This is a genomic window from Actinomadura chokoriensis, from assembly GCF_041463665.1.
GTDB classification, from domain to species: Bacteria; Actinomycetota; Actinomycetes; order Streptosporangiales; family Streptosporangiaceae; genus Spirillospora; species Spirillospora chokoriensis_A.
Window position 1 is genome coordinate 450102 of record NZ_JAXCEJ010000001.1, and the last position, 115343, is coordinate 565444.

Consider the following 115343-nt stretch of genomic DNA (forward strand, 5'->3'; position numbering starts at 1 on the left):
CACGGCACCGATCGTACGGAAGACGACCCGATCCGGTCGCCCAGAATTCCACGCTTCTGTCAACAGAACGGACACCTCAGGCATCCAATAAGGGAAGGCGCCCACGCGCCCCGATCCCCGCCGCCTCCATACACTGATCGACTACCCAAACCACCCGCCCTCGACAGGGGCCCCTCGAAACGGGACCGATGAGCGACAAAGACCCCGCCCGCGACGAAGACCTCGCACGGGACAAGGCCGCCCACAAGACTTCCAGAGCCCCGCATTCCACAGGGCCGGGCGAAGCGGGACCCGACGCCGACCGCGCACCCGACCGCCCCCGCGACACGGAGGACTCGGACCCGAAGACCCCGAAGGAAACGGCGACCGCTGCGACCGCGCCCGGCCAGGGCGGCGAGGCGGCGGGCGACGGCATCGGGGCGGCGCCGGAGGCGACCACCGAATCCGCGCCCGGGGAGGGCGGCTCGGCGGGCACGGCGGCGGGCGAGGGATCAGCGGCGGCCGCTGCCGGCGCGTCCGAGGAGGGTGGCCGGGTCGCAGCGGACTCGGAGGACGCGGGAGGTGACGCCGCCGCGTCCGGGCAGAGCGGTGGTGGCGCGAAGGACGGCCAGGGCGGCGCCGGCGCGAACGACGGGCAGAGCGGTGGTGGCGCGAAGGACGGGCAGGACGGGCAGGCGCCGGGTCGTGCCGGCGGGGGGCGGCGGAAGGTCCTTCGGCGGGTCGCGGCCGGGGCGGTCTTCGTCCTGCTGCTCGGGGGCGGCGGGGCGGCGTGGCTGTACCACGACCTGGTGGGCGGCATCGAGCAGGAGCACGTCGACGACAAGCTCGGTGCGAACCGGCCGAAGAAGCTGAACAAGTCGCTCAACATCCTGCTGATCGGGTCCGACACGCGTGAGGGCGACAACGCGCGGTACGGGGCGGCGGCCGGGATGTCGGGGGCGCGGTCGGACACGACGATCCTGCTGCATCTGTCGCCGAACCGGGATCAGGCCGTCGGGATCAGCTTCCCGCGCGACTCGATGGTGAAGATGCCCTCGTGCAAGAAGGAGAAGGGCGGGACCGTTCCAGCTCAGTTCGGCATGCTGAACGCGGCGTTCGCGTATGCGGGTCCGACGTGCACGTGGAAGACGCTGGAGTCGCTCACCGGCATCCACATCGACCATTTCGTCCAGGTGGACTTCGCCGGGTTCAAGCGGATGGTCGACGCGCTGGGCGGTGTCCAGATCTGCGTCAGCAGGCCCGTGAACGATCCCCGCGCCGAGCTGTACCTGAAGGCGGGCAAACAGACGGTGAAGGGCGAGGAGGCCCTCGGCTACGTGCGGGCCCGCTACTCGCTCGGGGACGGCTCCGACCTGGAGCGGATCGAGCGCCAGCAGAAGTTCATGGCCTCGGTCGTCGACAAGGCCACCAGCGGTTCCGTGCTGACCGACCCGGCGAAGACGTACAAGTTCCTGAAGGCCGCGACGAAGTCGATGACGACCGACGACGATCTCGATCTGGCGGCGATGCGGAAGCTGGCGGACGGGCTCAAGGGGATGAGCGCGGGCCAGGTGCGGTTCGTGACCGTCCCGGTGAAGGGTTACGCGCCGGACCCGAACCGCGTCCAGTGGAACCAGGAGCTGGCGAAACCGCTGTTCGAGGCGATCCAGCACGACAGCGAACTGCCCGCCGAACCGGCGAAACCGGTGAAGGCCCAGGCGGCCCCGCTCGCGCCCGGCAAGGTGCACGTCACGGTCGTCGCCGCGGGCGGCAAGGACGGACTGGTCAAACGCATCGTCAAGCAGCTCGAGCACCGCGGCTACGAGGTCGCGAAGAAGGTGGAGAAGGGCGACAAGACTGCGGAGAGCCGTCTCGTGTACGCACCGGCCGCGGAACCGCAGGCGTCGGCGCTCGCACGGGACGTCCCGAACGCGATGCTCACCGCCGACGCGAAGGCACCGCAGGACGGGGTGCGGCTCGTGATCGGCACCGGCGGCGTCCAGCTCGCGCCGCCCGCCATCAACAAGATCGGCGGCGGGGTGAAGGCCGGCGAGAAGCTCTGCGGCTGACGCTCAGAGGGTGGCGGACAGGACTCCGGCGAGCGCGCCGGCGAGCATGTAGGGGCCGAACGGGAACTCGCCCTTGCGCGACCGCCGGACGATCATGATGCCGATGGCCACCAGGCCGCCGGACAGGTACGTCGCCAGGAGGCCGATGATCCACGCGTCCTGCCCGAACCAGCCGAGGCAGAGCCCCAGCACACCGGACAGCTTGACGTCGCCCAGCCCGATCCCGGACGGCGCCACGAACGCCTGCGCGAAGTACAGCACGAACAGCACGGCCATCCCGATGAGCGCGTGCCCGAACCGCCGCGGGCCGTCGTCGGTGAACGGGGCCGCGGCGGCCAGCAGCGCCGCGACGATGCCGTACGAAGGGAGCGTGAACCGGTCGGGCAGCCGCTTGACCTCGACGTCGATGAAGCCGAGCAGGGTTCCGGCCGCCGCCAGGTAGCACAGCGCCGGCAGGACGGGCTCGGGCCCGAACCGCCAGCCGAGCAGACCGAACACGGCGGCGGCCACCAGGCCCGCCCAGATCCGGCGGCGGCGCGGGACCGGCCCGGTGAAGGGTTCCGCCATCGGCGCCATGAGCAGGCCGATGACCAGCCCCGCGGGCACCAGCGCGAACGCGATCATCGTCCCTCGTCTCGATCCGGGGGCCGCCCCGGCCCCCTGCGCCACGGCCGGGCGGGCGCCCCGCCGCCATCCAATCCGGCACGGCGTCCCTCCGGCATGGGTCCCAGGACCCAATTCGGCGCCCGGGTCACGTCACCGTGAACGCGAGCATCACGAACCCGAGGACCGCGAAGGCGCAGCCGGCGGCCACCATCCCGATCGAGCCGCCGACGGCCCTCCCGGAGTTGCTGTCCAGCCGCGCCTCGCGCGGGTTCCGCGGATCGTAGAGCACCCCGACCCGGGTGCCCTTGAGTCGGGTCAGCTCGTAGGACCCGCTCCTGGTCTGCGCCACCGTCTCGATCTCGGCGCCGTCGAGCGTCCGGAATCGCAGTACCGCGAAATACTCGTAGGAGTCGGTCCGCTCGACCCGGTGGACGCCGGTGACGACGCCCGGAACGCGGTGCGCGGCGGCGAGGAAGGCGCGGCTCGTCCGGTAGCGGTGGACACCGCCGACGGCGAGTCCCGCGCCGAGGGTGAGCGCGATCAGTCCGATCAGCCAGTCCGGCATTACCAGTACCCGCCGCGCTCCTCGTTCCTGACGCTGATGAAGGCGGCGACCACGAGGCCCATCGCCGCGCCCGCCACGCCCTCGGCAACGTACAGCAGGAACGAGACGGTGTCGCCCCCGCCGCCGACGGGCGCCGCGGTCCCGGCGGCGGTCACGAGCACCGGGACCGCGAGGACGCCGGCGAGCCAGCGCGCCTGCTCGCTCCGGTCGCGCTGCACGGCCCCCGCGACGACGACCATGGACAGGCTGATCAGCACCCATGGCAGGTCGAGCCGGACGAGCCGGTCGAGGTCGGTGAGGGGCTCACCGCCGTCCGCGCCGCCCGCCAGCCGCGCCACGACCGCGAACCCGAGCAGCCACACGAACAGGGCCGCGCCCCAGGCGCCGAGCATTCGGGCCATCTCAGCGCACCTTGATCGAGTCGACGATGCCGTCCACGTCCCCGTCCTTGAGCTTGCCGCGCTGCCAGGTGAGCCGCACCGTGTGCAGGTGGCCGTTCGCGCCGATCACGCCGACGTCGACGGCCTGGCCGGGCAGCCCCGCGCCCCGGTAGTCGGTGAAGGTGTAGTCGATGCGGACGGCGCTCTTCGCGCCCGCCACCTTGATCTCCTCCGCCTTCTCGCGGTGGTAGCCCTTCGCGTTCATCATGGGGCCGCCCTCGATCGTGGTCTCGAGCATCTCCGGACGTGCCCGGTCCGACAGGTCCTTGAGCACCGCGAGGATCGCGTCCCGCCCGGGGGCCTGCATCGACAGCGCCAGAGTGGGCTCCGGCCCCCGCTGCCAATCCTTCGGATAGGCGACCGTCAGCACTTTCGCGTCGCCGCGGACGAACCCTTCCGGCGTCTTCCCCGACCCGCCGGACGAGCATCCGGCGGCGGCGACCGCCACGACGCCCGCCACGGCCACGATCCTCATCCTCTTCGCACTCATCGCCGTCCTCACTTCGCACAATCCGGCCACTGCTGGAAGGTCCGCTGCCCATTCTGCGGGGCCCCAAGGTACTGCGAGTCGACGATCCGCTGCTTCTCCCCTTCGTAACCGCCCTCGATCCCGAACTTGAGTTCGGCGGCGATCTCCGCCCCGATCTTGAATTCGTCCACGTCACCGGCGTAGACGTTACGGCTGACGAGGCCGCGGTCGTAGATCAGCCTGTCCATCGGGCTGCCGTTCGGGCCGGGGTCCTGCGAGACGAACGCGCCGTTCTCGTCCGCGGCGTTGCGGACGGTCTGGAAGGGCATCAGGAACGCGTTGTCGTGAATCCACTGCTGGCCGATCGCGCGGTTCGAGTCGTCGAAGTTGACCGTGGTCGTGGTGACGGACACCTGCTTGTCCGTGTCCTTCACGCTCCCGTTCTTCTTCGCGGGATTCTTGTAGCCCTCGCTGTCGTTGGTCTCCTGCGTGGTGATCCAGGTGATGCTCGTCAGCCTGCCGTCCTTGTCGTAGGTCACGCGCGTCTGGCCGATGTAGGTCCGCTCGCCGCCGGGCCCGTAGCCGAGGGCCTTGGCGCCGCCCTTCACGGCGCCCTTCACCTGGAAGGTGTAGGTCGTCTTCGGGTAGCCGTCCTTCTCCGACCCGGTGTTGTCCTTCGTGACGAGGATCGCGTCGCCGGCCGAACCCTCGATCTCCACGCCCGTCCCGGCGTCCTTCACGGACTTCTTGCCCGAGTCGTCGGAGGTCAGGCTGCCGAAACCGGCGGCGCCCTTCAGCACGCCCTCGGCGCCGACCTCCCACTGGGTGACCTCGGGGTCGCGGGTCCGCGGCTTCCAGCCGGTGACCTTGTCGAAGACCCACAGCCCGGGGCTGACCTTCTCGCCCTCCTTGCGGGCGAGATCCCACTTCACGTCGTCCAGCCAGTCGCCGGCTTCCTTGTCGCTGTTGAAGACCCAGGTGTCCCCGTACTTGAAGTTCACCGACCCCTCGACCTTCGCGCCGAGCTCCCCGCCGAAGCTGCCCTTTCCGAACTGGAGCTTGCCGCCGATCTCCGCCTCCGCGCCGAGCTTGTAGTCGGCCGGGACGATCATGATGCGGACCTTTCCGTCCGCGTACGTGGTCTTCACGAACTGGAAGTTCTGCCCGACCTTGATGGAGAAGGCGGTGACCGAATAGCCGACCTTCTTGGAGTCGGTACCGGTGATGCAGGCCGAGGTCGGCGGCTTGTACTCGTAGGGCTTGGACGTGCAGTCCGTCCCGCCGAAGATCTTGCACAGCGCGACCTTGACATTGGCTCCGACCGGGTTGGGCACCATGACCAGCAGCGCCACGGTCAGCAGGGAGGCGATGACGAGCAGCACCGCGTACTCGATCGCCGCGGCTCCGCCGTCGCGCCGCGCCCGATCCCGGCCGAGTCCATTCAGCATGCCGGAAAGAGTAAATGCGTGACTTTGCCCACCCCAGGGCCCTCGGGCCCATTCCGGGGGCCTGAACCGCCGCGTTCTCCGCGGCGAATCGGACAGCCAGCGGGGGGCCTATTTCCAGGCTCGCGACCGGGCCCGGGGGCCTAGGGGTCGAGAACGTCGTGCACGTCGGCGGCGACCCGGTCCTGGACGTCCTGCGCCGTCATCACCTGGCCTGACACGCCCCGCACGAGGACGGGCCAGTGCGCCGCGACGGCCTGGACGAGTTCCGCGGCGAGGGGCTGCGACTCCCCCGTGTCGAAGACCTCCAGCGACACCGAGTTGTAGGGCGCGTCGCCGAGCACCCGGCGATGGAAGCCGCTCTTGCCGGGGTCGACCGGCGCCGCACCCGGCTCGTCCAGCCGCAGCCAGACGCGCGCCGCCCCGCGTTCCAGCAGCGCGTCGGTGCGCTCGTCGGGATCCATCCGCGCGCCGAGCGACCGGGCGAGCCGCTTGACGGCGCCGGGCTCGACCGCGCCGGGGAGGATCAGGGCGACGTCCGCGACGCGCCGGCGCCGCGCCACCGCGGGCGCGGCGTCATACGAGGCGTCCGGGACGAAGAAGCCGCCGTGCCGGTGGGCCAGCCGGTCCTGGAACTCCTCCATCCCGACGATCTGCTCGCCGAGGTCGTCCACCACCGCGGGCCACCGCTCCGCGACGGCGAGGACGTACTCGGCCACGAGCCACTCGCTCGCGGCGGCGCTGGTGAACTCGACCACCGCCCGGGACCGCGGCGGCGCGCCCAGCACCCGCGCGTAGGCGTCCAGGAGCGGCGGACCGTAGGGAAGCGTGTCCGGTTCGTACGGATGCACCCATATCCGGCCCCCGTCGCGCTCCAGTTCCCCGCTCGGCGCGCCGCCGGGCCCGGCGTCCGGCTCACCGCCCAGCGCGCGGACGACCTCCAGGAACTCCGCGGGACCGACGATCGCACTGGAGAGCAGCACCACGCTGCGAGACATCGGCTCCCCTCAGCACGCCCCGGTGCGCCGGAGGTCGTTGACGAGGTGGTCCACGCTTCCGAAGACCTTCACGCCATTCTCCTGGCGGAACCTGGCCCTGTCGACCTCCGACACGTTCGGGGCCAGCACGTAGACCGCGCGCTTCCCGTCCGGGTTGACCACCGGGTGGTTCTTGTACTTCGTCATCTGCTTGGACTTGCCGTCGAAGTCCGGTTTGCTGCCGTTGTAGACCTCGATGATCGCGCCCGGCGTGCCGGCGTCGATCTCACCGGCGGCCACGCCCCCGGCCGAGGGGAACTCGTAGTTGAACTCCGTCAGGCACTTGCGCAGCTTCTGCCCGAGCTGACCTTCGAGCACCTTGTCGGGGTCGGTGCTCTTGAGGGCGTCGTCGAGCTTGCGCTGGGTCTCCGCCGGGTCCTGGCAGCTGTTGTGGACGAGGACGCCTTCGGGGCCGGCCGCCACGAAGTAGGTGTGGAGGTCGTCGACGGTGAAGTTGTAGACGCGCTGGACCGCCTCGTACGGGCGGGCCGCGACGACGAGGGCGGCGCCGCCGCGCGCCGTGGCGAGCCGGTCGCCGGGGCGCAGGTCCTCCGCGTCGCTCCAGACCCGCTCGTCGGGGCGCCAGAACGGGTGCCCGGCGGTGGCCGTGAGGGTCGCGGTCCGCCCGCCCCGGACGCCGTCCGGGTCGATGGTGATCCGCACCAGGTGCCTGACGCCGCCGCCCGCGATCAGCTGGGTCACCCGGCGCGGCGCGATGATCCCGTGGACGGGATCGGCCGCCAGGACGGTGTCGCCGATGCGAACGTCCTCGATCGGTCTGGGCGGACCGGCGCCCATCAGGACGCGCGTGCCCGCCAGGAAACTGTTCGGGACCTTGCAGGCAGCCTTCTGCGCGGCCTTCTTCTGGGCGAGGCGCTTCTCCGCCTGCTCCAGCGCGGCGTCCGCGGCCTGCTTCTCCTTCTTGGCCGCGGCGATCGCGTCCCAGAGCTTCTTGAGCTTCTTGCCCAGCCTGACGGCGGCCGGGATCTTCTTCAGCAGCTTGAACGCCTTGCCCCACGGGACGACGCCCACGAGCGTCCAGAGGCACGCCTCGATATCGCCGTGGATGCATTTCAGCGCGTCGTCGAGCCCGATCAGCTCGGAGAGGAACTTCAGCAGTTCGTCGCCGACCTGCTTGACCTGGCCCTCGAGGTTGCCGCTGTTCTGGTTCGCCGCGTCCGCGCGCTTCTTCGCGTCGTCGTAGGCCTGCTGCTCCGGGGAGCCGGGCAGGGCGTTGGCGTTGGGGTCGACGCCCGGCTGCGCCGGCGCGGTCGGCTCACCGCTGGAATCCGCACCGGGTTTACCCTTGTCATCGCAGTTCTTGCCATTGTCGAAGATCTGGCAGAGCGCACCACGCGTGGACGTCGACACCTTTTCAGGTACGGCGAACATGGTCACGGCCGCTGCCACGGCGGCCACGAACAGCAACACGGCCCCGTATTCGACGACCGAAGCGCCTCTGTCCCCGCGACGCCAGCCGGATCCCAACCCGCACCCCTCACCCCGAAGTGAAGTCGTCAGCGCATCACATGGGCGCGGGGGCGGCACAGGGCCCTGAGACCCAATTCTCCGGGCGATTCAGTGATTAGAGTTTCCGGCATGAAGCGCGCAGTCCCTCTTGCCGTCCTCGTGGCCGCCGGCGTCCTCGCCGCAGGTTGCTCGGGGGACGCGGAACCGAAGGCGGGCACGAGTCCGTCCCGCCAGGCCGCCTCGCCGCCGCCGGCACCGGCGCCGGCCACCGTCGGGGCGGTGACGCTGCCGGACGACCCCGCGGGGCTCGTGACGACGGTCGGGCGGCAGATCAAGGCCGCGCGCTCCTTCCACGTCCAACTGGTCTCCACCGGCACGGACGGCAGCGCGGTGCGCGCCGACGGCGATGTGCGGACCGACACGGCGACGCCCTCCGCCCTGCTCAAGGTCAGTGACGGCGGCACCACGCACGCCGTCCTGCTGGACGGGGTGATCTACGTGCGCAACGAGGGCGAGGAGGTCGAGCCGGGCAGGCCGTGGGCGCGGCTCGCCCGCAAGGACATCGGGGCGGTGCGGCCCAGCGGGGATCCGGGCCCGCAGATCAGCAAGCAGGCCGACGACCTCGAGAAGACGCTGCGGACCCTGCTGGACGGCGTCGACGAGGCGTTCCGCGAGATCACCGCCGACACGGGCCTGGCGCTGGTCCGGTCCGGTTCGCTGACCAAGAAGCCGGTGAAGGACCGGGTGAACGGGCAGGACGCGCGGCGCTACGACGGCACGACCGCCAGCGGCGCGGTCGGCGGGGACCCGGCGCTGAAGGCGCTCGACTCCGGCGGCATCGACAAGCTGCCGTGGTCGCTGTGGGTGGACGACAAGGGCCTGCCGCAGAAGTTCACCGTCTCGATGGCCGGCAAGGCCCGCCTGGAGGCCACGTACACCCGGTGGGGAACGCCCGTCACGATCCAGGCCCCGCCCGCGAACCAGGTGGCGGGCATCCGGTAGGTCAGGCCGGCCGGTCGCCCGGCGCGGCCCCGAAATGCGGCGGCGGCCCCGGGGCGCCCGGCGCCGCGGGCGCGTCGGGCGGGGCCGCCTGAGCCGCCTCCGGGGCGCCGGGCAGTTCGGCGAGCGGCGTGTCGGGCGCGAGCGCCTGGCCGTAGAAGCCCTCCCAGCCCGGTTGCAGATCCGGGACGTCCAGGTCCTCGTGGACGCGGGAGAGGCCGCGCGCCATGGCAAGGCCGACGGCCACGCCGAAGAGCGTCTCGATGAAATGCAGGACGATGCCGAGCGCGCTCGCCATCGGCGGGATTCCGAGCACGGTCCCGCCGACCGTGGCGGCCAGGGGTACGGCGAGGGCGGCCAGGATTCTCGGCGGGCCGGTGAGCGCGGACCGCGTGTAGACGCCGACGGCCCATCCCATCAGGAAATTCGCCACGATCCAGGGAAGGTGGACGCGCAGCACCTGGTCGAGGTCGTCGGCCGTATCGGCCGGTTCGAGGACGACCAGCGTGCCGAAAGCGACCGCGCACACGAGAATCGCCGACGTCCAGGCACCGTACAGCACTTTCATGCCGCATAAGGTAGGCCCGGAACCGGCCCGGTCCCAGAGTCCCGGGTCCCCTCCCGGGGCCCAGTGGGAGGCCCGCCGATGGGCCCCTCGCCTGGGTCCCCGGAATGTGGGGAGGCCGGGTCAGCCGAATCGGCGCGCGGCGGACGGCGACCGAAGCGGGGAGATCTTCACCACGTCGCCGGTCTGCGGTGCCTCGACCATCTGGTTATCGCCGTAATAGATGGCGACGTGGTGGGGGGTCGGCGAACCGAAGAAGAGCAGGTCGCCAGGTTTGAGGGCATTCGTCTGGACCACGGTGCCCCGGCGGTCGTCCACCTGGGAGCCGGTGTAGTGCCCGAGCGCGATCTTCCCGTGAGATGCCTGGTAGACGGCATAGAGAGTGAGACCACTGCAGTCGAATCCCAGGGTTTTTGTACCGCTGTATCCGCCGGGAGAGCAACAGATCCCGTAACTGGGCCCGCTGTAAGTGCCGCCGCCCCACGAGTACGGGGTGCCCCGCCAGCAGAGCGCCCAGGCGACGACCCGCTCGCCGAACGTCAAGGAGTCATCGGGCTTCTTGCCCGTCTTGATGCATTCGGAGACTGTGGCGGGACCGCCGCCCGCCGGCCCCAGCCCGTCCGGGAGACCGGTGTACTGGATCGGGTCCTCGCGGTCGACGAGGCGGACCCGGAAGAGGCGCTCGACCGCATCGCGATTCCCGTTAGGGAAGGCCTCGACTTCGTTGCCCCCAGATTCGCGGCACATCAGCTTGCCGCTCATCACGCCACCCGCCGGGTCCGCCGGGTTCTCCAGCAAATCATCGGGCCGGTAGTAGCAGGTGGGGTAGTAGAGCTTCGCGGTCGCCGTCGCGGTGCCGAAGCGGCCGATCCCCTGCTTGCCGCCGGTGTCGGTGCACAGGTTGCGGCGGTTCTTGAGGTCGTCCTTCTCCTTGTCGGTCAGCTCTTCCTTGCGCTTGAGCTGGCAGTCGTTGGTCCGGGTCTTGACCCGAGCGGTGTTGCCGAGCATCCCGGTCAGGTGCGCGTCGCCGACGAGTTGGGAGTCGTTCTTGTTCGCGTAGGCCTTGGCGTGGTCGTTCGCGGATCCGGTCACCATCCAGTAGCCGGCGCCACCAGGGTCGATTCCCTGCAGCGCCATGGCGACCGCCTGGTCCCGCAAGGGCGTGAGAGTGCCGAGCGCGGCGGCGTCCGCGCCGGTTTGCGCTTTCGTCCGCAAATCGTTCGCGTGCGCCACCCGGCTGAACAACAGGAGCCCGGCCACGAGCAGCAATGCCATTCCCACGATGACCGTGGAAGTGGCGGCGCCGGTGTCCCCGTTCCGGCGCCGACCGGACCTGAGCCGCTGCAGCATCCCCGTCACACCCCTACGGCGTCGATCACGACTTTCCTTAAGGGACCCTAGACGGATGGTCAGGAGGGCAGCCAGGGCCCAGGGGCCCATAAACACCGGCGTTCCGGCGCATCCGGACGGGGGGCGCCTTGCGATCCCCGGCGGGCGATGGCTACGGTCGGCGCCATGTCCTCGGTGAGCGCGGACGGCACGCGCCGTCCCGGAGAACGGCTTGGACGCTACCGTCTGCTGAACGTCCTCGGCTCCGGCGGAATGGGCACGGTCTACCTCGCCGAAGACGATGGGGGCGGCAAGGTCGCCATCAAGGAAATTCATCCGAAGCTGTCCGCGCGGCCGGAATTCCGGGAACGGTTCCGGCGCGAGGTGAAGGCCGCCCGGAAGGTCCGGCCATTCTGCACGGCGCCCGTGCTGGACGCCGATGTCGACGGGGAGCGGCTCTACGTCGTCACCGAGTACATCGCGGGCCGCACGCTCGAGGACACGGTGACGGAGAACGGCCCGCTGCGCGGCGCCGACCTGGAGGCGCTCGCGGTGGGGGTGGCGGCGGCGCTGTCGGCCATCCACGGCGCCGGGGTGGTGCACCGCGACCTGAAGCCGGCGAACATCCTGCTGTCGCCGTACGGGCCGCGCGTCATCGACTTCGGCATCGCGCAGACGCTGGGGACCGACAGCCGGATGACGCAGACGGGCGAGACGATGGGCACGCCGTCGTTCATGGCGCCCGAGGGGCTCATCGGCCGGCCGATCACCACGGCCGCGGACGTGTTCACCTGGGGCTGCGTCGTGGTGTGGGCGGCGACGGGCCAGCCGCCGTTCCCGGGCGACAACGTCGGCGAGGTCCTGTACCGAACGGTCCACGACGAGCCGCGGCTCGACCGCCTCGAACCCGGCCTGCGCCGCATCGTCTCGCGCGCGACGGCGAAGGACCCGGCGCGGCGCCCGGACGCGTCCGAGCTGCTGCGGATGCTCACCGGGAAGCCGGACGCCGAGGAGGCGGCGCGGTACATGACGCTGCCGCCCGCGGCGAACCACCGGTCCGGGCCGGCGCGCGGGCGGCACGTCCGGCCACGGGACGGGCGCACCCTCCTGACGACGCTCCGCAGCGCCGGGCTCTGGCGCACGGCGGGCCGGCGCCGCGTCGCCTGGGCGGTGACGGGCCTGTGCGCGACCGCCGCGATCGCCGCCACCGCCTTCATGCTCACCGGCGGCGACGGCGCAGGCGACGCTCCGCCCGCGGCGGACGAGCACCTCTTCGGCGACGGGTTCTCCGACAGGTCCAAGGGGTGGGACGAGGGCGGGGTCAACGACTACTTCCACCGCTACGAGAACGGCGGCTACACGATCTCCCAGAACTCGACGGACGAGTTCGGGACTCAGGACGCGCCCGCTCCCGGCCTGCCCGCGGACATCATGGTCAGCGCGAAGGTGCGGGTGGTGTCGCAGGACCCGAACGACGAGGCCGGCCTCTACTGCCGCAACGATGGCACCACCCGGTTCGAGGCCGTGCTGTCCCGCGACGGCCGGGTCGGCATCCGCCGGACCGCGGGCAGGAACCGCGTCGAACTGGCCCCCGCCGCGGCCAGCTCGACGGGCCCCGGCGCCGCGGTGCAGCTTCGGATGCTGTGCGAGACATCAGCGGAGGGTACTCGCCTCAAGGTGTGGGTCGACGGTCACAAGGTCATCGAGGGAACCTCTGCCGAGGGACCCGTCACCGGGAACTCCGGGCTGGTCGCCGGCCGTCCGGGACGCGGCTACGCGGCCCCGGCCAGCGTCGCCTTCTTCGACGACGTCGCGATCGACCGGCCCTGAACCGGCCCGCGCGGACCGGCGGGAGCGGGCCAGGCTCCCGTGGACCAGCATGATCCCGGTGACGAGCAGCACCAGCGGAGTGACGATCATCGCGGTGATCGCGGCGGTCAGCTGCATCGGCAGCGCGGTGATGACCACGCCGAGCCCGGGGACGGACGCGACGGACGCGACCGCCGTCCGGCCGATCTCGATGCCGTCCAGCCGGGACGCCGGGACGAGCGCGACCAGCGGGAAGAGCATCGCCTCGTACCAGGGGAAGTAGACCGGCGACACCACCGTCCAGGCGAGCCCGAACGCCAGCGCCACGCGCACGTCCGGCGGCGGCGCCTCCCCGCCGCGCGGCAGGAGGCCGCGCAGGAACACCACCGCCACCAGGACGGTCAGCGCGAGGACGCCCCACGACAGCACCCACGACGGCGGCCGTCCGCCCGTCCCGATCATGATCATCTTCCAGGGGCCGATCCAGGACGGGTCCGCGCCGCGCGCCACCAGGACCCGGATCGCCTCCGGCCCCGTCGCCAGGTACCCCGGGACCAGCACGGCCGACGCGCCGAGCGCCCCACCGGCGACGGGCCACGGCGACCGCCGCGCCGCCCACACCATGCCGAGGCCGAGCAACGCGAACGGCGCCTTCGATCCGACCGCCGCGCCGAGCAGCACGCCGGCCGCGACGCCGAACCCCACGGCGCCGGGCCGGGAACCGGGCCGCAGCGCGCGCCGGCCCGCCCACAGCGCCGCGATGGCGAGGCCCGCGCACAGCCCGTCGACGTGCCCGCCGCCGATCAGATGCCAGAGCAGCAGCGGGTTCAGCGTCCAGAGCAGGTGCGCGCGGGCCCGGCGGGCCGGGTCGCGCTCGGCCATCCGGTCGAGGGCGAGCGCGCCGAGCGCGAACGCCGCGCCGTTCCACACCTTCAGCCAGAAGATCGTCCACGCCATGGACGTGCCGCCGAGGCGGGACGCGGCCCATTCGGTCGCGGTCGCGACCGGCCCGTACACCGACGGGGCGTCCTCCCACGACTTCGTCGTCAGCAGCCCGATCGGGTCACCGAGCCGGCGCAACTCGATGGGCGTCATCTCGTAGGGGCTGTGCCCGAGGACGCTCATCCGCCCGAACGCCGCGTAGTTCAGCATGTCGGACGAGCCCATCGCGGGCAGCAGGACGAACACGGCCGCGATCAGCAGCCCGCCCGCCGCGAGCACACGGGGCCGCGGACGCCAGCCGCGCCGCAGCGCCGCGAGGCCCGCCATCGTCCCGCAGGCCCCCGCGATCAGCGCGAGCCACAGCGCGATGATGAGCGCCGACGGGGACGGCCGGGCCCCGAGCAGGCACAGGCAGCTGTCGGTGGTGACGACGGCGCCGGACGGCCCCCACAGGCCGGCCGCGGTGATCACGCAGACGCAGGCGCCGATCGCCGTGACGGCCACCGCGCCGAGTCCGCGCCCCGAGGTGAGGAGGCTCCGCACGTCCCCTACTTCCGCACGTACACGGAGGCGGTCTTGTCCTGGTAGACGCGCTGCCAGTGCGGGCTGAGGTCGAGCAGCCGCGTCAGCGGATGCTCGGTGTGCCACATGACGACCGAGACGCGGTGCTCGTCGAGGACCTTCTCCCAGTTCGGCTGGACGTTCAGCACGTCCAGATACTCGAACAGCAGCTTCTTGGGATACATGTCGTAGCGGTCGTCGATGAAGACCTTCTGCTTCGACGAGTACTCCAGGAGCGTGTAGGCACCCCACACGTCCGAGGTGAAAAGCCGCTGTCCGAGCAGGCCGCGGTCCTGCATGGCGTGCATCGCCGCGACCGGGTAGTCGTCGAGCTCGTAGTTGGGCTTGGTCGCGAGGTTCCCGACCCAGATCGATCCGGCGGTGACGATGGCCGCTATCAGCATCCAGTTCGTGCGGCGCCCCGGGTCGGGCCGGGGGCGCGCCAGCAGCCGCGCGGTGATGGGCAGCGTGACGAGGGGCGCGACCGCGATGTTGCGCAGCGCCCACATCCCGAGCAGCAGGAACGGGATCGCCACCACCACGTCGCGGCGGGACGGCCGGTTCGGCGCGAGCGCGAAGACGCCGACGACGACCGCCGTCCAGGCGGCGAACAGCGCGCCCTGCGGGGTTCGGAAGTCCGGGGAGCCCCATTCGGCGACGTTGGCCAGGAAGTCGCTCATCCCCATCAGATGGAAGGGGAAAGTCACCATCTCGTAGCCGTACGGGTTGGCGAAGCAGAGGACCAGGGCGATCAGCGAGCCCTGCAGCAGGCGGAGCTCACGCCCGCGCCACGGCGGACTGCCTTCGAGCCATCGGCCGAGCAGGTGCAGGACGAGGTATCCGCCGCCCAGCACCCAGCTTCCGTGCACGTTCGCCCAGAGCATGATGATCAGCGGGATCCAGATCAGCGGCCGGCGGCCGAGGCCCGAATCGGGCAGCTCGACCACCCACACCAGCAGCAGGAACGCCAGGATCCCGAGGAACAGCGGCCGCTCTCCCCACAGCATCGCCGTGGCGAGCACCGCCGGGACGTTCAGGAACACGCCCTTGACGTGGTCGCCGCCGATCCTCAGTACCAGCCGGTACGCCAGGTAGGCGGTGATCCCGCCGGTGATCGCGCACAGGACGCGGACACCCATCGGGCCCGCCAGCCGGTCGAGCCCGGCGTAGAGCACCTCCGCCAGCCACGACTGCAGGACCCAGTGGGCCTCCGGGGCCGTGTAGGAGAACGGGTCGCCCGCCGGGAATCCGTGGTCGAGAATCCACCGGCCCGTCCGCAGATGCCAGAAGTAGGAGTTGTCGCTCAGCCGCCCGAATCCCATGGCACAGCCGAAGACGACCCACGCCGCCGCGAACACGGCGCCCATACCGGGATGCCGGAAAAGGCGCCGCGGTGATTCCAGCGGCTTTTCCTCCGCGGAATCCGCCGTGCCGGAATCGATCTCCGTTCCGGCGTTGGCGTCGGCGCTCACATCGGTTTCCGCATCGGTCTCGTCCGAGGCACTCGACCGTCGCTGTGCAAGTGGACGCATAGTCCCCGACGCTAGGCGCGGACGCCCCCGAATGGCAGGGTCCGCGGGCCCAAGCACGGGCCTAGGCCCCGGGACCAGGTGTTCTCACGCGGCGCAGCGCCAGCGCCCCCACGAATGCAACGGTCACCACGAACAGCACAGTCGGATTGATCAGGCCGGCCATCAGGATGACGAGTTGCTTCGTCGCGGGCGAGGTGAATTCCATCACGACGCCCGGCAGGGACGCGAGCGTGGAGAGCAATGCCCTCCACAGGGTCAACTCGTCCAGGCGCGACGCCGGCCACAGCGCGAGCAGCGGGACGAGCATCGCCTCGTACCACGGGTAGTAGACGGGAGTGATGAGCAGCCAGCCGAGAACAACCGCGACACCGACCCGGACTGAGGTCTCCCGTTCCTCTCCCTGGTCGTGGCGGGGCAGGGACCGCAGGATCAGCGCCGCCACGCCGGCCGAGATCGCGAGTGCCCCGTAGGACAGCATCCAGCCTGGCGGCGGCGCGCCGGCCGCCACGGAAAAGAGCGTCCAGTAGGTGATCCACGACGCGTCGGCACTCCGCTGCAGCACGGCGGTGATGGCCTCGGGCCCGGTCGCCAGGTAGCCGGTGAGAAGGACCGCCGCCGCACTGAGGCCGACCGCCGCCAGTATCCGCGGCGAACGCCGCGCCGCCCAGGCGACACCGATCCCCAGCAGTACGAACGGCGCCTTCACCGCCACGGCGGCGCCGAGCGCGAGGCCGCACGCGACCGCGGGCCACAGCGGACTCCCGGGCCGCAACGCGACGCGCAGCGTCCAGAGCGCGATGACCCCGAACCCAACGGCCTGCCCCTCAATGTGGCCGCAGGCCACCAGGTTCCAGAGGACGAGCGGGTTGGCGGTCCAGAACAGGTGGACCCGGAGTCGTCTCGCGGCGTCCGGTCCGGCGAGGTGGTGGAGGACGAGCGCCGCGACGGCGAACATCACGAAGTTCCAGATCTTCAGCCACGCCACCGTCCACGCCATTGAGGCGCCGCCGAGTGCGGAGGCCGCCGTCTGGGTGAGGGTCGCGAGCGGCCCGTACACCGACGGCGTGTCCGTCCAGGGCCCCGTCACCCACCGGCCGACCGGATCGCCGGACTGGCGGAGGTCGGCCGGGCTCATGGTGAACGGATTGTGGCCGAGGTTCGCGATCCGCCCGAACGCCGCGTAGTTCAGCATGTCGTGCGAGCCCATGGCCGGGAGCAGCGCGAGAGCGAGCGCCGCCACCAGGCCCCCGGCCAGCAGGCGACGTGGATCGGGCGTCCAGCCGCGCCCCACGGCCATGACCCCGCCTGCCAGGCCGCAGGCACCCAGGGCGAGTGCCGCCGCAAGCACCAGCGTGGTGCCCATCTCCCCCAGGGCGGGACCGGGCAGCGAGGGGTCGTGGTCGGTCGTCACCACCGCGGCCGACGGTCCGAGCAGGCCGATCATCGCGATCACCGTGAGGCTCGCACCGATCGCGGCCGTGGACGCCGGCCCGGAGAGACGAGGGCTCCGGCGGCCGGACGGGCCTGTCCGCTCGTCCTGCCGCCGTTCCCTCGTCCCTGCGGTCACTTGATGGGAAGGCCCTTCAGCACGATCGTGTTGTTGAACCACGGCAGCTCGACGTCGACGGACGTGACGCCGGCCGGCACGTTGTAAACGTCGGTGTAGGTGACGCTCTCCTGGGGCTTGAGACCACCGCGAGCGTGGTTGGCGAGCTGGGTGCACAGGCAGGAGTCCTCGCTGTTGCGCACCGGCCAGTAGCGCATCTTCTCCGCCGGGTCGAGCAGCCGGGCGCCGTTCGTTGAGGGAGCCGAGTACTCCAACGACTGGGGTTTCCCGAGCCCCGAGGCGACGGCCATCTCCTTCTTGCCCATGTTCGTCATCGTCCAGTTCATGGTGACCAGCCCGCCCGAACCCCGGTGCACGAGGTTGACGTCCAGCTTCAGGTCGTTGGCCGCCCTGTCCAGTTCCTGGGAGGACTGGATGTTCGGCCGGACGGACCCGACGATCGGGAGCGCGCCCCCCGAGGTCGCCGAACTCGGCGGCGCGGCCTGCGTCGGCGGCGCGGGCTCCGGTGGCCGCGCGAACGTCACGGCGACACGACGGTTCTTGCGGCGCCCTTCCTCCGACCCGTTGTCGGCGACGGGGTCGGCCGAGCCGTGGCCGGCCGACTTGTACGTGACGCCCTGCCGGGTGACCAGGCCCTTCAGTTTCGCCTCGACGGCCTGCGCGCGGCGCTGCGACAGCGGGTTGTTGATGGCGTCGTTGCCGGAGTTGTCGGTATAACCGTCGATGGTCACCGTCGTGCCGCGGGACGCGTCGATCTGCTTGGCCACCTTCCGCAGCGTGGCGTCGGCCTGGGGCGTCAGGTCCGCCTTGTTCAGGGCGAACAGCACGTCGGCCGACAGCCGCACCCGGGTGTCGTTGCCCTCCTGGTCGATCGCCTCTACGTCCCCTTCGGACGTGCCGATCAGCGGCCGGACGACCGGCTGGCCCAGCTGCGCCGTCTTGGGGTCCACGGTCTGGTCGGGTGCGGGCCCCGCCGAGCCACTCGGGATCGCCACGTCGGTGAAGGGCGTGGCCAGCGGCACCCACACCATGACGTTCTTCACCGGTGGCGCGGGAAAGACCGCGTACATCTCCTGTGGCTTGCCTGGCTGCACCTCCGTGTTCGCCACGTCACTGCACAGGCAATGGCCGTCCCCCGTCGACAGCGGTTGGTACATCTTGTTGCCTACGCCATCGATGAGCGCGATGCCGCCGGAGCCCAGCAGCCCCGCGACCTGGTTCTCCCTGCCCATGTCGGCGAGTGCGCCGCTGAGCCGGATTCGCTGCTGACCGTCGTTGACGACGCGGATCCGCAGGGTCACGGTGTTGTTCGCCGACGGTGTCAAGGCCAGGAGCTCGGCGTGCGCGGGACCGTCGGCGTGGGCCATGGGCTGCGACTGCAGGGCCTTGGCCGGCGCCCCGCTCTGGCCGCCGCCCCCCGGCGGCGGAGAACTGCTCTTGCCGCCGCCTCCCCCGTCGCTGCAGCCCGACAGGACGAGGGCGAACGCCACGCTCCCCACCGTGCAGAGCCGCACGCCACGGCCAACGACATCGGCCGCGCGCACCGGACGCCGCCGGTTGTTGTCTCCCATTGACTGATCCATTAATCCGTCCGCCATCGAATCGCCTGACAGAACAAGAACAAACAACGGCGAAAGGAAACCGCCCAGGAGGGGGTTTCCTTTCGCCGTTGCCCTACTTTGCAGCCCGACCGGATTCTCGCAGGCGGAACCCGGATCAGGTCGCGGAGCCGTCGAAGATCTTGGTCAGGGCGCCGCTCACCGCGGAGTCGAGCTTCTTGATGATGCCGGCCGCGTACAGAGCCGCCACGATCGCGCCGACCAGAACCAGAAGCGCCGCGTACTCGATGAGGCTCGCGCCGCGCTCCCGGTCCTCCCGGATCTTGTCGACCCGGTCCATCACGAAAGTCTGAAGGGTCACATAGAAGTACGTGGGGTTCATTTCCTGCCTCCTGGCTCTCTGGTCCCTCCGCGTTGATGACAACATTAGGGAGCCGAGTGCCTTTACCCCAGGGCCCGGCGGCCCAATTGACCGCGAAATAAGGGCCCAATCGGCATTGGGCCCAGGAGCCCACATTGCCGCTTCCGCGGCCGGCGCCCGCGGGCCGGCCGGCGCCGCGCGGGCAGGTCACCGGCCCTCCGAACCGGCCGTGCCGAGCCAGCACGCGATCGCGGACGCCCGCGAGGTCACCCCGAGCTTGGCGTAGATGCGGTTCACATGGTTCTTGACGGTCTTCTCCGCCAGGAACAGCCGGCCCGCGATCTCCCCGTTGGAATGGCCCTGCACGATCAGCTGCATGACCTCGGCCTCGCGGGCCGACAGCCCGTAGCGATCGGTGTCGGGGGCGTCGAAAGGCCGGTTCGCCGCCCGCGCCCCGGCTTCCGGCGCGGGCGGCGGCGCGGGCGGGTCCGCCTCCTGGCCCGTGGAGCCGCCGAGGCCGCCGACGAGCGCGGAGACGGCGGCCTGCGACAGGGAGTGCACCCCGCTGATGGCCCCGCGCACCGCCGCGGCGAGTTCGTCCGCGGAGAACGTGCCGTGCACCAGGTAGCCCGTGGCGCCGTTCCCGATCGCCTCGCGGATCACCCGGTCGTCGTCGGTGTAGGTCAGCATGATGACGCGCGTGGTGGCGCTGAGCGTCTTCACGGCCGTCACGCCGTCCATCAGCGGCATCTGCACGTCCAGGAGGACGAGGTCGGGCTCGACCTCCGCCGCCAGGTCCAGCGCGGTGCGGCCGTCGCCGGCCTCGCCGACCACCTCGAACCCCGAGGCCTCCAGCAGCGAGATGAGCCCGGATCTCACCACCAGGTTGTCGTCGACCACCATGATCCTCGGAACGTTCAACTCAGCTCACCTCGGCCAGACGTTCATCAGCGGGACTCGTTCGGGGCAGCCGGGCCGTCACGGTGGTACCGCCGCCCAGCTCGGACAGGACCGTCACCGTGCCGCCCACCCGGGCGGCGCGCTCGTGCAGCCCCACCATCCCGTAGTGGCCGTCGCGGGCGAGCACGGGAAGCTCCTTGGCCTCGAAGCCCTTGCCGTCGTCGCGGACGGTGCACACGACGCTCTCGCCCTCGACCGCGAGGCGGACCAGAACCGAGCGGGCCTCGGCGTGCCGCGCCACGTTGGTCAGCGTCTCCGACAGGATCGCGACCGCCTCGTAGCGGGCCAGGGGCGGGAGTTCGGCGCGCTCGTCCAGTTCCAGGGTCAACTGCACGCCCGCCTCGTCCGCCCACGCGCGCGCCCTCTCGTCGACCGCCTGGCGCAGCGACTGCAGCACCGACGGGTCGCGCAGCTCGGCGAGCAGGGTGCGGGCCTCCCGGGAGGCGATCTCCGCGGCGGCCGCGATGCGCTCGGCCTCCGCCACGCCGCGCGACGGCTCCTTGCGGATCCAGACGGGCAGCGTGGACGCGGCGAGCGAGATGCCGCGCAGCGTCTTCGCGAGCGAGTCGTGCATCTCCCTGGCGAGCCTGGCGCGCTCCTCCGCGGCGGCGGCCACGACCTCGGCCTGGCGGTGCGCGTCCTCCACCCGGGAGTGCTCGTCGAACAGCCGGCGCAGCGCGGCGCCGGCGAACCCCGCCAGCGGGTAGAAGGCGGGCTGCCCGACCACGGACTGGAAGGTGTCCAGGACGACGGCCTCGTTCTGCAGCGAGAACGCCAGCGTCCCGTAGTAGAGCACGATCTGGATCACGCTGACGCCGAGGACGCCCGGCCACCGGTACAGCAGCCCGGCGACGGCCGCGGTGATGACGGTCGACAGGAAGAACGGCCCGGACGTCCCGCCGATGCCGAGGACGGCGAAGGACACGCAGATGTCCAGGGCCAGCAGGATCGGATGCGCGACCAGCCACGGGACGAGCAGCTGCCAGTGGTTCGCCGCGAGCCAGGACAGCACGACGATGCACGTCACGAGCACGAACGCCTGCGGGACGAGCCGGTCCCGCGGTATCAGCAGCAGCGTGATCGCGGCGACCAGCATCCGCACCTGCATGAGCAGCTGGAACGCCGCCCCGACCCGGTCGGGCAGCGTCTCTCGCGCGCGCTCGCGGCGCTCAGTTCCCGAAGAATCCACCAAGGTTCGCTCCCGAGCCGAAGAACATGCCCCCAAGGACGAGCAGCATCACGGCGGGCAGGGTGAGCGCCGTGCTCACCGCGGTGATCTGCGGGGTGGTGCGCTGCGCCTTGCGCTTCGCCCACTGCGACGACTCGCGCCGCATGTCCGCGCTGATGTCCATGAGCGCCGTCTGCAGCGGCGCGCCGAGCTCCTCCGCCTGCAGGAGCGCGGTGACGAACGACGACAGCGCTTCGGAGTTGTTGCGCTCGCGCAGATCCTCGAACGCCTCGCGGCGGGACGTGCCGAGCTCCATCTGCCGCAGCGCGACCATGAACTCGTCGGCCAGCGGCCCCGGCATGCTGCCCGCGACCCGGCCGAGGGCCACCCGGAAGCTGAGGCCGGCCGACACCGTTACGGCGAGCACGTCCAGGAAGTCGGGCAGCGTCCGCTGGATGGTGTCCTGCCGGGCGTTCATCCGCCCGCGCAGGACGCCCTCGTTCTGCAGGGCGCCGAGGAGGCAGAGCACCCCGAAGATCGGCTGCCCGATGGCGATCATCAGCAGCGCCAGCGTGGCGAACATGACCACGTACCCGGCGGTCGTGCGCGCGTAGGACTCGACGGTCATCCCGCCGGGCCGTCCCGCCGCGTCGATGCGCTTGCGGATGCCGGCCCGCCACGGCGCGAGCAGTTCCATCGTGAGACCGGTGAACGGCCGGCCGACGACGTCGGCGATCACGTTGAGGATGAAGGCGTCGTTCTTCTTCGCCGACTTCTGCTTCGCCGGCACCGCCGACGCCGCCACCCGCTCCCCGGCGCGCGCGAGCGAGAAGCCCCACACGGCCGCGACGACGCAGAGCGCCCCCGCCAGCCCCATTCCGAGAACCATCATCGCGACCTCAAATGTCGATCCGGGTGATACGGCGGATGATGAACAGGCTCAGCGTGAAGAAGATCGCGGCGACGCCGAGGATGATCTGCCCGATGATGTGCCCGCTCATGGCGCGCAGCGCGCCCGGCTGGATGAGGTTGACCATCACGATCGAGCCGAGGCCGAGGACGCCGATGGCCCAGTTGCTGACCACCGCCTCGCCCATGATCGTCTTGACCTCGCGGCGGATCTCCTTGCGCTCCTCCAGCGTGGACGCGATCGTGCGCAGCGCGGTGACCAGCGAACCGCCGGCCCTGGACGACACCACCAGCGTGCTGACCAGCACCCCCAGTTCCCGGGACGGCAGCCGTTCGGCGAGGTCGCGCAGCGCGTCCTCCAGCGACTGGCCGAGCCGCAGCGCGTCGGCGGTGCGGCCGAGCTCGGTGTGCGCCGGGTCGTCGAGCTCGTCCGCCGCGATCTCGATGGCGGTGCGCAGGACGAGGCCGGCGTTCGTGGCGTTCGACAGCACCCGCGCGAGGTCGGGCAGCTGCGCGATGAACGCCTCCTTGCGCCGCTCCTCGCGGCGGCCGAGGAAGGCGAAGAACGACCAGGCGACGCCGGCCGCGGCCAGCACCCCGAACAGGGGCGCCATCCACTCGCCGATCAGGAAGATCGCGGCGCCCGAGCCGACCACCATCAGCAGCAGGAACGTCGACACCCGGATGCGCAGCCCGGACGCGGCGATGCGGCGGGCGAGGGCCTTGCCGAACTCGGTGCGGCGCAACGCGATGTCCAGCCGGTCGCGCAGCCCGCCGAGCGCCCGGTCCTCGGCGAGCGCGGACCGGGCCGCGAGGCGGCGGCGCCGCTCGAAGCCGGTGGCGAGGTCGCCGACCGCCCACACCGCGACCGCCAGCGTGGCGGCGAGGATCAGCAGGATGGCGGGGAGCGAGAGGCTCACGAGACCTCCCTGATCTCGGCGGGGTCGTCGCTGACGCCGAAGACCGGCGGCATGCTCTCCCCCGCGTGGAAAAGCCGGTTGGCGAGGTCCTTCGGCAGCGCATGGGGCTGGAAGTCGCCCCGGACGACCCGGTCCGGGCCGATCGGGCGGGACTTGAAGTGCATGACGCTGCGCAGCGCGAACGCCTCCCGGTTTCGGGAGGCCACCACGGCGACCTCGGTGATGCGGCGCGTCCCGTCCGGCCCGCGGCTGAGCTGGACGATCACGTCGACCGCGCTGTTGATCTGGTCGCGGATCGCCTCGAACGGCAGCTTGACGTCGCTCATGCTCGCCAGGGTCTGCAGCCGGTAGATGGTGTCCTCGACGGAGTTGGCGTGCACCGTCACCAGCGACCCGTCGTGACCGGTGTTCATCGCCTGCAGCATGTCCAGGGTCTCGCCGCCGCGGACCTCACCGACGATGATGCGGTCCGGGCGCATGCGCAGCGCGTTGCGGACCAGGTCGCGGATCGTGATCTGGCCCTTGCCCTCGATGTTCGGCGGGCGCGACTCCAGCGGGATCACGTGCTCCTGCTTCAGCTGGAGCTCCGCGGAGTCCTCGATCGTGACGATGCGCTCCCACTCCGGGACGAACGCCGACAGCGCGTTCAGCATCGTCGTCTTCCCGGTGCCGGTACCGCCGGAGATCACGATGTTGAGCCGGGCCCGGACGAAGGAGGCCAGCAGCATGCCCGTCGCCGGGTCCATCGAGCCCATCGCCGTGAGCTGCTCGATCGTGTACGCGCGGGGGAACCGCCGGATCGTCAGGATCGGGCCGATCAGCGACAGCGGCGGGATGATGACGTTGACGCGCTCGCCGGTCGGCAGCCGCGCGTCCACCATCGGGCTGGACTCGTCCACCCGCCGGTTCACCTGCGCGACGATCCGGTCGATGGTCTGGTAGAGCTGGTCCTCGCTGGCGAACCCGTTCTCCAGCCGCTGCACCCGGCCGGCCCGCTCCACGAACACGTGGTCCGGGCCGTTCACCATGATCTCGGTGACGGACGGGTCGGCCAGCAAGGGCTCCAGCACCCCGAGCCCGAGCGCCTCGTCCACCACCCGGCGGATCAGGTTCGCCCGCTCCCCGGCGGCCAGCACCGGGCCCTCGCGGGTGATGAGCAGGCCGGTGACCTTCTCCAGCCGGGCCCGCCGCTGCGTCATGGACAGCGCGGCCAGCTCGTCGAGGTTGATCTCCTCCAGCAGCCGCGCGCGCCAGTGGCCCACGGTGTTGCGGCCGGTCCGCTCGGACGACGACCGGTCCTCTTCGAGTCGATCCTTGAGCGCCATCGGTCACCCCAGCGGCATGGTGACGGTACGGGTGACGCCGAAGTCCAAGGGAATCCCCTTCCAGATCACCGGGACCTGGGCCCTGACCCGGCAGTAGACGGCGTCGCCGCCGTTCACCGTCGTCGGCCCGCCCTGGATCGAGTAGTCGTTCAGCCAGGACGGCATGGCGTTCTGCGCCCACCGCTGGCAGGCGCCGGCGTCCATCCGCTTGCTGGCCTCGCGCGCGCCGGTGCGCGCCGCGTTCTCGACGCGCTCCACCGTCGTCGAGGCCATGTACGCCTGGAACGCCAGGAAAATGATCATCAGGACCAGCGGCAGGACGGCGGCGAACTCGACCGCGGCGGCGCCGGCGTCCGCCGCCGGGCGGCCGGCGCGGTGACCCGCGCGGGAGCGCTCGCCCATGTCCTCACTCCCCGTCCCGCTCGTCGACGATCTTGGATTTGGTGGAGATGCCGAACGGCGTCCGCCATCCGGGCAGCACGGCGGGGCAGTCGATGGTGACCTTGACGTAGCCGCCGCTGACCTGGATGTGCAGGTGCTCCCGGTCGGCCCACGGCCCCGACACCCGGGCGACGGCCCGGCGGCGCACCTCCTCCCGGTTGGCCAGCGCCTCCGGCGTGGGGCGCTGGTCGTAGCCGATGACGTTCACGGCCCGGGCGGCCTCGTTGGCCGCGTGGCTGGAGTACATCGAGGTGAGCCCGATCATCACGACCTGCCAGACCAGCAGGAGCAGCGTGCCGACGAGCGGCACGATCGCGGCGAACTCCACCATCGCCGAGCCGCGGTCCCGGCCGCCGCGCGGCGGCTGCTGCGGCGGCGCCGGGCCGAGCAGGGACAGCTCGGTGGCCACCCGCCCGACCGCCTTGCGGAACTCGCCGTTCTTGACCGCCATCGGCGACCCGGTGTTCGCCGCGTCCTCCAGGGCCCGGAAGTTCGCCGGGACCGTCGACTTCAGCAGCGGCGACCCGACCATCTTGCGCGCCAGATCGGGCTGGATCTCGTTGCGCTTGTCGTGCCGGGTCAGCAGCACCCACACGTCCTCCTCCTTGCGGATCTGCAGGCGCGACCACATCCGGGTCATCCGCTTGCTCCCGCGCATCGAGGGCACGTCCGGGGTCGCGGTGATCACGACCGTGTCGGCCAGCTCCACCGCCATCGCGTTGGCCTCGGTGACCTGGCTGCCGGAGTCGACGACCACCACGTCGTACCGGGACCGGATCACCGTGAGGATCTGCCGGACCGCCCGCGCCGAGATCTCCTCGGCGTCCTCGCCGTGCGGCGGGGACAGCAGCAGGTGCGGGCCGGCGGGGTGCACGAACAGCGCCTCGGCGACGACCGCGCCGTCCAGCCCGTCGGAGGCGGCGGCCAGATCGGCGACGCTGTGCCGGTGCTGCACGTCGAGGTAGACGGGGACGTCCCCCGCCTGCAGATCGAGGTCGACCAGGCAGACCCGGCGGCCCGCGGCCGACAGTGCGATCGCCAGGTGTATCGCCACCGTCGTCGTCCCGGTGCCGCCCTTGGCCCCGCACAGCGTCACCAGCGTGCCGAGCTGCCCGGTGACGGGGGCCGCCTCGGAGGAGTCGAAGTGCCGCCGCATCGTCCGGGACCAGTCGGCCGCCTGGGCCACCCGGTTCTGCAGCTCCGCCAGGGTCGGCTCGCTGCCGATCACGCCGCGCGCGCCCGAGCCCATGGCGGCGGCGAAGGTCTCCGCCGTCGCCTCCTCGGCGATCAGGATGACCGCGAGCTGAGGATGGCGCACGACCAGCTCGCGGATCAGGTCCAGCGCGGGCAGCGGGCCGATGTCCTGGTGCACCAGGACGACGTCCACGTTCGGGACGGCGCCGACCGCGCTGATGACGTCGCCCGAGACGGACTCGAGCACGACGATCTCGACGTCCTGCAGCTCGTGGAACTGGCCGTTGAGGGTGGTGGCGACCTCGCGGTCCCCGATGCCGAGCACTACCTGGATGGTCATCTGCGTCACCTCGCCGGGATGGTCGTGCAGACCGGGGTGAGCCGCACGTCGTCGGGGGCCAGCCCGGATCCGCCGATCAGCGCGAGGCGGATCTTGTTGGCGAAGCTCTCCTCGCGGGTGAGCTTCAGGCTGTCGGCGGCGCTGAGCGCGAACGTCACCGGGACCACCTGGTTCTTCGCCTGCGCGTTCTTGTCATCGGCCTGCGTCGTGATGGTGCCGATCTGGATGACGCGCGCGGACTTGACGATGCGGGCGGCGCACGACGTCTGCCGGTTGCTTTCGGCGGCCTGGTAGGTCGCGTAGATGTCGACGACCATGCCCTCGTGCACCTTGCCCGCGACCCCGGTCTCGGCGTCGATCATGATGGCGATCTCACGCTGGCCCGGTTGCAGGTTGGGCGCGGTGACCAGCATCCCCTGCTGCAGGTAGGCGCCCTGGGGGAGATCGGCGGCGGCGACCTTGCCGGTGAGCTGCGAGACATCGCTGACCATGGTCTGCGGCGTCCACTTCCGCGGTACCTGGACACGTTGCAGCATGGGCTCGGTCACCTGGGTGTAGGCGGGCACCGGCTGCTTGAGCTGCAGAACGTCCGTCTTGACCCCGACCTCCGCCCGCACATCGCCCACGTATCCGACGATGCCGACGAAGACCACGATCGAGCCGACCGCGGCAAGGATCATCAGCAGGACTCCACGTCGCTGGCGCGGGTTCATGGGACTCCGTTTCTGCTACGACAGCGCGTCGTTGGTAGGGGACGAGCGGAACCGGACCGTCCCCGGTCGGAACGGCCAGTCCTCGTCGGCGGTCTGCTCCGGCGCCGAGCCGTTCGCCGGCGGCGAGCCGTTCGCCGGCGGCGCGGACGGGGGGATGCCGGACGTCGCCCCTGACGGGGGCACGCCTCCCGCCGGCGCGTCGCCGGCCGGTCCCGCTTCGGCCGCGCCCGTCTCGAGCGAGATCCACCCGACGACGCCGTCCGGCGGGACCGTGCCCGGGTGCCGGACGTTGAGCGTGTGGGCGGACGCGCGGCCGTTCGGCATGGGCGTGCGCCGCGTCCGCGGCGACGGTTCCTGCGTGGGCGAGGGGTCGTTGGCGGTCTCCGCGGGAGCGGCGGGGGCGGCGGGGGCGGCGGGGGCGGGAGCGGGCGGCGCGGGAGCGGGCTCGCGGGGGTCGGATCGCTCGGGGTGAGGGGCGGCGAGGACCTCCGGCGCCCTCGCCGGTTCCGGGCCGGGGGGCCGTGCGGGTTCCGGCCGTGTCGGTTCCGGCGGCGCAGGTTCCGACCGTGTCGGTTCCGACCGTGTCCGGTCCGAGCGTGTCGGTTCCGAGCGTGTCGGTTCCGAGCGTGTCGGTTCCGGAGGTGTCGGCGGAGGCTGCGGCCGCGTCGCCGGCGGCCTGGTCTCGGGCGGCCGCTCCGGCGGGACGGGCTGCGCCGGGGCGGACCGCGGTGGCGGCTCCGGCGGCGGGGCGCCCCCTGGATCGTGGCCGGGCGCGGGCGCCCAGGAGGCGCCGCCCGGCGGCGCGGAAGCCGCCTCCGGCTCGGGCTGGGCCATCGCGCAGAAGGCGCACTGGGGGGTGGCGGTCGGCTCCCCGCACCATGCGCAGGGCCGGCAGATCGTCGCGCTCAGCAGTTCGTGCAGGGCCCTCGGGTGGCCGCTGAACGCCACGTACTCGACGTACTTCTTGGTTCCCCAGAAGGCGGGCGTGAGGGGCTGCTCGGCGACGGCCGTCACCGACACTGCGCCGAGCGCGGGCTGGAGCCGCTCACGCAGCCATTCGAGGTCGCCGTTGGCCTGCGTGAGGATCAGCAGGACGGGGGCGGGCGGACGCCGGGTGATCACTTGCACGGGCTGCGCCGCGGTGATCCGGTGCACGCCCTCGTCGGGCGCGGCCGAGACGGAGAACGCTCCAGGCAGGTACGAGGCGACGTGCTTGCCCAGGCCGGTCTTGATGTGCTCGAGGTTGGCGACGCTGTTGACCCAGGCACCGGCGTAGAGGGCGTCCGCCAGCCGCGGGGCGAGGCCGGCGAGCAGACCAGGCCGGACGTGCATGGAGACGAAGGCGAGCTGGTCTGCGACCAGCGACAGCGCGAGCGGGGGCAGCGCGAGCTGGATCCCGGCGATCCGGTCGGTGAAGAGCGCCGCCCTGGCGAGGCGCACGAGGCGCTCCCCGTGCGCGGCCCGCCACGCGGGATACAGCACGACCACGGCCCCGCTCCGCCGCAGCGCCTCTTTCACCAGGTCGATGAACGCCGACGTCGCCTCGGGGCCGGGCGGGTGGCCGAAGCGGTGGGCCGCACTCGTTTGCAGGATGCCGGTACTGGGGATATCACCGACCAGCACGACCTCAGTCACAGCGACTCCGCATGGTTCGCAGCCCTGCCGAGCCGATCCCTCCCCGCTCGTACAGCACAGGCGAAACCGTCACCGCATTGCTCTCAATAAGGCGGTATTGACGATAGCCACCACAGTTGTCAGCGCTCAAGCGAGTAACCCTTCCAACTGGTGAACCGTGCTTAACCCGTGAGTATCGCATTCTTGGACGCTGCCGGAATACTACCGGTTCACGGCCCCGCCAGATCTGCCGAAGATTTCTCATGCCAGCGCGCTGACCTGTGCGAACATCGGCGCGGAGTGTTCCGCGCCGGGCGCTGCCGTGTCATCGGCCACTGCGGTGCTTCCTCAGCTGCGTCATGGAACGTGCCAGTCCCTCCTCCCAAGATCATCGCAGATATCGAGAGTCCGGCCCCAAGTCCACTTTCGGCCTCGTTTTTGGGCCCCAGGGCCCTGGACATCCGCGAGAAAGAATGCATGGGCCCGGTGCGCGCGGAATCGGGCGGCGGTAGCCCGCCGCGGCGGGCCGAGGACACCGGTCGCGCAGGGCGCGCTCACCTCAACGTGTGACCGCGGCCGGGTCCGGGATCGTCGCTCTCGCGAGCAGAGCGGATCAGTGCACCGCGGAGTCGTGCCGGGGTGCGGCGCGACTTCGTCAAGCGAGGGCGAACGAAGCCACAATTTGCTCCGCCTGCGCGGGGAGCCCGCCCTTTTCCGCCTCTATTTTCACGAAGCAGTAACGCTCTGCGGAGATCGGGACGCGTACCGTAATGCCGTCGACCGAGGAGCCGTCCGACTTCGCCGAAGAGTAGGTCGCCCGGTAAGCGGGCTTGCCGCTCACCGTGACATCGGTGATGCGCGAACTCGGTTCCAGGGCCTGCTGCTTCTTCTTCAACTGCTCCAGGGAAGATCCGGTGAGGCCACCGCTGTCGCAGCCGGCGGACAGATGCGGCGCGAATCCCGAGGAGACCGATCCGTCGATCGCGAACACGGTGCCCTGCCCGCGCTGCATGGAGAGGAGCTGCTTGGTCAGCGAGCCCCGTTCACCGGTCAGGCCGTAGGAGGTCTTCACCACCGCCGAGGAGTCGGTCGTCGGATCGACTTCCTTCCAGCCCTTGGGGAGTTCGAGCGAGATCCCGCTCTTCCCGCCGCCGAGTCGCGTGCCGCCGGAACCTGCCGCGGCGGACGGCGCCTCCTGAGAAGGCGCCCCCTGGGACGGCGTCCCCGGAGAAGCGGAGGTCTTCGCGTCCTTGTCGCTCGAATCACCACCGCATCCGCTGAGGAGCACACTCAGGGCACAGACGATGGCGAATCCACGACGAGCCATTTGGGTCCACCCACATGCGATCGGATTTCGGCGGGACGGTAGCGCGTGACGCTAGCAGACCCCGCCGCGTACGCCGAATGCGACGGCGTCCGTCCAGCGCCGGGCGGAGGGCAGGCTCTAGAGTCTTCTTGTAGCGGCCCCACACTGGAGACGACGGCGATGACGAATCCTTCGGACCCCGGCCACCCACCGCGCCCGCAGGCGCCCGGTCCGCCAGGAGGCCCGTATGGCGGGCCGCCGGGTCCGCCGCAGCCGGGCCCCATTCCCGGCCCGCGCCCGCCGAGCCCGGGTGTCCCGCAGGAGCAGCAGGGGTGGGTTCCGCCCGAGCGAACCGACAAGGGCCTGCTGGGCGCCCTCCTGGACGCCAACTTCGACTCGCTGGTGACCCCGAAACTGCTCAAGCTCTTCTACGTCCTGTCGATGGTCATGGTCACCCTGGAGTGCCTCGCCCTCGTCGGGTTCGCGATCTGGATCATCTCCCTGGACTTCTACTGGGCCGTGGCCGTCCTGCTGATCATCGCCACGCCGCTGGTCTGGTTCTTCCAGATGCTGTTCGTCCGCATCTTCATGGAGGCGGTGGTGGTCCGCTTCAAGCAGGCCGAGTATCTGCGGATCATCAAGGACAAGGTCTAGACGGGGCTGCTGGTGGGCGAGTTCGACGGGACGCCGCCGCGGGACACGCGGCGGGACGCCGGGGCGACGCGGCGCGACGGCGCGCGGGTGCCCGGGCCGCGGACGGCGGCGGACACGACGCGGGACGGGGCGGCGGCCGGCGATTCGCTGATGCGGCTCCCCGCGGTGCTCGGCGAGCGGTACGCGACCGTCGCGGAGCTGCCGGTCCAGGGCGCCGAGTCCGACCTGCTGCTGGTCCGGGACGCGCGGGGCGACGAGTACGTGGTGAAGATCTTCCGCCGCGGCTACCGCGCGGACCGGGACGTCTGGGCGAAGCTGCCCGCGCTCGACTCGCCGAACGTCCTGCGCATCCTGGAGACCGGGCACGCGGACGGGCGCGACTACGAGATCACCCCGTACGTGCCGGACGGCAACCTGCGGGCGCTGATGCAGGCGGGCCCGCTCCCCGACGGGGCGGTGCACGAGGTCGCGGCCCAGCTCGCGGCGGGCCTGGCGGCGCTGCACCGGGCCGGGATCGTCCACCGGGATCTCAAGCCGGAGAACGTCCTGGTGCTGGGGACCGGGCCGTTGCGGCTGGCGATCGCCGACTTCGGGCTGAGCAAGGTCCTCGACCAGAGCATGGTGTTCGCCTCGTCGTCGCGGACGCTGGCGTACGCGGCGCCGGAGTCGCTGTCCGGCCAGGTGTCGCCGGCGCGGGACTGGTGGTCGCTCGGCATGATCGTCCGGGAGCTGGCGACGGGACGGGCGCCGTTCCAGGGGCTGAGCGAGACCGTGGTGGTCGACCATCTGGCGACGCGCCCGGTCAGCGCGGACGATGTCCCCGACCCGAGGCTGCGGATGCTGTGCCGCGGGCTGCTGACGCGGGATCCGCGCAGAAGGTGGACGGGCGAGCAGGTCCGGCAGTGGCTGGACGGAGGCTCGCCTCCAGTCGCCGAGGAGAGCGCGCAACCCGAGGCGGGTAGCGGCCTCCCCTTCAAGGGCCGCCGCTACAGCAGAAGGGACGAACTGGCGCGCGCGCTTGTCGAGAACTGGGATCACGCCGCGCAGTACTTCTTCGGACGCGGCGAGTCGGGCGAGGCATGGCGGAGCCTGCGGGATTGGCTCGCGGCCGTGCCGGACGACAGCCGCATCGGTCTCATCGACGGCTACCTCATGACGAGGCTGCCACCGGACGTGAAGCTGCTGCATCTCGTGCGGTGGCTGGATCCGGCGCTCCCCCCCCACTTCCTGGGCCGCCGGGTCACCGGTGACGATCTGCACGGGCTGGCCGCGCTGGCCGGCGACCACCGCCACCCCGATCACCGCACGGCCCGCCTCATCGGCCGGGCGCTGTGGGAGCACCATCTGCTGCACGTCCTGGCGGGTTTCGAGGGTGCCGAGGAGCTCGCCCGGGTCGACGACCAGTGGCGCGCTCACGTTGCGGCGTGGAACGACCTCGTCCGCTGGCTGCGCGAGCAGGACACCATGCCGCCGGGGACGGCGCGGCGGCTGCCGGACGCGGAGGCGGAGGAGCCGCCCGCCGTGCTGCTGACGCTGCTCGCCCTGGCGGCGCGTCCTGCGGAGACGGACCGGCTGATCGCGGAGGGCGCGGCTCGGGCGCGCGAGACTGTCTCCGATCCGGCACCGTGGTTCACCTGGATGGCGGACGGGGCCGGCGCCGATCCGCTGCGGCTCCTCGCGGTGGCGCGCGCCGCGCCCGAGGCCGTCCTGGAGAGCGAGTCCCGGGCACGCGACCGGCGCACCGCCGAGCAGCGCGACGAGGAGCTGCGGGCGCAGTGGGCCGAGCGGGAACGGCAGCGGCTCGCCGGACGCAACGCGGCCACCGCCAAGGCCGTCCTGTGGACGTTGCCGGTGCTGTTCTTCTGGCTCATCGGCAGCTGGGCGGTCGGTTCCCTGTTCGGCGGCGGCAGCGACGGCGGGACCGCGTCCGTCGGCGTGCACAGTTCTTCGGCGGGCTTCTCCTTCGGCACGCTGGCCGTCGTGTCGCTGCTCGCCTGGGCGGTGCAGTGCGGCAGCGAAGTCCTCGTCGCGCGCGCGCAGGGCAAGGACTATCTCCTCTACGGCCCGTGGTCGATGCTGTCGGGTTTCCTAGGGGCGAGCAGTCGCGGGTTGTCGAAGGCGTCCCAGACGATGTCGGGCGCCACGCGGCGGACCGGGCGGCGCGGCTGCGGCGTCCTGCTGATCGCCGTGACGCTCCCGCTGCTCCTCCTGCTGCTCCTGCTCGCGGCGCTGACGTCGATCGCGAGCCTGCTCTGGCTTCTCGTCCTGATCGCCGTCCCCGCCGCGCACGCCGTGGCGGCGGGTGTGCGGCTGCACCGCTGGCGGCAGGCACGCACGATCGGAGGATCTTCTTGAGCAGCGGGATCGACGCGGACATCGCGCTGGACGCGGCGGTGGTGCTCAGCCTCGGCATGAACCGGGTGCTCGGGCGCGGCGCAGGGCTGGCCGGGCGCGGCGCGGAGGCCCTCGCCGCGCTCGCCGCCGGGCGGGCCGAGGCGCGGGCGGCCGCGCTCGCCGAGGTGGAGTCGCACGAGAGCGCCCTGCGCGAGGTGGTGGAGCGCAACGCGCGCATCGCGGCGCTCGCCGAGACCCGCGCGAAGATCGGCGCGGAGGTGCCGCTGCCCGAGCCGCTGCGGCCGGACGAGCAGGGCCCCGACGAGCTGACCGCCTGGTGCGCGGCCACCGACCGTGCCCTGGACGAGGCCGAGCGGCACCTGTCCGAGCACCTCGCCGCCCAGGTCAGCACGCAGATCTTCGCCGCCCCCGCCGAGGGCCTGCAGGCCGACGTCGCGTCCCCGAGGACGCCCCCGCCCGGCGCCGACGACGTCCGGCGCGACCTCGAACGGATCATCACGCGGCTGCTGCCGGACGCGGCGGACGCCGAGCGGCGGGCCGTCGCGGAGGCGGCCCGGCTGCTCGCCGGGGCCGGGACGGCGGAGGAGGCCGAGGGCGTCCTGCAGGAGGTGCGGCTGCGGATCCAGGCCGCCAACCGGCGCACCGAGGAGCGGCGGGAGCGGGAGCGGCGGCTGGCGGCCGAGCGGGACGCCGCCGAGCAGGCCGAGGCCGAGCGCCGGTACGTTCTCGACTCGATCACCGCCGCGTTCGAGGACATGGGGTACGAGGTCCACGCCGGGTTCGAGACGCTGACGGCCGAGGACGGCACCGTGACGCTGACGAAGGGCGCCTGGCCCGACCACAGCGTCCGGATGCGGGTCGAGGACGCCGCGCACGTCCGGGCGTCGATGGTCCGCGAGCGTCCCGCCGAGAGCGAGGACGACCGGCGGGTGGACGTCGAGCGGGAGCGGGAGTGGTGCGAGGCGTTCGAGGCGGCGCGGGCCCGGCTGGCGGACGCGGGGATCCGCTCGGACGTGGCGTGGCGGCTGGAGCCCGGCGTGCGCGAACTGCCGGTCTCGGCGCGGTCACGGCAGACTAGGGGACGGGCCGGGCAACGCGAGCGCCATCGCGAGCGTCATAACTGAGATGCCGGGGGACGGAATCATGGAGTGGGGCGCAAGAGGGCGTCTCCCTGCGCAAGGCCGCCGCCCCGCAGGGGAGCACAGATGAGCATTGATTCGCCGACTCTCGGGGGCCGGCTGCAGGGCTGGCCGCCGTTCATCCGCGAGCTCGACGCGACCCTCTCGGTGCACTCCCAGTACGTCCTGTCGGGAAACCTCTACGACAGCTTCCTCGCGCCGCCGGTGGAGGGCGGCGGGCCCGCGCGGCTGCTGCCGCTGCGCGGGCTGCTGTGGGAGACGCTGCACTCCAGCGGCGCGTCCTGCATGATCGTGTACGACCCGGTGGACGGGCTGCAGGTCTACCCGGACGGCGACGACGCGGCCGCGCAGGCGGCCCAGCGGCTGCTCGGCAAGATCAAGCCGGACGAGAAGCCGTCGCTGGAGGCGCTGAGCCGGCATCTGGCCGCGGTGGCCCGTCCTGGCGAGGACATCCGCGCCGCGTTCGTGATCGACTCGGCGTCGCGGATCGCCCGCACCCCCACGGACCTGGAGCCGGGCGAGCGCGACTTCTTCCGGTTCTGCGCGAAGCTGTCGCGCAGCGCCCGGCCGGTCCGGGTGCCGGGGGCGCGGCCGAAGCCGCTGTACAACCCGGTCGTGTGGCTGGTGGAGCGGCCCGGCGACCTGCCGCCGTGGCTGACGACCGACAACGAGAACATCCGCGAGATCACGATCCCGCGCCCGCACCTCGGCGACCGGCAGGAGACGGCGCGGCTGCTGGCGCGCGCGTTCGGGGTCACCGACGTCGGCGGCGACGAGGCCGCGGCGGCGGCGTGCGACGCGTTCGCCGAGCAGGCCGACGGCCTCACCCTCCAGTCGATGATCGAGGTGACGCGGCTGGCGAAGGAGCGCAACGTCGACCTGACCGACCTGCCGGACGCGGTGCGCACCTACAAGCTCGGCGTGCTCGACAACCCGTGGAGCCGCGGCCATCTGCGGCGCCGCGTGCTGGAGGGCGAGAAGCGCGTCCCGGAGCGGGTGATCGGGCAGCCGCAGGCCGTCACCAAGACCCTCGACATCCTGAAGCGGGCCGTGCTCGGCCTGTCCGGCGCGCAGGCGACCCGGTCGGGCAGCCGGCCGCGCGGCGTGCTGTTCTTCGCGGGACCGACCGGCACCGGCAAGACGGAGCTGGCGAAGGCGATCACCGAGCTGGTGTTCGGGGACGAGTCCGCCTACCTGCGCTTCGACATGAGCGAGTTCTCCGGCGAGGGGTCCGGCGACCGGCTGATCGGGTCGCCGCCCGGCTATGTCGGCCACGAGGCGGGCGGCGAGCTGACCAACGCCGTCCGCGAGGACCCGTTCCGGGTGATCCTCTTCGACGAGATCGAGAAGGCGCACCCGCGGATCCTGGACAAGTTCCTGCAGATCCTGGAGGACGGCCGCCTCACCGACGGGCGCGGCAACACCGTGCACTTCTCCGAGTCGATCCTGATCTTCACCTCGAACCTCGGGATGTACGTCCCGGGACGCGACCTGACGACCCGCGACGCCTTCCCCCACCCGGTGCCGGACCGTGTGCAGAACATCACACCCGGAATGGCGTACGACGAGGTCGAGCAGCGCATCAAGAGCGCGGTCGCCGACCATTTCACCGAGGTGCTCAACCGGCCGGAGCTGCTCAACCGGTTCGGGGACAACATCGTCGTGTTCGACTTCATCTCCGCCGAGGCCGCGCACAAGATCTTCGAGCTGCAGTTCGCGAACATCTGCCGGCGGGTCACCGACGAGCACCGGCTCTCCCTCACCGTGAAGGGAGACGCGCTGACGACCCTCCGCGAATGGTGCACGGAGGAGCTGGACAGGGGCGGGCGCGGCATCGGCATGGCGCTGGAGTCGCATTTCGTCAACCCGCTGGCGCGCGCGCTGTTCGACCGGGAGCTCGTGCCGGACGAGAAGGTCACCGTGACGGCCATCCGGCGCGAGGGAAGCATCGTCCATCTGGATCTCCAGTGACCGGCGAGGGCACGGACGGCACGGACGGCACGGGCGAGGCGCTGCTGCTCGCCAAGGCACACTATCCGGTGACCACACTCGGCCCCGGGGTCCGCGCGGGCATCTGGACGCAGGGCTGCACGCTGCACTGCGACGGCTGCCTGTCCAGGGACACCTGGGACGCCGACCCGCGCCGCGCGGTGCCCGTCAAGACCGTTTTAGGATGGCTCGCGTCCCTGCCCGGACCGGTCGACGGCGTCACCATTTCCGGTGGTGAGCCGTTCCAGCAGCCGGCCGCGCTGGGGGCCCTGCTGCGCGGTCTCCGCGCGTGGCGGGACACCCTCGACCGTGAGACGAGTGCATTGGACATATTGGTATACAGCGGATATGTCTACTCCCGGCTCTCCCGCAGCGGTGAGACGCGCGAGATCCTGGACCTGTGCGACGCCGTGATCACCGGACCGTACGTCGACCGGCTCAATCCGGAGGGGCGACACTCCGGCGACGGCTCCCTACTCTGGAGGGGGTCGGCCAATCAGCGCGTCGTGCCGCTGTCCCCGCTGGGGCGGCGGCGGTACGGGGCACTGGCCGACATCGGGAAGACTGGAGAAGGAACAGGGCCCCGAGTACAGGTGTCCGTGGACGAAGGGCCGGAGGGAAGGCGGGTGTACTACATCGGGATCCCGCGAAGGGGTGACATGGAGCACCTGACGTCGAGGCTCGACCGCGCCGGGGTGCGCTCGGGGGATGTGTCATGGCGACCTTGAACTGTCCTGTCTGCGGCGAACCGCACCAGCAGGGCGATCTGCTCTGCATGAGCTGCGGGGCCAACCTGGCGCGCGGAGGCGGCGCCGCCCACCGGCAGGGGCCGGGCGGGTACGACGACCAGCAGCGGCCGGGAGGCCCGCCGCCCGGGCAGCAGCCGGGCGGCCAGTACGGCGGCGGCCCGCAGCACGGGCAGCCCCAGTACGGCCAGCCGCAGCAGCCCCACGACCCGTACGGGCAGCAGGGAGCCCAGCACCAGCAGGGCCCGCCCGCGCAGCAGCCGGACCCATGGGGCGCGCCGCAGCAACAGCAGCCGGACCCGTGGGGGGCGCCCGCGCCCCAGCAGGCGCCTGACCAGTACGGCCAGCCGCAGCACGGCGGCCCCCAACACGGCGGTCCTCAGCACGGTGCCCCCCAGCAGGGCGGTCCTCAGCAGGGCGGTCCCCAGCACGGGGGCCAGCCGCCGATGCAGCAGCCGCCCGGGGACCCGTGGGGTGTGCCGCAACAGCAGCCGCAGGACCAGTGGGGTGCGCCGCAACCACCGCAGGACCAGTACCAGCAGCGCGAGCCGCAGTACCAGCCCCTTCCGGACCAGTACGGCGCCCCGCAGGATCAATACGGGGCACCGCAGGACCAGTACGGCGCACCGCAGCCGCCCCAGGGCCAGTACGGCGCCCCGCAAGACCAGTACGGCGCGCCTCAGGACCAATACGGGGCGCCGCAGGACCAGTACGGCGCTCCGCAGCCGGCCGAGCACCAGTTCGGCCCCCCGCCACAGCAGCCCCAGCACGGCGGGCCCCAGGGGCCGCAGCATGGCGGGCCGCAGCACGGTGGTCCCCAGCACGGTGGTCCCCAGCACGGGGGCCAGCCGCCGCTGCCGCCGCACGGCCGCGAGGCGACGCTGCTGCCGCACGACCACAACCAGGGACGTCCTGCGCCCGACAGCACGGCGTTCATGTGCCCGTACTGCGAGGCGGTGCTGAGCAACCCGGGCGCGGCGCAGTGCGACTCCTGCCTGCGGCCCCTGCCCAAGCAGGGCACGCCCGTCCTCCGGGTGCAGTTCCCCACGGGCGAGCTGAAGGTGTCCGTCGGCCAGCACCTCGTCCTCGGCCGGGACGCGGGCCAGTCGCCGGTGGCGGCCACGTTCACGCAGTACGACAACGTGTCGCGGCGCCATTCGACCGTCTGGCTCGACCCGTCCGGCACGGCCTGGGTGCGGGACGAGGGCTCCACCAACGGGACGTTCGTCAACGGCGAGCGGCTCCCCCGCGGCGTGGAGGCGCCCCTCCGCGACGGCGACCAGCTCCGCCTGGCCGCCGACGTGACCGGGACCGTCCAGCTGAAGTGACCGGTACGTGAAAGGGCGGCCCCGCGGTTCTCAGAACCGCGGGGCCGCCCTTTCGCACGGCGGTGCGGGGATCAGCCCGCGCGCTTGGTGCGGGCGCGCGTGCGCTCGCGCTCCTTGGCGTCCAGCACGACCTTGCGGATGCGGACGTTCGCCGGGGTCACCTCGACGCACTCGTCCTCGCGGCAGAACTCCAGGGCCTCCTCCAGCGACAGGACGCGGGGCGGGGTGAGCCGCTCCAGCTCGTCGCCGGTGGACGAGCGCATGTTCGTGAGCTTCTTCTCCTTGGTGATGTTGACGTCCATGTCGTCGGCGCGGGAGTTCTCCCCGACGATCATGCCCTCGTACACCTCGGTGGTCGGCCCGACGAAGAACGTGCCGCGCTCCTGCAGGTTCGTGATCGCGTACGCGGTGGCGGCGCCGGCGCGGTCGGCGACCAGCGAACCGGACGGGCGGGTGCGCAGCTCGCCGAACCAGGGCTCGTAGTCCTCGAAGACGTGGTGCGCCATGCCGGTGCCGCGCGTCTCGGTCATGAACTCGGTGCGGAACCCGATCAGGCCGCGGGCCGGGACGAGGAACTCCATCCGGACCCAGCCGGTGCCGTGGTTGGTCATGTGCTCCATGCGGCCCTTGCGGACGGCCAGCAGCTGCGTGACCGCGCCGAGGTGCTCCTCGGGGATGTCGACGGTGAGCCGCTCGACCGGCTCGTGCCGCTTGCCGTCGATGTCCCGGGTGACGACCTGCGGCTTGCCGACGGTCAGCTCGTAGCCCTCGCGGCGCATGTTCTCGACGAGGATCGCGAGGGCCAGCTCGCCGCGGCCCTGCACCTCCCAGGCGTCCGGCCGCTCGGTCGGCAGCACCCTGATCGATACGTTGCCGACGAGTTCGCGGTCGAGCCGGTCCTTGACCATGCGGGCGGTGACCTTGGTGCCCTTCTCGCGTCCGGCCATCGGCCCGGTGTTGGTGCCGATCGTCATGGAGATCGCCGGCTCGTCCACGGTGATCAGCGGCAGCGGGCGCGGGTCGTCGGGGTCGGCGATCGTGTCGCCGATCATGATGTCGGGGATGCCGGAGATCGCGATGATGTCGCCCGGCCCCGCGTCGTCGGCGGGCTTGCGGGTGAGCGCCTCGGTCATCAGCAGCTCGGTGATCTTCACCCGCTCGACGCTGCCGTCGTGCCGGCACCAGGCGACCTGCTGGCCCTTCTTGATCGTCCCGGCGTGCACGCGGCACAGCGCGATCCGGCCGAGGTAGCTGGAGGCGTCCAGGTTCGTCACGTGGGCCTGCAGCGGCGCGTCCGGGTCGTAGGACGGCGCCGGGATCGTCTCGGTGATGACCGAGAACAGCGGCTCCAGGTCCTCGCTGTCCGGCATGGCGCCGTCGGCCGGCTTGGTCAGCGAGGCGCGGCCGGCCCGGCCGGACGCGTACACGATCGGGAAGTCGATCTGCTCCTCGTCGGCGTCGAGGTCCATGAACAGCTCGTACGTCTCGTCCACGACCTCGTCGATGCGGGCGTCGGGACGGTCGGTCTTGTTCACGACCAGGATCACCGGCAGCCGCGCGGCGAGCGCCTTGCGCAGCACGAACCGGGTCTGCGGCAGCGGGCCCTCGCTGGCGTCCACCAGCAGGACGACGCCGTCCACCATGGACAGCCCGCGCTCGACCTCGCCGCCGAAGTCGGCGTGGCCGGGGGTGTCGATGATGTTGATCGTCAGCCCGTTGTGCAGGACCGCCGTGTTCTTCGCGAGAATGGTGATGCCCTTCTCGCGTTCCAGGTCGTTGGAGTCCATGACCCGGTCGTCGACGTCCTGGTTCTCGCGGAAGGCCCCGGACTGCCAGAGCATGGCGTCGACCAGCGTCGTCTTTCCGTGGTCGACGTGGGCGACGATCGCGACGTTCCGGAGGTCGTCGCGCGTGGAGATGGGCATGCGGGTTACCTTGCGTGAGGTTTCAGGAGACTCGCCGCAGAAACGCGGCAGCACTCCATTCTACGCGCCGCCGTGTACCACCCATCCCGAGCGCGTCCATCCCCGCCGCCACAGCCCTCACCCGCTTCACTCGGGCCCCGATTCGCCAACTTTGCTCGTTCTTTGTAATCTGCCCGAGATCCGGTCGTGCGGAGTCCCACCCCCAGGGGCTGCGGCCGGAACGCCGAATCTCCCGCAGGCAGGGAGAACCGGGGACCCACCACTCGGGGTGAATCGACGCACGTCGCAGGCGCGCGCCGTAGGGCGACTCCTGGCCCGAACCCGTCAGCTAACCCGGTAGGCGCGCGAGGAGAGGAGAACACCGGCTTGGCACCGGACCCCCGCCGGCGGCGTCGCATCACGCCCGCCGCCACCGCGGCCAGCATGCTCCTGATCGGCCTCGGCGCCACCGCGCCCGTCGCCGCCCACGCCGCGCCGCCGCTCCGGCTGGCCAGCGCCGCAGCCGCGCCGAACCCCACTCCGACGACGGAGCAGGGCCTGCGCAAGAGCCTCAACGCGCTGAACGAAGAGGCCGAGATCCTCACCGAGAAGTACAACAAGGCCCGCGTGGACCTGAAGGCCGCGCAGAAGGCCCTGCGGGACGCCACGAAGACCGCGCAGGCGCTGCGGAACCAGGCCGCGCCCGCCCGCGAGCAGCTCGGCCGGATGGCCGCGGCGAACTACATGGCCGGCGCCCCCGACGCGATCTTCGGTGCGACCGGGTCCCCGGACGGGCTGTCCGACAGCGCCTACCTGGTGCAGAACCAGGCGCACGCCGTCCGGGCCCTGCAGAAGGAGATCGACCAGGCCGAGGCCGCCGAGCGGGACGCGAAGGCCAAGACCGCGAAGGTCGAGAAGGCCTGGCAGGACGCCAAGAAGGCGCGTTCGGAGGCGAAGGCCAAGGTCACCGAGGTGCTGAAGCGCCTCGACAAGCTCTCCACCACGCACGCCCGCGACCCGCGCACCGGGCTCACCGCGACCATCAAGGGCTCGGACCTGCCCGCGAAGATGGCCCGCAAGGCCTACGGCAAGATCGGCTCCCCGTACGTGTGGGCCGCGGCCGGCCCGAGCAGCTTCGACTGCTCCGGCCTCGTCGTCTGGGCCTACGCCCAGGTCGGCAAGTCCGGCCTGCCGCACTACACCGGCGACCTCTACGCGCTGGGGACAAAGGTGTCGCGCGGCGCGCTGCGCTCGGGCGACCTCGTCTACTTCGGGAGCAACCTCCATCACATGGGGATCTACCTCAGCGACGGCAAGTACCTGCACGCACCGCAGACCGGCGATGTGGTGAAGATCTCCAAACTGTCGGACCGTTCCGACTTCGCGGGCGCCAACCGCATCACCTGACCGCGGCCGCCCCCACAGACGTCGGGGGTTTCCTGCGGCGCGGCAGGGAGCCCCCGCGTTCATCGCGGTTCTCTCCTCCTCCGGGACTTGCGCCCGGAGGAGGAGAGGGCCGCGTGAGATCGCCGCGTCGGCCGGTGCCGATCCTCAGACGAGACCGTCGTGGACGATGGCGTCGATGACGGGACGGTCTCCCGGCAGCCACTCGACGTCGTACAGCTCGTCCGGGGACAGCCAGCGGAGGGCCAGGTGCTCCAGCGCCCGCGGCTCGCCCTCGATGATCTCAGCGGTCCACACGCGCAGCAGGCTCCGCCCGCTCAGCCGCCAGTCGCCGCCGACCCGGCGGCCCAGCCGCACTTTGATCGCCAGTTCCTCGTGGCACTCGCGGACCAGGGCGTCCTCGTCGGACTCCCCCGGGTCGACCTTCCCGCCCGGCAGCTCCCAGCCGCCCGCCATGTGCGGCGGTTCGGCCCGCTGCGCGCTCAGCAGCCGTCCGTCCGCGATGATCGCCGCGCCCACGACCACGAGATCGATCGCGATCAGCCCCTCTCCGTGACGGCGGCCCGCGAGCCGCTCCTACCCCGTGCGACCTCGACCAGCCGCATCGACTCCCGGACGATCTCCTCCAGATGATCGCCGTGCGCGCCGCGCCAGTACACCTGCCCGCAGTCGGCGCAGCGGCCGTAGACGTCGTAGCTGCGGCGCGTTCCGGCCTCCAGGGCGCCTTCGACCTCGTCCTTGTCGACCGGGACGAGTTCCCCGTTGCAGGCGGTGCAGCGCGTCCACGGGTGCAGGACGGGCGCGAACCGGTCGAGCAGGTCGCGGAGCTGGTCGTCGGGCCGGGAGCCGCGCACGTAGGCGCCGAACCACAGCGCGCGGCGGCGGAGGAGGCCGCGGTCCTGGGTGAGCAGGACGCGGTGCTCCGCGTTGGCCTGGACGACCAGCGCCGGGTCGTCCATGTCGTTGTGGTAGGCGGCGTCGAGGCCGAGGAGGCGCATCCGCCGCGCCAGCGTGCCGAGGTGCACGTCCAGGAGGAAGCGCGGCGCGTCCTGCCCCGGCTCCAGCGGGACGGGCTGCGGGCGCGGCACCGCCTCCACGCGCACCTCGTCGCCCGCGTGCGGCCGGGTGGACGGCTCGACCCGCGCGCCGCCGATGGTCATCGGGCCGGCCTCGGGCAGCGGCACGCCGAGCGACTCCACGACATGCCCCAGCGTCGACGTCCCGTCACACGGCACCCGGTTCACGGTCTCGCGCCGCGTGGCGGGCAGGAACATCAGCAGCTCGTCGGCGACGCGGACGGTCATCTCGGTCTCCACGCCGCTCAGCATGCCACGCGACGCCGACGTTCCCCGCCGGATTCTCCGCAGGATCAGGGCCGGCGGGCGGCGAGTTCGCCGACCTTCTTCCTGAAGTCGGGCCGCGCGAGCGGGCGGGTCACGCCCACCCAGTCCGACCGCTTGTAGGTCTTCACGCCGATCGCGGGCACGCACGTCGAGCAGCTCGCCACGATCATCTTGTTCTTGCCGATGACCATCCCCACATGGCCGGGGCTGCCCGCCGACGTCCCCGGGCCGGAGTTGAAGAACACCAGGTCGCCCGGCTGCTCCTTGCCCTTGCCGACCTTCACGCCGAACGGCCACTGCTCGAACGTCGTGCGCGGGAGGTTGAGGCCCACCTGCCGGTAGGCGGCCTGGATGAGGCTGGAGCAGTCCCACGCGTCCGGCCCGTTCGCGCCGAACACGTACGGCTTGCCGCGCTGCGCGAGCGCGAACTGGATGATCTGCTGGACGAGGGCGCCGGCGTTCGCGGGCAGCTCGTTGTCGTCGCAGTTGACGCCGTTCGCCTGGACGACCTTGAACTCGCCGCCGGCGTAGCGCCTCGCCCAGTCGAGGACGAGGTCCACGTAGTCCGACGAGTGGTTGTACTGGAAGATCGCGGTCTTCATCCGCTGCGGCGCGCCGTTGTGCTTGAGGTAGGCGGCGGCCGAGGGGATCGCGTCGGCCGGGTTGTAGCGGTCCTTCTTGCCGTCCTTGTTCCCGTCGACGCCGAAGGCCTTGAACGTCGCGGCCAGGAACTGCATCGGCCCCCCGGCGCCCGCGTAGTTCTCGCCGCTGCCGACGCCGGGGAGCGTCGACCGGCCGTGGTCGGTCTCGACCTTGCCGATGCCGGCCAGCACGTTCCACGGGATGCCGTACTTCTTGCCCGCCTGCTGGTACAGCTCCAGGTAGTTCGCGGGGACCGCCTTGGCGTCGTCCGCCGCGGCGGGCTGCGCGCCCGCGCCGGCGACGTCCACGCACCCTCCCCCGCCGACCCCGCCGCCGAACATGAACTGGCTCGCGCCGAACAGGATCGGGACGAACACCAGCGCGACGAACAACGTCGCGGCGACGCCGAGGGCGCCGGCGAACAGCAACCGGCGGGGGGTCATCCGGTGTCACCCGCCTGTCCGGCGTCCGCGGGCTCGAACGCGTACACCTTCAGCGAGCCGCCGTCACGCGCGACGGTCACCGCGTACTGCTTTCTGTCGCTGCTCTCCTTGCCGCCCTTGGTCACCCGCTGGCGGCCCGTCACCAGGAAGATGACCGAGTTGTTCTCGATGGTGCGCACCTGGTCGAGGGACGCGGCCCCCTGCGCGACGACCTGCGCGCGGCGGCGCTCCTCCAGCAGGCCCGGCGTCCCCGCGTCCCGCCCGAGCTGCTGCTTCAGGTCGTCGGTCGTCAGGCCGGACAGCCGCCCCAGGTACGTCTCGGGGGGCTCGTCGTAGCGGTACGTCTCGTAGGCGGCGACGAACCGCTGTGCCATGTCCGCCGCCGTCGCGAACTCCTGCCGGGAGAACGGCAGCAGCCGGTAGATGTCGAAGTCGCCCGGGTTCACGGCCTGCTGGATCCCCGGCGGCGGGGACTGCGGGCCGGGCGGCCCGGCCGTGGGCGTGGCGCTCGGCCGGGCCTCCTGAGGGTCGTCGCCGTGCTCCGGCGTGGCGACCGTCAGGTAGACGCCGACGGCGGCGAGCACCACCACGAGCCCCGCGAACAGGAACTTGCGCCGGCGGTCGTTCAGGTTCATCACTCGTCCCGTTCCGGCTCACCGGACGGACGCTCCACCGGACGCAGCCAGAACGGGATCGACGAGCCCGCCTCGGAGCCGCGCCTGCCCCACAGCGGCGGGGGCTGCCGCACTCCGCCCTGGTTCTGGGGCGGGTTGCCGTTCGAGCCGCCGCCGCCCGAACCGCCGCGCTGCCTGGGGACGTTCGTCGCGGGCGCCCCGCCGCCGGAACCGCCGCCCGAACCACCGGAGCCGCCGGAACCGCCGCCGGGACGGTCGCGCCCGCGGTCGGCCGAGCCGGACGAACGGCCGCCGCCGGCGAACCAGCCGCCACCGCCCGAGCCGCTGCCGCCGCCGTTGCCCCCGGAACCACCTCCGGAGCCGCCGCTGACGCCGCTGCCGCCACCGCGTCCGGACCAGGAGGTCGGCCGGACGGTGCCCGTGCCGGGGCCCGCGCCGGAGGACGGCTTCCCGCCACCGGACGCCGCGCCCGCATCGGCGCCCGCACCAGAGCCCGCACCGCCCTTCGCCACCGAGACGCCGCCGCCCGGCCGGGTGGCGGCCGCCGTTCCGTCGTCCGTGCGGCGGTCGCTGAGCACGCCCGCCCGGGACGGCAGGTTCAGTGGCGGCGCGCCCCGCCGGGAGCGTCCCTGCCGCGCCACCACGGCGCCCGCGCCGCGCGGTTTCGCCGCCAGGACCGGCGCCTCCTCCGGCGACGGACCGTCGCCCGCCCCGGCGCCGGCCCGCCGATCGGCGGAGACCGCGGCGCCGGGCGCCACCTCGCCCTGAGCGGGGACGCCGGCCTCCGACGTCGCGTCGCGCTTCGCCCACCGCGCCAGCCGGTACCCGGCCGCGCCGGGCACGGCGGCGCCCGCGACGGCGGTCGTGCTCCGGCGCGCTTCGGCGACCGACTTGTTGAGCTGCGCCTCGCTCTTCTCCCGCGACCCGACCGCCGAGTAGCCGACGGCGGAGAACAGGTGCTGGAACGGCTTGCGGTAGATGAACGCCGCGAACGTCACCAGCGCGATGAGCAGCACCTGCAGGCCCCACGGCAGCGTCTCGCCGAGGATCAGGCTGTAGGCCCACAGCAGCAGCGAAAGGACGCCGATCAGCGCCGCCTGTTTGAGCAGCATGGACAGCAGCAGTTCGAGCCATCGGACGGCGATGACCCGTCCGATGCCCGGATGTATCCCGATCCCGAGGAAGATCGGCCCGGCGACGAGCAGCAGCAGGAACGCGATCTTCACGACGATCAGCGCGATCGCGATGACCATGATGAGCAGCCCGGCGACCAGCGCCGCGAACAGCCCGCCGAACGCGACCGCGAGCCGGTTCTGCCAGTTCTTGCCCTGGAACAGCGAATACGTCTCCGGGTGGTTGTCCTTGATGTTCTTCGTGACGTCCTTGTAGGCGTCGGCCTTCTTGCCCAGATCGACCTTGTTGTCGCCGTACGTCTCCGGCAGGTCGACCGCCTGCGACCAGAGCAGCTTGTCGGCGTTCTCCTTGACGATCTTGGCGTTGGGGTCGGTGGTGCCGAACTCGCCCTGCAGCCACGGCTTGCACACCAGCGCCACCCACAGCCCGTTGGCGTTGCGGGTCGTCGCGTCCAGGTTCCGCGAGGTCGCCGGATCGGGCTTGCCGTCCGGCCTCGGTATGCAACTCGCGCCCTTGGTGTCGCTCTGCGGCAACGCCGCGTTGAACGCGGCGCTGGTCGCCTCGGACGTCTTCGTCCCGAGCGTGGTGAAGTCCGCGGGCCGCGCGACCAGCCAGATGAGCGCCACCATCGCGGCGACCATCCAGATCACGCCCTCGGTGACCTTGCTGGCCCGTTTGCGGACGAGCCCCCACCACGCGAGCCACATCGCGCCGAGGATGACCACCCAGGACCAGTAGCGCGCGTTGAACGTCTTGCCGATGTTGCTGATGACGCCGTCGACGGTGTCCTTCAGCCAGCCGAGCAGCGAATCGGACGCGGCGGCCTGGTACACGCTGATCGTCGTCCGGTCGACCGCCCGGACGATGGTGAACGTGGTGTTGGCGAGGGCATTGCCCATCAGCGCCATCGCGTCCGAGCAGTCCAGGTCGACCGCGTACCAGGTCTGCCCGGCGGTGCCGTAGCGGTCGTAGTAGGTCAGTTGCTCGACCGGGGTCTTCTGCAGCTTCTCGTTCGGATAGTCGGGCGGCTTGATCATGCCGTCGGTCCCCGACCCGTACTGCTCGGGCGCGGGGTTCTCGGCCGGCGTGCACGGGCTGTTCGGGGAGAACGGCCCCGCGCTCGCCATCGGCGACAGGATGACGACGAAGATGGCCGCCACCAGCATCACGAGGACCGAGCGGCGGGTGCGCGGCAGCGCACGGCGGCGCCGGCGGCCGGGCCGGCGGTCGAGGACCGCGCGGTCGAGCCCTTCGCCGGGCGAGCGCTGCAGGCGCGCCGTCCGGTCGCGGGGACCCCTCATCGACTGACCTCCTGGACCTCGGCCCCCGCGACGGTGAGTTCGGACGCGCCCGGACGGGACCGGGTCGGGTTGGTGTCCAGCCAACGCTGCAGTTCCTCGGAGATCAGGTCGACGCCGATGCGCCCCGCTCGGCCGTCGAGGTCACGGAAGATGCATTCGCCGTTGCCGAGGTTGCGCAGCACGGCCTTGTGCTCGTCGGACGCCTCGACGCCGAGCAGCGACATGACGTTGCCGACCTCGACCCGTTCGGTGGAACGGAACGAGAACACCGACGACAGGCAGTTCGTCACCTGTTCGTTCAGCAGGTCCCCCGCGTTCTGGGAGACCAGGATCAGCGCGGTGTTCCGGGAGCGTCCCATGCGGGACACCTCCGGCACCAGCTTCGCGCCCTCGGGCGTCGAGGTGATCGCCCACGCCTCGTCCAGGAAGATGGCCTTCGGCAGCCGCCGGTCGAGGCCGTGCATGAGCCGCCGCGCGAACTGCGACACCAGGTACATCAGCGCGACCGACAGCCGCTGCTCGTAGGAGTAGTCCTCCCGCGAGATCGCGACGTCCGGCAGGGTGAGGCCGCCGAGCGTGAAGACGGTCGTCCAGCCGGCGGTGTCGATGCGCTCGCCGCCGGACGGGTCGAAGCACAGCCGGGCGAGCTTCATCTCCGACATGGAGCGGAGCACCGCGCCGAGGTTCTTGGACGCGGGATCGTCGGCCGCCTCCAGGTGGTCGACGACGCGGCCGAGCGAGGGCCGTTCGGCGTTGGCGACGGCGCCGACCGCCTGGATCATCGCGGACTCGCGCTCCTCCGACATCCGCGGCAGCAGCAGCCGCAGCGTCTCGGTCGCCATCGTCTTCATCGTCGCGAGGTCGTCGCCGAACGAGAACGGGTCGAGCAGGCCGGGCGCCGCGGAGCCGAGCGGCAGGATCCGCGCCCTGCGCCCGCGCGCCTTCAGCAGCTGGACGAGCGACTCGGCGTCGCCCTTCGGGTCGATCGCCGCGATCGTGACGCCGCGCAGCGCCATCTGGTAGATCAGCAGCAGCGCGAGCGTGGTCTTGCCGCCGCCCGGCTCGCCGGTGATCGCCACCGCCGTCGGACGGTTCCGGGCCGCGGCGACGAGCGGGTCGAAGTGGACGATGGAGCGGGCCCGGCCGAGCGTCTCGCCGATGTACGGGCCGATCCAGCCCTCCTGCTCGTCGTCCGGACGGTCGCCGAGGTCGACGGTCGCGACCGGCATGCCGCCCGCGATCGTCCGCAGCGGCTGCCGCTGCGCGTAGGCGTTCAGCCGGATCTGGTCGCCGGGCAGCGACTCGAGGAACAGCGAGAACTGGTCGCCGGTCGAGTTGACGACGTCGATGCCGATGTCGCGGTAGTGCTCCACCACCGCGTCCACCCGCTGGGCGAGCAGCTCCTCGGTCGGCGCGGACACGATCAGCCGGTGCCAGCCGTACACGAACGGCAGCCGCTCCTTGGTGATGCCGTGCTCCAGCATCCGCGCCGCGTCGATCTGCTCCGCGAGCGCGATCGGCGCCTCCGCGCCCGCCTCCCGGATGTGCTGGTCCATGTCGCGGGCGTGCGCCAGCTTCCGCGAGACGTCCTTGGACGCCTTCGCCGGCGGGATCAGCTTCATCCGCGCGCTGATCTCCACCGGGAACGGGAGCGCGTCGGCGTAGTGGAACCAGGGCTCGCCGTCCGGGAACGGCATCATGTCCGGAAAGCGGGCGAACGACAGGTACGCGACGTACGACTGGGCCGTGGCGCCCCCGCCCGCGCCGGTAAAGTTGGGCTGCTCGACCCGCAGGTATGAGCGCCCGTTGTGGATGGCCCCCTCCACGAGCGACTCGATCTCGCCCTTGCCCCACCTCCTGCGCGGGACGGCGGACGGCGGCGGATCGGCCAGCGACCCCGTCACCGCGTGCTGGAACAGCCACGCGACCTCGGTGGACGACGCGTGCCTGGCGTAGAGGGCGGACCCGCCGAGCGCGCGCCCGACCCGTTCGGCCTGCTCCGTCCAGCGCGCGATCTCCTTCTTGTCGATCGCGTCGTCATGGACGCCGAGCACGCTCTCGCTGCGCTTGTAGAACCCGAGCAGCTGCGACAGGGCACCGCCCGACAGGTGCGCGCCCATGCCGCGCGGCCCGAGCCGCACGCCGAGGTAGACCTCCTTGGTCCAGAAGTCCTTCGCCCACACGTGCGCGTAGGTCTCCTCCAGGTACTCCCGCCACCCGGCGCCGCCGTCGGACGTCCGGTCCAGGGCCAGCGCCCACTCCGCCGCCGGGTAGGTGCGGTGCGCGATCCGGAGGTGGATCTCCGCGTCCTGCATCCGGATGCCGGCGAGCGCGATGGTGATGTTGGTGGCGAGCGCCTCGCGCTCCTCACCGGTGGTGAACTCGTACGAGACGGTGGGCAGCCTGAAGTACGCCCAGGCGGCGTTGTCGGTGAACAGGACGCGGTCGTCGAAGTACCGGACGGCCAGCCGGCTGGACTTGCTCATGCCGCCCTCCCGCCCTCGGCTCCGACCCATGATTCTCCCGCCGGGCGGGCGGCCGCGCAGGGCTGCCCGGGGAAGTCTTTGACGTCCGGAAGGTCATGAACGTCGAACGCGTCCGCCAGGATCACCCGGCCCGGTCCGGTCTCCGCTCGATGCCCGCGAGGGGCGCTCATCGGGTGGCCTCCTGCTCCTGCTGGAACTCCTGGTAACGCTCGGGCATGACGGTGAATCCGCCGGCGACCACACCGGCAAGGGCAAGGTAGGCACGCCGCGTCGGCGTCCGCAACGACTTCAGCTCGTTGCGCGGCGCGCGGTCCATGCTCAGGTGATCATCCCACGGGATGCGCACCAGGGCCCGGCAACGCCCCCGAGCCACGGCCTCGGCCTGCTCGACGTCGTCCATGCTGCGGCGGCTCACCCCGTTGATGACGGTCACCGCGCGGGACCGCAGCTCCTCGTAGCCGTGGCCGTCCAGCCACTCGAACGTCATCGCGACGGCGCGGGGCGCGTCCGCGCTCGCCGGCGCGACCAGCACGATCTGGTCGGCGTAGGGCAGCACGCGGGCGACGACGGCGGCCGCCGCGTCCAGCAGCGTCACCGAGTAGAACCTGTCGATCGTGCGGATCGCGAGCGCGTAGTCCCTGTCGTCGAGCGCCTGCAGCGGGTTCTTCCCGGCCGCGATCACATCGAGGCCCGACTTGGCCTGCGAGGTGTACCGGCGCATCGCGGTCAGGCTGCCGACCTGGTCGGCGCGCGTGATGAGCCCGGTGAGCGTCTCGTTGGTCTCGCTCCGCGTCCTGCGTGCCAGCGCGCCCGGCCCCGGGTTCACGTCGATCGCGACGACGGGCTCCCCGTTGTGCTGCGCGAACGTGTGCCCCAGCATCAGCGCGGTGACGGTCTGCCCGGCGCCGCCGGTGCAACCGAGCACGACCACGTGCCGCGTCCCGTGGAACGGCTGCTGGAGCCGCTGCTGGTACTCGGCGTCGACCTCGCCGTGCCCGCCGCCGACGGCGTGGATGAGGCGGCGCAGCCCGCCGCTGGTGACCTCGTGCTCGGGCCCCGGCGGCGTGATCGCCGGCCCGGAGGGCGGCGGCGCCGGTGGCGGCGGCAACGGCCGCGGCCGGACGGGCGAGGCCGGCTGCGACCGGACCTCCCGAGGCGGCGCCTGCTCCTCGGTCGGCGGCACGGTCGGCGGCACAGGCGGCGGCGCGGGCGGCGGCACGGCCGGAGCTGCCTCGGACGCGGGCACGGGTTCGTGCGCTGGCGGCGCTGACTCGGGCGCGGGCGAGGCGGGCGGCGCGGGTTCGGGCGCCGGAGCCGGGATCTCGGCGGCCGGACGCTGCGGTCTGGACAGTCCTTCCGACCATGGCTTCGGCGGCTCCCGCCGCGGCGCCTGCGGCTGCCCGCCCTGCGCCCCGAACGCCCCGGGCACCATCGGCACGTCCGGCCGCGTCACCGGCGGCCGCGTCACCGGCGGCGGCACCCACGGCGGTGGAGGCGGAGTCCGCACACCGGCGACCTTCTTGTCCCCGGGCTCACCGCCCTCGGAGGCCCTGGCACCCTCCGGCTCCCGGACGGCTTCCTGCCCCGGCCCGAGCGGCCGCGCCTCACCGGCCCGCGCGCCACCGCGCTCCCGGGGAGCGCGGTTTCCCTGCTCGGACGGCTGCGCATCCTCGGCACTGGCGGCCGGTGCGTGTTCGGTGCGCTGGGGCTCCGCCGGAGCAACCGGACGCTGAGGACTCTGCTGCGGCTCACGCTCGGTCCGCGGACCCGCAACGGCGCGTCCGGCCACGCGGACGTCGGACGGGGCGCTCGGAGACCCGGGCTCGGCGGCGGCCGGGGAAGCGGGTTCGGACGCCTGCGCGCGCTCGGCGCGGGCGGCCGGAGCCGCCGGCCCCTGCGCCTTCACCTGCTGAGACTCACCCGGACCCGCAGCCGGGACGCGCGGTGCCTCAGAACCCTCGCCCTCAGATGCGGGCTCGGCGGCGGCGGCCGGAAGACCCGGCTCGGGCGCCTGCGCGCGCTCGGCACTGGCGGGCGGCGCGTGTTCGGTGCGCTGGGGCTCCGCCGGAGGCTGAGGACTCTGCTGCGGCTCACGCTCACGCTCGGTCGGCGGGCCGGCAGTGGCGCGTCCGGCCACAGGGACGTCGGGCGGGTCGCTCGGGGACGGTGCTTGCGGGGACGGTGCTTGCGTGGATTGCGGGATCTCGCCCGCAGGCGCGGGGCTCGCCGGTGTGCGGGGACCGTTGGCTATCTCTTCGGCGACGCGGCGGATGTCGGCGGGGTTCTGCTGGGGGATGTCGGGGCGGGTGACCGGTGCGGCCCGCCAGACCTCGGCCGGGGCGCCGGGGCGGCGGACGCCGGAGGCGAAGGCGCGCTTGCCGGAACTCGCCGGAGCCTCCAGCTGGGGGGTCGCCGGGGGGCGCTCCACCTCGGCGGCGGGGACGGGCAGGACGTCGTCCTCGTGGGAGATGTCGCGGGTGGTGCGGCGCCAGGGCTTGGGCGGCGCGGGGGTGGCGACCGGCTCGCGCTGGGCCGCGTACTCGACCAGGGGCGGGGGCGCCGCGGCGGCGGACGGACGGGGCAGGCGGGCCGGGACGAAAGCCGGCCCGGCGGCCGGCTCCGCGACCGGCTCGGGCGCCGCTCGCCTGCGCCTGCGGCGGGACTTGACGGCGGCGCGCTCCGCCGCCGCGACCGGGGCGGGGGCCTCGGCGCGGCGCCAGACGCGCGCGACGATCACCACCTCGCGGGGTTCGCGGATCGGGGTGAGCCGGCACCACGTGCGGGGCTCGGCGACGTAGCGGCCCTGGGAGAGCAGCAGCTCGGTGAGCCGCTTGCCCTCGATGACGGGGCGCGTCGCCATCCAGGTCAGGACGCCCGGCGGGACGATGTAGAGGACGTGCCAGGGCGACTCGAAGGGGATGCCGACGAGTCTGAGCAGCAGGATCCACGGCACGAAGACGCCGAGGAACACACCGATCTGGACGAGCGGCAGCGGCATGGGCAGCCGCAGGTCGTACAGCTTGTAGAGCCGCTTCTCGATGCGCCAGATGTTCGTGTACGTGGGTAGATCCACGCCCCTACTCCCCTAACTGCGCGAGCGCCGTGCCTCCCCGGTCAGGAGACGTCCACACCGAGGGCCTTGGCGATCGCCTTGGCGGTGGTCTCGATGATGTTCGGCACGTAGAAGACCACTCCGATTCCGATCGCCAGCACGATGAATTGGACAAAGCGCGTGATCTCGCGGGTGAACAGGAAGAAGATCGCCACAATGGAGACGATCACGAGGAACAGCGGGCCGAATATCTGGCGGAGCCAGTCGGCGAGCTGGTCGGTCTTGAGTTCGTCGTCGGGCGCCGCCAGGAGTTCGTGCGGAATCGACGCCATGAGGTGATGCAGCATCGACTGACTACCTTCCTTGGTCGGCGGACTCGGGGGTTGGGTTCTTCAATTCGCGGCCTCTCATGACGCGTTCGGTTCGGTACTGCCGCGAATGTCGCGCACGAGCCAGGTCGTGCCCTTCTTGACCATGGTGAGCTGGTAGCTCTGCTCCAGCTCACCGCCGCCGCCCCCGGCGGGCTGCCACACCACCATCGCGGTGACGGTGCGCTCGCCGTCCGGGCCCTTCGGCGCGATGACCTCCTTCACCTGCATGAACGTGACGGACTTGGCGAGGCCGGCGATGGTCGTCCCGTCGGAGAAGCGGGACAGGGCCTCCTGGTTTCCGGTCGCGTACTCCTGGAAGAAGGTGCCGAGGAACGGCTTGAGCTCGGTCTCGAGCGCGGTGTCGCGGTCGTCGACGCCGTCCTGGGGAAGCTGCGCCTTGGTCGGCGGGGGAAGCAGGGCGGGACGGGCGGACACGACCAGGGAGCCGCTCTTGTCGGCGTACACGGGAACGGCGAGCCGCAGCCACCGGTCGGCGGTGCGGGCGAGCAGCGTCACGGTCGCGTTGCTGGCGTCGCGGGCGTCCACTCCGGCGACCTGGACGGACTGCACCTGCATCCGCCCGACGCCGTTCCAGCCGAATTGGGCGTCGGCGCCGTCGGGCAGGAAGGTGCGCAATTGCGCTTCGCGGGCGGGGGCGCCGTTCTGGTCGTAGTTGAGATAGACGTTGGCGAACTGGATGGCGAACGCGCCCGCGGCGCTGCTGGGGAATCCGGCGCTCTTCGGCGGCTTGGACGCGGTCGCCGCGCCGCCGGAGGACTCGTCGGCGGTGAAGCGTTCGAACGGGGCGCGGACGCCGTTGACGAGGATGACGAGGATCAGCGCCCACAGCACGGCGCGCCCGACCCACACCCACCAGCGACCGCCGGACCCGCCCCACCGGCCGCCGGTGCGCGACCCGCCGCGGCCGGAGCGGCCGCGGCGCGCGTCCTGCTCGGGCAGGCCCCACGACGGGTCGACTGAGGTCGTGAGCGCCCGGCCGGGCGCCGCCGCCTCCTCGGCTACGGCGGTGTCACGGCCGTGTCCCACGGCCGACCTGCGAGCCATCCTGCCTCCGCTCGCGCCTCGCCCCCGGTCGGCGCGGTCCTGTTGCCTGGTCATGTCCCGGTGGTTTTTCTGAACCCACCTCGGGCCCAGGGTAACCACGGGCGTCAATTGTTCCAGCGCATCGCAGCGAAGCACAGCCCCGGCGCGCGGTTGTGGATAATGCAATCCACCTCAGCAGGAACAGGGAAGATTGCCAAACGGTGACGATCCCCTATCCAAGGCTCCGAAGAGTGCGCAGGTCCAGGTTCCGGACAAGCGGTGCGACTCGGCGGTTGCTTGGTTACCGGGTGACGGCGATGACCGCAATCTGTTCCCAGAAGAAACCGGCAAACTGTCTGATTCGAGACATCTCACGCCAAAACACCCAGCTCATCGGCCACATGGGCCCCATTTCGACCCGCTGTTGCCAAAATCACACTGGTCACGGCCGTTGCAAGACCCGTTGGGACCACCGTCGTGGGGACCACCGTCAGACGTTGAAGCGGAACTCCACGACGTCGCCGTCCTGCATGACGTACTCCTTGCCCTCCATGCGGACCTTGCCGGCGGTGCGGGCGGCGGCCATGGAGCCGGTCTCGACCAGGTCGTCGAAGGAGACGACCTCAGCCTTGATGAAGCCGCGCTGGAAGTCGGTGTGGATGACGCCGGCGGCCTCCGGCGCGGTGTCGCCCTTGCGGATCGTCCAGGCCCGCGCCTCCTTGGGGCCCGCCGTCAGGTACGTCTGCAGGCCGAGGGTGCCGAACCCGATCCGGACGAGCTGCGACAGGCCGGACTCCTCCTGGCCCATTCCCTGCAGCAGTTCGAGCGCCTCGTCGTCCGGCAGCTCGATCAGCTCCGCCTCGATCTTGGCGTCCAGGAAGATCGCCTCGGCGGGGGCGACCAGGTCGCGCAGGCGCGCGCGCAGAGCCTCGTCGGTCAGCTCGCTCTCATCGAGGTTGAAGACGTAGAGGAACGGCTTGGCGGTGAGCAGGTGCAGCTCGCGCAGGAGCGTCAGGTCGATGCCGGCCTTCTCCGCGCCCGCGAAGAGCGTGACGCCGTCGTCCAGGAGCTTCTGTGCGGCGTTTACGGCGTCGACGACGGCGAGCTTGTCCTTGTCCTTCTTGGTGCGGGCCTCCTTGTCGAGGCGGGGCAGCGCCTTCTCGATCGTCTGGAGGTCGGCCAGGATCAGCTCGGTGTTGATCGTCTCGATGTCGCGGGACGGGGCGACGTCGCCGTCCACGTGGGTGACGTCCGGGTCCTCGAACGCGCGGATGACCTGGCAGATCGCGTTGGTCTCCCGGATGTTGGCGAGGAACTTGTTGCCGAGGCCCTGCCCCTCGGACGCGCCCTTGACGATGCCCGCGATGTCGACGAACTCCATCGTCGCGGGGATGATCTTCTGCGAGCCGAAGATCTCCGCCAGGGTGTGCAGGCGCGGGTCGGGCACCCCGACCACGCCGACGTTGGGCTCGATGGTCGCGAACGGGTAGTTGGCGGCCAGCGCGTCGTTCTTGGTCAGCGCGTTGAACAGCGTGGACTTGCCGACGTTGGGCAGCCCGACGATTCCGATGGAGAGGCTCACGGCGGTCAAGTTTATGGGCGCGCGGGGACCCCTCGGGCTGTCCGGATTCTCCGCCCGTCCGGCCGGATGTCCGGAACGGGGCGTCCGGGGGCATCCCGGCGCGTCGCGGTCCCGCTTCGCCGCCGCGCTGTCACGATGAACGGATGGATCTCGCGCTGTTCGCCGGCCTGCTCGTCGGCGCCGTCTTCGGCGCCGTCGCCGGGTACGCGCTCGCGACGAGCCGGCAGGGCACGCTGATCGCGCGGGCGCGGGCGGCCGAGGAGAAGCTCGCCTACGCCGAGGAGCGGATGGCCGAGCACTTCGAGAACCTGTCCGCGAAGGCGCTGGACGCCAGCAACCAGCGGTTCCTCGAGCTGGCGGACGCGCGGCTCAAGGCGGCGGGCGTCGAGGCGGCGGGCGAGTTGCAGCGCCGCCAGCAGGCCGTCGAGCATCTGGTCGCGCCGCTCAGGGAGACGCTCGCCAAGGTCGAGGAGCAGCTCCGCGAGGTGGAGACGGGCCGCCGCGAGTCGCACGCGATGCTGGCCAAGCAGGTCGACTTCGTCCGGCAGAGCTCCGACCAGCTGCGCCGCGAGACCCAGTCGCTCGTCCGGGCGCTGCAGCGGCCCGAGGCGAGGGGTCGGTGGGGCGAGCTGCAACTCCGCCGGGTCGTGGAGCTGGCCGGGATGACGCACCACTGCGACTTCGACGAGCAGGCCAGCGCCGTCACGGCGGACGGCACGGTGCGGCCCGACATGGTCGTGCGGCTGGTCGGCGGCAAGAGCATCGTAATCGACTCCAAGGTCTCCCTGGCCGCGTATCTGCAGGCCGCTGAGAGCGGCGATCCGGTAAGGCTCGACGCGCACGCCCGCCATCTGCGCGACCACGTCGACCGTCTCGCGGCCAAGTCGTACTGGCAGGCTTTCAGCCCGGCACCCGAGTTCGTGGTCCTGTTCATCCCCGGGGAGGCGTTCCTCGCGCCCGCGCTCGACCGCGACCCCGGCCTGCTCGAGTACGCGATGCGCCGCCGTGTGCACATCGCCACCCCGACCACGCTCATCACGATGCTGCGAACGGCGTCCTACACGTGGCAGCAGGCCGCTCTCTCCCGGAACGCGCGCGCGGTCTTCGAGCTGGGCAAGGAGCTGTACGAGCGGCTCGGGACGATGGGCCAGCACGTTGACGAACTGGGCCGCGCGCTGACCGCGGCCACCAAGTCCTACAACCGGACGGTCGGCTCCCTTGAGACGCGCGTGCTGGTCAGTGCGCGCAAGCTGAACGAGCTGGGCGTCGTCGACGACGGCTTGGCCGGCCCGCGTCCGGTGGAGGAAAGCCCCCGCGCGCTCTCCGCGGCCGAGCTGACCGCAGACGACGAACCCCTCGACGACGAACTCCTCAGCGACGAGCAGGCGCGGTCCGATCGGGCCTCGGAAGCGGTAGGTTTCGGCGCACAGGCCGTCCCCGAGCAGATCGACCGGCGGAACTCGAACGAGCGGAGCGAACCGGGGAGTGTGGGGGGTCGTCCCCCCACGGTGAAGGGATGGCGATGAGTTCATCGACGGTACGCGGCGCGCCCGGCGGCGCCCCGCCGGCTCCGGAGGGTGCGGTGGGAGGTCGGCGCGGCGCCGCCGCCAGGTCGCGGTCGTCCGCCGGGGCGAGCCCGATCACGCTGACCGGTCGCGGCGGCATCGTCGTCATGTTCGCCGCCGGCGTGCTGTGCGGGCTGATGTCGCGGTGGTTCGGGGTGCCGCTGCTCGCCGGCGCGGGGTTCGCGATCGGCTGCGCGCTCGCCGCGTTCGCGACGCGCCCCGCCGACCTGCTCACGCTCGCCGTCAGCCCGCCGCTGGTCTTCTTCGCCGCCACGATCACGGTCGTGCTCGCCACCACGCTCGGCCAGGGGTCGCTGCTGCGCGGCCTCACGCTCGGCGTCCTGACCGCGCTGGCGGCCACCGCGCCGTGGCTGTTCTTCGGGACGCTGCTGGTCGTCGTGATCTGCCTGGCCCGCGGCCTCATGACGAACGTCAGGGAGTTGCAGGACAAGCTCATCGGGGTGCGACTCTTCGAGAAGGAGGAGAACGAGAACCCCGTCCGGTGGGACGAGTCCCCCACGACGCAGGAGCGCCGCCTCCACCACGGCGAAGTGGACTAGTGGCGGCCGAGGCAGCGCCTAGACCGGCGTGATGCGGAGGTCCTTGCGGAGCTCCTTCGGGAGGGAGAAGCGCATGCGCTCCTCCACCGACTCGATCTCCTCCGCCTCGCCGAACCCTCGCTCCGCCAGCCAGGCCAGGACCTCCTGGACCAGCTCGTCCGGGACGGACGCGCCGCTGGTGACGCCCACGGTGGTGACGCCCTCCAGCCAGGCCGGGTCGATGTGCTCGGCGTAGTCGACGAGGTGGGCGTCGTCGGCGCCGTGCTCCTTGGCGACCTCGACCAGCCGGACGGAGTTGGAGGAGTTCGTCGACCCGACCACGATGACGAGCTGCGCCTGCGCCGCCATCTCCTTCACGGCGACCTGCCGGTTCTGGGTGGCGTAGCAGATGTCGTCGGACGGCGGGTCCATCAGCTTGGGGAACCGCTCGCGGAGCTTCTCGACGGTGGCGACGGTCTCGTCGACCGACAGCGTGGTCTGCGAGAGCCACGCCACCCGCTCGGGGTCGCGGACGCGCACGTTGGCGACGTCGTCGGGCCCGTCCACGAGGTGGATGTGGTCGGGGGCCTCGCCGGTGGTGCCGATGACCTCCTCGTGCCCCTCGTGGCCGATGAGCAGGATGTCGTAGTCCTGGGCGGCGAACCGGACCGCCTCCTTGTGGACCTTCGTGACCAGCGGGCAGGTCGCGTCGATGGTCCGCAGGTCGAGGCCCTTGGCCTCCTCGTGCACGGCGGGCGCGACGCCGTGCGCGGAGAACACCACGATCGCCCCCTCGGGGACCTCCTCGGTCTCCTCCACGAAGATCGCGCCGCGTTCCTCCAGCGTCTTCACGACGTGGACGTTGTGCACGATCTGCTTGCGGACGTAGATCGGGGCCCCGTACTTCTCCAGGGCGATCTCGACCGTCTGGACGGCCCGGTCGACGCCTGCGCAGTAACCACGCGGCTTGGCGAGCAGGACACGGCGCTGGCTGTTGGCGGTCATGGCTCTATCGTACGAGTGACCGGGCTGTGGCCCAGTCCACGGTGTCTTTGGACAGAAATCCATTAACCCGGGGTGACCGCGATCGCACCCATGGGGCAGAGTGAAGTTCACGAGACGATGCAGGAAGAGGAAGAGTCGATGAGCAAATCGCCGCGCCGCCTCAAGGAGCAGGTCCAGGACACGGTGGGCGAGCAGCTACGCGATCTCCCGCTGCACGCCGTCCGGCTGGCCATGTTCGGCGTTGGCCGGGCGCTGCTGCTCGGCGACCGGGTCACCCGGGACTACAAGGAGATCACCGAGGGCGGCGGCGTGAAGCCGGTGCTCGGGCGGCTGCGCGACGACGTCCAGAACACGGCCGGGAAGGTCGTCGAGCAGGTGGTCGAGCGGGTGCGCGGCGAGGAGCCGGAGCCGGAGCCGGAGCCCGTCCGCCGGACGAGGCCCGCGCGGCCGTCCGCCGCGCGCATCGCCGGCGAGGAGATCTCGGTCGGCAAGCCGGGCGCCGGGACGCGGCGCTCGCCGAAGCACGCCAAGCCGGGGGCGCCGCCGAAGCCCGCGAAGCCGGGCGCGCTCGGACGCCGGCACGCCAAGCCGCTGGACGGGCAGGCGCCGGTCGCCGAGCCCGCCCCGAAGCCGGAGCCCGTCGAGCCGAAGCCGGAGCCCGCGCCGCAGGCCGAGCCCGCCCCGAGCCCGAAGGCCGCGAAGCCCGAGCCCGAGCCCGCGAAGCCCGAGGCCAAGAAGCCCGAGGCCAAGCCCGCGCCGGCCGCGGAGCCCGCGGAGGCCTCGGACGAGGCGGCCAGCGAAGCGGTCGCCAAGGACGAGAAGGCGTTCGAGCCGAAGCCGGAGAGCAAGCCGGCAGCCCCGGCGGAGGCCGCCCACATCGCGGAGGACCTGCCGGTCCCCAACTACGACACCGCGACGCTGCCGCAGCTGCGCGCGCGCCTGCGCGGCCTGTCGGTCGAGCAGGTGAAGCTGCTGCGCGAGTACGAGCGCAAGCACGCCGCCCGCGAGGACGTCATCCGCATGTACGAGCGCCGGATCGCCAAGCTCAACGGCCTCAACTGAGGCCGGACACGCGGACACTGGCCCGCAGAGGAGAAGCCCCCCGGGCGGGGGCTTCTCCCGTTCTCAGGGGCCGCCGAGGAGCTTGTCGAGGGCGGGCAGCGCGGCGGCGACCTGCGCGCGTTCCCCGTCCGTCAGGTGCGCGAGCCGCTCGGTGAGGAACGTGAGCCGGCGTTCCCGCCCGGCGGCCAGCCGCTCCCGGCCCGGCCCGGTGAGCCGCGCGGTGACGACGCGGGCGTCCGCGCCGTCGCGGGCCCGCGTGACGAGCCCGTCCCGTTCCAGCCGGTTGATCTGCGCGGTCATGGTCGGCAACCGGACGCCGTGCTCGGCGGCCAGCTCGGTCATCCGGCGCGGCCCGTGCTCCAGCGAGCCGAGCACGGACAGCTGCTGCCCGGTGACCGGCTGGTCGGCCCCGGCCTGCCGCAGCATCAGCACGACGTGGCGAAGGCGCAGGTTGAGCTGTTCGGCGAGCTCGCGTTCTGATGCGGTCACGGGTCACTCTCCTCGGGGTCGTAGTCAGTAGTGTTCCTGCATGGCGATGGAGACCACGGCCGAATCCCCGGTTCCGGTGCGGACGGTCCTGCAGGCGGTGAGCGGCTGGATCGGCAGGCTCGGCCGCATCTGGGTGGAGGGGCAGATCACCGACCTCAACGCCCGCGGCGGGACGGTCTACATGACACTCCGCGACCCGGTGGCGAACATGTCGGTCCGGGTCGTCGGGCCACGCGCCGTGTTCGAGGCGGCCGGCCCGGCGGTGACCGACGGCGCCCGTGTCGTCGTGCACGCCAAGCCGGACTTCTGGATCAACCGGGGGACGTTCTCGCTCAGCGTCCTGGAGATCCGGCCGGTCGGCGTCGGCGAGCTGCTGGCCCGGCTGGAGCGGCTGAAGCAGGTCCTCGCCGCGGAGGGGCTGTTCCGGCCCGAGCGCAAGCGCCCGCTGCCGTTCCTGCCCGGCCGGATCGGGCTGATCTGCGGGCGCGACTCCGACGCCGAGCACGACGTGCTGCAGAACGCCCGGCGGCGCTGGCCCGCGGTCGCGTTCCGGGTGGAGAACACCGCGGTGCAGGGCTCGTACGCGGTCGGCGAGGTCATGGAGGCGCTGCGGGCGCTGGACGCCGACCCCGAGATCGAGGTGATCGTCATCGCCCGGGGCGGGGGCGCGATGGAGGACCTGCTGCCGTTCTCCGACGAGGCGCTCGTGCGCGCGGTGTCCGCGGCCCGCACCCCGGTGGTGAGCGCGATCGGGCACGAGCAGGACAGCCCGCTCCTGGACCTGGTCGCGGACGTCCGCGCCTCCACCCCGACGGACGCCGCGAAGAAGACCGTCCCGGACGTGCGGGAGCAGCTCCAGCTCGTCCGGCAGCTGCGCGACCGGGGGCGGCGCTGCGTGTCCGGCGGCCTGGAGCGGGAGCTGGCGTGGCTGCGCGCGGTGCGCTCGCGGCCCGCGCTGGCCGACCCCGTGCGGGAGGTCGAGCGGCAGTCCGAGCGGGTCACCGCGTTGCGCGACCGGGCGCGGCGCTGCCTTTCCGGCGCTCTGGACAGGGCCGGCGACGAGCTGTCCCACACCCGTGCCCGGCTGCTGGCCCTGTCCCCCGCCGCGACGCTGGAGCGCGGCTACGCGATCGTCCAGCGCGAGGACGGGACGGTGGTGCGGGAGTCGGCGGCGGTCGAGGACGGGGAGCCGCTGCACGTCCGGCTGGCCGACGGCCGTCTCGGCGTGACCGTGACCGAGCGCGAGAAGTCTTAGGGTGGGGCAGGTGGCGGACGACAAGGGGACGGCGGAGAAGCCGTCGTACGAGCAGGCACGGGACGAGCTGACCGAGGTCGTCAAGCGGCTGGAGGCGGGCGGGCTGACGTTGGAGGAGTCACTCGCCCTGTGGGAGCGCGGCGAGAAGCTCGCCGCGATCTGCGAGGAGTGGCTGGAGGGCGCCCGCGCCCGGCTGGCCGCCGCGCTCGACCGTCCCGAGAACGGCGACGCCGCCGCCCCGTTCTGAGGGGCAGGGGCCGGGCCGTTCCGAGGGTCAGCGGGCGGGCGTCGCCGCCGGGGACGGCGCCAGGGTCGCGCCGTCCTTGCTCTGCGGCTTGAGCGACGCCGCGAGGACCGCCAGCTCCTGGTAGGACGCGGTGCCGGTCACCACGACGCTGACGCCGCTCGGCAGGGTGCGGGCGAGGGAGTTCGCCTTCTTGTCCTTGCGGTGGTACTTCGTCCAGGTGACGCCGTCCACCTGCTGCGTCCCGATCGGCTTGCTGCTGTTGGTCATGCGCGGGACGTACTCGGACACCTTCTCGTTGCTCTGCTCAAGCGCCGCGTACTCCTCGCTCGGTGTCACGAACCCGAGGTGCCACGCGACGGGCTCCTTGCCGCCGGATCCGAGCCCGCTCAGCCGGGAGCTGTTCGGGCGCCAGCCGGCGGGCAGCCCTTCGGGCGCGAACACCGGGTAGGGCGCGTCGCTGCGCATCGCCCACAGCTGCGAGCCGTAGTCGACGGTCGGCAGGGCGTCCTTGTCGCCGCGCGGCGACACGACGTAGATCGCCAGCACCAAGAGCATGCACGCGGCCGTCGCCAGGGCGAAGCCGCCGAGCCCCGTCGTCAGCCGCTTGTGCACGGCGGGGCTGACCTCGACCACGGGCCGCGCCGCCGGAGCGTCCTGCTGGGACGAGGTCTCCTGCTGGGACGCGGTCTCCTGCCGGGAGGGGGCCTCCTGCCGGAAGGGGGCCTGCGGCCGGGCCTCGGTCTCGGCCTCGCCGGTGGAGGCGCTCTCGCCGCTGGAGGCGGTCTCCTGGCCCCGGGCGGTCTCCCGGGCCGAGGAAGAGGTCTTGTCGGTCACCCCTCCAGGATCCCCCACGCTCAGCGCTGCTCCGTACCGGGGTTCCTGATCGTGCCGACGATGCCCATGATCTCTTCGGCGAGGCGGCGGGCGGCGTCCTCGTCGTCCAGCAGGGAGATCTCGGACACGGCGCCCGCCATCGCGCCGGTCAGCACGATGACGAGGGCCTCGTCCACGCCGCCGTCGGGGGTGTGGAACAGCGCGGCGTTGCGGCGCGCCCACTTGTTGAGCCGCTGCCGCATGACGCGGTCGAACCCGGGCGGGCCGTCGCCGGAGATGAACAGCCGGGCGACGTCGCGCTGGTCGAGGCAGCCGCTCAGGTAGGCGCCCGCCCCGGCGATGAACTGCCGCATGGGGTCGGTCTCGCCCGCCTCCCGGACGGCGTTGATCGCCTCCCGGGTGCGTTCCTGCTGGCGGCCCTGGAAGTCCTCGAACAGCGTGAGGTAGAGGTCGGCCTTGCCGTTGAAGTGGTGGTAGAGGCTGCCGACGCTGGCGCCCGCCTTGGCGACGATGTCGGTCACCGCGGCCTGGGCGAACCCCGACGCACAGAAGACGTCCCTCGCCGCGGCCAGCAGGGCTCCGCGCGTGGCGGCCCCGCGGTCGGAGGTCCGCGCCGGGGCCTCGGCGGGCCGTGCGCCCCCGTTGTGTGCCACCTCGCCGGACGGGACGTCGATGTCGCTGCTCATGATGCCTGAGATTACGCCCTCTCCCATAGGGAAACGATCCCTTGCCCGCGCGACCGTCAAAAACCGGGCGGGGCGCGAAGCAGTATCAGCGGGTGCCGCTACGATCCGTGCCCCCGGCTGGTCTGGTCCAATTTGTGGCCTGCCGTCCGGTCCACGGAGAATCCGAGGCACCACCGAACGAAGGGGCTGCCCCGTCATGTCCGATGAGACCACCGTTTCCTCCCCGCTCACGACCGAGCCCGCGGCGCCGGACCGCAACCTCGCGATGGAACTCGTACGGGTGACCGAGGCCGCCGCCATGGCCGCGGCGCGCTGGGTCGGCCGGGGCGACAAGAACGGCGCGGACGGGGCCGCCGTGAACGCGATGCGCCAGCTGATCAACACGGTGTCCATGCGCGGCGTCGTCGTGATCGGCGAGGGTGAGAAGGACCACGCGCCCATGCTGTTCAACGGCGAGGAGGTCGGGGACGGCTCCGGCGCCGAGTGCGACGTCGCGGTCGACCCGGTGGACGGGACGCGGCTGACGGCGCTCGGCATGAACAACGCGATCGCGGTGCTGTCGGTGGCGCCGCGCGGATCGATGTTCGATCCGTCCGCGGTGTTCTACATGGAGAAGCTCGTGACCGGCCCGGAGGCGGCGGACGTCGTCGACATCGAGCGTCCGATCGCCGACAACATCCGCGCCATCGCCCGCGCGAAGGGCTCCTCGCCGCACGACGTGACCGTGTGCATCCTGGACCGTCCGCGGCACGAGGGCATCGTGAAGGAGGTCCGGGAGGCCGGAGCGCGGATCAAGTTCATCCTGGACGGCGACGTGGCGGGCGCGATCATGGCGTCCCGTCCGGGCACCGGCGTCGACCTGCTGCTCGGCATCGGCGGCACCCCGGAGGGCATCATCGCGGCCTGCGCGATCAAGGCGCTCGGCGGGGTGATCCAGGGCCGGCTGTGGCCGCAGGACGACGCGGAGACGCAGAAGGCGAAGGACGCCGGGCACGACCTCGGCCGGGTGCTGACGACCGACGACCTGGTCACCTCCGACGACGTGTTCTTCGCCGCGACCGGGATCACCGACGGGGAGCTGGTCGACGGCGTCCGCTACAGCAAGGGGACGGCGGTGACGCACTCGCTGGTCATGCGCTCGCGCAGCGGGACGATCCGGACGATCTCCAGCGAGCACCAGCTGAGCAAGCTCCGCGCCTACAGCGCGATCAACTTCGACACCGCCGTCTAGCGGCCCGCGTTCGGCCTGGACCGGCCGCCGGCCGCCCCGTCAGCCCGGTTCACCCGGTTCGCGGGACGGCTACCGGTCCAGGCCGAGCCGGCCGCGGACGCGGGTGCGCAGCGAGCGCTTCGGGGCGCGGGCGCGCACCGAACCGAAGATCATCGTGCCGCCGACCTCGACCGTGGGCCCGTCCTCGATGGGACGGGCCCGCAGGTCGCGGGTGCTGAGGATGGTGCGGCCGGTGACGTGCACGCGGACGCCGTCGGGGACCAGGAGCCGGATCCGGCCGCCCAGCACCAGCGAGTCGAGCACGATGTGCCGGCGCTGCAGGACGGCCTCGCGGAGATCGAGTTCGACCGTCCCGAAGAGCGCGAGCAGGGGCAGCTTCACCGGGACGACCCAGCGCCCCTCCCGCCGGGTGCGGCCGAAGAAGACCGAGACCGGGCGGTCGTCCACGAGGATGGGCTGCGCCTCCTCGGGGCTGAGATCGCCGGTGAGGCCGGTCAGCTCGCCCAGGGTGCGCGCGGCGTAGGCGCGGGAGGTGCGCTCGGAGTGCTCCTCCAGGGTGAGGCGCCCGTCGGCGAGGGCCTCGCCCAGGACGGCGACGACGCGTTCCCGGTCGGCGTCGGACGCGCGCAGGTCGCGCACGCTGGTGGCCTTCTCGGCCGGGCGATGGGGGACGTCCACAACTAGAGGTTAACCTCCGGCCGCCGCGGGCCCGCCGAAAACCTGTGGGGGTGTGTCCCCACTTGTCCTTAGTGTGAGGGGTATGACCTTGCAACGTGACCGGATCGCGGCTGACCGTGACCGGACCGGCGCGGCGGCGATCAGCCTGCGCGGCGTCGTGAAGCGGTTCGGTGACTTCACCGCCGTGGACGGGCTGGACCTGGAGGTCCCGAGCGGGGTCTGCCTGGGGCTGCTGGGCCCGAACGGCGCCGGGAAGTCGACGACGATGAAGATGCTGACCGCGCAGGCGATCGCCGACGAGGGCAGCATCGAGGTGCTCGGCTTCAGCGTCCCACGGGAGTCCAAGCGCGCGCGGGCCGCGATGGGGGTCGTCCCGCAGCAGGACAACCTCGACGAGGAGCTGACCGCCCGCGAGAACCTGGAGGTGTTCGCGCACCTGTACCGGGTGCCGCGCAAGGAGCGGCGCAAGGCGGTGGACGACGCGCTGGAGATCGCGCACCTGACCGAGCGGCAGCTGACGAAGGTGGACGACCTGTCCGGCGGCATGCGGCGGCGGCTGCTGATCGCGCGCGGGCTGGTGCACCGGCCCGCCCTCCTCCTGCTGGACGAGCCGACCGTCGGGCTCGACCCGCAGGTGCGGGCGGAGCTGTGGGGGCTGATCGACGGGCTGCGGGCCGGGGGCACGACCGTGCTGATGTCCACGCACTACATCGAGGAGGCCGAGCGGCTCGCCGACGCGTGCGCGCTGATGTCGCACGGCAAGGTCATCGCGCGGGGCTCGCCGTCGGAACTGGTCGCCGAGTACGCGGGCGACCGGGTCGTCGAGCACTACGGGCCGCCCGGCCGGCTGGCGGAGGTCGAGCGGCTGGCGAAGGCCGCCGGGCTGCCGACGCGCCGCACCGGCCCGTCGGTGTCGGTGCTGAAGGCCGAGACGATCCCGCCCTCGCTGGAGGACGAGCTGGGCCCGGACGGCGTCCGCCGTGCCGCCAACCTTGAGGACGTGTTCGTGGTACTGACCGGGGAGCGTGTGGAATGACCGTTCGAACGGAGCGGGCGCCGCGGCTCAGGCGGTTCGAGTTCGCGCCCGTGCGGGGCATCTGGCGGCACGAGCTGGCCCTCTACAAGCGGTACTGGAAGTCGCAGTCGTTCGCCTCGATGGTGGAGCCGACGTTCTTCCTGCTCGCGTTCGGCTACGGGTTCGGCTCGATGGTCGCGATGATCGGCGACTACCGGTACCTCGACTTCGTGGCGACCGGCGTCGTCGGGACGGCGGCGCTGTTCACGTCGGTGTTCCCGGGCATGTTCAACGGCTACATCAGGCGCGTGTTCCAGCACACCTACGACGGGATGCTGGCGGCCCCCGTGGACGTCCACGAGCTGGTGACGGCCGAGGCGCTGTGGATCGCGGCCAAGTCCGCGGTGTACTCGTGCACGCCGCTCATCGTGGCGCTGTTCTTCGGCCTCGATCCGTCGTTCGGGATGCTGCTGGTGCCGTTCGTGACGTTCTTCACCGCGCTCGGCTTCGGCCTGTTCGGCATGTGGACGTCCTCGGCGGTGCCGTCGATCAACTCCTTCGACTACGTGATCACCGGCGTGGTGACGCCGCTGTTCCTGATCGCCGGGACGTTCTTCCCGGTCGAGGCCCTGCCGGACTGGGCACAGCGGGTCTCCTACCTCAATCCGCTCTACCACTGCGTGGAGCTGGTCCGGGACGCGGTCTTCGGCCTGCGCCCGCTGGCCGACCTCGGCCACCTGGCCGCCCTGGTCGCGTTCGCGGCGCTGATGTGGCTCATCGCCGTCCGCGGGATGCGCAAGCGCCTCATCGACTGACGCCCTCCGGGACATTGACCTGGCGTCCGCCCTGTCCCTACGCTGACGCGAATCTTCTTCATGTTGCGCCAGCTCAGAGAGGTCGAGCCGCATGACCCAGGGCAACACACGAGGGACGGCGGCGGCGCGGGACCGCCAGGCCCGGTTCGCCGCCTACACGGCGTTCGCCGTCCAGGGGCTCTGCTTCGCCTCGCTGGTCACGCAGGTGCCGCAGATGCAGAAGGCGCACCACCTGAGCGACGCCACGCTCTCGCTGGTGTTGCTGATGGTGCCGCTGGTCGCCGGGGTGGGCAGCGTCGCGTCCGGCGCCCTGTTCCAGCGGCTCGGCAGCGGACCGGTGCTGCGCATCGCCCAGCCCGCCGTGGCCGTCACCATCGCGCTGATCGGCCTCACCGGCGACAACGACATCGCGCTGTACGCGACGGTCGCGCTGTTCGGCCTGTTCGTCGGCGCCGTGGACGCGTCGATGAACGCGCAGGCGGTCGCCGTCGAGCGGCGCTACGGCGTCAGCCTGATCACCGGCTTCTACGCGGTGTGGAGCGTCGCCGGCATCCTCGGCGGGCTCTGGGCGTCCCTGTCCAACAAGATCGACCTGTCGCTGTTCACCTGCTTCACGATCGTCGCCGCCGCCGGGATCGCCGCCTCCCTCGCCACCGGCCACCGCCTCTACCGCGGCGCGGAGGAGGGCGACGGGCCGACCGCCGAGGAGCTGAAGGCGGCCGGGCGCAGCGTCCCGTGGCGTCCGATCCTGATCGTCGGCGCCGCGATGGCCGTCGCCTACCTCGCCGACGCGGCGATCTCCAACTACGGCGCCAAGTTCCTGGACGACGAGCTGTCGGCGAGCGACTGGGTCGCGCCGCTCGGCTACGTCGCCTACCAGATCACGATGGTGATCAGCCGGGGCGTCGCCGACCTCGCCGTCCGCCGCTCGGGCGCCGTCCGGGTGGTGCGGATCGGTGGGCTGGTCGGCATCGCCGGCATGGCCGGGGTCGTCGCGGCGCCGAACGCGGGCTTCGCCATCGCCGCTTTCGCGCTCGCCGGGCTCGGCCTCAGCGTGATCGCCCCGGTGTCCTTCTCCGCCGCCGGACGGGTCGACCCGACCGGCCTCGGGGTGGCCGTGTCCCGCGTGAACATCTTCAACTACGTCGGGTTCGTCGTCGGCGCCGCGGTCGTCGGCGCGATCGCGCCCCTCAGCGCCGACCACGGCCTGCGCATGGCGTTCGTCGTTCCGACGGTCCTGATCGTGGTCGTCTTCGTCACCGCCAAGGGCTTCGACCCGGTTCCGGTCGAGGGCGCCAAGCCGGACGCCCCCGCCATGGAACGCCCGATGGTGTGAGGCGCGCGGGGCGTGAGTCGAACGAGGCGCGGATCGCGCGGGGCGCGGATCGCGCGGAGCCCCCGGCCGTGCCGGCGCACGTCCGGGGGCCGCAGAGAGCGCTCAGGCGTCCTCGAGGGAGCGGATGGCCTTCTCGCCTTCGGTCTGGGCCTGTTCCGGCGTCAGGTCCTTCAGGGCGCGGCTGAGCGCCACCTCCGCCGCGTCCGCGGCGGCGCGGAGGGTCACCGCGTGCTCCTGTGCCCTTTCGAGGTCGCCCAGGCCGATACAGTCGAACGCCACCTGGGCGTCGTGGCCGGCCATCTTCAGCTGTCGCGCGGCCTCATCCAGACTCATGCATACCTCCTACACCGGGGGAGTCGTTACTACCCACCGGCACCGTCCGTAATCGCCTGCCCCAGCAGTTCCGCGGCCTTGACCAGGCGGGTCTCACCGAGGCCCGCGTAGCCGAGGACGAGCGCGGGCGGCGCGGCGCCGGCCCGCTCCGCCGACCACATGGACCGGGCGCCCGCGACCGCCACGCCCGCGCGCGCCGCGCGGGACACTACCTCGTCCTCGTCGCAACCGGCCGGCAGTTCCACGTAGAGGTGGATGCCCGCTGACACGCCGTGAACCCTCGCGTCGGGGAGATTCAGGGCCAGGGCGCCGGCGAGGGCGTCCCGCCGGGCGCGGTACCGGCGGCGCATGGTCCGCAGGTGCCGGTCGTACCCGCCCCCGCCGATGAACTCGGTCAGCGCGTACTGCTCCAGGACGGGCGCGCCCAGGTCGGTGCAGGCGCGGTGCTCGCGCAGCCGCCCGGCGAGGGACGGCGGCGCGACCGCCCAGCCGAGCCGCAGCGCCGGAGCGAGGGACTTGCTCACCGACCCGAGCAGGACGACCCGGTCGGGGTCCACGCCCTGGAGGCAGCCGACGGGGTCGCGGTCGTAGCGGAACTCGGCGTCGTAGTCGTCCTCCAGGATCAGGCCGTCCACGCCCCGCGCCCAGGCGATCAGCGCGGCGCGGCGGGCCGCGGACAGGACGACGCCGGTCGGGTACTGGTGCGCGGGCGTGACGAGCACGGCGCGCGCCCCGCTGCGGGCGAGCGCCTCGACGTCCAGGCCCTCCCCGTCGACCGGGACGCGGGCGAGCCGCAGCCCCGCGGCCTCCATCATCGGCAGCTGCCGGGCGCTCGTCGGATCCTCGACGGCGAGCGCCCGGTGCCCGGCGGCGCGCAGCAGCGCGAGCAGGGCCGACAGCCCGTGCGCCACCCCGTTCATGATCACGACTCGGGCGGGGTCGGCGTGCGCGGCGCGGACCCGGCCGAGGTAGGCGGCCAGCCCCGCGCGCAGGATCTGGACGCCGCCGGGGTCGGGGTAGCCGAGCGCGCCGTACGGGAGGGTGCGCAGCCCGGCGCGGGCGGCGGCGATCCAGCGCTCCCGGGGGAAGGCCGACAGGTCGGGACGGCCGGGGAGCAGGTCGTAGCGGGGCGGGGGCGGGAGGTCGTCCGGCCGGGCGGCCGGCGTGCCGGGCCGGCGCGACGAGCCGCGCGGCGGCACGGGCTGCTCGTCGGGACGGGCGAGCGGCGCGATCCGGGTCCCGTCGCCGCGCCGGGCGACCAGGAAGCCCTCGGCGGTGAGCTGCTCGTAGGCGGTGACGACGACGCCGCGGGAGACGTCCAGGTCGCGTGCGAGGTCACGGCTCGAGGGCAGCCGGGTCCCGGCGGTCAGCCGGCCGGTGCGCACGGCCGCGCGGAAACCGGCGGCGATCTGCACCGCCAGCCGTCCGGCGGACCGGTCCAGGGGAAGGTGAAGGTCGGTCACACCACACTCAGCGTCAGGGGGGAGCGAGGGCGTCACGGAAGGCATATTGGTCCAGGATCGAGCGCACTGATTGGCCCTGTCTAGGGGACCAAGCGCGTCCTAGCGTTCCGTCCATGAACACGTCTCAAAAGCGCGGCACATTCGGGGCGGGCTCCGCGATGTTCCTCGTCGGCACGCTCGCCGCCGTCTCGGCGACCGTCTCCGGCTATCCCGTGTTCGGCGGGCAGGCGGTCCGGTACGCGGTCGCCGCGCTGATCCTGCTCGCCGTGGCCCGCTTCGCCGGCGGGCCGGCGCGGCGGCCGTCCGTCCGGGACTGGGTCCTGCTGGCGGCCCTCGCGGCGACGGGCCTGGTCGCGTTCAACGTCTGCGTCGTGGCGGCCACCGAGCACACCGGCCCGGCCACGATCGGCACGGTGATCGGGACGGTCCCGATCGTGCTGGCGCTGGTCGGGCCGCTGCTGGAGGGACGCCGGCCGGCCCCGGGGATCGTCGTGGCCGCGTGCGTCGTGGCGGCGGGCGCGGCCCTCGCGAACGGGCTCGGCGGCGGCAGCGCCCGCGGCCTGCTCCTGTCGCTCGGCGCGCTCGCCGGAGAGGTGTGCTTCTCGCTGCTGGCCGTCCCGCTGCTGCCGCGCCTCGGCCCGCTGCGGGTGTCGGCCTACTCCGCCGCGCTGGCCGCCCCGATGCTGCTGGCGGCCGGCCTGGTCGCGGACGGGGCGGCGGTCCTGCGCGTCCCGACCGGCGGCGAGCTCGCGGGCTTGGCCTACCTGTCGGTCGTCGTCACCACGGTCGCGTTCCTGCTCTGGTACGACGCGATCGGACGCCTCGGCGCCGACCGCGCCGGGCTGTTCGGGGGGCTCGTCCCGGTCAGCGCGGTGGTCACGACGGCCGCGCTCGGCATCGACCGGCCGGGCGCCGCCGAGGTGGCGGGGGCGGCGCTGGTCGCGGCGGGCGCCGTTCTCGGCCTGCGCGCCCGGGTCGCCCCCCGCGAACCCGCGCTCCCCGAGCCCGTAACCTGTGAGGCGGCCCCCATCGGAATCGCGCGAGGATCTGCCTGAGATGCCTGAGTTCTCCTACACCGACCTGCTGCCGCTCGGCCCGGACGAGACCGACTACCGCCTGCTGACCTCCGACGGCGTGTCCACGTTCGAGGCGAACGGGCGGACGTTCCTGCAGGTCGAGCCGGAGGCCCTGCGGCTGCTCACCGAGACCGCGATGCGCGACATCGCGCACCTGCTGCGTCCCGCGCACCTGGCGCAGCTCCGCCGGATCCTGGACGACCCCGAGGCGTCCCCGAACGACCGGTTCGTCGCGCTGGACCTGCTGAAGAACGCGGGCATCGCGTCCGGCGGCGTCCTGCCCATGTGCCAGGACACCGGTACCGCGATCGTGATGGGCAAGCGCGGCCAGCACGTCCTGACCGACGGGAAGGACGAGGAGCACATCTCGCGCGGCGTGTACGACGCGTACACGAGGCTGAACCTGCGCTACTCGCAGATGGCGCCGATCACGATGTGGGACGAGAAGAACACCGGCAGCAACCTGCCCGCGCAGATCGAGCTCTACGCGGCTCCAGGGGACGCCTACAAGTTCCTGTTCATGGCCAAGGGCGGCGGCAGCGCCAACAAGTCGTTCCTCTACCAGGAGACCAAGGCCGTCCTGAACCCCAAGCGGATGATGTCCTTCCTGGAGGAGAAGATCCGCTCGCTCGGCACCGCCGCGTGCCCGCCCTACCACCTGGCGATCGTGGTGGGCGGGACGTCCGCCGAGTACGCGCTGAAGACCGCGAAGTACGCCTCGGCCCACTACCTGGACACGATGCCGTCCGAGGGCTCGCCGCTCGGGCACGGCTTCCGCGATCTGGAGCTGGAGCTCCAGGTGTTCGAGCTGACGCAGAGGCTCGGCATCGGCGCCCAGTTCGGCGGCAAGTACTTCTGCCACGACGTGCGGGTGATCCGGCTGCCCCGGCACGGCGCGTCCTGCCCGGTGGCGATCGCGGTGTCGTGCAGCGCCGACCGCCAGGCCGTCGCCAAGATCACCGCGGAGGGCGTGTTCCTGGAGCGGCTGGAGACCGACCCCGCCCAGTACCTGCCGGACACGACGGACGAGCACTTGGACGACCAGGTGGTCAGCATCGGGGCGGGCGGGGGGAATGCGATCAGCATCGACCTGAACCGGCCGATGGCGGAGATCCGCGCCGAGCTGACCAAGTACCCGGTGAAGACGCGGCTGTCGCTGACCGGCCCGCTCGTCGTGGCCCGCGACATCGCGCACGCCAAGATCCAGGAGCGGCTGGACGCGGGCGAGCCGATGCCGCAGTACCTGCGCGACCACGCCGTCTACTACGCGGGCCCGGCCAAGACGCCGGAGGGCTACGCGTCCGGCTCGTTCGGCCCGACCACGGCCGGCCGCATGGACTCCTACGTCGAGCGGTTCCAGGCCGCCGGCGGCTCGCTGGTCATGCTCGCCAAGGGCAACCGCTCGAAGCAGGTCACCGACGCCTGCAAGGAGCACGGCGGGTTCTACCTCGGCTCGATCGGCGGCCCGGCCGCCCGCCTCGCCCAGGACTGCATCAAGAAGGTCGAGGTGCTGGAATATCCGGAACTCGGCATGGAGGCCGTCTGGAAGATCGAGGTGGAGGACTTCCCGGCGTTCATCGTGGTGGACGACAAGGGCGAGGACTTCTTCGCCGACACCACCGGACCCGTCCTGAACATCGGCAGGCGCTGACTTCCGGCGGCCCCGGACGGCCCCGGCGGCGGGCCGTCTAAGGCCCGTCTAAGGCCCGTCCGGGGCCCGTTCGCGAAGTTTCTCGTCAGTAGGTCACAGTATTGAGCCAAAAATCTAGTTCCTACTGAGGTCTCCCCGATGACCGCCTGGCCACTCCGGTATCTTTTCCGCCATGTCACAGTCAGAGCGCCTCGTTCTAGCGACGCGCTACCGGCTGGTCTCGGAAATAGGTCAGGGCGCCAACGGCATCGTCTGGAGAGGGCATGACGAGCTCCTCGATCGCGCCGTGGCGATCAAGGAGCTGCGGCTCCCCGAGGACCTCTCCGAGGACGACCGGGTGGTCTTCTACCGCCGTACCCTGCGGGAGGCACGCGCGCCGGCGCAGCTGCGCACGCACTCCATCGTCGAGGTGTACGACGTCGTCATCGAACAGGGCCGTCCCTGGATCGTGATGGAGATGATCGAGGCGCCCAGCCTCGAACAGCTCATCGAACGTTCGGGCCCGCTGCCGCCCGATCGCGTCGCCCACATCGGCCGCGCGCTGCTGGACGCGCTCAACACCGCGCACAAGGCCGGGATCGTGCACCGCGACCTCAAGCCCAGCAACGTGCTGCTGGACGGCGACAGGGTCGTGCTGACCGACTTCGGGCTCGCGTTCTCCTCGGGGTCGGCGAGCCTGACGAAGACGGGCCACTTCATGGGCTCGCCCGCGTACGTGGCGCCCGAGGTCGCCGCCGGGGAGAAGGCCACGCCCCGGTCCGACCTGTGGTCCCTCGGCGCGACGCTGTACGCCGCGCTGGAGGGCCGTCCGCCGTTCGAGCGCGAGAACGTGATGGCGACGCTGTCCGCGCTGGCGAACGAGTCGGCTCCGTCGCCGCAGAACGCGGGCGCGCTCGCGCCCGTCATCACCGGGCTGCTGGAGAAGAACCCGACCCGCCGGCTCAGCCACGCGCGCGCGGTCGACCGGCTCGAACGGGCCCTCACCGGGCCGCGGTCCGGCCGGCGCCCGCCGACGCCCCGGTACCGGGTGATGGCCGTGATCGCGCTCATCGGCGCGACCGTCGCCTCCTGCGGGATCGGCGCGACCGCCCTCATCGTCGGCATGATGCGGGAGAGCCCCGGCCCCTCCCCCACCGGCGGCGCCACGGCGTCCGGCCCGGCGGGCGCCACCCAGGCCGCCGCGCCGCCCGGCGTCGCGAGCAGCACGCTGGTCGTGCGGGCCCGCACCGGCACGTGCAAGATCTTCGTCTCCATCCCGGGGGACTCGATCACCGTTCTCACCGACGAGTCGCTCCAACCGGGCGACCTGCGGCAGTACGACCAGCCCCGGCTCAACGCGGTGGTCTACGACGCGTCCGCCTGCGACGTCTGGGTGAACGGCGAGCAGCAGCCGGCGGGCAAGCCGGACGAGCGCAAGAACTACACGATCAACAAGGAGTGAGAAGGCCCACCCCGGGGAATGCGGGAGCCACCTGACGGGCTGCCATGAAGGACGGCCGATGATCCGACGGGGAGGCTTCCATGTCCGAGCAGGGGTTCCGGGTCGAGCGCGACTCCATGGGCGACGTGCGGGTCCCGGCGCCCGCCAAGTGGCGGGCGCAGACCCAGCGCGCGGTGGAGAACTTCCCGATCTCCGGCCGGACGCTGGAGGCGGCGCACATCGCGGCGCTCGGCCAGATCAAGGCCGCGGCGGCGGTGGTGAACGCCGAGCTCGGGGTGCTCCCCGAGGACGTCGCCGGCGCGATCGCCGAGGCCGCCCGGGAGGTCGCGGACGGCCGGTGGAACGACGAGTTCCCGATCGACGTGTTCCAGACCGGGTCCGGGACGTCGTCCAACATGAACGCCAACGAGGTCGTGGCGACGCTGGCGCAGGAGCGGCTCGGCCGGCCCGTCCACCCGAACGACCATGTGAACGCCTCCCAGTCGTCCAATGACGTGTTCCCGTCGTCCATCCACATCGCGGCGACCGGGGCCGTCCTGAACGACCTGATCCCCGCGCTGCGCCATCTGGAGGCGGCGCTCGCGCGCAAGGCCGGCGAGTTCCGGACGGTGGTGAAGTCGGGCCGCACGCACCTGATGGACGCGACGCCGGTGACCCTCGGGCAGGAGTTCGGCGGGTACGCGGCGCAGGTGCGCCGCGGCGTGGAGCGGCTGGAGGCGGTCCTGCCGCGGCTCGCGGAACTGCCGCTCGGCGGGACCGCGGTCGGCACCGGCATCAACACGCCGGAGGGGTTCGGCGGCCGGGTCGTCGCGGAGATCGCGCGGGTCACCGGGCTGCCGCTGACCGAGGCGCGCGACCACTTCGAGGCGCAGGGCGCGCGGGACGGCCTGGTCGAGGCGAGCGGCGCGCTGCGCACCGTCGCGGTGAGCCTCAACAAGATCGCCAACGATCTGCGCTGGATGGGCTCGGGCCCGCGCGCCGGCCTCGCCGAGATCCGGCTGCCCGACCTGCAGCCCGGCTCGTCGATCATGCCGGGGAAGGTGAACCCGGTGCTCCCGGAGGCGGTCGTCCAGGTCGCCGCGCAGGTCATCGGGAACGACGCGGCGGTGGCGTTCGGCGGCGCGTCCGGGAACTTCGAGCTGAACGTGATGATGCCGATGCTGGCCCGCAACGTGCTGGAGTCGATCACCCTGCTGGCGAACGTGTCGCGGCTGTTCGCCGACCGCTGCGTGGACGGGATCGAGGCCGACGAGGCCAGGATGCGCGAGTACGCAGAGTCGTCGCCGTCGATCGTGACGCCGCTGAACCGCTACATCGGCTACGAGGAGGCGGCCGAGGTCGCCAAGCAGGCGCTCAGGGAGCGCAGGACGATCCGGGAGGTCGTGCTCGAACGCGGCTACGTGGACGACGGCAGGCTGACCGCCGAGCAGCTCGACCGGGCGCTCGACGTGCTCGGAATGACCGGCTCGTCCGGGAGGTGACGGCCGTGCGCGTCCCAGCGGCCGCGCTGGGCGCCGGGACGCGCCGGACCGGGGTCAGTACCAGCCCACCGACTGGAAGTGCGACCAGCCGCCGCAGGGCGTCTTGTAGCGGTCCTTGATGTAGCCGAGCCCCCACTTGATCTGGGTGGTGGCGTTGTTCTGCCAGTCGGGGCCGGCGCTCGCCATCTTGGAGCCGGGCAGGGCCTGCGGGATGCCGTAGGCGCCCGAGGACGGGTTGGCGGCGTGGGTGTTCCAGCCGCTCTCCCTGTCCCACAGGTTCACCAGGCAGCCGAACTGGCCGTCGCCGGTGAACCCGAAGCTCGGCATGAGCTTCTTGGCGATCTCCTGCGCCTCGCCCTTCGGCACCGGGTCGCCGACCGGGGCGCCGCCGCCGCTGCCGCCGCTGCCGGTGTCCTTCTTCTTCTCCGGCGTCTTGGTCGGGATCGGCGTGCCCTTGGGCTGCAGGGACGGGCCCTTGCCGGCGTCCTGGCGCGTCGCGCGGGAGGCGCGTTCCAGGGCGAGATCGCGCCGCTGCTGCTCCAGGGCCTTCGGGTCGACCTTGGGCGCGACGATCGCCAGCTGCTTGTCCGGCTTGACGGTCGCGCCGGCGTCGTCGCCGGAACCGCCGGTCAGCGCGAACGCGGCGACCGCGCCGCCGCCGAGGACGACGACCGCGCCGCCGGCGATCGCGGCGATCCGCATGCCGTTGCGCTCGGCCCTGCGCTTGCGGGCGCCGCCCGCGCGGCGTCCGGCCGGACGCGGCCCGCGCCGGTCCGACGCGATCTCGTCGTGCGGCCCCGCGGCCGGGGCGTGCCCCGGCTCGGACGGCATCTCCTGGAAGCCGAGGGTGTCACCGGCGGGGGCGCCGAACTGGGCGCGGTCGGTGCCGGCGACCCGCACGTCGTCCTCATGTACCGCCTGCTGAGGCGCCCGGGGGGCCGGTTCGAAGGCCGCCATCGCGTCCACGGTGGGGGACGGTGGGTCGAAGTTCTGTCGATCGTCTCGCCTAGGGGACCCGTGATGGTCTCCGTACAAGGCGGTCCTTCCGACGGTCGCACGCGCATGGACACGCGCCCGAGCTGTTTCCACCCCCGGACCGGCGGGCCGCCGGGGTCGCGCGGCTCCGGGCCCGGTCCGGCGCCGTCCGGTGCGCGTCTTCGGGGGCCGCGCTCCGGTCTGGCACCGCTCGGGGGTGCTTACGAGGAGACACAATGCCGGAATCCGCGGGCTTCTCCGCAACCGAAACGAGACAAATGGAGCTGGTGGGATGGTTGTCAACTCCCCGGCCGGACCCCCGAAACCGCCGGTCGGCCTGGGAATCCTCCCCACCGGACGGGCAAAAGTGACCTTAATCACAAATCTACGATCCGGGGTTTGGTGATCACATTCCGTAGGGGCGTGGCCGGGTGCCGCCGGACACGGAGACCCCGGCGGCCCGAGCCGGGCCCGCCGGGGTCTCGACGCGTCTCCGCCCCTCCTACACGCCCACGTCGCCGAGCATGTCGGTGACCAGTTCGGCGATCGGCGAGCGCTCCGACCGGGTCAGCGTCACGTGCGCGAACAGCGGGTGGCCCTTCAAACGTTCCACCACGGCCGCGACACCGTCGTGCCGTCCCACCCGGAGATTGTCGCGCTGCGCCACGTCATGGGTCAGGACGACCCGCGAACCGGCGCCGATCCGCGACAGGACGGTCAGCAGTACGCCGCGCTCCAGCGACTGCGCCTCGTCCACGATGACGAACGCGTCGTGCAGCGAGCGGCCCCGGATGTGCGTCAGCGGCAGCACCTCCAGCATGCCGCGGTCGAGGACCTCCTCGATGACCTCGGGCGTCGTGACCGCCGACAGCGTGTCGTAGACCGCCTGGGCCCACGGCGACATCTTCTCGTTCTCCGAGCCGGGCAGGTAGCCGAGCTCCTGGCCGCCGACCGCGTACAGCGGCCGGAACACCACGACCTTGCGGTGCCGGCGCCGCTCCATGACGGCCTCCAGCCCCGCGCACAGCGCCAGCGCCGACTTGCCCGTGCCGGCCCGCCCGCCGAGCGAGACGATGCCGACGTCCTCGTCCATCAGCAGGTCGAGCGCGATCCGCTGCTCCGCGGACCGGCCGCGCAGCCCGAACACCTCCCGGTCGCCGCGCACCAGCCGCACGGACTTGTCCGGCAGCGTCCGGCCGAGCGCGGAGCCGCGCTCCGACAGCAGCCGCAGCCCCGTGTGGCAGGGCAGCTCCCTGGCCTCCTCCAGGTCGGCGCCGCCGGAGTCGTAGAGCTCCTCGACGTCCCCGGCGGGCACCTCCAGCTCGCGCATCCCGGTCCAGCCGGACTCCACGACCGCGAGTTCCGCCCGGTACTCCTCGGCGGCGAGCCCGACCGCGGACGCCTTCACCCGCATCGGCAGGTCCTTGGAGACGAGCACGACGTCCCGTCCCTCGCGGGCGAGCCAGCCGGCGACCGACAGGATGCGGGTGTCGTTGTCGCCGAGCCGGAAGCCGTCCGGCAGCACGCTCGGGTCGGAGTGGTTCAGCTCGACGCGCAGCGTGCCGCCCTGGTCGCCGTTCGGCCCCTCGACGGACACGGCCTCGTCCAGCCGCCCGTGCCGCAGCCGCAGGTCGTCGAGCGTGCGCAACGCCTGCCGGGCGAAGTACCCGAGTTCGGGGTGGTGACGCTTGGCCTCCAGCTCGGAGATGACGACGATGGGGAGTACGACCTCGTGCTCGGCGAACCGGGTCAGCGCCCCGGGGTCGGCGAGCAGGACGCTGGTGTCGAGGACGTACGTGCGCCGGTCTGATGCGCCGCGAGGGGACGACCCCCCGGGCGTTCCAGCGGTGTTCCCGGACGTGCCGGGACGGCGCGCGGAGGATGTGGCCACTCGATCTCCCTGGGATAGGGGAACCTACCGGTGGCGCGCAGGTCCGCCGCGGGGGCGGTGGTCCGCTGGGGACGGTCAGGAACCGTAGCGCCGGTGCCGCGCGGCGTAGGAGCGGATCGCCCGGAGGAAGTCGACCTTGCGGAAGTCCGGCCAGTGGACCTCGCAGAAGTAGAACTCCGAGTGGGCGCTCTGCCAGAGCATGAAGCCGGAGAGACGCTGCTCCCCCGAGGTGCGGATGACCAGGTCCGGGTCCGGCTGGCCGCGCGTGTAGAGATGCTCGGCGATGTGCTCCACGTCGAGGGACTCGGCGAGTTCCTCGATGCTGGTGCCACGGCTCGCCTGCTCGATGAGCAGCGAGCGCACCGCATCAGCGATCTCACGCCTACCTCCGTACCCAACCGCGACGTTCACAATCAGGCCGGGAGCGCCGGATGTGGCCTCACCCGCGTCTTTCAGGACACGTGCGGTCTTATCGGGCAGGAGGTCGAGGGCGCCGACGGGCTTGACGCACCAGCCGTCGGCGGCGAGCTTGCCGACGGTGTTCTCGATGATCTCCAGCAGCGGCGCCAGCTCGGCGGCGGGACGGTTCAGGTTGTCGGTGGACAGCAGCCACAGCGTGACGACCTCGACCCCGGCCTCCGCGCTCCACTGCAGCAGCTCGGAGATCTTCTGCGCGCCGCGCTGGTGCCCGGTGTTGACGTCGGCCAGCCCCATCGATCTGGCCCAGCGCCGGTTGCCGTCGAGTATCACGCCGACGTGCCGGGGGGTGACGTCGGTCGGCAGGTCGGCCTCGACCCGGCGCTCGTACATCCGGTAGACGACGTCGCGGACGGCCGCGTACGGACCGCTGCGGCGGATGGCCGAGGTCAGCCGCCCGCCCTCGGCGGGACGGCGGCGCGCGCCCTCGCTCCGCCCGCCGCGCGGAAGCGCGATGCGCGGCCTTCCCGTACGCCGATCCCCCATGTGGGCTTCCCTTCGAGCGACCCGTCCCTGCCGGGAGGACGCTCAATTATGGCCCGGCGGCGACACTTCTCCCGCCGGTTCCGATGAAGCCAGGGTAGTTCGGAGGCGCCGCGAAACGGGCCGCCGGCCTCCTCGCGCAGGTCGGCGGCGGGGGGCGGTCACCCGGGGGCGCGCGCCGGGCGGTTCAGGCCTTCGGGCCGGCGGCGCGGGCGCGCTCGACGTGCTGCAGCGCGGTGCGCAACTCCGACAGCCACTCGTCGGTGTTCTTGCCGACGAGGCGGACGCACCAGGCGAGGGCGTCGCTGCGGCTGCGCGCGACGCCGGCGTCCACGAGCGTGTCCAGGACGCGCCGCTCCGGCTGCCGCAGCCGGGTCATGACCGGCACCGACAGGTGGGTGAACATCTCGCGCACGCCGTCGCAGTCGACGCCCCAGGAGACCTTGTGGCCGAAGCGCTGCTCGGCCTCGCGCGCGATCCCGACGCGCCGCTCGCGGGTCTCCTCGCGGAAACGCTGGACGTGCCCGGCGATCACCCCGGCCCGTTCCGCGCCCGAGACCGCCTCGGCGGCCGCGGGCAGGGGCAGCCGTCCGATGACGCTGGCCTCCTCGCGGTCGAGGACGACCTCGGGGGCGCCCTCGAACCACCCGTCCGGAAGCCGCCCCGAGAACCAGCCGCGCAGCTCCTCCGCCGCTTCAGTACTCATGTAATCAAAATTACAGCGTTCCCCTGCAAGGGCGCCAGCCCGGAGGAGAGTCATCGACGGGAAGACGGGCTACGAGGAACTCCCCGACCTCATCGACCACGACCTGGAGTTCCTCGCCCGCGGCTGCCGGCTGTGGGTCAGCCGATGGCGCCGGCGACCTTGGCGGCGGTCTTGGGGCTCACCCGGACGGCGCCGCGCATGTTGCGGGTGTAGACGTTCTGGATCTGCACGACGGTGCCGCGGCGCGGCGCCGCGATCATCTTGCCCTTGCCGAGGTAGAGGGCGATGTGCGAGATGTAGCCGGGGGCGGTCGGGTCGTTCGCCCAGATCAGCATGTCGCCCGGCTCGGCCTTGCTGTAGGGGATCACCCAGCCGGCGCGGGCCTGGTCGGCGGCGACGCGCGGCAGCCTGATGCCGGCCTTGGCGAACGCGAACTGCATCAGGCCGGAGCAGTCGTAGCCGCCCTCGGCCTCGGACTCGCCGCCCCAGACGTAGGGCCAGCCGAGCCGCGTGTAGGCCGCCTGGATCACCGTCCGCACCTGCTGGGCCGTCATGACCTGGCCGTTGGAGGTGGGGGCGTCCGCCCCGGCCTTCGGGAAGTCGATCTCCGGGTTGACCGTGACGGCCCTGGCCTGCTTGGGCAGGACCTTGCGCAGCTTCTTGATGAACGTCTTCGGCGGGGTCTTCGGGACACTGATCAGCATCGCGTTGCCGTTCGGCATCCCGAGGGCCTGCGCGGTGGCGTGCGAGATGACCGCGTCGACGTCGCTGACGCCCATCGTCGCGTAGGCGCCGACGCGCAACTGCGACTGGCGGTACCTGCCACCGACGGAGATCTGGCTGCCGAGCTCGACGCCGCCGTCACTGCCCATCGTGAAGGAGATCGCGACGTCGCCGGACGCCACGTTGCGCCACAGCGCGTCCGACTTGGCGGTCGGCTTAGGCGTGTAGTTGCGGAACGTGGACGGGTTCACGCCCATCAGCCCGACCCGCTTGCCGGCGACCATGCCCTGCACGGCGTCCACGACCTCGACGCCCTGCACGCCCTTGGCGCCGCGGACCTTCTGGACGACGTCGGCGGGCAGCGTCGACGGGGCGGCCACCAGCACGTGCGGGGTGAGCCGCCTGCCGAGCGGCGCGACCGCCGTGGGCGACAGGCTGGTGCTGCCGGACGCGGCCACGTAGCGGGCGCTCTTGTCGGCCTGCCGGGTGTCCGCGGGGGTGTCGTCGTGGGCGATGAGAACGGCCACGTTGGCGGCGAGGGTCGTCAGCACCGAAACGCCGATGATCGTCGGTAGGATCCGGCGGTTCGGCTTTCCCACTGCCACACTCCTCGAAAGGTCGCCCTGCGCCCTGACCGTCCTCGGGGACGACTATGACCCAGGTGGCGGGTCATCGTCCAGATACCCGGCGCACCGACCGGCAGCCCCGCCCCCGATACCGCATCGGGTCAGTTCGCTCCCGGCTACTCTTTGGTAACACCAAGCGAGAACGAGATCAAGGTCACGTTGCCACAAAGTGGACCGTCAGTCCAATTGCCCACGTAGTTCGCGGGTCAGCTCGGCCCCCGTCGTCACCGGCAGCCGGCACACGAACCCCCGGCACACGTACGCGGCGGGCACCCCGTCCACCAGGCCCCGTCCCTCCAGCAGCGGCACGCCCTCCGCGTCCGGCGGGCCGACGCTCACCACCGCGCCGGGCGCGACCGCCATGAGGGCCGTCCCGTGCAGCGCCCGCGTGCGCTCGTCGTCCGGGTCGCCGATCACCGCGATCTCCACCGGGCCGGTCGCGTGCGCCTCCGCCACGGCCAGCCCCCAGCCCGCGAACCGGGCGTGCTTCTCGGCGAGCGTCCCGACCGGGGCCAGCGCCGCCTCGGCCGCCTGCCGGTGCCAGTCCGAACCGGTGAGCGCGGCGAACGACAGCAGCGCCCCCGCAGCCGCGAACTGCCCGGACGGCGTCGCGCTGTCGGTCGGATCCTGCGGGCGCCGGAAGAGCCGCTCGGCGTCGTCGGCGGTGTCGTAGAAGCCGCCGTGGCCGTCGGCGAACCGTTCGAGGACGGTGTTCAGCAACTCGCCGGCAAGCCGCAGGTGGTGCGGGTCCCCGGTGACGCCGTGCAGGGCGATCAGGCCCTCGGCCACGTCGGCGTAGTCCTCCAGGACACCGGAGTTGGCGCCCGCCGTCCCGTCCTTGGACGTGCGCGTCAGCCGCCCGTCGCGCTCGTGCACGTCCATCAGCAGCCGCGCCACCTCCTCGGCCGCACGCACGAGATCGGGACGGTCGAACAGCGCGCCGCACTCCGCCAGCGCCGCGATGGCGAGCCCGTTCCACGCGGCCACGACCTTGTCGTCCCGCGCCGGAGGAACCCTGTGCGCGCGCGCCGACAGCAGGGCCGTCCGCACACGCTCGTAACGCCCGACGTGCTCCGGGTCGGCGAGCAATTGCAGGACGGACGTCCCGTGCTCGAACGTCCCCGTCACCTCGAACACGTCCTCCGCGAACGCGCCGTCCTCCTCGCCGAGCACCTCCCGGAGCTGGGCCGGCGTCCACGCGTAGTACTTGCCCTCGACGCCCTCGCTGTCGGCGTCCAGCGCCGACGCGAGCCCGCCCTCGTTCGTCCGCAGATCGCGCAGCATCCAGTCGCACGTCTCCAGCGCGACCCGCCGCGCGAACGGCGACCCGGTGAGCCGCCACCAGTGCGCGTAGACCCGCGCCAGCAGCGCGTTGTCGTACAGCATCTTCTCGAAGTGGGGGACGACCCACTGCGCGTCCACCGAGTACCGCGCGAACCCGCCGCCGAGCTGGTCGTACATCCCGCCCCGGGCCATCGCCTCCAGGGTGTGCGAGGCCATCGCGAGCGACTTGTCGTCCCCCGTCCGGGCGTGGTGCCGCAGCAGGAACTCGAGCGCCATCGACGGCGGGAACTTGGGCGCGCCCCCGAACCCGCCGCGCACCGCGTCGTACGATCCGGCGAGCACCTTCACCGCGTGCGCGAGGACCTCTTCGCCGGGCACCTCCGTGCCGGCCAGGCCCGTCCCCCGCGAGCTGAGCGCCGCGACGACCTCCTGCCCCTGCCCGACCACGTCGGCGCGCTGCTCCGTCCACGCCTTGCGCACGGCCTGCAGCAGCGCCTGGAACTGGGCGCGCGGGAAGTACGTCCCGCAGTAGAACGGATGCCCGTCCGGGGTCATGAACACCGTCATCGGCCACCCGCCCTGGCCCGTCATGGCCTGGGTCGCCTCCATGTAGACGGCGTCGATGTCCGGCCGCTCTTCCCGGTCCACCTTGATGTTCACGAACAGCTCGTTCATGACCCGCGCGGTCTCGCCGTCCTCGAAGGACTGGTGGGCCATGACATGGCACCAGTGACAAGCGGCATATCCGACAGATAGGAGAATGGGGACATCGCGCCGCCGCGCCTCGGCGAACGCTTCGTCGCTCCACTCCCACCAGTCCACCGGGTTGCCGGCGTGCTGGAGCAGGTACGGGCTTGTCGCGTCCTTGAGCCGGTTCATGCCTTCGATCCTGCCCGATCGGGCCGCGGCTTCACCCCCGGGCGTCGAGGTCGGCGAGGGCGGACTCGATGGCGCGGTGGAAGGTGGGGTAGGCGTAGATCATTTCGCGGAGGACGGCGGTGGGGGTCTCGGTGTGCACGGCGACGGCGAGGAAGCCGAGGATCTCGCCGCCGGCCGGGCCGACCGCGGTGGCGCCGACCAGGGTGCCCCACTCGGTACTCTCGACGAGCTTGACGAAGCCGTCGTTGCCGGCCTTGTGGATCCAGCCGCGGGTCGAATCGGGGATCCTCGCCATGCCGGTCCGGACGGGGAGGTTCTGCTCGCGGGCCTGGGCCTCGGTGAGGCCGACCGAGGCGATCTCGGGGTCGGTGAAGGTGACGCGGGGGACGGCGCGGTAGGCGGCGGGCGAGCCCTCCTCGCCGAGGATGTCGCGGACGGCGATGCCCGCCTGGTACATGGAGACGTGCGTGAACGCGCCCATGCCGGTGATGTCGCCGATCGCCCACACTCCGTCCGCCGCGCGCATGTGGCCGTCCACGGGGATGTGGCGGGCCCGCTCCTCCAGGCCGACGTGCTCCAGGCCGAGGCCCCGCAGGTTGGGCCGGCGGCCGGTCGCGACGAGAAGGCGCTCGGCGCTCAGAGCCTCGTCCCCGAGGCGCATGGTGAACTCGTCGCCGTCGTGGCTGACGGCGGTGACGTTCACACCGGTGCGGACGCCGATGCCCTCGCGTTCGAAGACGTCCCGGATCAGGGCGCTCGACTCCGGTTCCTCGTTGAGGAGGAGGCGGTCGGCCGCCTCCACGATGGTGACGCGGGTGCCGAAGCGGGAGAAGACCTGCGTCATCTCCGCGCCGACGACACCGCCGCCGAGGACGATGAGCGACGTCGGGGCCTCGGTGGCCTGCACGGCCTCCCGGTTCGTCCAGAACGGCGTGTCCGCGAGGCCGTCGATGGGCGGCGCGGTGGGCGCCGTGCCGGTGTTGAGGACGATGCCGCGGCGGGCCTGGAAGACCTGGCCGTCGACCGTCACCTCGTTCGGTCCGGTGATGCGCCCCTCACCGCGCACGAGCCTCGCGCCCTTGCCGGTGAGCCGGTCGGCGGCCACCTTGTCGTCCCACGAGTCGGTGGCCTCGTCCCGGATGCGGGCCGCGACGGGCGCCCAGTCGGGACGGACGGTCGCCGACCCCGCCATCCCGGGGACGCGGCGGCCCTCTTCGAGCAGCCCGGCGGCGCGCACCATCATCTTGGTGGGGACGCACGCGTAGTACGGGCACTCGCCGCCGACCAGCCGTGACTCGATGGCGACGACGGAGAGGCCCGCCTCCGCCAGCCTCCCCGCAGCGTCCTCGCCCCCGGGCCCCAGACCGATCACCACGACATCGACTTCGTCAGACATGACGTTGATCCTGCCCATGTTCCCGTCCGGTATGACGGCGCGGCGGCATCGAGATCACATCGAGGTCGTGGACGAGAGTGATGTCGCCGCCGAACCCGGCGGACGCCTCGTCCACGAAGCGGTGCTCGTCTTCGGCGGGGTACCGCTCGGAGAAGTGGGTGAGGACGAGGTGCCGGACGCCCGCCTCCGCCGCGACCGCACCCGCCTGCGCGGCCGTCAGGTGGCCGTACTCGGCGGCCAGTCCGGCGTCCTCGTGCAGGAACGTCGACTCGATGACGAGCATGTCGACCCCGTCGGCCAGCTCGCGGACGCCGTCGCAGAGCCGGGTGTCCATGACGAACGCGACCTTCTGCCCCGGACGGGGCACGCTGCACTCGTCGAGGGCGACCGTCCGTCCGTCCGGCGCGGTGACCCGGCCCTCCTCCTGGAGCCGCCGGATCAGCGGCCCCCGGATGCCGCGCGCGGCGAGTTCGGCGGGCAGCATGGTGCGGCCGTCCGGCTCCTCCAGCCGGTACCCGTACGCCTCGACCGGATGCGACAGCCGCCGCGCGACCAGCGTGAACGGCGCGTCGCCGGTGTCGAGCGGCATCCGCTCGCCGGACACGGGCCGCTCGCGGATCACGTCGGTGTCCCGGAAGACGGCCGCGTGCCGCAGCCGCTCCCAGTACCGCGCCCCGCTCGCCGGGAACGCCGCGCCGACCGGGTGCCGGGCGCCGTCGCGGGCGATGCGCTGGACGACGCCGGGCACGCCGAGGCAGTGGTCGCCGTGGAAGTGCGTCACGCAGATCCAGGTCACGTCGCCGGCGGAGACTCCGGCGCGCGACATCTGCCGCTGCGTCCCCTCGCCCGGGTCGAACAGCACGCCGTGGCCGTCCCAGCGCAGCAGATAGCCGTTGTGGTTGCGGGCCTTGGTGGGCACGGCGCTGGCGGAACCGAGGACGATCAGATCGCGAACCGACATCCCCCCATGGTGCCGGGCGGGGGCACGGGCAAGCGCTTGGTTATTCTGTGCGCGATACAGACGAGCCAGGGAGGCCCCGTTGGCCGGGAGCAAGCGCGACAAGATCAAGATGACACCGGAGGAGGTGGCGTCCTACCTCGCGGACAACTTCAAGGTCCAGGTCGCGACCGTCGGCAGGGACGGCGAGCCGCACCTCGTCACGATGTTCTACACGCTGCTCGACGGCAAGATCGCCTTCACCACGTACAAGGCGTCGCAGAAGGTGCTGAACCTGCGCCGCAACCCGACCATGACCTGCCTCGTCGAGGACGGCGACGAGTACAACGACCTGCGCGGCGTCGCCCTCTACGGGCGCGGCCTCGTCATCGAGGACCCCGGGCCGCGCAGCAAGGTCGGCATGGTCGTCGGCTCCCGGATGGCGGGGCTGCCCGTCCCCGAGATCGGCGAGCCGGTCGACCCGGTCATCGCCGAGGGCATCGAGCAGGCGCTGGCCAAGCGCGTCCTCATCGTCATGGACCCCGACCGCGTCGTCAGCTGGGACCACCGCAAGGCCTAGCCACGCGGCCGGCCCGGTTCGTCCCCCTCGGCGAGTTCGGTCGCGCGGACGAGGGCAGCGGTCTCGGCGGCGTGGTCCGCGCGCTGGCCGGCGGCGTCCGCGATGTGGACGAACAGGGCCGCCTGCTCGTCGGGCGTGCCGTGCCTGCGCAGGATCTCCAGGGCCTGGCCGAAGAAGTTGGTGGCCGCGACCGGGCGGCGGGCGCGCAGGTACGCCTCGCCGAGGGTCGTCAGGGCGCCGGCGCGGCCTCGGTCGTCGGGCTCGGGGAGGGCGGCGAACTCGTCCGGCAGCGGGCCGAGCAGCGCGATCGCGCGGTCCAGGGCGTCCGTCCTGATCAGGGCGCGGGCGAGCTCGTGGCGGGACACCAGGATCGCGTGCGGGTCGCCCTCCGCCTCGGCCCGGTCGAGGCGTTCGCGCAGCACGTCGACCGCCTCCGACCAGCGCTCGCGGTCCAGGAAGGCGCGGCCCCGGGATTCGTCCCCGGCGGAGGAGAAGTCGAGGACGTGGTCGAGGAGGCGGCGGGCCGCGGCGTTCCGGTCGGCCTCGCTCTCGTCGTGCCAGGCCCGCTCGCGCGCGAGATCACGGACCGGACCGGCCAGCCGGAACCGGCCGCCGGACGCGGTGACGAGCCCGTGCGCGGCCAGCGTCTCCAGCAGCTCGCGGGCCTCGGTCTCCGGAACGCCGGCGAGCGCGGCGGCCGCCGCGGGCTCGATCTCCTCGCCGGGTGGCAGGCTCAGCAGCCTGAGCAGCCGGGCCGCCGCCGGAGCGAGCTCGCGGTAGGCGTCCTCGAAGTTCGCGCGCACGACGTGGGTCCTCCCCGGGCGGGCCCGGATCGAACCGGACGATCCGCCGTCAGGCGCCGGTCAGGCACCGTAAGGCACGTCGGCCTCGCCCTCAGGCACCGTCGGCGGACTTCTTCGCCGAGGCGGCGCTCTTGGCCGCCTGGGCGCGTTCCCACTCCTGCTGCTTCAGATCCTCCTCGCTGGGCGCCTGGATCTTCTTCATCTGCCGGCCCATCGAGCGGATCAGGATGACCGTCGCGACGACGAGGGCGAGGAACACCGCGAAGCCGAGCAGGCCGGGACTGACCGTGTCATCGTTCAGCGGCATGGCGTAGAGGGGCGGCATCACAGACACACCTTCTCCCGGATGCCGGCGAACAGGTCGTCCTCCGGCACCTCGGTGTCGACGAGGGACCTGGCCAAATGGTAGTCCTCGGTCGGCCATGCCTCGCGCTGGATGTCGAGCGGGACGACGAACCAGGGCCCGTTGGGGTCGATCTGGGTGGCGTGGGCGAGGAGGGCGCGGTCCCTGGTCTCGAAGTGGTCGGCGCACGGGACGCGCGTGGTCACGTCCCACTTCGCGCGCCGCTCGCTCTCCTCCTCGAAGCGCTTCATCCAGTCGGTGTAGGGCGACTCCAGGCCGGCGTCCTCCATCGCCGTGTGGAGGGCGCTGATGCGGTCCTTGCTGAAGCTCATGTGGTAGTAGAGCTTGAGCGGCTGCCAGGGCTCGCCCGCACCGGGGTAGCGCTCCGGGTCGCCCGCGGCCTCGAACGCCTCCACCGACACCTCGTGGCACTTCACGTGGTCGGGGTGGGGGTAGCCGCCCTTCTCGTCGTAGGTGAGCATCACGTGCGGGCGGAAGTCGCGGACGGCGCGCACCAGCGGCTCGGAGGCGGTCTCCACCGGTTCCAGCGCGAAGCACCCCTCCGGCAGCGGCGGCAGCGGGTCGCCCTCGGGGAAGCCGGAGTCGACGAAGCCGAGCCAGTGCTGCCGGACGCCGAGGATCTCGCGGGCCCGCGCCATCTCCGCCTCGCGGACCTTGCCGATGTCGGCCTTGATCTCCGGCCGGTCCATCGCCGGGTTCAGGATGTCGCCGCGCTCCCCGCCGGTGCACGTGACGACGAGCACCTCGACGCCGTCCGCGACGTACCTCGCCATCGTGGCCGCGCCCTTGCTGGACTCGTCGTCGGGGTGGGCGTGCACCGCCATGAGCCGCAGCGGCTCGGCGCCGCCGCCGCACGGCCGCTCCAGCGTCGTACCGTCGATGACCTCGGACACGGATCTTCCTCTCGGGACTCTCGTGGCGCCCCCCGGTTCGAGGCATGCGCCGGCACAGACGAGAATTGTCCCTGACAACGTCCGCACACCGCACGGAGATTCCCCGCCATGACGACGAGCGTGTCGAAGACAGCGGCGCCCGCCGAGCCCCGGCGCGGCCGGCTCGGGATGGTGCTCGCCGGAACGCTGGCGGCGCTGATGGCGCTCGGCATCGGGGTGCTCGCCGCGCACACGGGGCAGACTCCGGGCATCGTGCCGCAGACCGTCTCCTACGACATCACCGACGGCTCAGTGGTGATCAACTACACGGTGGCCAAGGGGTCCGGGGACGAGGTCCGCTGCACGGTGGACGCCTACGACACCGGCTTCGCCATCCTGGCGCAGAAGGAGGTCTCGGCGCCGGCCGGGAAGTCCGGCGTCAAGGGGACCGAGACGCTGACGACGCCGCGGCGGGCCACCGGAGCCCGGATCCGCGACTGCCACAAGGTGTGAGACGGCCCGATAAGCCCAGATACGCCCGGTGAACGACGAACCACGATTGGCGGATTGCGGACGCCGAGTTCAGGGAACCTTTACCCGCACACACCGGATAGGCTAGAGGTTTCACCCGGCCGCACTCATGTCGATGTGACACCCACCCGCGTGGGCGGGTGAGGATCGCACCATGGTGGATGAGGAGTACCCGTGACCGAGACCCGCGCTGACAACGTCACCTGGCTCACCCAGGAGGCGTACGACCGGCTCAAGGCTGAGCTGGACCACCTGTCGGGCCCGGGCCGCATCGAGATCGCTCAGAAGATCGAGGCGGCGCGGGAGGAGGGCGACCTGCGCGAGAACGGCGGCTACCACGCGGCCAAGGAGGAACAGGGCAAGATCGAGGGGCGCATCCTGCAGCTCCAGGGCATCCTGGAGAACGCGCGCGTCGGCGAGGCTCCGCGGACCGAGGGCATCGTCGGCCCCGGCATGACCGTCACGGTCTCCTTCGAGGGCGACGACGAGGAGGTCACCTTCCTGCTCGCCTCCCGCGAGGAGGTCGGGGCCCCCATCGACGTCTACTCGCCCAAGTCCCCCCTCGGCGCCGCCATCGACGGCAAGAAGGTCGGCGAGAAGGCCACCTACAACCTCCCGAACGGCCGCTCCATGACCGTGGAGATCCTCGACGCCACGCCGTACGGGGGCGCCTGACCGTCCCCGAGCCGGCGCCGTCCGCGCCCTCCGGCTCACCCGAGCCGGAGCGGCGCCGCCCCGGCGCACCGGCCCCGGCGCACTCGCTCTGCCACACCGGCTCTGCCACGGCTCAGCCGGTGGCGGCGGCGCGCACCAGGGGGAGGGTGCGGTAGGGGATCTGCGTGGCCAGGGAGATCACCGTGGACGCGCGCTCCACGCCCGCCACGTCCACGATCACGTCGATGACGCGCTGCAGGTCGGTGTTGCTGCGGGCGACGACGCGGCACAGCATGTCGCCGGGCCCGGTGATGGTGTGCGCCTCGATCACCTCCGGGACCTGCGCGAGCCGGGCGGCGACCGGGTCGTGCCCGCCCGCCTGGCGCAGCTGGAGCGTGACGAACGCGGTCACGCCGTAGCCGAGCGCCACCGCGTCGATCTCCGGGCCGTAGCCGGCGACGACGCCGTCGCGGGCCAGCCGGTCGAGCCGCGCCTGGACGGTGCCGCGCGCGACGCCGAGCCGGCGGGACGCCTCCAGGACGCCGACGCGCGGTTCGGCGGCGAACATCTCGATCAGCCGCGCGTCCAGGTCGTCGATCGCCACGGCGCCTCCCGTGTTCCTGGTCACGATGTACAGGGATACCGGTCGGTACCGGGGTTCACTGTACAGATTGCCCAGCGATCCAACTCACCCTTGCGCACCTTGTAGCCGCATGTCGAGATTGGACGGCATGGATGAGTTTCCGGTCAGGGGTATGGACGCCGTCGTCTTCGCCGTCGGCAACGCCAAACAGGCCGCCCACTACTACTCGACCGCGTTCGGGATGCGCAGGGTCGCCTACCGGGGCCCGGAGAACGGCAGCCCCGACGAGGCGGTGCACGTGCTGGAGTCGGGCGGAGCCCGGTTCGTGTTCCGCGGCCCGGTGAAGGCGGGCACCGACCTCGGCCGGCACATCGCCGAGCACGGCGACGGGGTCGTCGACCTCGCGATCGAGGTCCCGGACGTGGAGCACGCCTACCGGCACGCGCTCGCGAACGGCGCCGAGGGCCTGGAGGAGCCGCACGTCCTGGAGGACGAGCACGGCAAGGTGACCGTCGCGGCGATCGCCGCCTACGGCGAGACGCGGCACTCGCTGGTCGACCGCTCCAACTACACGGGCCCCTACCTGCCCGGGTTCGCGGCCGCGGACCCGATCGTCCAGCCGCGGGAAGAGCCGTCCCCGGGGGAGACAGGGCGTCGCTCCCACGGGCGGTACTTCCAGGCGATCGACCACTGCGTCGGCAACGTCGAGCGCATGGACGAGTGGGCGGACTTCTACCACCGGGTCATGGGCTTCACCGACATGGCGGAGTTCGTCGGCGACGACATCGCGACCGAGTACTCGGCGCTGATGTCCAAGGTCGTCGCGGACGGCACCCGCAAGGTGAAGTTCCCGCTGAACGAGCCGGCGGAGAGCAGGCGCAAGTCGCAGATCGACGAGTACCTGGAGTTCTACGGCGGGCCGGGCGTGCAGCACATCGCCCTCGCCACGAACGACATCCTCGCGTCGGTCGACCGGATGCGGGCCGCCGGCGTGGAGTTCCTGGAGAGCCCCGACTCCTACTACGAGGACGCCGAGCTGCGCGAGCGCATCGGCGAGGTGCGGGTGCCGATCGAGGAGCTGCGCAAGCGCCGCATCCTGGTCGACCGGGACGAGGACGGCTACCTGCTGCAGATCTTCACCAAGCCCGTCCAGGACCGTCCGACCGTGTTCTTCGAGCTGATCGAGCGGCACGGCTCGCTGGGCTTCGGCAAGGGCAACTTCAAGGCCCTGTTCGAGGCGATCGAGCGGGAGCAGGAGCGCCGCGGCAACCTGTGACGCCGACCAGGGTACCGGGGAGCCCGGCCCCGGACGCGGATCCCGCGTCCGGGGCCGGGCTCCCCGGTACCCTGGTCGTGGCCGGTAGCGGGCACACTGTGGGGGCATGAGCGAACCGCCGCAGAACCCCCGGCCCCCGGACGGCGGGTGGAAGGCCCCCGATCCCGAGGCCGCGGGCCAGGAACCCCCCGCACAGGACGCCTCCGCTCCGGAGGCGCCCGCCGAGGCGCCCGCTGCCGAGGCGCCCGCCCCGCCCGACCGTCCGCCGCCGTACCAGGGCACCTACGGCGCCCAGCCCGGCCCGACGCCTCCTCCCCCGGCGGCCGGATACGGCCAGCCCGGCCCCCAGCAGCCCGGCCCCCAGCAGCCCGGCCCCCAGCAGCCCGGATACGGTCCGCCGCTTCCGCAGGCGCCTCCCCTGCCCGGCTACGGCGCCCCCGGCGGCCCGCAGGACGTGCTGGCCGGACGCCTCGCCCGCCTCGGCGCCGGCATCCTGGACAGCGTCCTCCTCAGCATCGTGGCCGTCCCGGCGGCGCTGTTGGCGATCCGCTGGGACAAGATGGAGGAGTCCATCTCGTCCGGCGAGCCGATCACCGACCCGATGGACCTGTACAACATCCCGGTGCTGCTGGGCGGGTACCTGGTCGTCTTCGTGCTGGGCTTCGCCTACTTCACCGTCTCGCACGCCAAGTGGGGCCAGACGCTCGGCAAGAAGGCGTTCAACATCCGGGTGGTGAAGGCGGCCGACTGGTCGGCGGTGACGTGGGGGCAGTCCGCCGTCAGGGAGGCGATCGTCTACGCCATCACCATCGTGACCGTCCTGCTCAACTTCCTCGCCGCCGGAGGCGCCCTGCTCGGGATCGTCGGCCTGCTCGACAACGCCTGGATCCTGTGGGACGAGCGGCGCCAGGCGCTGCACGACAAGGCCGCCGGCACGGTGGTGATGAAGGCGACCCCGTGGACGCCGAACCCGTACGCGCGGCCCCCCGGCTCCGGCCAGGCGGGCGACCCCGGCAAGATTTGATCGATCAGGGGCGAATATTTCGGGACGCTCCCGGACGCGGCGATGTTTCGACGGCGATGGCATGGCCACGCTGACGACATGACGCAACCGCCGCGAGACCCCGCGTCCGGGGGAGGGCCGGAAGACGACCGTCCGCAAGGACCCGAGGAGCCCGGACGGCCGGGGCCCTACGAAGGGCGGCCCTACGGGGGCCGGCCGCGATACGGCGAGCAGCCCCAGGGCGAACAGCCCTCCGGCGGTCAGCAACCCTACGGAGGCCAGCAACCCTACGGAGGGCAGCAGCCGTCTGGCGAGCAGCAGCCGTACGGAGGCCAGCAGCCCTACGGCGAGCAGCAGCCCTACGGGGGCCAACAGCCGTACGGGGGCCAACAGCCGTATGGCGAGCACCCCCATGGCGGCCAGCAGCCCTATGGAGCCCAGCACGGGTATGGAGGCGTGCCCGGGTACGGCGGGGCGGGTTACGGCGCCCCCTCCGGCGAGCTGGCGGGACGGTGGGCGCGCCTGGCCGCCGGGATCTTCGACCTCATCGTCATCGGGATCGTGGCCGGCCTCATCTCGATCCCGTTCATCCACTGGGACCGCGTCTTCAACCCGGAGCCCGGCACGTCGATGTACAACGGCGCCCAGGTCGGGACGAACGCCATCAGCATCGTCGTCGCGCTCCTCTACTTCTGGCTCATGCACGCCAAATGGGGGCAGACGCTCGGCAAGATGCTGCTGCGGATCCGCGTCGTCCGGGACGACAACGGGCAGGCGATCACCTACGGGCAGGCGCTGGGACGTTCGGCCTTCTACAGCGTGCTGGGCGGCATCTGCGGCTGCATCGGACTCATCGACATCTCGTGGATCCTGTTCGATTCCCGCAAGCAGGCCATCCACTGCAAGGTGGCGCACACCGTCGTCGTCAAGGCCGGACCACATCACCCCAACCCGTACGACTTCCGCTGAACAAGGCCGTCTGTGGGCATCCGAGTTGCCCGGCAGGTCCCGGTAAGGGCAGGCTGGGCGGGTGCATACGGCCGGAAACTCCCCCAGTCCCCGCCCCCACGGGTCGCGAGCCGTCCGCGGTGCCGCGGGACTGGCCGCCCTCGCCGTCGCGGGGTCGCTGACCGCAGCCTGCCAGGTTCCCCTCGGCGACGACGACCCGGGCGGGCCCGGCGGACCGCCGAAGGGCGCCGCGACCGGGCCGGCGGGCCCGACCACCGCGGGCGACGACTACGTGCCGGGCGACGGCAACGGCGGCTACGACGTCCAGCACTACGGGCTGAAGCTCACCATCACCCCGGACGGGCCGAAGCAGCTCGACGGCACAGCGACGATCACCGCGACCGCGACCGAGCAGCTCGCCCGCTTCAACCTCGACCTGACCGGCCTGGACGTCTCCTCGATCGAGGTGGACGGCGCGCAGGCGCGGCAGCAGCGCGCCGGCAGCGAGCTGGAGGTCACCCCGGCCAAGACCCTGCGCAAGGGCGCGAAGTTCACCACGGTGGTCAAGTACTCGGGGACGCCGAAGCCGGTGTCGGACCCGGTGCTCGGCAAGTACGGCTGGATCCGCACCCCCGACGGCGTGTTCGTGGCGTGCCAGCCGAGCGGCGCGCACACCTGGTTCCCGAGCAACGACCACCCGAGCGACAAGGCCACGTTCGACTTCGAGCTCACCGTCCCGCAGGGTCTGACGGCGATCGCCAACGGGGAGCCCGACACGCCGCCGGAGGGGACGGGCGGGACGCCCGGCCTGCCCGGCACTCCGCCGACTGGGGCCCCGACGACCGACGGCCCCGGCGTCGTCCCCGTGGCGCAGCACGGCCTGACGCGGCGCGACACGACGACGAGGTGGCGCGTCAAGAGCCCGATGGCCACCTACCTCGCGACCGTCGACGTCGGCCGGTTCGGGGTGGCGACGGGCAAGACGCCGAGCGGGATCCCGGTCATCACTGCGGTCGACCCGACGCTGCCCGGCGTGAGCCTCGACCAGTTCCACAAGCTGAACGGAAACATCACCGAGGAGTGGTCGAAGCTGTTCGGCCCCTACCCGTTCTCCTCCTCCGGCGGGCTGATCGACAACGCCGACGTCGGCTTCGCGCTGGAGACGCAGACCCGCCCGGTGTACGGGTCGTTCGGCCTGCAGCCGACCATCGTCGCGCACGAGCTGGCGCACCAGTGGTTCGGCGACAGCATCAGCGTCACCCGCTGGCAGGACATCTGGCTGAACGAGGGCTTCGCCACCTACGCCGAGTGGCTGTGGGACGAGAAGACCGGCGGCCCGTCCGTCCAGCAGCACTTCGACGAGACCTACGAGGGCCTCGGCGCGTCCGAGCTGTGGAACGTCCCGCCCGGCAACCCGGGCCGCAAGCAGATGTTCGGCCGCTCGGTGTACGACCGGGGCGGGATGACGCTGGTCGCGCTGCGCAACCGGGTCGGCGAGAACACCTTCTACAAGATCCTCCGGACGTGGACGAAGGAGCGCCGGCACTCCGGCGGGACGACCGAGCAGTTCGTCGCCCTGGCGAACCGGGTGTCGGGCAAGAAGCTCGACGCGTTCTTCGACGACTGGCTCTACCAGAAGGGCCGTCCGGCCAAGTGACGGTGCGGCCTGTACCGGAAGAACACCAGGGCTGAGCCAATTCGATACCAATTCGCGCTTGTCCCGGGCCACTTCGCGAGAAAGTCTTGATCACGGTTGTGACGGCTTGACGAGGTACCGAGGACGAGGTCGATGAGCAGAACTCCACGAGCCCTGGCCGCCGTGTCGCTGGGCGTCGCCGCGAGCCTCGCGGTGACGGCCGCGCCCGCCGGCGCGGCCGCCGCGCGGTTCGCCCCGGGCGCGCCCGGCGCGGGCGACCCCTACTTTCCCGACATGGGCAACGGCGGCTACGACGTCGCCCACTACGACATCGGCCTGAAGTACGACCCCGCCACCAAGGGGATCCAGGCCGTCACCGAGATCAAGGCGACGGCGACGCAGAACCTGTCCCGGTTCGACCTGGACTTCCTCGGCCCGCTGAAGATCTCCTCGCTGAAGGTGGACGGGCGCGCCGCGTCCTATCGGCGGACCGGTGCCCAGGAACTGGTCATCACGCCGCGCAAGGGGCTGCGCGAGCATCGGAACTTCACCGTGACGGTCGCGTATTCGGGCGTCCCGCAGACGATCGAGGACGCGACGCTCGGCACGTCCGGCTGGGTGCCGACGCCCGACGGCGCGGTGATGCTCAACCAGCCGTTCGGCGCCGCGACCGTCTACCCGGTGAACGACCACCCGACCGACAAGGCGACGTACACGTTCACGCTGTCGGCGCCGCAGGGCCTCACCACGCTCGCCAACGGCGACCTGCGCGCCACCCAGACCAAGGGCGGCTGGACGACCACCCGGTGGGACGTCCGCAACCCGATGGCGAGCGAGCTGTCCATGCTCGCGATCGGCAGGTACGACGTCCTCAGCGGCCGGACGAAGGCGGGCGTCCCCAACCTCACCGCCACCGACCAGGCAATGGCCATCAAGCCGGACGACGCGCAGAAGTTCCACGACCAGACCGGCGAGGTCACCGACTTCCAGTCGTCGGTCTACGGCCGCTACCCGTTCACCTCGACGGGCGGGATCGTCGTCAAGGCGGGCGTCGGCTACGCGCTGGAGACGCAGGGCCGTCCCGTCTACGACCTGGGACGCCGGCCGGGCGCCATCCCGAGCGGCGGCCTCCTCGCGCACGAACTGGGCCACCAGTGGTTCGGGGACGCGGTGTCCCCCGCGAAGTGGGCCGACATCTGGCTGAACGAGGGCTTCGCGACGTACTCCGAATGGCTGTGGGCCGAGCACGCGAACGGCACGCCCGTCCAGAAGAGCTTCGACGACACCTACGCGACACCCGCGGACGACGCCCTGTGGAAGGGCAAGGTCGCCGACCCGGGCCGCGACCACATCTTCGACGGGCTCGTGTACGACCGCGGAGCGATGGCCGTCCACGTCCTGCGCGGGATCATCGGCGACAAGGACTTCTACCGGCTGCTGAAGGCGTGGCCCGCCGCGCACCGGTACGGCAACGCGTCCACGGCGGAGTTCGTCCGCTTCGCCGGGCGCCTCTCCGGCAAGAACCTGGACGCCTGGGCCAAGGCGTGGCTCTACTCGGAGGACAAGCCGTCCCTCTGAGTCAGCTCAGGGTGAGGGTGTAGCCCTTCTCGCGCAGGCGGCCGATCACGTCTTCGGAGTGGTCGGCCCCACGCGTCTCCAGGTGCATGAGGACCTCGGCCTCCTCGACGTGGAGGCGGGCGGCGACGCGCTCGTGCATCACGTCCAGGACGTTGACGCCCAGCTCGGCAAGTTCGCTCAGCAGCGTCACGAGGGCGCCGGGACGGTCCTTCAGGCGGCAGCGGACGACGAGGTACCGCCCGGCGCCCGCGAGGCCGTGCCGCAGCACCTTCGACAGCAGCAGCGGGTCGATGTTGCCGCCGGACAGCAGCACCACCACGGGCGGCTCGACCGCGTACGCGTGCTCCAGCATCGCCGCCACCCCGGCCGCGCCGGCGGGCTCGACGACCTGCTTGGCGCGTTCGAGGCAGAGCAGCAGCGCCTGCGAGATGGACTCCTCGGTCACCGTCACGACGGCGTCCACGAGGTCGGTGAACATGCCGTAGGTGAGGTCGCCGGGACGGCCGACGGCGATTCCGTCCGCCATGGTCGGCTCTATCTCGATCTGGACGGGCCGGCCGGCCGCGAGGGAGGGCGGGAACGCCGCCGCGCGCTTGGCCTGCGCGCCGAGCAGCTTGATCTCCCGGCCGCCGGTCTCCTTCACCGTGCCCTTGGCCGCCGCGGCGATGCCGGACAGCAGACCGCCGCCGCCGACCGGCGCCACGATCGTCCGGACGTCGGGGCACTGCTCCATGACCTCCAGCCCGATCGTGCCCTGCCCGGCGACGACGTCGGGATGGTCGAAGGGGTGGATGAACACGGCGCCGCACTCGTCCGCGTACTTCTGCGCGGCGATGAGGCAGTCGTCCACGGTCGGCCCGGGGAACACGACCTCGGCGCCGTAGCCCCGGGTCGCGGCGATCTTGGGGAGCGGGGCGCCGGCCGGCATGAAGACCGTGGCCTTGCAGCCGAGCATGGCCGCGGCGAGCGCGACGCCCTGCGCGTGGTTGCCGGCGCTGGCCGCGACGACGCCGCCGGCCCGCTCGGCCTCGCTCAGCCGGGCGATCCGGACGTACGCGCCGCGGATCTTGAACGAGCCGGTGCGCTGCAGGTTCTCGCACTTCAGCAGGACGGGCCCGCCGACCTGCTCGGACAGGACCCGGGAGGGGATCAGGGGGGTGGGCACGGCGACCGCCCTCAGCAGGTCGCGGGCGGCTCGGACGTCGTCGACGCTGACGGTGGTCATGCGTCGCTCCCGTGGGCGGACGGCCCCCGCGCCACCCGGTTCGCTTCGCTCATTCTCCGATCCTCGCACCCGCCGCGCTCAGCCCGCACTCCAGTAGCGGTCCCCGGCGTAGACGAGGGCGGCGGCGCCGACGAGCCCGGCGGTCTGCCCGAGCGCGGCCGGGACGATCCGGGCGCGGCGCGCGAAGTCCATCCGGGCGTGCGTGCGGAACGCCTCCTCCATCGGGTCGAACAGCAGCGCGCCCGCCTGGGACAGGCCGCCGCCGATCGCGACGACCTCCAGGTCGCACAGGTGCGTCGCGGACGCGATCGCGATGCCGATGGCGCGTCCGGCGCGCCGCATCGCCGACCCGGCGACCGGGTCGCCGCGGCGCGCGTCGGCGGCCAGCCCGGCGCCGGTGACGTCGTCGCCGCCGGGCCGCCAGCCCTGCCGCCGCGCCCAGGCGACCAGTCCCGGGCCGCGCGCGATCGCCTCCAGGCAGCCGCGGCCGCCGCAGGCGCACGGCGGCCCGCCGGGGTCGACGACGACGTGGCCGATGTGCCCGGCGTTGCCGCTGGCGCCGTTGACGAGGCGGCCGCCGAGGATCAGCCCGCCGCCGACGCCCGTGGACACCACCATGCCGAGGACGTTGTCGTGCCCGCGTCCGGCGCCGAGCCAGTGCTCCCCGACGGCCACGCAGATCGCATCGTTGTGGATGCGGACGGGCAGGCCCGGATGGCGGGCCCGGAGCCGCTCGCGCAGCGGGAAGCCCCGCCACGCCGGGATGTTCAGCGGGGACACCTCGGCGGCGGGCCACGTCATCGGCCCGCCGCAGCCGACGCCCACGCCCGCGAGCGGCGGGTCGCCGGCGCCGGCGACGAGCTTGCCGAGCAGCGCCTCCAGCGTCCGCCACAGCTCCTCGCCGTCCACGCCCGGCTCGTTCGGGGTGGGCGCGCGGTCGAAGGCGGCGACGCGCCCGTCCGGTTCGACGAGGGCGGCGGCGAGCTTCGTCCCGCCGATGTCCACGGCGAGGACGCACGACGGGGTCAACCGGAGTCCCCCGCCCGGCCGAACGCGAGGATGGACGCGGTGAACCCGTGCACGTGGTTGCGTCCCGCGACGGGGCCGATCTCGCCGGCGGCGAAGAACCCGCCGACCCCCGCCGGGCCGAACGCGCGGTCGAGGACCTTCGCGTCATGGTCGGAGTCGGGGAACATCGCCTGGCCGCGCCCGTTGCAGGAGAACAGCAGCGCGCCCTCGACCGGTGCCAGGTCGAACCGTTCGAGCAGCGCGGCGAGGTCCTCCTCCGCGGCGCCCGCGTCGCGGACCTGGAACCGGACCGTGCGGCCCACGTCGACGACGTCGCCGATCGCGATGGCGCCGCTGTCGGTGTCGGCGCCCACCACCCCCCGGACGAGGAAGTCGCCGTGCTCGTGCTCGTCGGCGTACTCGTCCATCGCGACGCCGATCAGCAGCCCGCGCCCGGCCAGCTCCTGCTCCTCCTCCGGCAGCCCGAGGACGATCTGCTCCAGCTTCTCCAGCGCGGGGACGCCCGCCAGCTCGTAGAGGACGTTCTCCTCGGCCTTCGTCACCACCATGTCGGGCCCGATCGGGCGGGCGCCCTGGCTGACCACCGTCGCGGCGGCCACGGACCCGCCGATCACGACGCCGACCGCGCCGTCCCGGTAGACCTCGCCCCCGACGAACAGCCGCGCCTCGCCGACCCCGCCCGCACCGAGCCCGCCCTCGCCGAGCGCGCCGCCGCCGGGGCCGCTGCCCTCGGCCAGGCCGCCGACGAGCGGCAGGCCGGGCAGCGCCTCGTCGGAGCGCTCCACGAACGCGTCCACCGGGAAGCTGTAGGGGTCGGCCAGCAGCACCCCGACGACGTCGTCGTCCTGCCCCTCCGGCATGCCGACCACCACGAGGCGGTCGTCGGCCTTGAGGGTCTCCAGGCGGAACGCGTCGAGCCGCGCGCCCGGCAGCACCGCCGCCCACGCGCTGACCGCGCCGCGCTCCTCCACTCCGCGCCCGGCGCCGATCACCCCGGAGGCGCTGCAGCCGAGCAGCATCGTGGGCCCCGCCGCCTGCTCCGCGGCCGCGACCGCCGCCTCGATCTCCTCCGGATCGTCCCCCGTGACGAACACGCACACCAGGTCGGGCGCCGCGCTGAGCGGCGCGAGCGCCTGCTCGACCGCCGACGCGGCGGCACTGGACAGATCGGGCCCGAGGGCCAGGCCATCACCGAATCGCGCCATCGGCGCCGCCTCCCTCACCGTGTTCACCGGCTCCGTGCTCACCGGCTCCGCGCTCACCGACTCCGTTCACACCTCCAGTCTCCCCCGCGGCGCGCCATCCACCCAAACACTGGCGGGCCGGGCACGGTGGGACGAAATTCCGGGCCCGGACGAATCCTCGGGGGGAGGGTGCGATTCCGCGCGACCGCGACGTAGTGTCGATCTCGTGCGTCCATCCACACCCCGTGAAACGACTCCCTCCGGGACAACACTGGGCGAGCTGCGCACCAGCGGCCACGTCCAGCTCTCCGTGAAGGCCGAGATCCGCCGCAACCTGCTCGACCGGCTGCGATCCGGCGAGCCGCGCTTCCCCGGCATCGTCGGGTTCGACGACACCGTCCTCCCGCATCTGGAGCGCGCCCTGCTCGCCGGGCACGACATGGTGCTGCTGGGCGAGCGCGGCCAGGGCAAGACGCGGCTCATCCGCACCCTGGGCGGGCTGCTGGACGAGTGGACCCCGGTGGTGGCCGGCTGCGAGATCAACGACCATCCGTACGCGCCGGTGTGCGTCCGCTGCCGCCGGCTCGCCGCCGAGCTCGGCGACGAGCTCCCGGTCGGGTGGCTGCACCGCGACGACCGGTACGGCGAGAAGCTCGCCACCCCCGACACGAGCGTCGGCGACCTCATCGGCGACGTCGACCCGATCAAGGTGGCCGAGGGCCGCACGCTCGGCGACCCGGAGACCGTGCACTTCGGGCTCGTCCCGCGCACCAACCGGGGCGTGTTCTCCATCAACGAGCTGCCCGACCTCGCCGAGCGGATCCAGGTCGCGCTGCTGAACGTGCTGGAGGAGCGGGACGTCCAGATCCGCGGCTACGCGCTGCGGCTGCCGCTGGACGTGCTGCTCGTCGCGTCCGCCAACCCCGAGGACTACACCAACCGCGGCCGCATCATCACCCCGCTGAAGGACCGTTTCGGCGCCGAGATCCGCACCCACTACCCCCTCGAACTGGACGCCGAGCTGGCGCTGATCAAGCAGGAGTCCGACTTCGCCGACCTCGCCGGGCTGCCCGCCGAGGTGCCCGAGCACCTGATCGAGGTCATCGGGCGGTTCACCCGGCTCGTCCGGGAGTCGACGGCGGTGGACGCGCGGTCCGGCGTGTCGGCGCGGTTCGCGCTCGCGGGCGCGGAGACCGTCGCGGCGGGCGCGGTGCGCCGCGCCGCGCTCACCGGCGAGGAGCACGCGGTCGCGCGGGTCTGCGACCTGCCCTCGGTCGTGCCGTCGCTGATGGGCAAGGTCGAGTTCGAGGTCAGCGAGGAGGGCCGCGAGCAGGAGGTGCTGGAGCACCTGCTGCGCCGTGCGATCGCCGAGACCTACCGGCGGACGCTCGGCCCCGCCGACCTGACCGGGCTGCTCGACAAGTTCGACTCCGGCGAGCGCGTCGAGTCGGGCGAGCTGGTCCCGGCGAACGAGCTGCTGCGCCGCGTCGGCCAGGTCCCCGGCCTCGCCAAGATCATGGAACGGCTCGGGCTGAGCGGGGAGTCCCCCGGCCAGGCCGCGGCCGCGCTGGAGTTCGCCCTCGAAGGGCTGTTCCTCACCCGGCGCCTGTCGAAGGACGTCGCCGAGGGCCGCTCCGACGGGACGGCCACCTACCGGACGTGATGTCCGGACCAGAGGTCTCCACGCGAAGGGAGCTTCGATGAGCCGATATCGCTACGGGGCCTACGAGGACGGGCCCGACCCGCTCGCCCCGCCCTACGACGTCCGCGACGCCCTCGACGCGGTGGGCGACTCGGTGCTGGACGGCGCCCGCCCCGACGACGCGCTGCGCGAGCTGCTGCGGCGCGGCCTGCCGGGCGCGCGGGACCGCCGCGGGCTCGACGACATGCTCCGCCAGGTGCGCGAGCGGCGCCGCGCGCTGCGCGACCGGGGCCGGCTCGACGGCACGCTGGAGCAGGCCCGCGCGCTGCTGGACACCGCGATCGGGCAGGAGCGGGCCGAGCTGTTCCCCGACCCGAGCGACGACGCCCGGCTGCGCGAGGCCGAGCTGGACACGCTGCCGTCCGACACCTCGCAGGCGATCCGCCGGCTGTCGGACTACGACTGGCGGTCCGAGGCGGCCCGCGGCACCTTCGAGCAGCTGAAGGACCTGCTGCGCCGCGAGGTCCTCGACGCGCAGTTCCAGGGCATGAAGCAGGCCTTGGAGAACCAGGACCCGGCCGCCATGGAGCGGGTCAAGGACATGATGGCCGCGCTCAACGGGATGCTGGAACGCGACGCCCGCGGCGAGCACACCCAGGAGGACTTCGACCGGTTCATGGAGCAGTACGGGGACATGTTCCCCGACGACCCGCGCGACCTCGAAGAACTGGTCGACTCCCTGGCCCGCCGCGCCGCCGCGATGGACCGGCTGCTCGCCTCGCTCAGCCCCGAGCAGCGCGCCGAGCTGGCCGGGTTGATGGAGCAGGCCATGCAGGACGCGGGCCTCGCCATGGAGATGACGCGGCTCGGCGACGCGCTGCGGGCCCGGCGCCCCGACCTCGGCTGGGGGCAGCCCGAGCAGATGACCGGCGACGACCCGCTCGGCATGGGCGACGCCACCACCGCGCTGGCGGAGCTGGCCGACCTCAGCGAGCTGGAGGCGGCGCTCGGGCAGGACTACCCCGGCGCGCGGCTCGACGACATCGACGAGGACGCCGTCCGGCGGGCCCTCGGCCGGCAGGCCGTCGACGACCTGGACGCGCTGCGCCGCATCGAGAAGGAGCTGGAGCGCCAGGGCTACTTGCGCCGCAACCGCGGCAAGCTGGAGCTGACCCCGAAGGCGGTGCGGCGGCTCGGCGAGACCGCGCTGCGCCGGGTGTTCTCCCAGCTCACGTCCGGCCGGCAGGGCGACCACGACCAGCGTGACGCGGGCCAGGCGGGCGAGCTGACCGGGGCCAGCCGGGAGTGGCGGTTCGGCGACGAGCAGCCCCTGGACGTCGTCCGGACGGTGAGCAACGCGATCCGCCGCAGCGCCATGGAGGGCGGCGCGGGCCTGGTGACGCGTCCGGCGGCCGCGAAGGTCGTCGAGCCGACCACCGCCGACGTCGCCGAGATCACCGGCGTGCCGCGGCCCGCGGGTGAGCGGCCCGGCGGCGTGCGGCCCGCAGGTGAGAGGCCCGGCGGTGGGCGGCCCGGTGGTGTGAAGCTCGCCGTCGACGACTTCGAGGTGCACGAGACCGAGCGCCGCACCGGCGCGGCGGTCTGCCTGCTGGTCGACCTGTCCTACTCGATGGTGCTGCGCGGGACGTGGGCGGTCGCCAAGCAGACGACGCTCGCCCTGCACACGCTCGTGACCAGCAAGTTCCCGCAGGACACGATCCAGATCATCGGGTTCTCCAACTACGCGCGGGTGCTGCACCCCGAAGAGATGGCCGGCCTCGACTGGGACATGGTGCAGGGCACCAACCTGCACCACGCCCTGATGATCGCGGGACGGCACCTGGACCGGCACCCCGACTTCGAGCCGATCGTCCTCGTCGTCACCGACGGCGAGCCGACCGCGCACCTGCGTCCGGACGGCCGCTCGCTGTTCGACTACCCGCCGTCCGCCGACACGCTCGTCCTCACCCTCGCCGAGGTCGACAAGATGACGCGGCGCAACGCCCGCATGAACTTCTTCATGCTCGCCGAGGACCGGCGGCTCGTGTCGTTCGTGGAGGAGGTCGCGCGGCGCAACGGCGGCCGGGTCTTCGCGCCCGACGCCGACCGCCTCGGCGAGTACGTCGTCAGCGACTACCTGCGGGTGCGGCGCGGCTGACGTCGCGCTGAGCGTCCCGCGCGCCCCCGGAGAAGGGTGTGAGGGGGCTATGGTCGCAGCATGTCGACTTCCGATCGCATCCTGCTGATCCTGCACATCGGCTTCGCGATCTTCGCGCTCGGGCCGCTGACCGCCGCGACCATGTCCACCCCGCGCTACATCCGCAAGCGGAACGTGACCGTGGTCCGCTTCCTCAACTGGACCACCCGGGTCTACGGCATCGCCGCGCTCGGCATCTTCCTGTTCGGGCTGGGCCTCGCCGAGGGCGACTTCGCGCAGGTGTGGCTGACGGTGTCCATGACGCTGTTCGTCGTCGCGCTGGTGCTCCTGCTGATCGTCGAGCGCGACCAGCGGAAGGCGGCCCACCTGCTGGAGCTCGCGGCGGCGGAGGACGCCCGCGCGGCTGCGGAGGAGGCCCGAGCGGCGGCCCCCGCCCGCCCGGACACCGGGGAGGCGGCGGACGGCGGGGAGAAGGCCGCTGAGCCGACCGCCCCCGCCACCGCCGCGGGCGGCGAGATCGCGCAGGTGGAGCGCGGCCGGGTGGCCGCCATCTCCGGCGTCGTCGCGCTGATCTGGCTGGTGATCCTGGTGCTGATGGTCTGGAACGGCTGAGCCGCTTCCCGGCCGGCGACCCGGGCCCGCCCGGAAGCCCCGGCCCGGCCGGCGCCGGTTACTCGCCCGCCCCCGGCTTCAGCTTGCTCTTGAGCCAGCTCACGATCGTCGGGTAGGTGTTCTCGTCGTTCAGTAGCTGCGCGGCGTGCAGGCGGCCCTCGACCGTCTTGACCGTCGCGTCGACGCCCGCCGCGCGCAGCGCGCCCGCCAGCCCGACGCTCTGGGCGACCGGAACGAAGTCGCCCGTGGCGTGCATGAACAGCATCGGCGCGTCCCCGGGCGAGACGTGCGTGATGCTGCTCGCGTCGTCCAGCCGCGACTGGCAGTCCTCACCGGCGCCGGCCCCGGCCTCGGGCCCCGTTCCGGTCTGGGCGCCGGGCTCGCAGTTCATGAGGCCGGCGACGGCTTCGCGCAGCTTGCGCTGGCTGGGGGTGGCGCCGGGCTTGGCGCCGTCCTGGTAGGCGAGATAGGGGTCGTTGGGCGGCGACAGCGCGACCACGCCGCGGACCTGCCGGGTGCCGGTGCCGAGCGTGCCGAGCTGGGTCCCGAGCTGCCCGCCGGCGGACGAGCCGATCACGGCGACCCGCGACGGGTCGGCGTTCCACACCCGGGCGTACTTCTTGACGAAGGCGAGGGCGGACAGCGAGTCGTCCCGCTGCGCGGGCCACTGCGCCTTGGGCGCGAGCCGGTAGTTCGCCGACATGACGACGAACCCCTCCTCGGTCAGCCGCCGCGCGAAGTACTTCCAGCCGCCGCCCTTGTCGCCCTGCAGCCAGTAGCCGCCGTGCAGGATCAGCACGACAGGGCGCGGCCTGGCCCGGGGCCCGGTGTCGCGCCAGTACGCGTCGATCTTCTGCGCGGCGGCCTTGCCGTAGGCGTAGGTGCGGAACTTCGGCAGCTCCGGCGTGACCATGACGGCCTGCGCCGTGACGGTGCCGCCGGGCTCGCCGTCCGGGACGCCCTGCCCGCTGCCGGGGACGGTCGCGGACGGCGACTCCGATCCCGGGGTCTCGGGACCCCCGGAGGGCCCGGTGGTCCCGGGCTCCCCCGTCGGCGTCACCGACGGGACGGTCGCGGACGGTGTCGGCACCGGGGCGTTCGCATGGGCGCCCCCTGGGATCGCCACGGCGGAGACACACGTCGCGGCGAACGCCGCCCCACACACCAATACTTTGCGCACCCGGGGCCCCTTCTTTAAGAACCTGGCGCGCTGAGTATAGATGTTTTGATCAAGAGTGGGCGGGAATGGTCAGCCAACTCTCAGCTCAACGCCTGTTCGAGATCGCGCCGCAGGTCGTGGACGTCCTCGATCCCGACCGACAGCCGGACCAGGTCGGCGGGCACTTCCAGCGGCGATCCCGCGGCCGAGGCGTGCGTCATCCGGCCGGGGTGCTCGATCAGCGACTCGACGCCGCCGAGCGACTCGCCGAGCGTGAACAGCTTCGTCCGCTCGCACACCCGGACGGCGGCCTCCTCCGACTCCATCCGGAACGAGACCATGCCGCCGAACGCCTTCATCTGCTTGGCGGCGACGTCGTGGCCGGGGTGGTCGGGCAGCCCCGGGTAGAGGACCTGCCGGACGGCCGGGTGCCGGGTCAGCATCTCGACGATCCGCTCGGCGTTCGCGCAGTGCCGGTCCATCCGCACGCCGAGCGTCTTGATGCCGCGCAGGGTGAGCCAGGAGTCGAACGGGCCGGCGACGGCGCCCATCGCGTTCTGGTGGAACGCGAGCCGCTCGCCGAGCGCCGGGTCCGCCACGACGAGCGCGCCGCCGACGACGTCGGAGTGCCCGCCGATGTACTTGGTGGTGGAGTGGACGACCGCGTCCGCGCCGAGGTCCAGCGGGCGCTGCAGGTACGGGGAGGCGAAGGTGTTGTCGACGGCGAGCAGCGCGCCCCCGTCGTGCGCGACCGCCGCCAGCGCCGCGATGTCGGCGATGCCGAGCAGCGGGTTCGTCGGCGTCTCCACCCAGATGATCTTCGTCTCGGGACGGACCGCGGCCCGCACGGCGGCGATGTCGCCGAGCGGCACCGGGTCGAACGTGACGCCCCACGGCTCGGCGACCTTCGCGAACAGCCGGTAGGTGCCGCCGTAGGCGTCGTTCGGGATGATCACGTGGTCGCCCGGCCGGCAGACGGCGCGGAGCAGCGCGTCCTCCGCGGCGAGCCCCGAGGCGAACGCCAGGCCGCGCGAGCCGCCCTCTGTTTCGGCCAGGCATACTTCCAGCGCGGTACGTGTCGGGTTGGCCGACCGAGAGTACTCGTAGCCCCCGCGCAGCCCGCCGATCCCGTCCTGCTTGTAGGTCGAGACCTGGTAGATCGGCGTGACGACCGCGCCGGTGGCGGGGTCGGGCTCCTGCCCCGCGTGAATGGCCAGGGTCTCGAACCCGTGCTGAACCTCGTTGTCCATGGGTACGAGGCTATCCACCCGCCGCCCCTCCTAGAGGAGGAGGCACTCCCCCGGAGGTATCACCCCTTATTTCAGCGCTGGGGGTGACCCCAAGGGCTTCCGCTATCTCTACCGTTTTAGTCGTACCCCTACGACCTTGATTAAGGAAGCCCCATGTTCGCTCGGCTCGCGCGCTTCGTCGTGAGACATCCGTGGTGGACGATCGTGGCGTGGCTCGTCGCCGCGGTCGTGATCATCGCCTTCTCCCCCAAGCTCACCACCGAGTCCGACCAGGGCGACTTCCTGCCCTCTAAATACGAGTCGGTCCAGGCGATGAACATCGCCGAGAAGGCGTTCCCGCAGCAGGAGGACACCTCCTCGCTGATCGTCGTGAAGCGCACCGACGGGCAGCCGCTGACCGCACAGGACACCGCCAAGGTGACCGAGGCCGCCAAGTCGCTGAGCGCCCACAAGCCGCCGACGGTGCTGAACTTCATGACCGGGCCGCAGACCGTCGCCCCGAACAAGGCCGTCCAGGTGATCATGGTGCCGATGAAGGGCACCTCGATGGCCGACAACGAGAAGCAGGGCGACGCGGTCAAGGAGATCCGCAAGGACCTGCCCGGCCTGCTGCAGGGCAGCGGGCTGGAGGCCAAGGTCGGCGGTGACGTGGCCGGGTTCGTCGACAACGAGGACTCCTTCAACAAGTCCTTCGAGATCGTCGGCATCGCCACCTTCGTGCTGATCATCGGCCTGATCCTGCTGATCTTCCGGGCCCCGCTCGCGGCGGTGCTGCCGATCGTCGTGATCATGGTGACGATGCAGGTCGCGATGGGCCTGATCGGCGTCGCCTCGAAGATCTTCGGCTTCTCCGGTGACGACAGTCTCAGCACCATCATCCTGATCGTGCTCTTCGGCATCGGCGCCGACTACTACCTGTTCCTGATGTTCCGGTTCCGGGAGCGGCTGCGCGCCGGCGACGACAAGAAGACCGCGATGATCACCGCGGTGGAGCGGGTCGGCGAGGTCATCTCCTCGGCCGCGGCCGCCATCGCCGTCACGTTCCTGGTGCTGCTGCTCGCGACGTTCGGGGTGTTCAGCGCCTGGGGCCCGTCCCTCGCCATCGCCGTCGTCGTCATGGGCATCACCTCGCTGACCCTGTTCCCGGCGCTCGTGTCGCTGCTCGGCACCGCGGTGTTCTGGCCGTCCAAGGCGTGGAAGAAGCAGCCGAAGGGATCGGTCTCCTCGGCCATCGGCCGGGGCGTCGGCAAGCGCCCGGCCATCGCCGCCGCCGCGTCCGGCCTCGTGCTGGTCGTGCTGGCGCTCGGTGCCCTCGGGTTCAAGGCCGACTACGACTTCGCCGCCGGCTTCCCGCAGGACACCGAGTCGGCCAAGGCGACCAAGGACATGGAGAAGGGCTTCCCGCCCGGCCTGACCACCCCGGTCCAGGTGTTCATCAAGTCCGACGGCGGGCAGCCGATCACCGAGCAGCAGCTCTCGTCCTTCAGCCAGACCGCCAAGAGCGCGCCCGGCGTCGGGGCGGTGCAGCAGCCCGTCCCCGGCCAGGACAAGTCCGTGGCCCGGGTCGACCTGGTGCTGAAGACCAACCCGGCGTCCAACGAGGCGATCAGCCTGGTCAAGGACGAGCTGACGCCGGCCGTGCACAAGGCGGCCCCGGAGGGCACCCACGCCTACGTCGGCGGCGCGACGGCGATCTTCGCCGACATCAACGCCGTCAACAACCGCGACCTGTCGGTGATCCTGCCGGTGGCGGCGGTGCTGATCGCGGTGATCCTGGCCCTGCTGCTGCGCTCGATCGTCGCCCCGATCTACCTGGTGATCGCCGTCCTGCTGGGCTTCGCCGCGACGCTCGGCTCCGCGGTGTACGTCTTCCAGGGCGCGATGGGCGATCCCGGCGTCACCTTCCAGTTGCCGATCATCCTCTACCTGTTCGTGCTGGCCATCGGGACCGACTACAACATCCTGATGACCGCGCGGCTGCGCGAGGAGGCCAAGGAGGGCAACGAGCCGCGCCAGGCCGCGGCGCTGGCCGTCCAGCACGGCGGCCCGACCGTCGCCGCGGCGGGCCTCATCCTGGCCGGCACGTTCTCGGTGATGATGCTCGCGCCGGTCTCGATGCTCAAGCAGATGGGCTTCTCCGTCGCGATCGGCATCGCGCTGTCGGCGTTCGTCATGTCGACGTTCCTGGTGCCGGGCATCACCGCGCTGCTGGGCCACAAGGCCTGGTGGCCGGGGCACGGCGACGAGCCGAAGAAGCGGATCCCCCCGTCCGACACGCGGGAGGACGCCGTCCCGTCCGGGTTCCGCCAGTAGGGACCCCCTAGCCGTCGGGTTGCGGAGCCCGGCCCGAAACGCCGCCCACGGCCGGCGCTCCGCAACCCGGCACAGCACGGTGCCCGAGCACAGCGAGGGCATCGTGCGCTTTTCCAGGAGGGGTGGGAGGTCGTCCCCTCCACACAGGCGAGAGCGCCCGGAGATCACCGCGATCTCCGGGCGCTCGCCGTTCCGGGTCAGGTGGTGGACGCGGCCAGGAAGGCCAGGAGGTCCTGGCGGGTGACGAGGCCCTTCGGCTTGCCGTCCACGAGGACGACCGCCGCGCCGGACTTCTCCAGCACGCCGACGGCCTTGCTCACCGGCTCGCCGTAGCCGAGCGTCGGCAGCGGCGGCGCCATGTGCAGCTCGACCGGCTCGGACATCTTGGCCTCGCCCTTCACCATGATGTCGAGCAGGTCGGTCTCGCCGACCGAGCCGACCACCTCGGCCGCCATGACCGGCGGCTCCTCCTTCATCACCGGGACCTGCGACACGTCGTACTCGCGCATGATGGAGATCGCGGTCTGCACGGTCTCGTGCGGGTGGACGTGCACGAACTCCGGCAGCGTGCCGCCCTTCCTGGTGAGCACCTCGCCGACCCGCGCCTCCTCGGTGTTCGGGGTGAGGAAGCCGTAGTCGGCCATCCAGCCGTCGTTGAAGATCTTGCCGAGGTAGCCGCGGCCGCCGTCCGGCAGCAGCACCACGATCACCGCGTCCGGCCCGGCCCGCTCGGCGACGCGCAGCGCGGCGACCACGGCCATCCCGCAGGACCCGCCGACGAGCAGCGCCTCCTCGCGGGCGAGCCGCCGGGTCATGAGGAAGGAGTCCTTGTCGGACACCGCGATGACGTCGTCGCAGATGTCGCGGTCGTAGGTCTCGGGCCAGATGTCCTCGCCGACGCCCTCGGTCAGGTAGGGACGTCCCGAGCCGCCCGAGTACACCGAGCCCTCCGGGTCCGCGCCGATGATCTGCACCCGGCCGCCGGACACCTCCTTGAGGTAGGCGCCGGTGCCGCTGATGGTGCCACCGGTGCCGATGCCCGCGACGAAATGGGTGATGCGGCCCTCGGTCTGCTCCCACAGCTCCGGGCCGGTCGTCTCGTAGTGCGACCGCGGGTTCTGCGGGTTGGTGTACTGGTTCGGCTTCCACGCGCCGGGGATCTCGGCGGCGAGCCGGTCCGACACCGAGTAGTAGGAGTCGGGGTGCTCGGGGTTGACCGCCGTCGGGCAGACGACGACCTCGGCGCCGTACGCGCGCAGCACGTCGATCTTGTCCTTGCCGACCTTGTCGGGGCAGACGAAGACGCAGCGGTACCCGCGCTCCTGCGCGACGATGGCGAGGCCCACCCCGGTGTTCCCGGACGTCGGCTCCACGATCGTGCCGCCCGGCCGCAGCTCGCCGGACCGCTCGGCCGCGTCGATCATGCGGACCGCGATCCGGTCCTTCACCGACCCGCCGGGGTTGAAGTACTCCACCTTGGCGAGCACCTGCGGCCGCAGGCCCTCGGTCACCTTGCGCAGTCGAACGAGAGGGGTGTTGCCCATCAGCTCGACGAGCGAGTCGTGTACGTGCACCGCGACTTCCTTGTCGTTCAGTGTGTTGATCTGAGCGTTGCGTCCCTCTTCCGCCGCCGGTTACGCGCGGGAACGGGCACGGCTCCGGAAGGTTTCCCGCATCGACGGTAGCCGAGATCGGCCTCCGCAGGTATCGGCGCCCTTCGCGGCGGGTAGGAACTTAATCACGGAGGGTCTAGGCAGCATGTTGAGAGCATTCACCGCGCGGCGGATCGCGGCGGCCGCGGCCTACGGCGGAGGGGGCATCACCGCCCTCGGCGGGATCACGTTCGGTCTGCTCGTGATGGAGGCCAGGCTCGCCCGCAGGATCATCCTGGCGACGCCGAACGGCGACCCGCCGGCGGCCGACGGCCTGTACGGCGAGGGCCAGGACGGCCCGCCGCTGTCGCTCGTCATGCTCGGCGACTCCACGGCCGCCGGCCTCGGCGTGCACGTCCCGGACGAGACGCCCGCGGCGCTGCTCGCCGTCGGGCTCTCGGCGCTCGCGGGCCGGCCGGTCCGGGTGACGAACGTGGCCCGCCCCGGCTCCCGCTCGCACGCGCTCGGCGGCCAGGTGGACCGGGCCCTGCAGACGCGTCCGGACATGGCCGTCATCATGATCGGCGCGAACGACGTGACCGGGCGGGTGCCGCCCGCGGAGTCCGTCCGGCATCTCGGGTACGCGGTGGAGCGGCTCCGCGCCGCGGGCAGCCACGTCGTGATCGGCACCTGCCCCGACCTCGGCTCGGTCAAGCCGCTGATGCCGCCGCTGCGGTGGTTCGCGCGCCGCGCCTGCCGGCAGCTCGCCGCCGCGCAGACGATCGCCGCCGTCGAGCGCGGCGCCCGCTCGGTGTCGCTCGGCGACCTGCTCGGCCGCGAGTTCGCCGCCGACCCGCGCTCGATGTTCAGCGAGGACCGCTACCACCCGTCCGCCCGCGGCTACGCCGCCGCGTCGGCCGCCGTCCTGCCGGCGATGGCGTCCGCGCTGGGCCTGGAGCACGACCTCGCCGGGAGCGTCCTGCCCGTCTCCATGGCCGCCGCCGAGGCCGCCGAGGAGGCCGGCACCGAGGTCGCCGGCGCCACGAAGGACGGCAGCACGCAGGGCCCGCGGGGCCGCTGGGCCGCCCTCCTGCGCCGCCGCGACGTCGCCTCCGCGGACGGCGCTCCCGCACCGGCCGCCCCCGACCCGGCGTGACCGCGGGCCCGGGACCCGGGACGGGCCCGAGTAAGTCAGCGCTTATTGGACTCGCCGTCGATTGAGCCGGGGGCCGCCGTGCACGGGGCGGCGACCAGCGGTTACATTGGCCGGGTGACCGGTGAGTAAGTTGACACCCTTTCGGCCGCTGAACAGGAGAATCGTTATGCCCGAGGCAGTCATCGTCGCGACCGCGCGCTCGCCCATCGGCCGCGCCTTCAAGGGCTCGCTCAAGGACATCCGGCCCGACGACCTCACCGCGCAGATGATCACCGCCGCGATGGCGAAGGTCCCGCAGCTCGGCCCGGACCAGATCGACGACCTGCTGCTCGGCTGCGGGCTGCCCGGCGGCGAGCAGGGCTACAACATGGCCCGCGTCGTGTCCATCCTGCTGGGCTGGGACAACGTGCCCGGAGCCACCATCACGCGGTACTGCTCGTCCTCGCTCCAGACGACCCGGATGGCGCTGCACGCGATCAGGGCCGGCGAGGCCGACGTGATCGTCTCGGCCGGCGTCGAGACCGTCAGCCGGTTCGCCAAGGGCAGCAGCGACGGCCTGCCCGACACGCAGAACCCGCTGTTCGCCGACGCCCAGTCCCGCACCGCCAAGGCGGGCGAGGGCGGCGCGCCCGTATGGCACGACCCGCGCGAGGACGGCACCCTTCCCGACATCTACATCGCGATGGGGCAGACCGCCGAGAACGTCGCCGGGCTGCGCGGCGTCAGCCGCCAGGCCCAGGACGAGTTCGGCGTCCGCTCGCAGAACCTCGCCGAGAAGGCGCTCGCCAACGGCTTCTGGGAGAAGGACATCACCCCGGTGACGCTGCCGGACGGTTCCGTCGCGGCCAAGGACGACGGCCCCCGTCCCGGCACCACCTACGAGAAGGTGTCGCAGCTACAGCCGGTGTTCCGGCCGGACGGGACCGTCACCGCGGGCAACTGCTGCCCGCTGAACGACGGCGCCGCCGCGGTCGTCGTCATGAGCGACACCAAGGCCGCCGAGCTCGGCATCACCCCGCTGGCCCGGATCGTGTCGACCGGCGTCACCGGCCTGTCCCCCGAGATCATGGGCCTCGGCCCGGTCGAGGCGTCGAGGCGCGCGCTGGCCCGGGCCGGTATGACGATCGACGACATCGACCTCGTCGAGATCAACGAGGCGTTCGCGGCGCAGGTGCTGCCGTCCGCCGAGGACCTCGGCATCGACCACGACAAGCTGAACGTGAACGGCGGCGCGATCGCGGTCGGCCACCCGTTCGGCATGACCGGCGCCCGCATCACCTCCACGCTCCTCAACGGGCTGAAGTTCCACGACAAGCAGTTCGGTCTGGAGACCATGTGCGTGGGGGGCGGCCAGGGCATGGCGATGATCCTGGAGCGCCTCTCCTAGCCGATCGGGCGGTGGCCCGTGCGAGAGCGCCCTCGGGCGCCTTCGTGCGGGCCACCTGCGCTTTTCCGGAGGGCATCCCCGCTAAGAATGATCTACTTAACGCAAAAGATAGGTACGCGTTAGGGTCTTGTCACATGCGGAGAGGTGTTGCAGAGTCAGCAGGAAGAGCCCCGCGACCTGGAGGTGCCAATTGTCACTGAACCACTCGCCGGAGACGCACACCAAGCTGATCGCCCGCATTCCGCAAGTCACAGGACGTGACATCCCCGAGTGGTTCACCACGATCGAGAACGGCCCCTCGTTCACCCGCTGCGAGGAACGCAGCTCGTGGCTCGCCGACGAGCACAACCTCTCGCACGGCTACGCCTCGGCGCTGGTGCGCGAGCACGAGCGCGCGCGCCGCGCACGCCACTACTGAGGCACGCCGCCACCGAGGCACACCCCTACTGAGGGCCGTCCCCGGCTCCGTACGGACCCGGTGGGATCCCGCCAGCGGATGCCCCCGCCGTCGTGCCGCCGTGTCGCCACGACCCTGGCGCGGAGATCCCACATGGATCAGCCCCGCACCGTCCGGCGCGGGGCTGATCACTGCGGCGGCCTGGTCGGGGCCGCTGAGGCGGCTAGTCGCGTCCGCTGAAGTAGCTGAGCAGCCGCAGGATCTCCAGGTAGATCCACACCAGGCTCAGCACCAGCCCGAACGCGCAGTACCACGCGAACTTCTCCGGCGCCCCCTGCCGGACGCCCTGCTCGACGGAGTCGAAGTCCAGCAACAGGAAGAAGCAGCCGACGAGGATCGCGACGACGCTGAAGACGTAGGCGAGCGGGCTGCCCGGGTCGCGGATGCCGATGCCCTGGTCGCCGCCGAACAGGTGCACCAGCATGTTGACGATCATCAGCCCGATGAGCGCGGCGCCGGCGGCGATGACGAACTTGGCGAACTTGGGCGTCACCCGGACGATGCGCAGCGCGTAGACGGCGAGCGTGGCGCCGAACGCGAGCGCCGTGCCGATCACGGCCTGGAACACCACGCCGTGGTAGAGGTCGTTGTAGGCGTGGCTGACGATGCCGACGGCGACGCCGTAGACCGCCGCGAAGGCCAGCACCATCGGCGCGTTCGCCTTGCGGCCGAACGTGATGAACGCCCAGATCCCGATCTCGGCGATCAGCGCGACGACGAGGACGGGAACGGCGATCTCGGTGGGCACCAGCACCCAGGCGAGCGCCGCGGTGATCACCAGGGTGACCAGGGTCAGGAATCCGCGGACGACGACGTCGTCCATGGTCATCGGCCGGGTGGCCGGCGGCGCGTACCCGGGCGCCTGGTAGCCCGGCGCCCCGTACTGCTGCTCCCCGTACTGCTGCGTCCCGTAGCCCGGCGCGCCGTAGGCCGCACCTCCGGTCCGCTGATCGAAGGCGTTCCCCCGGAACGCGGGGTTTCTACTCTCCATCAGAGTCTCCACTTTCGGCCGACGTGGCCCCCCAG

The 115343-nt window shown here is 72.1% G+C and carries 100 protein-coding genes, 1 pseudogene and 1 riboswitch (1 of these 102 only partly in view); of the genes and pseudogenes, 38 read left to right on the forward strand and 63 right to left on the reverse strand.

Going from position 1 to position 115343, the window contains the following annotated elements; genetic code table 11:
• Positions 1–3: the 5' portion of a serine/threonine-protein kinase gene (locus tag SM418_RS02205; protein ID WP_371938580.1), read on the reverse strand. Its footprint begins 846 nt before the window's first position; the window shows 3 of its 849 coding nt (coding positions 1–3); the start codon lies at positions 1–3; its stop codon lies off the left edge, out of view.
• 185 nt (positions 4–188) lie between these two features.
• Between SM418_RS02205 and SM418_RS02210 the strand changes: the two genes are divergently transcribed.
• Entirely contained in the window at positions 189–2048 is a 1860-nt protein-coding gene (locus tag SM418_RS02210; RefSeq protein WP_371938579.1) for an LCP family protein, read from the forward strand.
• Between the two features lie 3 nt (positions 2049–2051).
• Here SM418_RS02210 and SM418_RS02215 read toward each other — a convergent pair whose 3' ends face one another.
• The 7 genes from SM418_RS02215 to SM418_RS02245 all read right to left on the reverse strand — a co-directional run bounded on the left by SM418_RS02215 (position 2052) and on the right by SM418_RS02245 (position 8041).
• Positions 2052–2672 carry a prepilin peptidase gene (locus SM418_RS02215; protein ID WP_371938578.1) on the reverse strand — a complete coding sequence of 207 codons (621 nt, stop codon included), beginning with the start codon at positions 2670–2672 and terminating at the stop codon, positions 2052–2054.
• A 127-nt stretch (positions 2673–2799) separates the two neighbouring features.
• Positions 2800–3219, reverse strand: coding sequence for a DUF3592 domain-containing protein (locus tag SM418_RS02220; protein ID WP_371938577.1), 420 nt, complete (start codon positions 3217–3219; stop codon positions 2800–2802).
• Positions 3219–3620 (reverse strand): hypothetical protein, encoded by a 402-nt coding sequence (locus SM418_RS02225; protein ID WP_371938576.1) that lies wholly within the window; start codon positions 3618–3620, stop codon positions 3219–3221. Before SM418_RS02225 ends, SM418_RS02220 begins: the two co-directional genes overlap by 1 nt.
• A 1-nt stretch (position 3621) precedes the next feature.
• Entirely contained in the window at positions 3622–4149 is a 528-nt protein-coding gene (locus SM418_RS02230; RefSeq protein ID WP_371938575.1) for a hypothetical protein, read from the reverse strand.
• A gap of 8 nt (positions 4150–4157) precedes the next feature.
• Positions 4158–5576 carry a hypothetical protein gene (locus tag SM418_RS02235; protein ID WP_371938574.1) on the reverse strand — a complete coding sequence of 473 codons (1419 nt, stop codon included), beginning with the start codon at positions 5574–5576 and terminating at the stop codon, positions 4158–4160.
• Positions 5577–5716: 140 nt separating this feature from the next.
• The gene (locus SM418_RS02240; RefSeq protein WP_371938573.1) at positions 5717–6571 is read right to left on the reverse strand and encodes a hypothetical protein; all 855 of its coding nucleotides are present in this window, start codon (positions 6569–6571) and stop codon (positions 5717–5719) included.
• A gap of 9 nt (positions 6572–6580) precedes the next feature.
• Positions 6581–8041, reverse strand: a complete 1461-nt coding sequence (locus SM418_RS02245; protein ID WP_371938572.1) for a Hint domain-containing protein — start codon at positions 8039–8041, stop codon at positions 6581–6583.
• 168 nt (positions 8042–8209) lie between these two features.
• On the opposite strand from SM418_RS02245, the gene SM418_RS02250 reads away from it, so the two are divergent.
• Complete coding sequence (locus SM418_RS02250; RefSeq protein WP_371938571.1) at positions 8210–9082, forward strand: hypothetical protein; 873 nt, start codon at positions 8210–8212, stop codon at positions 9080–9082.
• 1 nt (position 9083) lies between these two features.
• On the opposite strand, the gene SM418_RS02255 is transcribed toward SM418_RS02250, so the two are convergent.
• Positions 9084–9647, reverse strand: coding sequence for a hypothetical protein (locus SM418_RS02255; protein WP_371938570.1), 564 nt, complete (start codon positions 9645–9647; stop codon positions 9084–9086).
• 120 nt (positions 9648–9767) lie between these two features.
• Positions 9768–10994, reverse strand: a complete 1227-nt coding sequence (locus SM418_RS02260; protein ID WP_371938569.1) for a C40 family peptidase — start codon at positions 10992–10994, stop codon at positions 9768–9770.
• A 165-nt stretch (positions 10995–11159) separates the two neighbouring features.
• On the opposite strand from SM418_RS02260, the gene SM418_RS02265 reads away from it, so the two are divergent.
• On the forward strand, positions 11160–12803 hold the full coding sequence (locus tag SM418_RS02265; RefSeq protein ID WP_371966040.1) for a serine/threonine-protein kinase: 1644 nt from the start codon (positions 11160–11162) through the stop codon (positions 12801–12803).
• Between the two features lie 603 nt (positions 12804–13406).
• Here the strand turns inward: SM418_RS02265 and mptB are convergent.
• The 15 genes and pseudogenes from mptB to SM418_RS02340 form a co-directional block, all read right to left on the reverse strand.
• Positions 13407–14372: pseudogene (gene mptB, locus SM418_RS02270) on the reverse strand (polyprenol phosphomannose-dependent alpha 1,6 mannosyltransferase MptB); the annotation flags it as partial.
• On the reverse strand, positions 14273–15757 hold the full coding sequence (locus tag SM418_RS02275; RefSeq protein ID WP_371938567.1) for a hypothetical protein: 1485 nt from the start codon (positions 15755–15757) through the stop codon (positions 14273–14275). The pseudogene mptB and the gene SM418_RS02275, both read right to left, overlap by 100 nt.
• A 121-nt stretch (positions 15758–15878) precedes the next feature.
• Positions 15879–17384 carry an MptA/MptB family glycosyltransferase gene (locus SM418_RS02280; RefSeq protein ID WP_371938566.1) on the reverse strand — a complete coding sequence of 502 codons (1506 nt, stop codon included), beginning with the start codon at positions 17382–17384 and terminating at the stop codon, positions 15879–15881.
• Positions 17381–18955: an OmpA family protein gene (locus SM418_RS02285; RefSeq protein WP_371938565.1), complete on the reverse strand. Its 1575-nt coding sequence runs from the start codon at positions 18953–18955 to the stop codon at positions 17381–17383. Before SM418_RS02285 ends, SM418_RS02280 begins: the two co-directional genes overlap by 4 nt.
• Positions 18956–19100: 145 nt before the next feature.
• Complete coding sequence (locus SM418_RS02290; RefSeq protein ID WP_371938564.1) at positions 19101–19325, reverse strand: hypothetical protein; 225 nt, start codon at positions 19323–19325, stop codon at positions 19101–19103.
• 186 nt (positions 19326–19511) lie between these two features.
• Positions 19512–20225 carry a response regulator gene (locus SM418_RS02295; RefSeq protein ID WP_371938563.1) on the reverse strand — a complete coding sequence of 238 codons (714 nt, stop codon included), beginning with the start codon at positions 20223–20225 and terminating at the stop codon, positions 19512–19514.
• Between the two features lies 1 nt (position 20226).
• Positions 20227–21453, reverse strand: coding sequence for a sensor histidine kinase (locus tag SM418_RS02300; RefSeq protein ID WP_371938562.1), 1227 nt, complete (start codon positions 21451–21453; stop codon positions 20227–20229).
• Positions 21434–22324: a type II secretion system F family protein gene (locus SM418_RS02305; protein WP_371938561.1), complete on the reverse strand. Its 891-nt coding sequence runs from the start codon at positions 22322–22324 to the stop codon at positions 21434–21436. Before SM418_RS02305 ends, SM418_RS02300 begins: the two co-directional genes overlap by 20 nt.
• A 7-nt stretch (positions 22325–22331) precedes the next feature.
• The gene (locus tag SM418_RS02310) at positions 22332–23261 is read right to left on the reverse strand and encodes a type II secretion system F family protein (RefSeq protein WP_371938560.1); all 930 of its coding nucleotides are present in this window, start codon (positions 23259–23261) and stop codon (positions 22332–22334) included.
• A complete protein-coding gene (locus tag SM418_RS02315) occupies positions 23258–24586 on the reverse strand; it encodes a TadA family conjugal transfer-associated ATPase (RefSeq protein ID WP_371938559.1) in 1329 nt (442 codons plus the stop codon). Before SM418_RS02315 ends, SM418_RS02310 begins: the two co-directional genes overlap by 4 nt.
• A gap of 3 nt (positions 24587–24589) precedes the next feature.
• Entirely contained in the window at positions 24590–24988 is a 399-nt protein-coding gene (locus SM418_RS02320; protein WP_371938558.1) for a TadE family protein, read from the reverse strand.
• 4 nt (positions 24989–24992) lie between these two features.
• Complete coding sequence (locus SM418_RS02325) at positions 24993–26561, reverse strand: CpaE/TadZ family protein (protein ID WP_371938557.1); 1569 nt, start codon at positions 26559–26561, stop codon at positions 24993–24995.
• A 5-nt stretch (positions 26562–26566) separates the two neighbouring features.
• Entirely contained in the window at positions 26567–27241 is a 675-nt protein-coding gene (gene cpaB / locus SM418_RS02330; RefSeq protein WP_371938556.1) for a Flp pilus assembly protein CpaB, read from the reverse strand.
• Positions 27242–27289: 48 nt separating this feature from the next.
• Positions 27290–28909: a hypothetical protein gene (locus tag SM418_RS02335; protein WP_371938555.1), complete on the reverse strand. Its 1620-nt coding sequence runs from the start codon at positions 28907–28909 to the stop codon at positions 27290–27292.
• 634 nt (positions 28910–29543) lie between these two features.
• Positions 29544–30215 (reverse strand): hypothetical protein, encoded by a 672-nt coding sequence (locus tag SM418_RS02340; protein ID WP_371938554.1) that lies wholly within the window; start codon positions 30213–30215, stop codon positions 29544–29546.
• A gap of 159 nt (positions 30216–30374) precedes the next feature.
• Here SM418_RS02340 and SM418_RS02345 point away from each other — a divergent pair, with 159 nt between their 5' ends.
• From SM418_RS02345 to SM418_RS02365, 5 genes are all read left to right on the forward strand, one after another.
• The gene (locus SM418_RS02345; protein WP_371938553.1) at positions 30375–30848 is read left to right on the forward strand and encodes a DUF4282 domain-containing protein; all 474 of its coding nucleotides are present in this window, start codon (positions 30375–30377) and stop codon (positions 30846–30848) included.
• 12 nt (positions 30849–30860) lie between these two features.
• Positions 30861–33203, forward strand: coding sequence for a protein kinase domain-containing protein (locus SM418_RS02350; RefSeq protein ID WP_371938552.1), 2343 nt, complete (start codon positions 30861–30863; stop codon positions 33201–33203).
• Positions 33200–34327, forward strand: coding sequence for a response regulator receiver protein (locus SM418_RS02355; protein WP_371938551.1), 1128 nt, complete (start codon positions 33200–33202; stop codon positions 34325–34327). Before SM418_RS02350 ends, SM418_RS02355 begins: the two co-directional genes overlap by 4 nt.
• Positions 34328–34408: 81 nt before the next feature.
• Entirely contained in the window at positions 34409–36313 is a 1905-nt protein-coding gene (locus SM418_RS02360) for an AAA family ATPase (RefSeq protein WP_371938550.1), read from the forward strand.
• Entirely contained in the window at positions 36310–37059 is a 750-nt protein-coding gene (locus tag SM418_RS02365; RefSeq protein WP_371938549.1) for a 4Fe-4S single cluster domain-containing protein, read from the forward strand. The genes SM418_RS02360 and SM418_RS02365 overlap by 4 nt, the downstream gene beginning before the upstream one ends.
• Here SM418_RS02365 and SM418_RS02370 read toward each other — a convergent pair.
• Entirely contained in the window at positions 36963–37970 is a 1008-nt protein-coding gene (locus tag SM418_RS02370) for a hypothetical protein (RefSeq protein WP_371938548.1), read from the reverse strand. The genes SM418_RS02365 and SM418_RS02370 overlap by 97 nt on opposite strands.
• A gap of 63 nt (positions 37971–38033) precedes the next feature.
• On the opposite strand from SM418_RS02370, the gene SM418_RS02375 reads away from it, so the two are divergent.
• A complete protein-coding gene (locus SM418_RS02375) occupies positions 38034–38405 on the forward strand; it encodes an FHA domain-containing protein (protein ID WP_169806467.1) in 372 nt (123 codons plus the stop codon).
• Positions 38406–38476: 71 nt separating this feature from the next.
• On the opposite strand, the gene typA is transcribed toward SM418_RS02375, so the two are convergent.
• Positions 38477–40330, reverse strand: a complete 1854-nt coding sequence (gene typA, locus SM418_RS02380) for a translational GTPase TypA (RefSeq protein WP_371938547.1) — start codon at positions 40328–40330, stop codon at positions 38477–38479.
• 211 nt (positions 40331–40541) lie between these two features.
• Positions 40542–40689: riboswitch (cyclic di-AMP (ydaO/yuaA leader) on the forward strand.
• Positions 40690–40696: 7 nt separating this feature from the next.
• On the opposite strand from typA, the gene SM418_RS02385 reads away from it, so the two are divergent.
• Positions 40697–41716: a C40 family peptidase gene (locus SM418_RS02385; RefSeq protein WP_371938546.1), complete on the forward strand. Its 1020-nt coding sequence runs from the start codon at positions 40697–40699 to the stop codon at positions 41714–41716.
• Between the two features lie 144 nt (positions 41717–41860).
• On the opposite strand, the gene SM418_RS02390 is transcribed toward SM418_RS02385, so the two are convergent.
• The 10 genes from SM418_RS02390 to ychF form a co-directional block, all read right to left on the reverse strand.
• Entirely contained in the window at positions 41861–42232 is a 372-nt protein-coding gene (locus tag SM418_RS02390) for a (deoxy)nucleoside triphosphate pyrophosphohydrolase (protein ID WP_371938545.1), read from the reverse strand.
• A gap of 20 nt (positions 42233–42252) precedes the next feature.
• Complete coding sequence (locus SM418_RS02395) at positions 42253–43041, reverse strand: Mut7-C RNAse domain-containing protein (protein ID WP_371938544.1); 789 nt, start codon at positions 43039–43041, stop codon at positions 42253–42255.
• A gap of 41 nt (positions 43042–43082) precedes the next feature.
• Positions 43083–44141, reverse strand: coding sequence for a C40 family peptidase (locus SM418_RS02400; protein ID WP_371938543.1), 1059 nt, complete (start codon positions 44139–44141; stop codon positions 43083–43085).
• Positions 44138–44776 (reverse strand): hypothetical protein, encoded by a 639-nt coding sequence (locus SM418_RS02405; RefSeq protein WP_371938542.1) that lies wholly within the window; start codon positions 44774–44776, stop codon positions 44138–44140. The genes SM418_RS02400 and SM418_RS02405 overlap by 4 nt, the downstream gene beginning before the upstream one ends.
• Positions 44776–47211 carry a type IV secretion system protein gene (locus SM418_RS02410; protein ID WP_371938541.1) on the reverse strand — a complete coding sequence of 812 codons (2436 nt, stop codon included), beginning with the start codon at positions 47209–47211 and terminating at the stop codon, positions 44776–44778. Before SM418_RS02410 ends, SM418_RS02405 begins: the two co-directional genes overlap by 1 nt.
• On the reverse strand, positions 47208–49697 hold the full coding sequence (locus tag SM418_RS02415) for an ATP-binding protein (protein ID WP_371938540.1): 2490 nt from the start codon (positions 49695–49697) through the stop codon (positions 47208–47210). The genes SM418_RS02410 and SM418_RS02415 overlap by 4 nt, the downstream gene beginning before the upstream one ends.
• Positions 49698–49863: 166 nt before the next feature.
• Entirely contained in the window at positions 49864–52770 is a 2907-nt protein-coding gene (locus SM418_RS02420; RefSeq protein ID WP_371938539.1) for a TcpE family conjugal transfer membrane protein, read from the reverse strand.
• A 41-nt stretch (positions 52771–52811) separates the two neighbouring features.
• Entirely contained in the window at positions 52812–53096 is a 285-nt protein-coding gene (locus SM418_RS02425; protein WP_371938538.1) for a hypothetical protein, read from the reverse strand.
• A 60-nt stretch (positions 53097–53156) separates the two neighbouring features.
• On the reverse strand, positions 53157–54185 hold the full coding sequence (locus tag SM418_RS02430; protein ID WP_371938537.1) for a conjugal transfer protein: 1029 nt from the start codon (positions 54183–54185) through the stop codon (positions 53157–53159).
• A 469-nt stretch (positions 54186–54654) separates the two neighbouring features.
• The gene (gene ychF, locus SM418_RS02435) at positions 54655–55746 is read right to left on the reverse strand and encodes a redox-regulated ATPase YchF (RefSeq protein ID WP_371938536.1); all 1092 of its coding nucleotides are present in this window, start codon (positions 55744–55746) and stop codon (positions 54655–54657) included.
• Between the two features lie 143 nt (positions 55747–55889).
• Between ychF and SM418_RS02440 the strand changes: the two genes are divergently transcribed.
• Both SM418_RS02440 and SM418_RS02445 read left to right on the forward strand, forming a co-directional pair.
• A complete protein-coding gene (locus tag SM418_RS02440) occupies positions 55890–57272 on the forward strand; it encodes a DNA recombination protein RmuC (RefSeq protein ID WP_371938535.1) in 1383 nt (460 codons plus the stop codon).
• Positions 57269–57871 carry a DUF6542 domain-containing protein gene (locus SM418_RS02445; RefSeq protein ID WP_371938534.1) on the forward strand — a complete coding sequence of 201 codons (603 nt, stop codon included), beginning with the start codon at positions 57269–57271 and terminating at the stop codon, positions 57869–57871. Before SM418_RS02440 ends, SM418_RS02445 begins: the two co-directional genes overlap by 4 nt.
• Before the next feature lie 18 nt (positions 57872–57889).
• Here the strand turns inward: SM418_RS02445 and SM418_RS02450 are convergent, their stop codons facing one another.
• Entirely contained in the window at positions 57890–58855 is a 966-nt protein-coding gene (locus SM418_RS02450; protein ID WP_371938533.1) for a 4-hydroxy-3-methylbut-2-enyl diphosphate reductase, read from the reverse strand.
• A gap of 138 nt (positions 58856–58993) precedes the next feature.
• Here SM418_RS02450 and SM418_RS02455 point away from each other — a divergent pair, with 138 nt between their 5' ends.
• Entirely contained in the window at positions 58994–59917 is a 924-nt protein-coding gene (locus tag SM418_RS02455) for a DUF8129 domain-containing protein (protein WP_371938532.1), read from the forward strand.
• 63 nt (positions 59918–59980) lie between these two features.
• On the opposite strand, the gene SM418_RS02460 is transcribed toward SM418_RS02455, so the two are convergent.
• The gene (locus SM418_RS02460; protein ID WP_371938531.1) at positions 59981–60406 is read right to left on the reverse strand and encodes a MarR family winged helix-turn-helix transcriptional regulator; all 426 of its coding nucleotides are present in this window, start codon (positions 60404–60406) and stop codon (positions 59981–59983) included.
• 40 nt (positions 60407–60446) lie between these two features.
• Here SM418_RS02460 and xseA point away from each other — a divergent pair, with 40 nt between their 5' ends.
• Positions 60447–61661 carry an exodeoxyribonuclease VII large subunit gene (gene xseA, locus SM418_RS02465; protein WP_371938530.1) on the forward strand — a complete coding sequence of 405 codons (1215 nt, stop codon included), beginning with the start codon at positions 60447–60449 and terminating at the stop codon, positions 61659–61661.
• A 10-nt stretch (positions 61662–61671) separates the two neighbouring features.
• Entirely contained in the window at positions 61672–61908 is a 237-nt protein-coding gene (locus tag SM418_RS02470; protein WP_371938529.1) for an exodeoxyribonuclease VII small subunit, read from the forward strand.
• 27 nt (positions 61909–61935) lie between these two features.
• Here the strand turns inward: SM418_RS02470 and SM418_RS02475 are convergent, their stop codons facing one another.
• Together SM418_RS02475 and SM418_RS02480 are read right to left on the reverse strand one after the other, a co-directional pair.
• Positions 61936–62742 (reverse strand): DUF4245 domain-containing protein, encoded by an 807-nt coding sequence (locus SM418_RS02475; RefSeq protein WP_371938528.1) that lies wholly within the window; start codon positions 62740–62742, stop codon positions 61936–61938.
• Between the two features lie 20 nt (positions 62743–62762).
• Entirely contained in the window at positions 62763–63428 is a 666-nt protein-coding gene (locus SM418_RS02480) for a TetR/AcrR family transcriptional regulator (protein WP_371938527.1), read from the reverse strand.
• Positions 63429–63624: 196 nt separating this feature from the next.
• Here SM418_RS02480 and glpX point away from each other — a divergent pair, with 196 nt between their 5' ends.
• Positions 63625–64659, forward strand: coding sequence for a class II fructose-bisphosphatase (gene glpX, locus SM418_RS02485; protein WP_371938526.1), 1035 nt, complete (start codon positions 63625–63627; stop codon positions 64657–64659).
• A gap of 69 nt (positions 64660–64728) precedes the next feature.
• On the opposite strand, the gene SM418_RS02490 is transcribed toward glpX, so the two are convergent.
• On the reverse strand, positions 64729–65337 hold the full coding sequence (locus SM418_RS02490; RefSeq protein ID WP_371938525.1) for a DUF1707 SHOCT-like domain-containing protein: 609 nt from the start codon (positions 65335–65337) through the stop codon (positions 64729–64731).
• Between the two features lie 82 nt (positions 65338–65419).
• Here SM418_RS02490 and SM418_RS02495 point away from each other — a divergent pair, with 82 nt between their 5' ends.
• From SM418_RS02495 to SM418_RS02505, 3 genes are all read left to right on the forward strand, one after another.
• The gene (locus tag SM418_RS02495) at positions 65420–66373 is read left to right on the forward strand and encodes an ABC transporter ATP-binding protein (protein WP_371938524.1); all 954 of its coding nucleotides are present in this window, start codon (positions 65420–65422) and stop codon (positions 66371–66373) included.
• A complete protein-coding gene (locus SM418_RS02500; protein WP_371938523.1) occupies positions 66370–67167 on the forward strand; it encodes an ABC transporter permease in 798 nt (265 codons plus the stop codon). Before SM418_RS02495 ends, SM418_RS02500 begins: the two co-directional genes overlap by 4 nt.
• A gap of 91 nt (positions 67168–67258) precedes the next feature.
• A complete protein-coding gene (locus tag SM418_RS02505; protein ID WP_371938522.1) occupies positions 67259–68503 on the forward strand; it encodes an MFS transporter in 1245 nt (414 codons plus the stop codon).
• 102 nt (positions 68504–68605) lie between these two features.
• Here the strand turns inward: SM418_RS02505 and SM418_RS02510 are convergent, their stop codons facing one another.
• Positions 68606–68836: a hypothetical protein gene (locus SM418_RS02510; RefSeq protein ID WP_371938521.1), complete on the reverse strand. Its 231-nt coding sequence runs from the start codon at positions 68834–68836 to the stop codon at positions 68606–68608.
• Between the two features lie 29 nt (positions 68837–68865).
• Positions 68866–70299: a MocR-like pyridoxine biosynthesis transcription factor PdxR gene (gene pdxR / locus SM418_RS02515; protein WP_371938520.1), complete on the reverse strand. Its 1434-nt coding sequence runs from the start codon at positions 70297–70299 to the stop codon at positions 68866–68868.
• A 113-nt stretch (positions 70300–70412) separates the two neighbouring features.
• On the opposite strand from pdxR, the gene SM418_RS02520 reads away from it, so the two are divergent.
• From SM418_RS02520 to SM418_RS02535, 4 genes are all read left to right on the forward strand, one after another.
• Entirely contained in the window at positions 70413–71354 is a 942-nt protein-coding gene (locus SM418_RS02520; RefSeq protein ID WP_371938519.1) for a DMT family transporter, read from the forward strand.
• 1 nt (position 71355) lies between these two features.
• Entirely contained in the window at positions 71356–73026 is a 1671-nt protein-coding gene (locus SM418_RS02525) for a fumarate hydratase (RefSeq protein ID WP_371938518.1), read from the forward strand.
• A 172-nt stretch (positions 73027–73198) separates the two neighbouring features.
• Positions 73199–74467: a serine/threonine-protein kinase gene (locus tag SM418_RS02530; protein WP_371938517.1), complete on the forward strand. Its 1269-nt coding sequence runs from the start codon at positions 73199–73201 to the stop codon at positions 74465–74467.
• Positions 74468–74547: 80 nt separating this feature from the next.
• Positions 74548–75948, forward strand: a complete 1401-nt coding sequence (locus tag SM418_RS02535; RefSeq protein WP_371938516.1) for a class II fumarate hydratase — start codon at positions 74548–74550, stop codon at positions 75946–75948.
• 54 nt (positions 75949–76002) lie between these two features.
• Here SM418_RS02535 and SM418_RS02540 read toward each other — a convergent pair whose 3' ends face one another.
• From SM418_RS02540 to SM418_RS02575, 8 genes are all read right to left on the reverse strand, one after another.
• The gene (locus tag SM418_RS02540; RefSeq protein WP_371938515.1) at positions 76003–76905 is read right to left on the reverse strand and encodes an aggregation-promoting factor C-terminal-like domain-containing protein; all 903 of its coding nucleotides are present in this window, start codon (positions 76903–76905) and stop codon (positions 76003–76005) included.
• Positions 76906–77425: 520 nt separating this feature from the next.
• The gene (phoH2, locus tag SM418_RS02545) at positions 77426–78814 is read right to left on the reverse strand and encodes an RNA 5'-3' helicase PhoH2 (RefSeq protein ID WP_371938514.1); all 1389 of its coding nucleotides are present in this window, start codon (positions 78812–78814) and stop codon (positions 77426–77428) included.
• 75 nt (positions 78815–78889) lie between these two features.
• On the reverse strand, positions 78890–79777 hold the full coding sequence (locus tag SM418_RS02550) for an isoprenyl transferase (RefSeq protein ID WP_371938513.1): 888 nt from the start codon (positions 79775–79777) through the stop codon (positions 78890–78892).
• Positions 79778–79961: 184 nt separating this feature from the next.
• On the reverse strand, positions 79962–80480 hold the full coding sequence (abmR, locus tag SM418_RS02555) for an ATP-binding transcription factor AbmR (RefSeq protein WP_371938512.1): 519 nt from the start codon (positions 80478–80480) through the stop codon (positions 79962–79964).
• Positions 80481–80617: 137 nt separating this feature from the next.
• Positions 80618–81802, reverse strand: a complete 1185-nt coding sequence (locus SM418_RS02560; protein ID WP_371938511.1) for a C40 family peptidase — start codon at positions 81800–81802, stop codon at positions 80618–80620.
• Positions 81803–82006: 204 nt separating this feature from the next.
• Entirely contained in the window at positions 82007–83992 is a 1986-nt protein-coding gene (locus tag SM418_RS02565) for a thioredoxin domain-containing protein (RefSeq protein ID WP_371938510.1), read from the reverse strand.
• Between the two features lie 31 nt (positions 83993–84023).
• Entirely contained in the window at positions 84024–85388 is a 1365-nt protein-coding gene (locus SM418_RS02570; RefSeq protein ID WP_371938509.1) for a dihydrolipoyl dehydrogenase family protein, read from the reverse strand.
• Positions 85381–86349: a ribonuclease Z gene (locus SM418_RS02575; RefSeq protein ID WP_371938508.1), complete on the reverse strand. Its 969-nt coding sequence runs from the start codon at positions 86347–86349 to the stop codon at positions 85381–85383. Before SM418_RS02575 ends, SM418_RS02570 begins: the two co-directional genes overlap by 8 nt.
• A gap of 79 nt (positions 86350–86428) precedes the next feature.
• Here SM418_RS02575 and SM418_RS02580 point away from each other — a divergent pair, with 79 nt between their 5' ends.
• Positions 86429–86905, forward strand: coding sequence for a pyridoxamine 5'-phosphate oxidase family protein (locus tag SM418_RS02580; protein ID WP_371938507.1), 477 nt, complete (start codon positions 86429–86431; stop codon positions 86903–86905).
• On the opposite strand, the gene SM418_RS02585 is transcribed toward SM418_RS02580, so the two are convergent.
• From SM418_RS02585 to mca, 3 genes are all read right to left on the reverse strand, one after another.
• Entirely contained in the window at positions 86902–87708 is an 807-nt protein-coding gene (locus tag SM418_RS02585; RefSeq protein WP_371938506.1) for a tetratricopeptide repeat protein, read from the reverse strand. The two genes, SM418_RS02580 and SM418_RS02585, sit on opposite strands and share 4 nt — an antisense overlap.
• A gap of 91 nt (positions 87709–87799) precedes the next feature.
• A complete protein-coding gene (locus tag SM418_RS02590; protein WP_371938505.1) occupies positions 87800–88033 on the reverse strand; it encodes a hypothetical protein in 234 nt (77 codons plus the stop codon).
• Complete coding sequence (gene mca / locus SM418_RS02595; RefSeq protein WP_371939005.1) at positions 88033–88896, reverse strand: mycothiol conjugate amidase Mca; 864 nt, start codon at positions 88894–88896, stop codon at positions 88033–88035. Before mca ends, SM418_RS02590 begins: the two co-directional genes overlap by 1 nt.
• Before the next feature lie 177 nt (positions 88897–89073).
• Between mca and SM418_RS02600 the strand changes: the two genes are divergently transcribed.
• Positions 89074–89457 carry a DUF4307 domain-containing protein gene (locus SM418_RS02600; RefSeq protein ID WP_371938504.1) on the forward strand — a complete coding sequence of 128 codons (384 nt, stop codon included), beginning with the start codon at positions 89074–89076 and terminating at the stop codon, positions 89455–89457.
• Positions 89458–89649: 192 nt separating this feature from the next.
• On the forward strand, positions 89650–90150 hold the full coding sequence (gene greA / locus SM418_RS02605; protein ID WP_371938503.1) for a transcription elongation factor GreA: 501 nt from the start codon (positions 89650–89652) through the stop codon (positions 90148–90150).
• A gap of 112 nt (positions 90151–90262) precedes the next feature.
• Here greA and SM418_RS02610 read toward each other — a convergent pair whose 3' ends face one another.
• Positions 90263–90757, reverse strand: coding sequence for an Lrp/AsnC family transcriptional regulator (locus tag SM418_RS02610; RefSeq protein ID WP_371938502.1), 495 nt, complete (start codon positions 90755–90757; stop codon positions 90263–90265).
• Positions 90758–90860: 103 nt separating this feature from the next.
• Between SM418_RS02610 and hppD the strand changes: the two genes are divergently transcribed.
• From hppD to SM418_RS02635, 5 genes are all read left to right on the forward strand, one after another.
• On the forward strand, positions 90861–91988 hold the full coding sequence (hppD, locus tag SM418_RS02615; protein WP_371938501.1) for a 4-hydroxyphenylpyruvate dioxygenase: 1128 nt from the start codon (positions 90861–90863) through the stop codon (positions 91986–91988).
• A gap of 106 nt (positions 91989–92094) precedes the next feature.
• Entirely contained in the window at positions 92095–93012 is a 918-nt protein-coding gene (locus tag SM418_RS02620) for an RDD family protein (protein ID WP_371938500.1), read from the forward strand.
• 435 nt (positions 93013–93447) lie between these two features.
• Positions 93448–93960 carry an RDD family protein gene (locus tag SM418_RS02625; protein ID WP_371938499.1) on the forward strand — a complete coding sequence of 171 codons (513 nt, stop codon included), beginning with the start codon at positions 93448–93450 and terminating at the stop codon, positions 93958–93960.
• A 61-nt stretch (positions 93961–94021) separates the two neighbouring features.
• Complete coding sequence (locus SM418_RS02630; protein WP_371938498.1) at positions 94022–95596, forward strand: M1 family metallopeptidase; 1575 nt, start codon at positions 94022–94024, stop codon at positions 95594–95596.
• A 132-nt stretch (positions 95597–95728) separates the two neighbouring features.
• On the forward strand, positions 95729–97153 hold the full coding sequence (locus SM418_RS02635; protein ID WP_371938497.1) for a M1 family metallopeptidase: 1425 nt from the start codon (positions 95729–95731) through the stop codon (positions 97151–97153).
• A 1-nt stretch (position 97154) separates the two neighbouring features.
• On the opposite strand, the gene ilvA is transcribed toward SM418_RS02635, so the two are convergent.
• The 3 genes from ilvA to SM418_RS02650 all read right to left on the reverse strand — a co-directional run bounded on the left by ilvA (position 97155) and on the right by SM418_RS02650 (position 100612).
• Positions 97155–98378 (reverse strand): threonine ammonia-lyase, encoded by a 1224-nt coding sequence (gene ilvA, locus SM418_RS02640; protein WP_371938496.1) that lies wholly within the window; start codon positions 98376–98378, stop codon positions 97155–97157.
• Between the two features lie 78 nt (positions 98379–98456).
• Positions 98457–99407: an ROK family protein gene (locus tag SM418_RS02645; protein WP_371938495.1), complete on the reverse strand. Its 951-nt coding sequence runs from the start codon at positions 99405–99407 to the stop codon at positions 98457–98459.
• Positions 99404–100612: an FIST signal transduction protein gene (locus SM418_RS02650; protein ID WP_371939004.1), complete on the reverse strand. Its 1209-nt coding sequence runs from the start codon at positions 100610–100612 to the stop codon at positions 99404–99406. The genes SM418_RS02645 and SM418_RS02650 overlap by 4 nt, the downstream gene beginning before the upstream one ends.
• 205 nt (positions 100613–100817) lie before the next feature.
• On the opposite strand from SM418_RS02650, the gene SM418_RS02655 reads away from it, so the two are divergent.
• From SM418_RS02655 to SM418_RS02665, 3 genes are read left to right on the forward strand one after another with little or no spacing between them, the layout of a single operon-like run.
• Positions 100818–102254: a sigma 54-interacting transcriptional regulator gene (locus tag SM418_RS02655; RefSeq protein ID WP_371938494.1), complete on the forward strand. Its 1437-nt coding sequence runs from the start codon at positions 100818–100820 to the stop codon at positions 102252–102254.
• A gap of 37 nt (positions 102255–102291) precedes the next feature.
• Positions 102292–104391 (forward strand): vWA domain-containing protein, encoded by a 2100-nt coding sequence (locus SM418_RS02660; protein WP_371938493.1) that lies wholly within the window; start codon positions 102292–102294, stop codon positions 104389–104391.
• 60 nt (positions 104392–104451) lie between these two features.
• A complete protein-coding gene (locus SM418_RS02665) occupies positions 104452–105003 on the forward strand; it encodes a hypothetical protein (protein ID WP_371938492.1) in 552 nt (183 codons plus the stop codon).
• A gap of 58 nt (positions 105004–105061) precedes the next feature.
• Here the strand turns inward: SM418_RS02665 and SM418_RS02670 are convergent, their stop codons facing one another.
• Both SM418_RS02670 and SM418_RS02675 read right to left on the reverse strand, forming a co-directional pair.
• A complete protein-coding gene (locus SM418_RS02670) occupies positions 105062–106063 on the reverse strand; it encodes an alpha/beta hydrolase (RefSeq protein ID WP_371938491.1) in 1002 nt (333 codons plus the stop codon).
• 200 nt (positions 106064–106263) lie between these two features.
• Entirely contained in the window at positions 106264–107412 is a 1149-nt protein-coding gene (locus SM418_RS02675; protein ID WP_371938490.1) for a cystathionine gamma-synthase, read from the reverse strand.
• Between the two features lie 153 nt (positions 107413–107565).
• Here SM418_RS02675 and SM418_RS02680 point away from each other — a divergent pair, with 153 nt between their 5' ends.
• Positions 107566–109725, forward strand: a complete 2160-nt coding sequence (locus SM418_RS02680; protein ID WP_371938489.1) for an MMPL family transporter — start codon at positions 107566–107568, stop codon at positions 109723–109725.
• Positions 109726–109922: 197 nt separating this feature from the next.
• On the opposite strand, the gene SM418_RS02685 is transcribed toward SM418_RS02680, so the two are convergent.
• Complete coding sequence (locus SM418_RS02685; protein ID WP_371938488.1) at positions 109923–111299, reverse strand: cystathionine beta-synthase; 1377 nt, start codon at positions 111297–111299, stop codon at positions 109923–109925.
• A gap of 184 nt (positions 111300–111483) precedes the next feature.
• On the opposite strand from SM418_RS02685, the gene SM418_RS02690 reads away from it, so the two are divergent.
• From SM418_RS02690 to SM418_RS02700, 3 genes are all read left to right on the forward strand, one after another.
• Positions 111484–112473 (forward strand): SGNH/GDSL hydrolase family protein, encoded by a 990-nt coding sequence (locus SM418_RS02690; protein ID WP_371938487.1) that lies wholly within the window; start codon positions 111484–111486, stop codon positions 112471–112473.
• A 166-nt stretch (positions 112474–112639) separates the two neighbouring features.
• Positions 112640–113860 carry an acetyl-CoA C-acetyltransferase gene (locus tag SM418_RS02695; protein WP_371938486.1) on the forward strand — a complete coding sequence of 407 codons (1221 nt, stop codon included), beginning with the start codon at positions 112640–112642 and terminating at the stop codon, positions 113858–113860.
• A gap of 190 nt (positions 113861–114050) precedes the next feature.
• Entirely contained in the window at positions 114051–114278 is a 228-nt protein-coding gene (locus tag SM418_RS02700) for a DUF4287 domain-containing protein (RefSeq protein WP_371938485.1), read from the forward strand.
• 202 nt (positions 114279–114480) lie between these two features.
• Here SM418_RS02700 and SM418_RS02705 read toward each other — a convergent pair whose 3' ends face one another.
• Positions 114481–115308, reverse strand: a complete 828-nt coding sequence (locus SM418_RS02705; RefSeq protein WP_371938484.1) for a Bax inhibitor-1/YccA family protein — start codon at positions 115306–115308, stop codon at positions 114481–114483.
• Positions 115309–115343 lie beyond the last annotated feature (35 nt).

Bases quoted from the DNA above. Each gene is read 5' to 3' on its own strand.
- SM418_RS02210 (WP_371938579.1), top strand. From the start codon at position 189: ATGAGCGACAAAGACCCCGCCCGCGACGAAGACCTCGCACGGGACAAG.
- SM418_RS02215 (WP_371938578.1), bottom strand. From the start codon at position 2,672: ATGATCGCGTTCGCGCTGGTGCCCGCGGGGCTGGTCATCGGCCTGCTC.
- SM418_RS02220 (WP_371938577.1), bottom strand. From the start codon at position 3,219: ATGCCGGACTGGCTGATCGGACTGATCGCGCTCACCCTCGGCGCGGGA.
- SM418_RS02225 (WP_371938576.1), bottom strand. From the start codon at position 3,620: ATGGCCCGAATGCTCGGCGCCTGGGGCGCGGCCCTGTTCGTGTGGCTG.
- SM418_RS02230 (WP_371938575.1), bottom strand. From the start codon at position 4,149: ATGAGTGCGAAGAGGATGAGGATCGTGGCCGTGGCGGGCGTCGTGGCG.
- SM418_RS02235 (WP_371938574.1), bottom strand. From the start codon at position 5,576: ATGCTGAATGGACTCGGCCGGGATCGGGCGCGGCGCGACGGCGGAGCC.
- SM418_RS02240 (WP_371938573.1), bottom strand. From the start codon at position 6,571: ATGTCTCGCAGCGTGGTGCTGCTCTCCAGTGCGATCGTCGGTCCCGCG.
- SM418_RS02250 (WP_371938571.1), top strand. From the start codon at position 8,210: ATGAAGCGCGCAGTCCCTCTTGCCGTCCTCGTGGCCGCCGGCGTCCTC.
- SM418_RS02255 (WP_371938570.1), bottom strand. From the start codon at position 9,647: ATGAAAGTGCTGTACGGTGCCTGGACGTCGGCGATTCTCGTGTGCGCG.
- SM418_RS02260 (WP_371938569.1), bottom strand. From the start codon at position 10,994: ATGCTGCAGCGGCTCAGGTCCGGTCGGCGCCGGAACGGGGACACCGGC.
- SM418_RS02265 (WP_371966040.1), top strand. From the start codon at position 11,160: ATGTCCTCGGTGAGCGCGGACGGCACGCGCCGTCCCGGAGAACGGCTT.
- SM418_RS02285 (WP_371938565.1), bottom strand. From the start codon at position 18,955: ATGGGAGACAACAACCGGCGGCGTCCGGTGCGCGCGGCCGATGTCGTT.
- SM418_RS02290 (WP_371938564.1), bottom strand. From the start codon at position 19,325: ATGAACCCCACGTACTTCTATGTGACCCTTCAGACTTTCGTGATGGAC.
- SM418_RS02305 (WP_371938561.1), bottom strand. From the start codon at position 22,324: ATGATGGTTCTCGGAATGGGGCTGGCGGGGGCGCTCTGCGTCGTCGCG.
- SM418_RS02315 (WP_371938559.1), bottom strand. From the start codon at position 24,586: ATGGCGCTCAAGGATCGACTCGAAGAGGACCGGTCGTCGTCCGAGCGG.
- SM418_RS02320 (WP_371938558.1), bottom strand. From the start codon at position 24,988: ATGGGCGAGCGCTCCCGCGCGGGTCACCGCGCCGGCCGCCCGGCGGCG.
- SM418_RS02325 (WP_371938557.1), bottom strand. From the start codon at position 26,561: ATGACCATCCAGGTAGTGCTCGGCATCGGGGACCGCGAGGTCGCCACC.
- cpaB (WP_371938556.1), bottom strand. From the start codon at position 27,241: ATGATCCTTGCCGCGGTCGGCTCGATCGTGGTCTTCGTCGGCATCGTC.
- SM418_RS02340 (WP_371938554.1), bottom strand. From the start codon at position 30,215: ATGGCTCGTCGTGGATTCGCCATCGTCTGTGCCCTGAGTGTGCTCCTC.
- SM418_RS02345 (WP_371938553.1), top strand. From the start codon at position 30,375: ATGACGAATCCTTCGGACCCCGGCCACCCACCGCGCCCGCAGGCGCCC.
- SM418_RS02360 (WP_371938550.1), top strand. From the start codon at position 34,409: ATGAGCATTGATTCGCCGACTCTCGGGGGCCGGCTGCAGGGCTGGCCG.
- typA (WP_371938547.1), bottom strand. From the start codon at position 40,330: ATGCCCATCTCCACGCGCGACGACCTCCGGAACGTCGCGATCGTCGCC.
- SM418_RS02395 (WP_371938544.1), bottom strand. From the start codon at position 43,041: ATGCTGAGCGGCGTGGAGACCGAGATGACCGTCCGCGTCGCCGACGAG.
- SM418_RS02400 (WP_371938543.1), bottom strand. From the start codon at position 44,141: ATGACCCCCCGCCGGTTGCTGTTCGCCGGCGCCCTCGGCGTCGCCGCG.
- SM418_RS02405 (WP_371938542.1), bottom strand. From the start codon at position 44,776: ATGAACCTGAACGACCGCCGGCGCAAGTTCCTGTTCGCGGGGCTCGTG.
- SM418_RS02410 (WP_371938541.1), bottom strand. From the start codon at position 47,211: ATGAGGGGTCCCCGCGACCGGACGGCGCGCCTGCAGCGCTCGCCCGGC.
- SM418_RS02415 (WP_371938540.1), bottom strand. From the start codon at position 49,697: ATGAGCAAGTCCAGCCGGCTGGCCGTCCGGTACTTCGACGACCGCGTC.
- SM418_RS02425 (WP_371938538.1), bottom strand. From the start codon at position 53,096: ATGCTGCATCACCTCATGGCGTCGATTCCGCACGAACTCCTGGCGGCG.
- SM418_RS02430 (WP_371938537.1), bottom strand. From the start codon at position 54,185: ATGGCTCGCAGGTCGGCCGTGGGACACGGCCGTGACACCGCCGTAGCC.
- SM418_RS02440 (WP_371938535.1), top strand. From the start codon at position 55,890: ATGGATCTCGCGCTGTTCGCCGGCCTGCTCGTCGGCGCCGTCTTCGGC.
- SM418_RS02445 (WP_371938534.1), top strand. From the start codon at position 57,269: ATGAGTTCATCGACGGTACGCGGCGCGCCCGGCGGCGCCCCGCCGGCT.
- SM418_RS02450 (WP_371938533.1), bottom strand. From the start codon at position 58,855: ATGACCGCCAACAGCCAGCGCCGTGTCCTGCTCGCCAAGCCGCGTGGT.
- SM418_RS02455 (WP_371938532.1), top strand. From the start codon at position 58,994: ATGAGCAAATCGCCGCGCCGCCTCAAGGAGCAGGTCCAGGACACGGTG.
- xseA (WP_371938530.1), top strand. From the start codon at position 60,447: ATGGCGATGGAGACCACGGCCGAATCCCCGGTTCCGGTGCGGACGGTC.
- SM418_RS02480 (WP_371938527.1), bottom strand. From the start codon at position 63,428: ATGAGCAGCGACATCGACGTCCCGTCCGGCGAGGTGGCACACAACGGG.
- glpX (WP_371938526.1), top strand. From the start codon at position 63,625: ATGTCCGATGAGACCACCGTTTCCTCCCCGCTCACGACCGAGCCCGCG.
- SM418_RS02495 (WP_371938524.1), top strand. From the start codon at position 65,420: ATGACCTTGCAACGTGACCGGATCGCGGCTGACCGTGACCGGACCGGC.
- SM418_RS02500 (WP_371938523.1), top strand. From the start codon at position 66,370: ATGACCGTTCGAACGGAGCGGGCGCCGCGGCTCAGGCGGTTCGAGTTC.
- SM418_RS02505 (WP_371938522.1), top strand. From the start codon at position 67,259: ATGACCCAGGGCAACACACGAGGGACGGCGGCGGCGCGGGACCGCCAG.
- SM418_RS02510 (WP_371938521.1), bottom strand. From the start codon at position 68,836: ATGAGTCTGGATGAGGCCGCGCGACAGCTGAAGATGGCCGGCCACGAC.
- SM418_RS02520 (WP_371938519.1), top strand. From the start codon at position 70,413: ATGAACACGTCTCAAAAGCGCGGCACATTCGGGGCGGGCTCCGCGATG.
- SM418_RS02525 (WP_371938518.1), top strand. From the start codon at position 71,356: ATGCCTGAGTTCTCCTACACCGACCTGCTGCCGCTCGGCCCGGACGAG.
- SM418_RS02530 (WP_371938517.1), top strand. From the start codon at position 73,199: ATGTCACAGTCAGAGCGCCTCGTTCTAGCGACGCGCTACCGGCTGGTC.
- SM418_RS02535 (WP_371938516.1), top strand. From the start codon at position 74,548: ATGTCCGAGCAGGGGTTCCGGGTCGAGCGCGACTCCATGGGCGACGTG.
- SM418_RS02540 (WP_371938515.1), bottom strand. From the start codon at position 76,905: ATGGCGGCCTTCGAACCGGCCCCCCGGGCGCCTCAGCAGGCGGTACAT.
- SM418_RS02550 (WP_371938513.1), bottom strand. From the start codon at position 79,777: ATGGGGGATCGGCGTACGGGAAGGCCGCGCATCGCGCTTCCGCGCGGC.
- abmR (WP_371938512.1), bottom strand. From the start codon at position 80,480: ATGAGTACTGAAGCGGCGGAGGAGCTGCGCGGCTGGTTCTCGGGGCGG.
- SM418_RS02565 (WP_371938510.1), bottom strand. From the start codon at position 83,992: ATGAACCGGCTCAAGGACGCGACAAGCCCGTACCTGCTCCAGCACGCC.
- SM418_RS02570 (WP_371938509.1), bottom strand. From the start codon at position 85,388: ATGTCTGACGAAGTCGATGTCGTGGTGATCGGTCTGGGGCCCGGGGGC.
- SM418_RS02575 (WP_371938508.1), bottom strand. From the start codon at position 86,349: ATGTCGGTTCGCGATCTGATCGTCCTCGGTTCCGCCAGCGCCGTGCCC.
- SM418_RS02590 (WP_371938505.1), bottom strand. From the start codon at position 88,033: ATGCCGCCCCTCTACGCCATGCCGCTGAACGATGACACGGTCAGTCCC.
- mca (WP_371939005.1), bottom strand. From the start codon at position 88,896: ATGGCGGTGCACGCCCACCCCGACGACGAGTCCAGCAAGGGCGCGGCC.
- SM418_RS02600 (WP_371938504.1), top strand. From the start codon at position 89,074: ATGACGACGAGCGTGTCGAAGACAGCGGCGCCCGCCGAGCCCCGGCGC.
- hppD (WP_371938501.1), top strand. From the start codon at position 90,861: ATGGATGAGTTTCCGGTCAGGGGTATGGACGCCGTCGTCTTCGCCGTC.
- SM418_RS02620 (WP_371938500.1), top strand. From the start codon at position 92,095: ATGAGCGAACCGCCGCAGAACCCCCGGCCCCCGGACGGCGGGTGGAAG.
- SM418_RS02635 (WP_371938497.1), top strand. From the start codon at position 95,729: ATGAGCAGAACTCCACGAGCCCTGGCCGCCGTGTCGCTGGGCGTCGCC.
- ilvA (WP_371938496.1), bottom strand. From the start codon at position 98,378: ATGACCACCGTCAGCGTCGACGACGTCCGAGCCGCCCGCGACCTGCTG.
- SM418_RS02650 (WP_371939004.1), bottom strand. From the start codon at position 100,612: ATGGCGCGATTCGGTGATGGCCTGGCCCTCGGGCCCGATCTGTCCAGT.
- SM418_RS02660 (WP_371938493.1), top strand. From the start codon at position 102,292: ATGAGCCGATATCGCTACGGGGCCTACGAGGACGGGCCCGACCCGCTC.
- SM418_RS02665 (WP_371938492.1), top strand. From the start codon at position 104,452: ATGTCGACTTCCGATCGCATCCTGCTGATCCTGCACATCGGCTTCGCG.
- SM418_RS02675 (WP_371938490.1), bottom strand. From the start codon at position 107,412: ATGGACAACGAGGTTCAGCACGGGTTCGAGACCCTGGCCATTCACGCG.
- SM418_RS02680 (WP_371938489.1), top strand. From the start codon at position 107,566: ATGTTCGCTCGGCTCGCGCGCTTCGTCGTGAGACATCCGTGGTGGACG.
- SM418_RS02690 (WP_371938487.1), top strand. From the start codon at position 111,484: ATGTTGAGAGCATTCACCGCGCGGCGGATCGCGGCGGCCGCGGCCTAC.
- SM418_RS02695 (WP_371938486.1), top strand. From the start codon at position 112,640: ATGCCCGAGGCAGTCATCGTCGCGACCGCGCGCTCGCCCATCGGCCGC.
- SM418_RS02705 (WP_371938484.1), bottom strand. From the start codon at position 115,308: ATGGAGAGTAGAAACCCCGCGTTCCGGGGGAACGCCTTCGATCAGCGG.